The 113,094-nt window shown below is 71.1% G+C and carries 100 protein-coding genes and 2 pseudogenes (1 of these 102 only partly in view); 49 read left to right on the top strand and 53 right to left on the bottom strand.

Annotated features, from left to right (window positions below):
* Positions 1 to 699: the 5' portion of a hypothetical protein gene (locus ACZ6SA_RS37800; protein WP_347650306.1), read on the bottom strand. Its footprint begins 555 nt before the window's first position; 699 of the gene's 1,254 nt are visible here — the first part of the coding sequence; it begins with the start codon at positions 697 to 699; its stop codon lies off the left edge, out of view.
* A 186-nt stretch (positions 700 to 885) separates the two neighbouring features.
* On the opposite strand from ACZ6SA_RS37800, the gene ACZ6SA_RS37795 reads away from it, so the two are divergent.
* The gene (locus ACZ6SA_RS37795) at positions 886 to 1,812 is read left to right on the top strand and encodes an NAD-dependent epimerase/dehydratase family protein (RefSeq protein ID WP_347650307.1); all 927 of its coding nucleotides are present in this window, start codon (positions 886 to 888) and stop codon (positions 1,810 to 1,812) included.
* Positions 1,809 to 2,372: pseudogene (locus tag ACZ6SA_RS37790) on the top strand (glycosyltransferase family 2 protein); the annotation flags it as partial. The gene ACZ6SA_RS37795 and the pseudogene ACZ6SA_RS37790, both read left to right, overlap by 4 nt.
* A gap of 167 nt (positions 2,373 to 2,539) precedes the next feature.
* Here ACZ6SA_RS37790 and ACZ6SA_RS37785 read toward each other — a convergent pair.
* Genes ACZ6SA_RS37785 through ACZ6SA_RS37775 form a run of 3 tightly spaced genes read right to left on the bottom strand, consistent with a single transcriptional unit; the run spans position 2,540 to position 5,004 of the window.
* The gene (locus ACZ6SA_RS37785; protein ID WP_465833662.1) at positions 2,540 to 3,103 is read right to left on the bottom strand and encodes a GtrA family protein; all 564 of its coding nucleotides are present in this window, start codon (positions 3,101 to 3,103) and stop codon (positions 2,540 to 2,542) included.
* Positions 3,096 to 3,845, bottom strand: a complete 750-nt coding sequence (locus ACZ6SA_RS37780; RefSeq protein WP_347650309.1) for a class I SAM-dependent methyltransferase — start codon at positions 3,843 to 3,845, stop codon at positions 3,096 to 3,098. Before ACZ6SA_RS37780 ends, ACZ6SA_RS37785 begins: the two co-directional genes overlap by 8 nt.
* Positions 3,835 to 5,004, bottom strand: coding sequence for an NAD-dependent epimerase/dehydratase family protein (locus tag ACZ6SA_RS37775; RefSeq protein WP_347650310.1), 1,170 nt, complete (start codon positions 5,002 to 5,004; stop codon positions 3,835 to 3,837). Before ACZ6SA_RS37775 ends, ACZ6SA_RS37780 begins: the two co-directional genes overlap by 11 nt.
* Before the next feature lie 268 nt (positions 5,005 to 5,272).
* Between ACZ6SA_RS37775 and ACZ6SA_RS37770 the strand changes: the two genes are divergently transcribed.
* From ACZ6SA_RS37770 to ACZ6SA_RS37760, 3 genes are all read left to right on the top strand, one after another.
* Positions 5,273 to 5,524, top strand: coding sequence for a hypothetical protein (locus ACZ6SA_RS37770; RefSeq protein WP_443150965.1), 252 nt, complete (start codon positions 5,273 to 5,275; stop codon positions 5,522 to 5,524).
* Positions 5,525 to 5,595: 71 nt separating this feature from the next.
* Positions 5,596 to 6,207: a TetR/AcrR family transcriptional regulator gene (locus tag ACZ6SA_RS37765; RefSeq protein ID WP_347650312.1), complete on the top strand. Its 612-nt coding sequence runs from the start codon at positions 5,596 to 5,598 to the stop codon at positions 6,205 to 6,207.
* A 12-nt stretch (positions 6,208 to 6,219) separates the two neighbouring features.
* A complete protein-coding gene (locus ACZ6SA_RS37760) occupies positions 6,220 to 7,719 on the top strand; it encodes an FAD-dependent monooxygenase (RefSeq protein ID WP_347650313.1) in 1,500 nt (499 codons plus the stop codon).
* Here ACZ6SA_RS37760 and ACZ6SA_RS37755 read toward each other — a convergent pair.
* A complete protein-coding gene (locus ACZ6SA_RS37755; RefSeq protein WP_347650314.1) occupies positions 7,678 to 8,292 on the bottom strand; it encodes a TetR/AcrR family transcriptional regulator in 615 nt (204 codons plus the stop codon). The genes ACZ6SA_RS37760 and ACZ6SA_RS37755 overlap by 42 nt on opposite strands.
* 38 nt (positions 8,293 to 8,330) lie before the next feature.
* On the opposite strand from ACZ6SA_RS37755, the gene ACZ6SA_RS37750 reads away from it, so the two are divergent.
* Positions 8,331 to 8,798, top strand: coding sequence for a hypothetical protein (locus ACZ6SA_RS37750; RefSeq protein WP_347650315.1), 468 nt, complete (start codon positions 8,331 to 8,333; stop codon positions 8,796 to 8,798).
* A gap of 10 nt (positions 8,799 to 8,808) precedes the next feature.
* Here the strand turns inward: ACZ6SA_RS37750 and ACZ6SA_RS37745 are convergent, their stop codons facing one another.
* Positions 8,809 to 9,630 carry an SAM-dependent methyltransferase gene (locus tag ACZ6SA_RS37745; RefSeq protein ID WP_465833657.1) on the bottom strand — a complete coding sequence of 274 codons (822 nt, stop codon included), beginning with the start codon at positions 9,628 to 9,630 and terminating at the stop codon, positions 8,809 to 8,811.
* Positions 9,631 to 9,716: 86 nt separating this feature from the next.
* Entirely contained in the window at positions 9,717 to 10,679 is a 963-nt protein-coding gene (locus ACZ6SA_RS37740) for a GlxA family transcriptional regulator (RefSeq protein WP_347650317.1), read from the bottom strand.
* Between the two features lie 71 nt (positions 10,680 to 10,750).
* On the opposite strand from ACZ6SA_RS37740, the gene ACZ6SA_RS37735 reads away from it, so the two are divergent.
* Entirely contained in the window at positions 10,751 to 12,031 is a 1,281-nt protein-coding gene (locus ACZ6SA_RS37735; protein WP_347650318.1) for an MFS transporter, read from the top strand.
* 13 nt (positions 12,032 to 12,044) lie between these two features.
* Complete coding sequence (locus ACZ6SA_RS37730; protein WP_347650319.1) at positions 12,045 to 12,704, top strand: aminoacyl-tRNA hydrolase; 660 nt, start codon at positions 12,045 to 12,047, stop codon at positions 12,702 to 12,704.
* On the opposite strand, the gene ACZ6SA_RS37725 is transcribed toward ACZ6SA_RS37730, so the two are convergent.
* Entirely contained in the window at positions 12,694 to 13,656 is a 963-nt protein-coding gene (locus tag ACZ6SA_RS37725) for a DUF3616 domain-containing protein (RefSeq protein ID WP_465833654.1), read from the bottom strand. The two genes, ACZ6SA_RS37730 and ACZ6SA_RS37725, sit on opposite strands and share 11 nt — an antisense overlap.
* A 170-nt stretch (positions 13,657 to 13,826) precedes the next feature.
* On the opposite strand from ACZ6SA_RS37725, the gene ACZ6SA_RS37720 reads away from it, so the two are divergent.
* The 7 genes from ACZ6SA_RS37720 (at position 13,827) to ACZ6SA_RS37690 (ending at position 20,492) form a co-directional block, all read left to right on the top strand.
* Positions 13,827 to 14,588 (top strand): hypothetical protein, encoded by a 762-nt coding sequence (locus ACZ6SA_RS37720; protein WP_465833652.1) that lies wholly within the window; start codon positions 13,827 to 13,829, stop codon positions 14,586 to 14,588.
* A gap of 38 nt (positions 14,589 to 14,626) precedes the next feature.
* Positions 14,627 to 16,573, top strand: coding sequence for an ATP-dependent zinc metalloprotease FtsH (gene ftsH / locus ACZ6SA_RS37715; RefSeq protein WP_347650570.1), 1,947 nt, complete (start codon positions 14,627 to 14,629; stop codon positions 16,571 to 16,573).
* A gap of 66 nt (positions 16,574 to 16,639) precedes the next feature.
* Positions 16,640 to 17,260, top strand: a complete 621-nt coding sequence (locus ACZ6SA_RS37710; RefSeq protein ID WP_347650571.1) for a DUF937 domain-containing protein — start codon at positions 16,640 to 16,642, stop codon at positions 17,258 to 17,260.
* A gap of 16 nt (positions 17,261 to 17,276) precedes the next feature.
* On the top strand, positions 17,277 to 17,858 hold the full coding sequence (locus ACZ6SA_RS37705; RefSeq protein ID WP_347650572.1) for a Maf family protein: 582 nt from the start codon (positions 17,277 to 17,279) through the stop codon (positions 17,856 to 17,858).
* 10 nt (positions 17,859 to 17,868) lie between these two features.
* Entirely contained in the window at positions 17,869 to 18,627 is a 759-nt protein-coding gene (locus ACZ6SA_RS37700; protein WP_347650573.1) for an EI24 domain-containing protein, read from the top strand.
* 264 nt (positions 18,628 to 18,891) lie between these two features.
* Entirely contained in the window at positions 18,892 to 19,275 is a 384-nt protein-coding gene (locus ACZ6SA_RS37695; protein WP_347650574.1) for a DoxX family protein, read from the top strand.
* Between the two features lie 128 nt (positions 19,276 to 19,403).
* Positions 19,404 to 20,492, top strand: coding sequence for a DUF4192 domain-containing protein (locus ACZ6SA_RS37690; RefSeq protein WP_465833648.1), 1,089 nt, complete (start codon positions 19,404 to 19,406; stop codon positions 20,490 to 20,492).
* A gap of 106 nt (positions 20,493 to 20,598) precedes the next feature.
* Here the strand turns inward: ACZ6SA_RS37690 and ACZ6SA_RS37685 are convergent, their stop codons facing one another.
* Complete coding sequence (locus ACZ6SA_RS37685) at positions 20,599 to 20,943, bottom strand: hypothetical protein (RefSeq protein ID WP_132641993.1); 345 nt, start codon at positions 20,941 to 20,943, stop codon at positions 20,599 to 20,601.
* Between the two features lie 181 nt (positions 20,944 to 21,124).
* On the opposite strand from ACZ6SA_RS37685, the gene ACZ6SA_RS37680 reads away from it, so the two are divergent.
* Positions 21,125 to 21,676 carry a magnetosome magnetite crystal formation protein family gene (locus ACZ6SA_RS37680; protein WP_465833646.1) on the top strand — a complete coding sequence of 184 codons (552 nt, stop codon included), beginning with the start codon at positions 21,125 to 21,127 and terminating at the stop codon, positions 21,674 to 21,676.
* A 157-nt stretch (positions 21,677 to 21,833) separates the two neighbouring features.
* Here ACZ6SA_RS37680 and ACZ6SA_RS37675 read toward each other — a convergent pair whose 3' ends face one another.
* The 4 genes from ACZ6SA_RS37675 to ACZ6SA_RS37660 form a co-directional block, all read right to left on the bottom strand.
* Positions 21,834 to 22,448, bottom strand: a complete 615-nt coding sequence (locus ACZ6SA_RS37675; protein ID WP_465833748.1) for a septal ring lytic transglycosylase RlpA family protein — start codon at positions 22,446 to 22,448, stop codon at positions 21,834 to 21,836.
* A gap of 735 nt (positions 22,449 to 23,183) precedes the next feature.
* Entirely contained in the window at positions 23,184 to 24,707 is a 1,524-nt protein-coding gene (locus tag ACZ6SA_RS37670) for an ATP-dependent DNA ligase (RefSeq protein ID WP_465833644.1), read from the bottom strand.
* 269 nt (positions 24,708 to 24,976) lie between these two features.
* The gene (locus ACZ6SA_RS37665; protein WP_132516184.1) at positions 24,977 to 25,351 is read right to left on the bottom strand and encodes an FKBP-type peptidyl-prolyl cis-trans isomerase; all 375 of its coding nucleotides are present in this window, start codon (positions 25,349 to 25,351) and stop codon (positions 24,977 to 24,979) included.
* 119 nt (positions 25,352 to 25,470) lie between these two features.
* Entirely contained in the window at positions 25,471 to 26,910 is a 1,440-nt protein-coding gene (locus tag ACZ6SA_RS37660) for a GuaB1 family IMP dehydrogenase-related protein (protein ID WP_443150984.1), read from the bottom strand.
* 98 nt (positions 26,911 to 27,008) lie between these two features.
* On the opposite strand from ACZ6SA_RS37660, the gene ACZ6SA_RS37655 reads away from it, so the two are divergent.
* Positions 27,009 to 27,461 (top strand): GyrI-like domain-containing protein, encoded by a 453-nt coding sequence (locus ACZ6SA_RS37655; RefSeq protein WP_347650580.1) that lies wholly within the window; start codon positions 27,009 to 27,011, stop codon positions 27,459 to 27,461.
* Positions 27,462 to 27,482: 21 nt separating this feature from the next.
* On the opposite strand, the gene ACZ6SA_RS37650 is transcribed toward ACZ6SA_RS37655, so the two are convergent.
* Positions 27,483 to 28,001, bottom strand: a complete 519-nt coding sequence (locus ACZ6SA_RS37650) for a TetR/AcrR family transcriptional regulator (RefSeq protein WP_443150985.1) — start codon at positions 27,999 to 28,001, stop codon at positions 27,483 to 27,485.
* Between the two features lie 83 nt (positions 28,002 to 28,084).
* Between ACZ6SA_RS37650 and ACZ6SA_RS37645 the strand changes: the two genes are divergently transcribed.
* Positions 28,085 to 29,308 (top strand): FAD-dependent monooxygenase, encoded by a 1,224-nt coding sequence (locus ACZ6SA_RS37645; protein ID WP_465833640.1) that lies wholly within the window; start codon positions 28,085 to 28,087, stop codon positions 29,306 to 29,308.
* On the opposite strand, the gene ACZ6SA_RS37640 is transcribed toward ACZ6SA_RS37645, so the two are convergent.
* Positions 29,305 to 30,426 carry a CaiB/BaiF CoA transferase family protein gene (locus ACZ6SA_RS37640; RefSeq protein WP_465833638.1) on the bottom strand — a complete coding sequence of 374 codons (1,122 nt, stop codon included), beginning with the start codon at positions 30,424 to 30,426 and terminating at the stop codon, positions 29,305 to 29,307. The genes ACZ6SA_RS37645 and ACZ6SA_RS37640 overlap by 4 nt on opposite strands.
* A 253-nt stretch (positions 30,427 to 30,679) precedes the next feature.
* Between ACZ6SA_RS37640 and ACZ6SA_RS37635 the strand changes: the two genes are divergently transcribed.
* From ACZ6SA_RS37635 to ACZ6SA_RS37620, 4 genes are all read left to right on the top strand, one after another.
* Positions 30,680 to 32,215 (top strand): serine/threonine-protein kinase, encoded by a 1,536-nt coding sequence (locus tag ACZ6SA_RS37635; RefSeq protein WP_465833636.1) that lies wholly within the window; start codon positions 30,680 to 30,682, stop codon positions 32,213 to 32,215.
* Positions 32,212 to 33,180: an NAD(P)-dependent oxidoreductase gene (locus tag ACZ6SA_RS37630; protein WP_347650585.1), complete on the top strand. Its 969-nt coding sequence runs from the start codon at positions 32,212 to 32,214 to the stop codon at positions 33,178 to 33,180. The genes ACZ6SA_RS37635 and ACZ6SA_RS37630 overlap by 4 nt, the downstream gene beginning before the upstream one ends.
* Positions 33,181 to 33,325: 145 nt before the next feature.
* Entirely contained in the window at positions 33,326 to 34,675 is a 1,350-nt protein-coding gene (locus tag ACZ6SA_RS37625; protein WP_347650611.1) for an FAD-binding oxidoreductase, read from the top strand.
* 7 nt (positions 34,676 to 34,682) lie between these two features.
* Positions 34,683 to 35,942, top strand: a complete 1,260-nt coding sequence (locus ACZ6SA_RS37620; RefSeq protein ID WP_465833634.1) for a class I SAM-dependent methyltransferase — start codon at positions 34,683 to 34,685, stop codon at positions 35,940 to 35,942.
* Between the two features lie 47 nt (positions 35,943 to 35,989).
* On the opposite strand, the gene ACZ6SA_RS37615 is transcribed toward ACZ6SA_RS37620, so the two are convergent.
* From ACZ6SA_RS37615 to ACZ6SA_RS37590, 6 genes are all read right to left on the bottom strand, one after another.
* Positions 35,990 to 36,616, bottom strand: a complete 627-nt coding sequence (locus ACZ6SA_RS37615; RefSeq protein WP_465833632.1) for a DUF6069 family protein — start codon at positions 36,614 to 36,616, stop codon at positions 35,990 to 35,992.
* Between the two features lie 147 nt (positions 36,617 to 36,763).
* Positions 36,764 to 38,059, bottom strand: a complete 1,296-nt coding sequence (locus ACZ6SA_RS37610; RefSeq protein ID WP_465833630.1) for an extracellular catalytic domain type 1 short-chain-length polyhydroxyalkanoate depolymerase — start codon at positions 38,057 to 38,059, stop codon at positions 36,764 to 36,766.
* 154 nt (positions 38,060 to 38,213) lie between these two features.
* Complete coding sequence (locus ACZ6SA_RS37605) at positions 38,214 to 39,164, bottom strand: phosphotransferase (protein WP_347650589.1); 951 nt, start codon at positions 39,162 to 39,164, stop codon at positions 38,214 to 38,216.
* A 10-nt stretch (positions 39,165 to 39,174) separates the two neighbouring features.
* The gene (locus ACZ6SA_RS37600) at positions 39,175 to 39,840 is read right to left on the bottom strand and encodes an HAD family hydrolase (protein WP_443150993.1); all 666 of its coding nucleotides are present in this window, start codon (positions 39,838 to 39,840) and stop codon (positions 39,175 to 39,177) included.
* Positions 39,841 to 39,875: 35 nt separating this feature from the next.
* Positions 39,876 to 40,424 carry an AAA family ATPase gene (locus ACZ6SA_RS37595; protein WP_443150994.1) on the bottom strand — a complete coding sequence of 183 codons (549 nt, stop codon included), beginning with the start codon at positions 40,422 to 40,424 and terminating at the stop codon, positions 39,876 to 39,878.
* An 86-nt stretch (positions 40,425 to 40,510) separates the two neighbouring features.
* On the bottom strand, positions 40,511 to 42,046 hold the full coding sequence (locus ACZ6SA_RS37590; protein WP_465833626.1) for a long-chain-fatty-acid--CoA ligase: 1,536 nt from the start codon (positions 42,044 to 42,046) through the stop codon (positions 40,511 to 40,513).
* Positions 42,047 to 42,242: 196 nt separating this feature from the next.
* Between ACZ6SA_RS37590 and ACZ6SA_RS37585 the strand changes: the two genes are divergently transcribed.
* Positions 42,243 to 43,784 carry a GMC family oxidoreductase gene (locus ACZ6SA_RS37585; protein ID WP_465833624.1) on the top strand — a complete coding sequence of 514 codons (1,542 nt, stop codon included), beginning with the start codon at positions 42,243 to 42,245 and terminating at the stop codon, positions 43,782 to 43,784.
* A gap of 168 nt (positions 43,785 to 43,952) precedes the next feature.
* Here the strand turns inward: ACZ6SA_RS37585 and ACZ6SA_RS37580 are convergent.
* A pseudogene (locus ACZ6SA_RS37580) lies at positions 43,953 to 44,693 on the bottom strand (RNA-guided endonuclease InsQ/TnpB family protein); the annotation flags it as partial.
* A gap of 24 nt (positions 44,694 to 44,717) precedes the next feature.
* A complete protein-coding gene (locus tag ACZ6SA_RS37575; protein WP_465833622.1) occupies positions 44,718 to 45,137 on the bottom strand; it encodes a helix-turn-helix domain-containing protein in 420 nt (139 codons plus the stop codon).
* A 180-nt stretch (positions 45,138 to 45,317) separates the two neighbouring features.
* Here ACZ6SA_RS37575 and ACZ6SA_RS37570 point away from each other — a divergent pair, with 180 nt between their 5' ends.
* Positions 45,318 to 46,214 (top strand): alpha/beta fold hydrolase, encoded by an 897-nt coding sequence (locus ACZ6SA_RS37570; protein ID WP_347650595.1) that lies wholly within the window; start codon positions 45,318 to 45,320, stop codon positions 46,212 to 46,214.
* An 87-nt stretch (positions 46,215 to 46,301) separates the two neighbouring features.
* Entirely contained in the window at positions 46,302 to 47,543 is a 1,242-nt protein-coding gene (locus ACZ6SA_RS37565) for a cytochrome P450 (RefSeq protein ID WP_465833620.1), read from the top strand.
* Positions 47,544 to 47,559: 16 nt separating this feature from the next.
* On the opposite strand, the gene ACZ6SA_RS37560 is transcribed toward ACZ6SA_RS37565, so the two are convergent.
* Entirely contained in the window at positions 47,560 to 49,482 is a 1,923-nt protein-coding gene (locus ACZ6SA_RS37560; RefSeq protein WP_465833618.1) for a hypothetical protein, read from the bottom strand.
* Positions 49,483 to 49,947: 465 nt separating this feature from the next.
* On the opposite strand from ACZ6SA_RS37560, the gene leuS reads away from it, so the two are divergent.
* Positions 49,948 to 52,395, top strand: a complete 2,448-nt coding sequence (gene leuS, locus ACZ6SA_RS37555; RefSeq protein ID WP_347650598.1) for a leucine--tRNA ligase — start codon at positions 49,948 to 49,950, stop codon at positions 52,393 to 52,395.
* Here leuS and ACZ6SA_RS37550 read toward each other — a convergent pair.
* Both ACZ6SA_RS37550 and ACZ6SA_RS37545 read right to left on the bottom strand, forming a co-directional pair.
* Positions 52,392 to 53,360 (bottom strand): TIGR03557 family F420-dependent LLM class oxidoreductase, encoded by a 969-nt coding sequence (locus ACZ6SA_RS37550; protein ID WP_347650599.1) that lies wholly within the window; start codon positions 53,358 to 53,360, stop codon positions 52,392 to 52,394. The two genes, leuS and ACZ6SA_RS37550, sit on opposite strands and share 4 nt — an antisense overlap.
* 52 nt (positions 53,361 to 53,412) lie before the next feature.
* On the bottom strand, positions 53,413 to 53,838 hold the full coding sequence (locus tag ACZ6SA_RS37545; RefSeq protein WP_347650600.1) for a hypothetical protein: 426 nt from the start codon (positions 53,836 to 53,838) through the stop codon (positions 53,413 to 53,415).
* A 147-nt stretch (positions 53,839 to 53,985) separates the two neighbouring features.
* On the opposite strand from ACZ6SA_RS37545, the gene ACZ6SA_RS37540 reads away from it, so the two are divergent.
* The gene (locus ACZ6SA_RS37540) at positions 53,986 to 57,135 is read left to right on the top strand and encodes a S41 family peptidase (protein ID WP_347650601.1); all 3,150 of its coding nucleotides are present in this window, start codon (positions 53,986 to 53,988) and stop codon (positions 57,133 to 57,135) included.
* Between the two features lie 65 nt (positions 57,136 to 57,200).
* Here ACZ6SA_RS37540 and ACZ6SA_RS37535 read toward each other — a convergent pair whose 3' ends face one another.
* The 3 genes from ACZ6SA_RS37535 to ACZ6SA_RS37525 all read right to left on the bottom strand — a co-directional run bounded on the left by ACZ6SA_RS37535 (position 57,201) and on the right by ACZ6SA_RS37525 (position 61,416).
* On the bottom strand, positions 57,201 to 60,011 hold the full coding sequence (locus ACZ6SA_RS37535; RefSeq protein ID WP_465833614.1) for a vitamin B12-dependent ribonucleotide reductase: 2,811 nt from the start codon (positions 60,009 to 60,011) through the stop codon (positions 57,201 to 57,203).
* Positions 60,008 to 60,463, bottom strand: a complete 456-nt coding sequence (nrdR, locus tag ACZ6SA_RS37530; RefSeq protein ID WP_347617844.1) for a transcriptional regulator NrdR — start codon at positions 60,461 to 60,463, stop codon at positions 60,008 to 60,010. The genes ACZ6SA_RS37535 and nrdR overlap by 4 nt, the downstream gene beginning before the upstream one ends.
* Before the next feature lie 533 nt (positions 60,464 to 60,996).
* Positions 60,997 to 61,416: a LysM peptidoglycan-binding domain-containing protein gene (locus ACZ6SA_RS37525; RefSeq protein WP_465833612.1), complete on the bottom strand. Its 420-nt coding sequence runs from the start codon at positions 61,414 to 61,416 to the stop codon at positions 60,997 to 60,999.
* 1,080 nt (positions 61,417 to 62,496) lie between these two features.
* On the opposite strand from ACZ6SA_RS37525, the gene lexA reads away from it, so the two are divergent.
* The gene (lexA, locus tag ACZ6SA_RS37520) at positions 62,497 to 63,207 is read left to right on the top strand and encodes a transcriptional repressor LexA (protein WP_347650739.1); all 711 of its coding nucleotides are present in this window, start codon (positions 62,497 to 62,499) and stop codon (positions 63,205 to 63,207) included.
* A gap of 338 nt (positions 63,208 to 63,545) precedes the next feature.
* Here lexA and ACZ6SA_RS37515 read toward each other — a convergent pair whose 3' ends face one another.
* Positions 63,546 to 64,388, bottom strand: a complete 843-nt coding sequence (locus ACZ6SA_RS37515; protein ID WP_465833610.1) for a nucleotidyltransferase domain-containing protein — start codon at positions 64,386 to 64,388, stop codon at positions 63,546 to 63,548.
* Between the two features lie 66 nt (positions 64,389 to 64,454).
* Here ACZ6SA_RS37515 and ACZ6SA_RS37510 point away from each other — a divergent pair, with 66 nt between their 5' ends.
* Complete coding sequence (locus ACZ6SA_RS37510) at positions 64,455 to 65,570, top strand: MalY/PatB family protein (protein WP_347650737.1); 1,116 nt, start codon at positions 64,455 to 64,457, stop codon at positions 65,568 to 65,570.
* A 100-nt stretch (positions 65,571 to 65,670) separates the two neighbouring features.
* Here ACZ6SA_RS37510 and ACZ6SA_RS37505 read toward each other — a convergent pair whose 3' ends face one another.
* Positions 65,671 to 66,552 carry a glycerophosphodiester phosphodiesterase gene (locus ACZ6SA_RS37505; protein WP_443151006.1) on the bottom strand — a complete coding sequence of 294 codons (882 nt, stop codon included), beginning with the start codon at positions 66,550 to 66,552 and terminating at the stop codon, positions 65,671 to 65,673.
* A gap of 200 nt (positions 66,553 to 66,752) precedes the next feature.
* Between ACZ6SA_RS37505 and ACZ6SA_RS37500 the strand changes: the two genes are divergently transcribed.
* Positions 66,753 to 68,111, top strand: coding sequence for an MFS transporter (locus tag ACZ6SA_RS37500; protein ID WP_465833607.1), 1,359 nt, complete (start codon positions 66,753 to 66,755; stop codon positions 68,109 to 68,111).
* On the opposite strand, the gene ACZ6SA_RS37495 is transcribed toward ACZ6SA_RS37500, so the two are convergent.
* Positions 68,062 to 68,532, bottom strand: a complete 471-nt coding sequence (locus tag ACZ6SA_RS37495) for a TIGR03618 family F420-dependent PPOX class oxidoreductase (protein WP_347650733.1) — start codon at positions 68,530 to 68,532, stop codon at positions 68,062 to 68,064. The genes ACZ6SA_RS37500 and ACZ6SA_RS37495 overlap by 50 nt on opposite strands.
* Before the next feature lie 58 nt (positions 68,533 to 68,590).
* Positions 68,591 to 68,992: an ester cyclase gene (locus ACZ6SA_RS37490; RefSeq protein WP_347650732.1), complete on the bottom strand. Its 402-nt coding sequence runs from the start codon at positions 68,990 to 68,992 to the stop codon at positions 68,591 to 68,593.
* Between the two features lie 37 nt (positions 68,993 to 69,029).
* On the opposite strand from ACZ6SA_RS37490, the gene ACZ6SA_RS37485 reads away from it, so the two are divergent.
* From ACZ6SA_RS37485 to ACZ6SA_RS37475, 3 genes are all read left to right on the top strand, one after another.
* Positions 69,030 to 70,241, top strand: coding sequence for an amidohydrolase (locus tag ACZ6SA_RS37485; protein ID WP_465833604.1), 1,212 nt, complete (start codon positions 69,030 to 69,032; stop codon positions 70,239 to 70,241).
* 59 nt (positions 70,242 to 70,300) lie between these two features.
* Entirely contained in the window at positions 70,301 to 71,395 is a 1,095-nt protein-coding gene (locus ACZ6SA_RS37480; RefSeq protein ID WP_347650730.1) for a PrsW family intramembrane metalloprotease, read from the top strand.
* A 351-nt stretch (positions 71,396 to 71,746) separates the two neighbouring features.
* Positions 71,747 to 72,367 (top strand): pyridoxamine 5'-phosphate oxidase family protein, encoded by a 621-nt coding sequence (locus tag ACZ6SA_RS37475; RefSeq protein ID WP_347650729.1) that lies wholly within the window; start codon positions 71,747 to 71,749, stop codon positions 72,365 to 72,367.
* A 23-nt stretch (positions 72,368 to 72,390) separates the two neighbouring features.
* On the opposite strand, the gene ACZ6SA_RS37470 is transcribed toward ACZ6SA_RS37475, so the two are convergent.
* From ACZ6SA_RS37470 to ACZ6SA_RS37460, 3 genes are all read right to left on the bottom strand, one after another.
* Entirely contained in the window at positions 72,391 to 72,558 is a 168-nt protein-coding gene (locus ACZ6SA_RS37470) for a hypothetical protein (RefSeq protein ID WP_347650728.1), read from the bottom strand.
* 371 nt (positions 72,559 to 72,929) lie between these two features.
* Positions 72,930 to 73,070 (bottom strand): hypothetical protein, encoded by a 141-nt coding sequence (locus tag ACZ6SA_RS37465; protein ID WP_465833601.1) that lies wholly within the window; start codon positions 73,068 to 73,070, stop codon positions 72,930 to 72,932.
* A 131-nt stretch (positions 73,071 to 73,201) separates the two neighbouring features.
* Positions 73,202 to 73,651 carry a hypothetical protein gene (locus tag ACZ6SA_RS37460; RefSeq protein WP_347650727.1) on the bottom strand — a complete coding sequence of 150 codons (450 nt, stop codon included), beginning with the start codon at positions 73,649 to 73,651 and terminating at the stop codon, positions 73,202 to 73,204.
* A 71-nt stretch (positions 73,652 to 73,722) separates the two neighbouring features.
* Between ACZ6SA_RS37460 and ACZ6SA_RS37455 the strand changes: the two genes are divergently transcribed.
* Together ACZ6SA_RS37455 and ACZ6SA_RS37450 are read left to right on the top strand one after the other, a co-directional pair.
* Complete coding sequence (locus tag ACZ6SA_RS37455) at positions 73,723 to 74,829, top strand: MFS transporter (protein WP_347650726.1); 1,107 nt, start codon at positions 73,723 to 73,725, stop codon at positions 74,827 to 74,829.
* A 75-nt stretch (positions 74,830 to 74,904) separates the two neighbouring features.
* The gene (locus tag ACZ6SA_RS37450) at positions 74,905 to 75,156 is read left to right on the top strand and encodes a hypothetical protein (RefSeq protein WP_347650725.1); all 252 of its coding nucleotides are present in this window, start codon (positions 74,905 to 74,907) and stop codon (positions 75,154 to 75,156) included.
* A gap of 61 nt (positions 75,157 to 75,217) precedes the next feature.
* On the opposite strand, the gene ACZ6SA_RS37445 is transcribed toward ACZ6SA_RS37450, so the two are convergent.
* The 7 genes from ACZ6SA_RS37445 to ACZ6SA_RS37415 all read right to left on the bottom strand — a co-directional run bounded on the left by ACZ6SA_RS37445 (position 75,218) and on the right by ACZ6SA_RS37415 (position 86,036).
* Complete coding sequence (locus tag ACZ6SA_RS37445; RefSeq protein WP_465833599.1) at positions 75,218 to 76,915, bottom strand: ABC transporter family substrate-binding protein; 1,698 nt, start codon at positions 76,913 to 76,915, stop codon at positions 75,218 to 75,220.
* An 18-nt stretch (positions 76,916 to 76,933) separates the two neighbouring features.
* The gene (locus ACZ6SA_RS37440; protein WP_465833597.1) at positions 76,934 to 78,955 is read right to left on the bottom strand and encodes a dipeptide ABC transporter ATP-binding protein; all 2,022 of its coding nucleotides are present in this window, start codon (positions 78,953 to 78,955) and stop codon (positions 76,934 to 76,936) included.
* Entirely contained in the window at positions 78,952 to 79,860 is a 909-nt protein-coding gene (locus ACZ6SA_RS37435) for an ABC transporter permease (protein ID WP_347650722.1), read from the bottom strand. Before ACZ6SA_RS37435 ends, ACZ6SA_RS37440 begins: the two co-directional genes overlap by 4 nt.
* On the bottom strand, positions 79,857 to 80,843 hold the full coding sequence (locus tag ACZ6SA_RS37430) for an ABC transporter permease (protein ID WP_443151016.1): 987 nt from the start codon (positions 80,841 to 80,843) through the stop codon (positions 79,857 to 79,859). Before ACZ6SA_RS37430 ends, ACZ6SA_RS37435 begins: the two co-directional genes overlap by 4 nt.
* A gap of 68 nt (positions 80,844 to 80,911) precedes the next feature.
* Positions 80,912 to 83,263 carry an AAA family ATPase gene (locus tag ACZ6SA_RS37425; protein WP_465833594.1) on the bottom strand — a complete coding sequence of 784 codons (2,352 nt, stop codon included), beginning with the start codon at positions 83,261 to 83,263 and terminating at the stop codon, positions 80,912 to 80,914.
* A 64-nt stretch (positions 83,264 to 83,327) separates the two neighbouring features.
* Positions 83,328 to 84,224, bottom strand: a complete 897-nt coding sequence (locus tag ACZ6SA_RS37420) for a haloalkane dehalogenase (protein ID WP_347650718.1) — start codon at positions 84,222 to 84,224, stop codon at positions 83,328 to 83,330.
* A 72-nt stretch (positions 84,225 to 84,296) separates the two neighbouring features.
* Positions 84,297 to 86,036: a hypothetical protein gene (locus tag ACZ6SA_RS37415; RefSeq protein ID WP_465833592.1), complete on the bottom strand. Its 1,740-nt coding sequence runs from the start codon at positions 86,034 to 86,036 to the stop codon at positions 84,297 to 84,299.
* A 258-nt stretch (positions 86,037 to 86,294) separates the two neighbouring features.
* Between ACZ6SA_RS37415 and ACZ6SA_RS37410 the strand changes: the two genes are divergently transcribed.
* Both ACZ6SA_RS37410 and ACZ6SA_RS37405 read left to right on the top strand, forming a co-directional pair.
* Positions 86,295 to 87,824 carry an MFS transporter gene (locus ACZ6SA_RS37410; protein ID WP_465833590.1) on the top strand — a complete coding sequence of 510 codons (1,530 nt, stop codon included), beginning with the start codon at positions 86,295 to 86,297 and terminating at the stop codon, positions 87,822 to 87,824.
* Between the two features lie 47 nt (positions 87,825 to 87,871).
* The gene (locus ACZ6SA_RS37405; protein ID WP_465833588.1) at positions 87,872 to 88,540 is read left to right on the top strand and encodes a DoxX family protein; all 669 of its coding nucleotides are present in this window, start codon (positions 87,872 to 87,874) and stop codon (positions 88,538 to 88,540) included.
* 52 nt (positions 88,541 to 88,592) lie between these two features.
* Here the strand turns inward: ACZ6SA_RS37405 and ACZ6SA_RS37400 are convergent, their stop codons facing one another.
* Positions 88,593 to 89,654, bottom strand: a complete 1,062-nt coding sequence (locus ACZ6SA_RS37400) for a glycoside hydrolase family 76 protein (protein WP_465833586.1) — start codon at positions 89,652 to 89,654, stop codon at positions 88,593 to 88,595.
* A gap of 52 nt (positions 89,655 to 89,706) precedes the next feature.
* Complete coding sequence (locus ACZ6SA_RS37395) at positions 89,707 to 90,861, bottom strand: GntR family transcriptional regulator (RefSeq protein ID WP_465833584.1); 1,155 nt, start codon at positions 90,859 to 90,861, stop codon at positions 89,707 to 89,709.
* A gap of 356 nt (positions 90,862 to 91,217) precedes the next feature.
* Between ACZ6SA_RS37395 and ACZ6SA_RS37390 the strand changes: the two genes are divergently transcribed.
* The 7 genes from ACZ6SA_RS37390 to ACZ6SA_RS37360 all read left to right on the top strand — a co-directional run bounded on the left by ACZ6SA_RS37390 (position 91,218) and on the right by ACZ6SA_RS37360 (position 98,550).
* Positions 91,218 to 92,003, top strand: a complete 786-nt coding sequence (locus ACZ6SA_RS37390) for a carbohydrate ABC transporter permease (RefSeq protein WP_465833582.1) — start codon at positions 91,218 to 91,220, stop codon at positions 92,001 to 92,003.
* 5 nt (positions 92,004 to 92,008) lie between these two features.
* Entirely contained in the window at positions 92,009 to 92,902 is an 894-nt protein-coding gene (locus tag ACZ6SA_RS37385) for a carbohydrate ABC transporter permease (protein ID WP_465833580.1), read from the top strand.
* Positions 92,903 to 92,939: 37 nt separating this feature from the next.
* The gene (locus tag ACZ6SA_RS37380) at positions 92,940 to 94,217 is read left to right on the top strand and encodes an ABC transporter substrate-binding protein (RefSeq protein ID WP_465833576.1); all 1,278 of its coding nucleotides are present in this window, start codon (positions 92,940 to 92,942) and stop codon (positions 94,215 to 94,217) included.
* Positions 94,218 to 94,227: 10 nt separating this feature from the next.
* A complete protein-coding gene (locus ACZ6SA_RS37375; RefSeq protein ID WP_347650709.1) occupies positions 94,228 to 95,718 on the top strand; it encodes a glycoside hydrolase family 76 protein in 1,491 nt (496 codons plus the stop codon).
* Positions 95,719 to 95,802: 84 nt separating this feature from the next.
* Positions 95,803 to 97,386 carry a Coagulation factor 5/8 type domain-containing protein gene (locus tag ACZ6SA_RS37370; RefSeq protein WP_465833574.1) on the top strand — a complete coding sequence of 528 codons (1,584 nt, stop codon included), beginning with the start codon at positions 95,803 to 95,805 and terminating at the stop codon, positions 97,384 to 97,386.
* 23 nt (positions 97,387 to 97,409) lie between these two features.
* On the top strand, positions 97,410 to 98,000 hold the full coding sequence (locus tag ACZ6SA_RS37365; protein ID WP_465833572.1) for a hypothetical protein: 591 nt from the start codon (positions 97,410 to 97,412) through the stop codon (positions 97,998 to 98,000).
* A complete protein-coding gene (locus tag ACZ6SA_RS37360; RefSeq protein ID WP_465833570.1) occupies positions 97,984 to 98,550 on the top strand; it encodes an OmpA family protein in 567 nt (188 codons plus the stop codon). Before ACZ6SA_RS37365 ends, ACZ6SA_RS37360 begins: the two co-directional genes overlap by 17 nt.
* 6 nt (positions 98,551 to 98,556) lie before the next feature.
* Here the strand turns inward: ACZ6SA_RS37360 and sthA are convergent, their stop codons facing one another.
* Positions 98,557 to 99,966 (bottom strand): Si-specific NAD(P)(+) transhydrogenase, encoded by a 1,410-nt coding sequence (gene sthA / locus ACZ6SA_RS37355; RefSeq protein ID WP_347646990.1) that lies wholly within the window; start codon positions 99,964 to 99,966, stop codon positions 98,557 to 98,559.
* 61 nt (positions 99,967 to 100,027) lie between these two features.
* Between sthA and ACZ6SA_RS37350 the strand changes: the two genes are divergently transcribed.
* The gene (locus ACZ6SA_RS37350) at positions 100,028 to 100,858 is read left to right on the top strand and encodes a PhzF family phenazine biosynthesis protein (RefSeq protein WP_347646989.1); all 831 of its coding nucleotides are present in this window, start codon (positions 100,028 to 100,030) and stop codon (positions 100,856 to 100,858) included.
* Here ACZ6SA_RS37350 and ACZ6SA_RS37345 read toward each other — a convergent pair.
* From ACZ6SA_RS37345 to ACZ6SA_RS37320, 6 genes are all read right to left on the bottom strand, one after another.
* Positions 100,836 to 101,780: a 5-oxoprolinase subunit C family protein gene (locus ACZ6SA_RS37345; RefSeq protein WP_465833746.1), complete on the bottom strand. Its 945-nt coding sequence runs from the start codon at positions 101,778 to 101,780 to the stop codon at positions 100,836 to 100,838. The genes ACZ6SA_RS37350 and ACZ6SA_RS37345 overlap by 23 nt on opposite strands.
* Positions 101,781 to 101,863: 83 nt before the next feature.
* A complete protein-coding gene (locus tag ACZ6SA_RS37340) occupies positions 101,864 to 102,493 on the bottom strand; it encodes a 5-oxoprolinase subunit B family protein (protein WP_347646988.1) in 630 nt (209 codons plus the stop codon).
* Positions 102,490 to 103,245, bottom strand: a complete 756-nt coding sequence (locus ACZ6SA_RS37335) for a LamB/YcsF family protein (protein WP_347646987.1) — start codon at positions 103,243 to 103,245, stop codon at positions 102,490 to 102,492. Before ACZ6SA_RS37335 ends, ACZ6SA_RS37340 begins: the two co-directional genes overlap by 4 nt.
* Positions 103,246 to 103,262: 17 nt before the next feature.
* Positions 103,263 to 104,039, bottom strand: a complete 777-nt coding sequence (locus ACZ6SA_RS37330) for a thioesterase family protein (protein WP_347646986.1) — start codon at positions 104,037 to 104,039, stop codon at positions 103,263 to 103,265.
* A 21-nt stretch (positions 104,040 to 104,060) separates the two neighbouring features.
* Positions 104,061 to 105,551, bottom strand: a complete 1,491-nt coding sequence (locus ACZ6SA_RS37325) for a hypothetical protein (RefSeq protein ID WP_443151450.1) — start codon at positions 105,549 to 105,551, stop codon at positions 104,061 to 104,063.
* 197 nt (positions 105,552 to 105,748) lie between these two features.
* Positions 105,749 to 105,973 carry a hypothetical protein gene (locus ACZ6SA_RS37320; RefSeq protein ID WP_132597337.1) on the bottom strand — a complete coding sequence of 75 codons (225 nt, stop codon included), beginning with the start codon at positions 105,971 to 105,973 and terminating at the stop codon, positions 105,749 to 105,751.
* Between the two features lie 154 nt (positions 105,974 to 106,127).
* Between ACZ6SA_RS37320 and ACZ6SA_RS37315 the strand changes: the two genes are divergently transcribed.
* The 3 genes from ACZ6SA_RS37315 to ACZ6SA_RS37305 all read left to right on the top strand — a co-directional run bounded on the left by ACZ6SA_RS37315 (position 106,128) and on the right by ACZ6SA_RS37305 (position 110,930).
* Positions 106,128 to 106,697 (top strand): HhH-GPD-type base excision DNA repair protein, encoded by a 570-nt coding sequence (locus tag ACZ6SA_RS37315; protein ID WP_465833566.1) that lies wholly within the window; start codon positions 106,128 to 106,130, stop codon positions 106,695 to 106,697.
* A gap of 244 nt (positions 106,698 to 106,941) precedes the next feature.
* A complete protein-coding gene (locus ACZ6SA_RS37310) occupies positions 106,942 to 109,035 on the top strand; it encodes a SpoIIE family protein phosphatase (protein ID WP_347646984.1) in 2,094 nt (697 codons plus the stop codon).
* 242 nt (positions 109,036 to 109,277) lie between these two features.
* Positions 109,278 to 110,930, top strand: coding sequence for an RNA polymerase sigma factor (locus tag ACZ6SA_RS37305; protein WP_347646983.1), 1,653 nt, complete (start codon positions 109,278 to 109,280; stop codon positions 110,928 to 110,930).
* Positions 110,931 to 111,097: 167 nt separating this feature from the next.
* Here ACZ6SA_RS37305 and ACZ6SA_RS37300 read toward each other — a convergent pair whose 3' ends face one another.
* Positions 111,098 to 111,835, bottom strand: a complete 738-nt coding sequence (locus ACZ6SA_RS37300; RefSeq protein ID WP_465833563.1) for a YaaA family protein — start codon at positions 111,833 to 111,835, stop codon at positions 111,098 to 111,100.
* Positions 111,836 to 112,222: 387 nt separating this feature from the next.
* Between ACZ6SA_RS37300 and ACZ6SA_RS37295 the strand changes: the two genes are divergently transcribed.
* Complete coding sequence (locus ACZ6SA_RS37295) at positions 112,223 to 112,954, top strand: GNAT family N-acetyltransferase (RefSeq protein ID WP_347646981.1); 732 nt, start codon at positions 112,223 to 112,225, stop codon at positions 112,952 to 112,954.
* Positions 112,955 to 113,094: the final 140 nt, after the last annotated feature.

Below are 113,094 nucleotides of genomic sequence, written 5' to 3'. Positions count from 1 at the left end.
GAAGACCGTGCTGCTGGCCAGCATGGCGAGGGGCGCCACCGCGGTCCAGACGAGCACCGTGACCCGCCGGCGCAGCCCGGGCACCGCCAGCACCACGCCCGGCACCAGCAGCAGCGACCAGTGGGTGCACGACACCGACAGGCCGATGAGCAGCCCCGCGAGCTGGACGCGGCCCCTGCGGGCGGCCAGGAGCGCGGCCACGCCGAACAGCAGCGTGATCGGCGGGAACTGCCCGTGCAGCCCGCTCACCAGGACGCCGACGGGCAGGCACGCGTACTGGAAGCCGCGCAGCGCACCGCGCTCGGCGGCGAGCCTGCTGATGAGGGGGATGAGTGCGAGGTCGGCGGCGACCGGCACGATCCGGCCGGCGACGGCCCACGACAGGCCCAGCGTCTCTCCCAGCTCCTGCTGCCCGGCCAGCACGTAGGCGAGCAGGGGCAGGAAATGCCAGCCCCCCTCACGCAGGTGCATCGTCGGGTTGACCCCGTCGAGCACCGCGTTGGCGGCGTCGCGGAAGTCGTGCTCGAAGTCGTAGGGCTGCACGGCCGTGTGGGGAGCCAGCAGCATGGTGAGCACGCGCAGCACCGCTCCGGCGCAGAGCGCCGCCCACAACGGCGGCGCCCAGCCCTTGCGCTGGGCGAGCACCGCCAGAGCGAAACCGACGGCCAACGGCGGCCCCAACATCACTTCGGGGGTCACCGGCACTCCATGGGGTTGCTCCGATCTCGGCTGTCACGATCAGGATGAGGAAAACCGTAGCCTAGGTTACGTGCGCGACGGCTCCGTGTGACGCGTCTGAACACCCCGAACGTGGGCAGCCGGATTGAGCGAATCTACAGCTTGCGCCGGTAGGGTCTCCAGAACGTCAAGCGAAAGGAGCGGCGAATGTCGGAGTTCGCCGGAGCTCGTGTGCTGGTCACGGGAGGGTCAGGCTTCATCGGCAGGCGCCTGGTCGCGGCTCTGCTCGCAGAAGGTGCCGAGGTCGTGGTGGCCGATCTGAACGCCCATCCCGACCCCGCGGTGCGATCTGTGGTGGGAGATCTGCGCGACCCTGCGGTCCGCGGTGAGGCCGTGTCCGCGGGGCTCGACGGCGTCGTGCACCTCGCGGCGGTCACGTCGGTGTTGCGCTCGGTCGAGGACCCCGCCGGAACCTATGAGGTGAATGTCGCGGCGACCGCGGGGCTGCTCGAACTCGCCCGCGAGCGCGAGGTGCCCAGATTCACCTTCGCGTCCACCAACGCCGTGACGGGCGACGTGGGCAGCGCGCCCATCACCGAATGGCTGGCGCTGCGCCCCCTCACCCCCTACGGCGCGACCAAGGCCGCGGCCGAGATGTTGCTGAGCGCCTACTCCGGCGTTTACGGCATGCAGACCTGCGCGCTGCGTTTCGCCAACGTCTACGGCCAGGGGATGCGGCACAAGGACAGCTTCGTGCCCCGGCTGATGCGCGCCGCCGCCGACAACACCGGCGTCCAGGTCTATGGCGACGGCACCCAGCTGCGCGACTACGTCCACGTGGACGACATCGTCCAGGCCGTCCAGGTGGCCTGGCACACGGGCCACAACGGCCCTCTGGTGGTCGGCTCGGGTCGCTCGGTGAGCGTGAACGAGCTGATCGAGGCGGCCCGCGCGGTCACCGGGGCGCCGATCCCGGTCGAGCACGTCGCCGCCAAGCAAGGAGAGATGCCGGCGGTCGTGCTCGACACGTCGCTGGCCAAGACACTCGGGTACGAACCGCGGCACGATCTGACCACCGGCCTGCCGACCGTGTGGCCGGACTTCGTGCCGGGTGGTGTGGAGGGCCTGGCATGACCGCCGATCACATGGCGAAGACCGACGCGCGGATCGACGCCGCCGCGATGGCGGAGTTCACCGCCGAGCACGGCGGCGACCTTCCTCCCATCGCGATCGTGATCGCCGCCTACAACGAAGAACGCGGCATCGGCGACGTGGTCAGCGCGATCCCGGCCGTCATCGCCGGGCACGAGACGGCGACCGTCGTGGTCGTCGACGGCGCATCCGACGACACGGCGGCCGTGGCCCGCAAGGCGGGCGCGCTGGTCTGTGACGTCCCCGTCAACCGCGGGCAGGGCGCGGCCCTGCGGCTCGGCTACCGCATCGCCAGGGCGGGCGGCGCCCGTTACATCGTGACCACCGACGCCGACGGGCAGTACGACCCGGCCGACATCGAGCGCATCCTGTCTCCCGTGCTGAGGGGGGAGGCCGACTTCGTCACCGGCTCGCGGGTGCTGGGGCGCCAGGAGACCTACGACCGCGTGCGCCGCCTGGGCGTGCACGTCTTCGCAAGGATGATCAGCCTGCTGACCGGGCAGCGCATCACCGACACCTCCTTCGGCATGCGCGCGATGCGCGCCGAGGTCACCGGGGCCGTCACGCTGAAGCAGCCTCAGTACCAGTCGTCCGAGCTGCTCATCGGCGTCATCTCGCGGGGTTACAAGGTGCTGGAGGTGCCGGCGACGATGCGGTTGCGGGTCGCCGGCACGACCAAGAAGGGCGGCAACCTGGTCTACGGCTACCGCTATTTGCGCGTGGTGCTGGGCACCTGGCTCCGGGAGCGCCGCGGCACCGCGCCGTCAGGGGCCTCAGCGCCGTCCGCGTCCGCCTCGCCTTCTTCGTCCGCCTCGCCGGCGGAGCCCGCTCGGGGGTCGGCGAAGACGAAGTAGTGGAAGAAGCAGAACTTCGCCAGGAACAGGACGCCGTAGACCCCGAGGAAGACCGCGCCCACGAACAGCACGCGTGCTCCGTCTGTGGCGAACAGCCGGGGCCCCACATCGTGGGCGACCCCGGTCGCCCAGGTGGTGAGCAGCAGCCCCGTCACCGACGTCAGCCAGAACGGCAGCAACTCGCGCAGCACCCTGGGGCGCCCCCTGCGCCGCCACGCCCACCGGCGGGCGAGCACGTAGTTGGTCACCGCGCCCAGGGCCCAGGCGGCCACCGCGGCCGCCTGGGCTCCCAGCAGCTCCTGACCGTAGGCCACCAGCAGCGTCACCTCGCTCACCACGGCCGCGACGACGGAGCCGAGCGTGTAGCGCGTGAAGATGCGTGGCAGCGCGCCACGGAGGAAGCGGCGGAGGTCAATCACGGCCGGTGCGCTCCCCGTCGTGCGGCACGCGGAGCACGCCGAGCACCGACTGGCCGAAGGGGATCGGCAGCACCCGGTCGAGCACCCGGGTGACCGGCACGATGACCTTGTCGTAGAGGCCGACGGCGCCCGCCTTGGGCGAGCCCGCCTTGCCCATGCGCACCGCGGCCCACCAGGCGAGCCCGCCCAGCAGGTTGACCGGCCTGGCCAGCGTCACGCCCAGCCCGGCGCGGCGGGCCGCGTCGCGCAGGGTGGCGGGCGTGTAGCGGCGGAAGTGGCCGACCTTGCGGTCGAACTCGCCGTACAGGCTCATGTAGGCGGGCACCCAGAGCACGATCGTGCCGCCGGGCGCGACCGACCCGGCCAGCCGGGTGAGGATCGCGGCGTCGTCCTCGAAGTGCTCGAGCACGTTGATGGCGATCACCGTCTCGACCGGCCGTTCCAGCTGCGCGCCGGAGGAGAGGTCGAACTGCATGGCCTCGACCTCGGCGGAGCCGGCGAAACGCTCTTTCAGCAGCGCCACCGCGTCGGGGTCGACGTCGGTGACGACCAGCCGGTCGAGGCCCGTGAACTGCGCGGCGAACTCGCCCAGCCCGGCGCCGACCTCCAGCACGCTGCGCCCGCAATGGGGGGCGATCAGGTCGTACTGGTAGCGGCGGTAACGGGGCTTGTCGGGGCCGCCGTCCTCGCGCTCCGCCGTACGGCCGGTGGCGCGGGCGAAGGCTCCCTCGTCAGCGCTCACTGGTCCGCTCCGCCCCCGGGCTGCGCCAGTTGACGACCGGCATGAGCGCTTCCTCGCGGACCCGGTCGACATGGCGCTTGGCCACGTCGAACAGCGACGTGATGAGCGTGTCGGACAGCAGGTGCGGAACCAGGCCGAGCTCCACCAGGCCCGTGTGGGTCACCTTGTAGTAGTGCTCCTCCTTCTCGACGCGGGGGTTGTCGAGGTTGTCGATGGTCACCTCGCCGGGGAAGGACTCGGAGATCGTGGCGGCGATGTCTCTGACCGACATGGACTCGGTCATCTGGTTGAACACCCGGAACTCGCCGCGATCGGCGGGGTTCTCGCAGGCGAGCTGGATGCAGCGGACCGTGTCGCGGATGTCGATGATGCCGCGGGTCTGGGTGCCGGAGCCGTAGACCGTCAGGGGGTGGCCGAGCACCGCCTGGATGACGAACCGGTTGAGCACGGTGCCGAAGACGGCGTCGTAGTCGAACCGGGTGGCCAACCGGTCGTCGAGCGTGGTCTCGGGCGTCTCCTGGCCGTAGACCACGCCCTGGTTGAGGTCGGTGGCGCGCAGGCCCCAGATGCGGCAGGCGAACTCCATGTTGTGGCTGTCGTGCACCTTGGACAGGTGGTAGAACGAGCCGGGCCGCTTGGGGTAGAGCACACGGTCCTTGCGGCCCTTGTGCTCCAGGTCCAGCCAGCCCTCCTCGATGTCGATGTTGGGCGTGCCGTATTCGCCCATCGTGCCGAGCTTGACCAGGTGGATCTCCGGGTCGATCTCGGCGATCGCGTAGAGCAGGTTGAGCGTGCCGACGACGTTGTTGGTCTGCGTGTAGACCGCGTGCTTGCGGTCGATCATCGAGTAGGGGGCGGCCCGCTGCTCGGCGAAGTGGACCACGGCGTCGGGGCGGAAGTCGCGGATCATGGCGTACGTGAAGTCGGCGTCGGTGAGGTCGCCGATGAACATGTCGATGGTCTTGCCGGTCCGCTCCTGCCACGCCGTGACGCGGGTGTGCAGCGACTCGATCGGAACGAGGCTGTCCACGCCGAGCTCCAGGTCGTACTGACGACGTACGAAGTTGTCGGCGACCGCCACCTCGTGACCGCATTGCGACAGGTGGAGAGCCGTCGGCCATCCGAGGTATCCGTCGCCGCCGAGGACCAAGATCCGCATAAATCCATCCTGACTTGTTGTAGACGCATCCGCATCCCGCGGCCCTGCGTCGGTGTGTCGCCTACGGGGTGTCCGCAGCTTGCAGCTAACCAGCCTTACCACACGCTAAACGGGTTCTCATTAATTGAGCATGACTTCTCAGGCTGACTTTGATGGTCCGACGATGTTACGTGTTCTGCGCACCGTACCGGGTTCTGGAGGGACGTTGTGCTGAAGGCGGGGAGCCGGCTCCTAGGCTTATCGAACACGAGTTCGTATAATGGCCTCCATGGATCTCACCCCCGAAGAACTGCCCGAGCTCTGGAGGCCGCCCATCGTGGAGCACGCCGCGACGATCCGTGCTGGTGAGAGGCGCTATTTGCTGGCCTGGGGTGACGACGCCAGGGGTGCGCGCTGGGGGTTCCTGCTGGAGCCCCCGCAGTCGCGCGGGCGCAGGGCCCGATGGGTGCACTGGGGCGAGATCCGTCCGGTCGCGGGCGAGGACTACAGTGCGGTCCCCGTCACGGATCCGCTGTTGTGAGACTCGTCTCTCCTTGAATTGTGCGTGAACCGAAAATTTGCGCATTCCGCACATTTGTCTAAGCTGCTCTCATGAGCGGGTTGAGGGAGCGGAAAAAGCGTGCCACACGTGAGGCGCTGATGGCGGCCGCGCTCCGGCTCGCGCTGGAGCGCGGCCTGGAGGGCGTTCGCGTCGACGACATCGCCGCCGAGGCCGGCGTCTCGCCCCGGACGTTCAACAACTACTTCGCCGGCAAGCACGAAGCGATCGCCGCCCGCCACACCGACCGGATCGAGCGGTCGGTGGCGGTGCTGCGCGCGCGGCCGCCCGGAGAGCCCCTGTGGGAGGCGCTGACGGAGGCCATGGTCGAGCCGTGGGAGCAGCACGCGGGCGACGCGCACTCGCCGCCGCCTCCGGAGTTGCTGGCGAGCATCCGGGTGTTGTCCGGGGAGCCCGCGCTGCGGGCCGAGTCGCTGCGGGTGGCCTTCGCCGCCGACGGCGCCCTGGCCGCGGCCATCGCCGAGCGCACCGGCACCGACGGCTCCCGTGACCTCTACCCCCACCTCGTCGCCGGCGCCGCGACCGCGGCCGTCCAGGCGGCAGTCGGCCACTGGCTGCGCGCCGACCCGCCGATCCCGCTCGCACCCCTGCTGCGCGACGCCCTCCGCGCGCTGGCGACCGGGCTTCCCGACCCGTCCACCTGAGGAGCCCGTGACATGGACAGTGACATCGAGTCCCCCACCGACACCGACACCGACAGCGACAGCGACATCGTCATCGTCGGCGGCGGCCCCAACGGGCTGATGCTGGCCTGCGAGCTGAGCCTGGCCGGGGTCCGGCCGCTCGTCGTCGAACGCCTGCCGCACCGCAGCGACCAGCCCAAGGCCAACGGCATCGTCGGTCAGGTCGTGCGGCTGCTGCGCCGGCGTGGCCTCGCCGCCGAGGAGGCGCCGGTAAGCACGTTCGTGTTCGGCGCGCTGCCGCTGGACCTGTCAGGGCTCGACGACAACCCGCTCCACGGGATGGGGATCAAGCAACCCGAACTTGAGGAGCTGTTCGAGAAGCGGGCGCTCGAGCTGGGCACGGAGATCCGGCGCGGGCACGAGCTGACCGGCTTCGACCAGGATGCCGCGGGCGTCACGGTGCGCCTCGAAGGGCCCGCTGGCCCCTACGTCGTGCGCACCCGCCATCTGATCGGCTGCGACGGCGCGCACAGCACGGTGCGCAAGCTCGCCGGCATCGGCTTCCCCGGGGTGGTCACGGCCGACGTCGTGAGCCGCGCCGCCCATGTCAGCGTTCCTGGGGCGGTGTTGCGGATGGAGCGGGCCGAGATGGACGTGCCGGGCGCGGGCGCCTTCGGGCTCTACGCCTGGCACCGCACCGAGCGCGGCGCGTACGCGATCATGCCGGCGGGTCCGGGGACGCTGCTGATCAGCGCCATGGAGTGGGAGTCCGGCGCGCTCGGCGACGACGTGCCCATGACCGTCGAGGAGCTGCGCGCGAGCCTCGCCCGCGTGACGGGGGCCGACGTGCCGCTGGCCGGCCCCGGTGGCGCGGGCCCTCACCTGCTCAGGCGGCTGAACGGGCGCAACACGCGGGTGGCCGAGCGTTACCGCGCGGGCAGGGTGTTCGTGGCGGGTGACGCCGCGCACGTCCACTCGGCCATGGGCGCGCCCGGGCTCAACCTGGGCCTGCAGGATTGCGTGAACCTCGCCTGGAAGCTCGCGGCCGAGGTGCGCGGATGGGCGCCGCCGCGGCTGCTCGACAGCTACGAGGCCGAGCGCCGCCCGGCCGCCGAGCGGGTCGCCCTGCACACGCGGGCCCAGCTCGCGCTGGCCGCTCCCGGCGCCGAGGTCACGGCGCTGCGCGCGGTGTTCGGCGAGTTGCTGGACGACGAGGCGGCCCGGCGCCGCATCGCCTCCCTGCTGGCCGGCTCCGACGTGGTCTATCCGATGCCCGCGCCGCCGCATCCGCTGCTCGGACGCTTCCTGCCCGACCTGCCCGCCGGGCCCGCCGCCCGTGCCAGACCGGTCCTGCTCGACCCGGAAGGGCGGCTGCGGGTGCGTCACGGGCGGGTCGACGTGGTGGCCGGCGAGGGCCCCGACGCCGTGCTCGTACGTCCCGACGGCTACGTGGCCTGGGCCGGCACGCCCGGCGAGTCGCTGGACGAGGCGCTAAGGACGTGGTTCGGCGAGAGCCTGGAGGTGGCGGCGTAGCGCGTCGCGCATCAGCTCGGGCGTCATCCGCTCGGGGTGGAGCACGCCCGCCAGGGTGAGCCCGTCGATCAGCCCGGCCAGCCGTTCGGTCTCCACCGCGGCGTCCATGCCCGGCGGCCGGTGCCGGGCGACGCCGTCGACGATCCGCCTGACGAGCCTGCGCGTGCCGTCGTACGCCTCCAGCGCCAGCGGCTGGAGCTCGGGCCGGGTGCGGGCCGCCGTCGTGAACGCCAGCCAGACGGCCGCCTCGTCGCGCCGGGCCTCGTCCAGCGGCAGCAGCTCCGACAACATCAGCTCCACGTTGCCCGCCCGCTGGTCACGGCCGGTCGCGGCCAGCAGCGGGCCGAGGCGCTCCATGAGCCGCTCGCTCACCCGGTCGATCGAGGCGCGCATCGCGAACGTCATCAGGTCGGTGTGGCCGTCGAAATAGTGCCGGACCGAGCCGATGGCCAGCCCCGCCTCCTCTGCCACGTTGCGCAGCGAGGCCTGCTCGAAGCCCGCGCGCCGCACGACGCGGAACACCGCCTCCACCACTTCGTCCCGGCGGGCGGACGGATCCACGACTTTCGGCATGTTCCCCTTTATAGCACGGCCCTGCTAATTTATTTGGCATGGATATGCTAAAAATCGGCCTGCTCATCGGTCTTGTCGTCTACGTCGTGGCCAGGCGGATGGCCGGCCAGCCGCTCGTCGCCAAGGACGTCTACGTGCCGCCGGTCATCATGGTGGGGATCGGGATCCACGGGCTGCGCGCGATCGACCTGTCGGCGACGGACCTCCTGTGGCTCGCCGTCACGACCCTGCTCGGCGTCGCCTTCGGGGCCATGCGCGCCGCCACCACCGAGGTGTTCCCCAAGGGCGGCGTCCTGTGGCAGCGCTACACGGGCAAGACCCTGGTGGTGTGGGCGCTGACGCTGGTGGCCGGCTTCGGCGTGGGCGCGCTGGCGGTGGCGTCCGGCATGAACGCCGAGGCCAGGTCCATGCCGATGTCGATCGGCGTCGGCCTGCTCGGCGAGGCGCTGGTGATCCTGCTCAGGTCGCGGAGCGCGGGCGTGCCGTACGCGCAGGAGCAGCGCTGAGCGGCCCGGCTCAGGCGCGGCCGACGCCGGCGAGGATGCCCGGCCTGACGTAGTCGTACGTGCCGCCGGGGGAGGCGTCGGGCGTCCAGTCGGCGACCGGGACGACACCGGGGCCGATCAGATCGAGACCGTCGAAATAGGCGGCGATCTGGCCGCGGTCGCGGCCGGCCAGGCCGCCGGAGGTGGTGCCTCGGTAGACCGACCGGCCGGCGTCGGTCACGTCGGCCGCGGCGTTGCCCGCGTACAGGTGCGAGAGCACCAGATGGCCGCCGGGCCGCAGCCGCTCCCTGACGCGGGCCACGATCCCGGCGGCCTCGTCGTCGTCGGGCACGAAGTGCAGCACCGCGACGAGCAGGACCGCGTACGGCTCCGACATGTCGATGCGCCCGGTGACGCGCGGGTCGTCCAGGATGGCGTCGGGGTCCCTGAGATCGCCCTCCACCGCGAGGACGTCGGGGTCCCTGGCCAGCAGCGCGCGGGCGTGGGACAACACGATCGGGTCGTTGTCGACGTAGACGACGCGGGAGCCGGGGGCGTGCCGGTGGGCCACCTGGTGCACGTTGTCCTGGGTGGGCAGCCCGGCGCCGATGTCGACGAACTGGCGCACGCCGGCCTCGGCGGCCACGCGCACGGCCTGGCGCAGGAAGGCGCGGTTGGCCAGCGCGATCTGCCGGGTGTCGTTGCCCATCCGGCGGCCGATCTCGATCATCTTCTCGGCCGCCTCGCGATCGGCGGGGAAGTTGTCGCGGCCGCCGAGATAGTAGTCGTACATGCGGGCGACGCTGGGGACATGAGGGTTGATCTCTGAAGATAAGCGGTCAACCTCGGCCATGTCACGACCCTTCGGGACGTAGATCTTTTGCGCCGATTCTAGGCGGGGAACGGCCGGAATCCCGGAGCCCTGCGGCGAGCGGCCGATCAGATGCGCCGGAAGGTACGCCGGTAGGCCAGCGGAGCCACACCCACGGCCGCGCGCAGGTGCTGGCGCAGCGACACCGCCGTGCCGAAGCCGGCCCGCCTGGCCACCTCCTCCACCCCCAGCTCCGTCGTCTCCAGCAGGTGCCTGGCGTGCTGCACGCGCTGCCGGTTGAGCCACTTGGCCGGGCTCATGCCGCTCTCCTCGCGGAAGCGCCGGGTGAACGTGCGCACGCTCATCCTCGCGTGCGCGGCCAGCACGTTGAGATCGAGCGGGGCGTCGAGGCGAGCCAGCATCCAGGCGCGGGTGGCCGCCGTGCCGTCGCCGTCGCCGTCCGGAAGCGGCCGGTCGATGTACTGCGCCTGGCCCCCCTCCCGCCAGGGCGGCATGACGCAGCGGCGGGCGGCGCGGTTGGCCACCTCGCTGCCGTGGTCGCGCCTGATCACGTGCAGGCACAGGTCCATCCCCGCCGCCACCCCGGCCGAGGTCAGCAGGTCGCCGTCGTCCACGTAGAGCACGTCGGGATCGAGCTTCACCCGCGGGAACAGCGCGCCGAAGCGCGCCGCCTCCAGCCAGTGCGTGGTGGCCCGCCGCCCGTCGAGCAGCCCCGCGGCCGCCAGCACGAACGCGCCCGTGCAGATCGACATCGTGCGGGTCGGCCCTTGCCGGGCGGCGCGCAGGGCCGCCGACATCCCCTCCGAGATCGTGCCCTCCACCAGTGCCCGGCCTCCGTGGATGCCCGGCACCAGAACCGTGCCGGCCGTGCCGAGCACGTCGAGGTCGTGGTCGGGCTGCACGGTGTAGCCGGCCGAGCAGCGCACCGGCATGCGGCCCTCGGAGCAGGTCACCACCTCGTAGAGCCGTTCGCCGTGCGCGTCGCGGGCGCTCCCGAACACCTGGCCGGGCACGCCGAGGTCGAGCGGGGCGAAGCGGTCCAGCACCACGACCGCGATCCGATGGGTCATGGCTGGATTCTTGCAGATATTGGCTTTTGGGCCACTCGTGACCACCTGGGGAGTTCGACCAGGATGGGCGCATGACCTTGAGCACCACCCCCACCCGTCGCGGGCTGCACCGGGCCTGGTACGTCGCGGCCGTGGCCTTCGTGACGATCCTGGGCGCGGCCGGGTTCCGCGCCACCCCCGGTGTGCTGATCACCCCGTTGCGGGAGGAGTTCGGCTGGTCGGCCGGCACGATCTCGCTGGCCGTCTCGATCAACCTGGTGCTCTACGGCCTGACCGCGCCCTTCGCCGCCGCCCTGATGGACCGCTTCGGCATGCGCCGCGTGGTCGCCGTGGCGCTGCTGCTGATCGCCTGCGGCAGCGGGCTCACCGTGCTGATGACGGCGAGCTGGCACCTCCTGCTGCTCTGGGGCGTACTGGTCGGGCTCGGCACGGGGTCGATGGCGCTCGTGTTCGCCGCGACGGTGGTGGACCGCTGGTTCGTCCGCCACCGCGGACTGGTCACCGGCGTGCTGACGGCGAGCGGCGCCACCGGGCAACTCGTCTTCCTGCCCGTGCTCGCGCATCTCGCGCAGGGCTCGGGATGGCGCTTCGCCTCGCTGACCGTGGCCGCGGCGGCGCTGGCCGTGGTGCCGTTCGTGTGGTGGCTGCTGCGCGACCGGCCCGAGGACGTGGGCACCACGGCGCTGGGCGCGCGGCCCGGTGCGGTGCGTGCGGCGCCCAGCACGGCCAACGCCACCCTCAGGGCCGTCACCGTGCTCGCCGCGGCGGCGCGGACCCGGCCGTTCTGGATGCTGGCGGGCGGTTTCGCGATCTGCGGAGCCAGCACGAACGGCCTGGTCAGCACCCACTTCATCCCCGCCGCGCACGACCACGGCATGGCCGAGCCCGTCGCCGCGGGCCTCCTGGCGGTCATCGGGATCTTCGACGTCGTGGGCACGGTCGCGTCCGGCTGGCTGAGCGACAAGATCGACCCGAAGATGCTGCTCGGCGTCTACTACGGGCTGCGCGGGCTCTCCCTGATGGTGCTGCCCGGCCTGTTCGCGGCCACGACCGAGCCGAGCATGCTGATCTTCATCGTCTTCTACGGCCTGGACTGGGTGGCGACCGTGCCGCCCACGGTCGCCCTGTGCCGGCGCGTCTACGGAGCCGACGGAGCCGTCGTGTTCGGCTGGGTGTTCGGCGCGCACCAGGTCGGGGCCGCGATCGCCGCGTTCGGGGCCGGCCTCACCCGCGACCACCTGGGCGCCTACGACCTCGCCTGGTACGCCGCCGGCGCCCTCTGCCTGGTGGCCGCCGGCATGTCCCTGGCGATCGGGCATGCTAGGGAGGCGACGAACCCGAGCGAGCGATGAACCTCGGAGAGCGATGAACACCGAGCTGTACGTCCTGCCGCTGGTCGTCAGGATCGAGCGGGCCGCGCCCCCCGAGCGCACCGACGCCCTGGAAGCCGCCGCCATGGCCGTGCTGAGCCTGCTGGCCGATCCGGGCGATTGGGCCGCCGAGCTGCACGCCTGGCAGTCCACCGGCAAGATCCGCAAGGTCGTGCGCCGGGCGCGGGGCGCCGAGTGGCGGCGGGCACTCGCGCTGCCGGGGCGCACGATCGGGCACCGCACGGCAGAGGTGCGCGTGCATCCGCCGGTGCCGCTCGACGACTGGCCGCGAGACCTCGCGCGGCTGCAGGTGTCGGGCACCGAACTGGCCGACACGGCCGAGCCGCCTCCCGCCGAGCCCCCGATTTTGTGGGAGAACCCCAGGTTGGAGATGTCCGCGGGCAAGGCCATGGCGCAGGCCGGGCACGCCGCCCAGCTCGCGTGGTGGGCCAGCGACGCCGGCGAGCGTGCCGCCTGGCGGGAGCGCGGGATGGCGGTGTCGGTGCGCCGGGCCCGCGCGCAGGACGACTTCGACGCCAGGGCGGCCGCCGGGCTGCCCGTCGTGCGCGACGCCGGGTTCACCGAGATCGAGCCGGGGTCGTGCACGTTCGTCGCGGACGCGCCCTGGCTCGCCGGGCGCGTCTTCAGAGGGTGAACACGTCGGCCAGCACGCCGCCGGCCGGGGTGACGCGCGCGGGCGACGGGCTGTCGTAGACGACCATGAGCCGGCCACCGGCCAGCAGCGCCAGCCCTTCTGGGTGGTCGCAGCCGGTGCCGTACGGCAACTCCAGCACCGTCTCCAGCTCGCCGGCCGGAACGACGTCCCTGCGCCGGCCCGGCCGCCAGCGGACCACCCGTACGGGCCCGTCGAGGCTCATGGTGGGCCCGGCGAGCACCAGCAGCGAGTCGCCGTCGGGGCACAGGTCCCGCACGCCCAGCCCGTCCAGGTCCAGGAAGTGCTTGCGGTACGGCTCGCGCAACCGCAGCCGCCCGCCGCCCGCGTCGTCCAGCCGCAGCTCCAGCACGACCGCCCAGCCGCGCAGCACGGGGCCGCGCAGCCCCAGGTAGACCTGCTCGGACACGACGGCGATGCCTTCGACGTCGAACCCGTTGTCCTTGCCGGGCAGATCGAGGAACGCCCCGAGGTGCCGGTCGTCACGCAGGTGCGTGGTGAGGCCCTGCCCGCCGGACAGGATCGCCCCCTGACCAGGGGTCCGCTCGTCGAGGAGCGGCAGGCGTACGAGGATGAAGCGGTTCTCCTCCCTGACCACCGTGGCCAGCCGGTCGGCGGCCTTGGCGGGGTCCTTCGACTTGACCTTCTTGCGCTTGAGGCTGTGCGAGCCGGCCAGCCAGAGGTGGCCGTCGGCGCGGGCGAGGCCCTCGATGTCGGCTTCGTCGACGGGGCCGGCCGGGAGGTCGACGTGGTCCGCCAGCTCGAACGTGCGCTGGGCGCCGAAGTGGTCGCCCGTCCACGCCAGGTGCTCGAACGTCGCGGTCTCGTCGCCGGCGATCCAGAGGCCGGTCGCGCTCTGCCTGATCGCTGAGAGGTTTGTATGGGTTTGGGCTGCTCTGGAGGCTTGATCGAAGCGCAGCTCCACCTGTTCCACGACGCCATGATTGCACTTCGGTCGCTTCGAGGACGCCATGGCGGGATATGTCGTACGCTCCGCTCGTGCTCGATGGGGAAGATGAGATCAAGGGTTTCCGCGTGAGAACCGCTTCCAGACCTTGGGTCCCTGCTTCTCCGCCCAAACGCTCCCGCATCGGTGATCTCCGCATGCGGGTGGTGTACCGGGGGCTCGCCGTGGCCGCCGCCGTCGTGGCCGTCGCCGTGGCGCTGGTCGTGGTGGTGCTCCCGTCAGGGCCGGACGAGGTCGCGGCGGGGCCGGTAACCGCGCCGCCGGCCGCACCGTCCTCGTCCGGCCCCGCACCTTCCCACGCGGCCGGCGAGCCCGTCGAGGCGGCGAAGGCGTCACCCACTCCCGGCGCCTCGCTCGCGCCCGGCTACACGGCCATGGAGGCGCTGTACGCCGACCCGCGCGTCCCCAAGCTGACCTCCAAGGTCAGGAGGGTCAAGGTGCGCCCGCCCGCCAGGCGGGTCCTCAAGGACCGGCGCACCGGGCTGGCCGTGCCGAGGCTGGGCCGGCCGTGGAAGGCGCACAATCCGGCGCCGTACACCACCAAGCAGGTGCTGCCCAGGCAGCGCGGCACGAGCCTGCGCGGGGTCCTCGTGACCTGCCCGCTCCCGATCATGGAGCAGAAGTCGCGGCGCGACACGGCGCTGCTGGCCGCCCGCTGGACGCTCAACCACCACCCCAAGGGCTCCCGGATCACCTGGCTGGCCGCGCAACCGGTCAAGCGCGGATGGATGCTGATTTATCGGGTGAAGTACGGAAAACACTCCTCCCGGGCGGCCGTCGTCGTCATGGACGGGGGAATGAGCAAGCCCGGCCTGGCGTTCGTCACAGTGCCTGACACGCAGCGCAAGCACTGGCCCGATGTCGGCCGCGTGGCCGCAGGGGTACGTGTCCTAGGCTAGAAAGATCATTGAATGCGGCGATATGGGGGAGTGACGCCGTGGAACGCTCTGGAGCGCCGCAGCCATCCGACAAGGGCAAGGGCAAGCCGCCCTGGCGCTCGGAAGGCCTGCCCGGCACACCCGGAGGGCGACCCAAGATCAACTGGTGGCGGTTCGCCGTCACCCTTCTGATCGTGTACGCGGCCTTCTTCGTGGTCTCGTCGTTCGTCGACAGCGGCTCGGTCGAGACGATCTCGTACACCGAGTTCACCAAGCAGGTGAACGCGAAGAACGTCAAGGACATCTACGCCGAGGGCCTTTCGGTCGAGGGCGACCTCAGATCGGCGGCGAAGAACCCCGAGAGCAACGAGTCCTACACCAAGTTCGCCACCGAGATCCCGGCCTTCGCCAACACCGACCAGCTCGACCAGCAGCTGGCCAACGGGCAGGTCGAGATCACCTCCAAGCCGATCACGCGCGGGTTCTTCTCCAACCTGCTGTTCTCGCTGCTGCCCGTGCTGCTGCTGGCGGGCCTGTGGATCTGGATCATGCGGCGGGGCGCCAGCATGATGGGCGGCGGCGGCCTGGGCGGGCTCGGCAAGTCGAAGGCGGCCAAGCCGGTCGAGGCCGGGCAGGTGCGCGTCACGTTCGACGACGTCGCCGGCATCGACGAGGTCGAGAACGAGCTCGTCGAGATCGTCGACTACCTCAAAGACCCCGACAAATACCGCAGGCTGGGTGCGAAGCTGCCCAAAGGCGTGCTGCTCGCGGGCCCGCCGGGAACCGGCAAGACGCTGCTGGCCAGGGCGGTCGCGGGCGAGGCCAAGGTGCCCTACTTCTCGGCCAGCGCCTCCGAGTTCATCGAGATGATCGTCGGCGTGGGCGCCTCGCGCGTGCGCGACCTGTTCGAGGAGGCGCGGAAGGTGGCGCCGTCGATCGTGTTCATCGACGAGATCGACGCCATCGGCCGGGCCAGGGGCGGCGCCGGCGGCGTCGGCGGGCACGACGAGCGCGAGCAGACGCTCAACCAGATCCTCACCGAGATGGACGGCTTCTCCGGGGCCGAGGGCGTGATCGTCATCGGGGCCACCAACCGCCCCGAGATCCTCGACCCGGCGCTGCTGCGTCCCGGGCGCTTCGACCGTACGGTGCAGGTGGGCCTGCCCGACGCGGCCGGCCGCACCGCGATCCTGGCGGTGCACACGAGGGGCGTGCCGCTCGACCCCGAGGTCGGCCTCGACCAGCTCGCCAAGACCACCCCCGGCATGACCGGCGCCGACCTGGCCAACCTCGTCAACGAGGCGGCCCTCCTTGCCGCCAAGCGCGGCAAGGAGAAGGTCTCGACGGCCGACTTCACCGACGCGCTGGAGAAACTGCAGCTCGGCGCGGCCCGCAGCATCGTCATGCCGGAGGACGAGCGCACCAGGACCGCCTTCCACGAGGCCGGGCACGCGCTGCTCGGGATGCTCCAGCCGGGCGCCGACCCGGTCAGGAAGATCTCCATCATCCCGCGCGGCCGGGCGCTCGGCGTCACGCTGTCCACCCCGGACAGCGACCGCTACGCCTACGACGAGCAATATCTGCGCGGGCGCATCACCGGCGCGCTCGGCGGCATGGCGGCCGAGCAGGTCGTGTTCGGCGTCATCACCACCGGCGCCGAGAACGACCTCGAGCAGGTCACGATGATCGCCCGCGGCATGGTCGGCCGCTGGGGCATGTCGGAGAAGATCGGCCCGCTGACCATCCTGCCCAACGACGGCCAGCAGCCCCAGGCCTCGCCTGTCACGCTCGCCATGGTCGACGAGGAGGCGCGGCGCATCGTGGACGAGTGCTACGAGCGCGCGGTCCAGGTGCTCAGCGACAACCGCGACAAGCTCGACGCGATCGTGGAGGCGCTGCTGGAGCACGAAACCCTCGACGAGGCCGGTGCGTACGCCGCCGCGGGCCTGTTGAGCCGGTCCGCGGACACCGCCGGGAGCCGGCCGAGGGAATTTTCCGAGAATTAGGCAATCCGGACGTTGACGCCGATTGTGGTCGGGGCAGATGTTTCGACAACGATCGGGGGACTTGTCGTGACACTGACTGACGAGCTTCTCGCCGAGCTCGGAGACTCAGGGCTGGAACAGGTCGCCGGGATGCTCGGCACCGACCCGGCCACGGCCCGCATCGTGACCCAGGCCGTCGCGGGCACGATCATCGGTGGCATGGCCCGCGACGCCGAGCACCTTGACGGTGCCGACGCCCTGCTCAGCGCGCTGGACGACCACAAGGACACCGACCCGTTCAACGGCGACGTGGCCTCGCTGACCCGCGACGGCCACAACATCCTCGGCCACGTGTTCGGCGGCCAGGGCACCGAGCGGGCGGCGGCCGGGCTGTCGCAGCTCGCCGCGGTGAACCCCGGGGCCATGATGAAGCTGCTGCCGCTGGTCGCCCCCATGATCATGTCGCTGCTCGCCGACCGCGCCGCCGGGCGTCACCTGGACGCGCGCGCCCTGGCCGACGAGCTCGACCACGAACGGTCCACCCTTCCCGCGAAGCTGGGCGACCTGGTGACGACCCTGCTCGACGGCATCTTCGGCGGCACGCCCGCGCAGCGGACCAGCCCGTACGACACGGCGGCCATCACCCGCGGCCGCAGGAGCGCGGGCAGCCGTGAGATCACACCGGGCACGGCGACCCCCGACTGGTGACCGGTAGGCTGTGCGAGTGATCGTTCTGGCCTCAGCCTCCTCCGCCCGCCTGGCTCTTCTGCGCAGCGCGGGCCTCGACCCCAAGGTCATCGTCAGCGGCGTCGACGAGGAGGCCTATTCGGCCTACTCACCGGCGGCGCTCAGCCTGGTGCTGGCCAAGGCCAAGGCCGAGGCGGTCGCGAGCGGGCTGGACGAAGGGCTGGTCATCGGCTGCGACTCGATCCTCGAGCTCGACGGCCGCCCCTACGGCAAGCCGGCCACACCCGAGGAGGCCCTTGAGCGGTGGCGGCTGCTGCGGGGCCGCACGGGGCGGCTCGTCACGGGCCACTGCGTCATCGACGTCGTCGCCGGCCGGCAGGCGGCGGAGACCGCCACCACCGTGGTGCACTTCGGCCGGCCCTCGCCCGAGGAGATCGCCGCCTACGTCGACACGGGCGAGCCGCTCTCCCTGGCCGGAGCCTTCAGCATCGAAGGGCGCGGCGGATGGTTCGTCGAAGGGATCGAGGGCGACCACGGCAACGTGCTCGGCATCTCGCTGCCGCTCCTTCGCGACCTGTTCGCGGAGCTCGGCTACGCGGTGACGGCTTTCTGGCGCTAGCCTGCCGGACATGCGATCAGTGCGTGACTTCTTCTCCGGCGTGGGCTTCTTCCTCCAGGGGTTCGGCTGGGTCTCTCGCAACGGGCGCTGGTGGCTGTTCGGGCTCATCCCGGCGCTCATCGCGTTCGCCGTCTACGTGGTCGCGCTGATCTTCCTCGGCACCAACGCGACCGATCTGGCCGCGTTCCTGACGCCGTTCGCCGACTCGTGGAGCTGGCGGGAGGCGTTCCGCGCGCTCGTGGGCGTCGCCCTGTTCCTGGGCGGTCTGGCGCTGGCGGTGCTGACCTTCGTCGCGCTCACGCTGGCGATCGGTGATCCGTTCTACGAGAAGTTGTCGGCGGCGGTCGACGTGCTGGAGACGGAGGAGGAGCAGCCCTGGTGGCGCACTCTGCCGCGGTCCATCCGCGACAGCCTGGTCACGCTGTTCTACGTGCTGCTCTTCACGGTTCCGCTGTTCGCGCTCGGGTTCGTACCCGTGGTGGGGCAGACGGTGGTGCCGGTGCTGGGAGCGGCCGTTTCCGGATTCTTCATGACAGTGGAGCTCACCACCCTGGCCCTGGAACGGCGAGGCATGGCCCGCAAGGAACGCTTCGCCCTCCTCCGCGCCAACAAGGCCGGCACGCTGGGGTTCGGAGTGGCCGTGTTCCTGCTCTTCCTCATCCCGTTCGTGGCGGTCATCGCCATGCCCGCCGCCGTGGCCGGCGCCGCCCTCCTCGTACGCACCCGCCTGGCCCCGGCCTCCACCCCCAGCCCTGACCCGGCGCCCTGAGGTGCTTCGGGGGGGCCCGGGCTCACCTCTCCCCACGTAAAGCATCAGGACCTCGCCGAGCTCGTCGGCTGATCGAGTGCGCCGCCGTCGCGTGACTGTCGGGTGGCCGCCAGGAGACGCCGGTCGCCCCGCTGCGGGGTTCGCGAGCGCGTGAGGTGCGCCACGTCCTCAGCCCTCCGGCTGACCTGCGGCCTTGCCGATGTCACAGCCCGAGGTGGCTTCTCGTCATGGGAGGTGCACGCCCTTTCGTTTCAGGAGTAGCTGATGAACCTCACCTTGTGGATCGCCGCCGGACTGCTGGCAGCCGTGGCCTTGCTCGGCGGCTTCACCAAGACCTTCGTCCCCCAGGCAAAGCTGGCCGCGAGCCATGGCGGGGGGTGGACCGGGGAGGTGAGCGCCGGCTTCGTCAAGACCCTGGGCATCCTGGAGGTCCTGGCCGCGGCGGGCTTCATCCTGCCCGCCGCGCTCGGCATCGCCCCGGTGATGGTGCCGGTGACCGCCGTCTGCTGGATCCTGTTGATGATCGGCGCGGGGATCACCCACGGCCGCCGCGGCGAATACCCGCTCGTGGCGCTGAACGCGGTCTACCTGGCGCTCGCGGCCTTCGTCGCCTGGGGCCGCCTCGCCGTCGAGCCCTTCGCCGGCTGACCCCGGCAGCAGGGTGGAGATGTGCCGGCTGCCGGGTTGTCCACAGCCTCAGCCCGCCCCCTCGCTCCATCCCCAGAACGACTTTCGGTTCTTCCGGCCCCCGCCCGCCCTCGGCACCCTTGGGGCCCATGACGACCGACAGCTCCACCTTCACCGACGAGCCCCGCCTCACCCTGGCCGGCCCCTCCGACGTCCTCGCAGCCGTCCCCTACCTGGTGGGTTTCCACCCGAAGACCTCCCTCGTGGTGATCGGCATCGACCACGGCACGACCAAGGTCGTGGCCCGATGGGGTCTCCCGCTGGAGCCCGGCACCCTCGACCCGCTGGCCCCCCTCCTGCAGCGGGAGAGCGTCACGGAGATCGTGATCGTGGGCTACGGTCCCGGCGAGGTGGTCACCCCCGCGGTCGACGAGGTCAGGCGGCTGGCTCCACGGGCCGGCGTCCGCGTGGGGGAGGCACTACGCGCCCATGAGGGCCGCTACTGGTCCTACGTCTGCGACGTCCCCAGATGTTGCCCTGCGGACGGCACCACCTACGACCCGTCCACCAGCCGGATCGCCGCGGAGGCGACGGTCCGGGGCCTGGTGGCCCTGCCCGACCGCGAGGCGCTGGAGCGCACGCTGGCCCCTGTCACGGGTCCGGTGCGCATGGCGATGCGGCGGGCCACGTCCGACGCCGTCGCGGAGGTCAGGGCCGGGCTCACCGCCACTCCCGACCTCGACGCCCACGCCCGGCAGTTCGTCTCGGAGGGCCTGGCCAGGGTCCGGTCGGCGGTGCGGACCCACGCCGGGGGCGGCCGCCTCGACGACGCCGAGGCCGCCAGGCTCGGCCTGGACCTGGCGGTCATCCGCGTCCGCGATGAGGCCTGGACCCTCATGGACGAATCCCACGCGTCCCTGTGGAAGGATCTGACGCGCAGGCTGGAGCCCCGCTTCACGCCACCGGCCGCCTCCCTCCTGGCCATGGCGGCCTGGCGGGCGGGAAACAACGTCCAGGCCACCATCGCCCTCGAGCGCGCCCTGACCGTCGACCCCGGCTATTCGATGGCCAACCTCCTCATGCACGCCCTGCAGAACCTGCTCTCACCGAGCGTCCTGCGGGACCGTCTCCCCACCCCGGCCGAGCTCGACGCCGCCATGGGCCCCGTCCACGCGGTGTGGTTGCTGCCCCTGGTCAACCTGCTCGACGACGAGGCACCGCCGCCACCTCTCGAATAGCCGTCCACCATGGTCCTACTCTTGAGGGCCGTGCGCGGTGAAGGGATATGACCCTCGGCCGTCTGGCAAATCGCACGGAGGAATATCCGAATTCCGGATGTCCGGGTTAGAGGGTGTCCTCCTCGCGGCGGCGGCGCTCGTTGTAATCGCGCATCCGCCGCGGATATCCGGTGAGCTGAACGTCGTACACCGGCAGGGCAAGATTGCGAGCGACCTTGCGGATGACGGCCGGTGAGCCGACCCTCCGCCTGGTCCACTCGCCGTCGTCGGCCACCGCCACGGCGGTCGTGTCGGTGGCGAAAGTCTCTGGCTCGACGTAGAACTCGACGCCACGCCGCGAACGGGCAAAGGCGATGAGCGCTTCGATGTCGGCGTCTGTCGCCTCACGGTCGAACTTTGCGACTTTGGGGCCGCGCAGCCGACGCAGGCCGTAGCGGTCGCGCCATCTCATGAATCCTTTTTATACGATCTGAGGGCTCCGCGCCGGGGGATGATCTAAGGGACGGATCGGGGATTCTCCGGATAGCACCCTGGCCTTCGAAGACGCAGTATGGGGGGAGACCGTTCGATTCTCACCGAGGAGAGGCATGGCGATGATGGCTGGGGTACCGACAACCCCTGGGCCGGGACAGGTGCCGCCAGCTCAACTGCGCGTCACCCACCAGGACCGAGAGCACGTGGTGGAGCACGTCAAGGCCGCCTACGCTGAGGGCCGCTTCGACAAGCTCGAGTTCGACGACCGGCTGGAGCGCGCGATGACGGCGCGCACGCACGGTGACCTGATGCCCATCATGACCGAGATCTACGGCACCCAGGCCGTGCCCCAGCTCGCCCCTCCTTCCGCGGCCGAAGTCCGCCACGAGCGCGCGCCGGAGAGCAACGAACGCCTCGGCGCCGCTCTCGGCCACATGGTGCTGCTGCTCGGCGTACCGATCGTGGCACCGCTGATCCTGCTGCTCACCGGCGGCAAGACCTCCCCCTACATCCGCCGGCAGGCGCTGGAGGCGCTCAACTTCCAGATCACGCTCGTAGGAGCGTCGATCTTGCTGCCCTTCACCATCATCGGCATCGTGCTGGTGCCGATCATCTGGGTCGTGGCGGTGGTCCTCGCGATCGTCGGCGGCGTCTCGGCCCTGACGGAGGGAAACTTCCGCTACCCGATGACGCTCCGCCTGGTGAAGTGACACGACGTTTCGTCCCGCTTCTTTCGCGTACGCCCCGCCGAGGCCCTGACCTCCGCGGGGCGCGTCGCGTCCTTCCCCGCACACGCCCGTTCCCGAGCCCCCAACCGTCCGGTGCACGGCCGACCGCCGTTCTTCCGCTGGCCGGCTGTGGCCAGGGTCAGCGGGCCAGCACCTGATACTTGACCTTCATCACACCGGCACTGGTGTTGCCGATGGCAGCGAAGGCGGCTCTGGACAGGTCGAGGCAGCGGCCGCCGATGTACGGGCCGCGGTCGTTGATGCGAACCGTGACCGTCTCCCCGCTGGCCGGGTTGGTCACGCGGACCTTGCTGCCCAACGGGAGGGTCTTGTGCGCGGCGGTCATCGCCGACGGGTTGAAACGCTCGCCGCTGGCCGTCATCTGGGGGTCGCCATAGTAGGAAGCGCCGCACCTGCCGGACGACAGCACACGGAGCTTGGGCTTCGAGGAACGCGTCTTCGGCTCGGGTGATCCTGGCTTCGCCGTCGCCTGGGGTGCGGTCTTCGCTCCCGGTCCCCGGGATTCAGCCCTGGCCCCGGTGCTCTGGGACTCCGTCTCCGCGCCCGGACGCCGCGCGCCAGGGCCGGGGGTCGCCGTCACTGACCCGGACCCCTGGGAGCCGGTGTCACCACCGGACTCAGGGGATGTCGTCGTCTTCGGGTGGGCCGCCGGGGTCCTGGAGAGGGGGGACGGTTGCGGGCTGTTCCGGCGGGCGGCTTCGCCCGGGGTGCTGGCCTGGCCGGGAGCGCCCATCGAGCGCCGGAAGGGGTCGTCGTCGCCGAAGGCGGCCCACGCGGTCGTCGAGGCGGCGCAGACGACGGCGCCGCCGGCTGCGACGGCGGTCCACCGCTTGGCGGGAGAGAGCTTGCGGTCATGCGGAGACGGCTTGCGGGAATGCTGGCCCAACGTAAACCACGGGTCCTCCATAGGGGATAGGGCTAGGAAGGGCCGGGCGCGAGGGGGCGAGGGCGTACGGCGGCCGATCCGCGGGCGGGCTGGGGGTCCCGCGCGACGAGGACGAACATATGCGACAAACGGCGAGTAAAGACAACTTAATGGGACATTAAGTGACTCATCTCACGGGCTCGCCCCAGCGGTGTGGCAGCCGGCCGAGGAGCGGCACGTGTACGTCATCGAGGACGCCGCCCGTGTCGGAGGCGGTGTGAGCACGATCGGGCCGGACGATCCGGTCCCCGAGGCGTACGGGACCGCAGGGCAAGGGCCCGGCCGGCGGAGGGGAGCGGCGCGGTCGGGCAGGGGGAGGGGAACTGTGCGGTCGGGCAGGGCGGAGGGGAGCGAGGCAACATCCGTCTTTCGCGACGCCGGCCGCGACTGGCGGGCCGGAAGACTCCGCGACGCTTCCTGACGGTTGCCTCCACGCAGAGCGCGTCCCGCGGCCGCGAGCGGGGCGTGCCGGTCCGTGCCCGGGGGGCGCTCGTACAGACGCGCTCCACGGCCCGTCGCCGGTGGGCGGCGAGGCCGTGTGGATCACAACATCAGCGCGCGTACGGTCTCCACCGTGTCGGCGTCCTCGACCCGCTTGTCGGGGCGGTAGCGCAGGACGCGGGCGAAGCGCAGGGCCATGCCGCCCGGGTAGCGGGGTGAACGCTGCACCCCGTCGAAGGCGATCTCCACGACCACCTCAGGTCGCACCCTGACCGTCCAGCCGTCGGTGGGGCCTTCGGCGAGCTCGAGGAAACGCTCGGTCTGCCAGGCGAGCAACTCGTCCGTCATGCCTTTGAAGGTCTTGCCGAGCATCACGAACCCGCCATCGGGGTCTCTGGCCCCCAGGTGGAGATTGGACAGCTTGCCCTGGCGCCGCCCGTGACCCCACTCGGCCGCCAGCACGACCAGGTCGAGCGTGTGACGCGGCTTGACCTTGATCCAGCCGGCGCCACGGCGGCCCGCCGCGTAGTGGGAGGCCAGGGACTTGACCACCAGGCCCTCGTGGCCGGCCTTCACCACGTCGGTGAAGAACTGCTCGGCCTCCGTCACCTCGTCCGCGATCAGCCGCGGGGTCAGCAGACCCTGGGGGACCAGGCGGGTCAGCGCCTCCTGGCGCCGGGCGTAGGGCTGGTCGAGCAGGTCGGCGCCGTCGACCCGCAGCGCGTCGAAGAAGAACACGCTGAGTGGCGTCCGCTCGCGCAGCCGCGCGACGTCGGTCTTGCTGGACACCCGGCTCGCCGTCACCTGGAACGGGTGCGGCCGCCCGTCGGGGCGCAGGGCGATCACCTCGCCGTCGAGGACCAGGTCGTCCGCGGGCATCGCGAGCACGGCCTCGACCAGCTCGGGAACCTGCGGCGTGATGTCGTCGAGCGTGCGGGTGAAGACCTTGACCTCCGAGCCCGCGCGGTGGGCCTGCACCCTGACCCCGTCGAGCTTCCACTCCAGCGCCGCGGGCGTGCCCGCCTTCTTGAGCGCGGCCGCCACGTTGGGCGCGCTGCCCGCCAGCATGGGCGAGACCGCCCGCCCCACCTCCAGCCGGAACGCGTGCAACGCCGCCACCCCGCCGGCCAGCGCGGCAGCCCCGACGGCGGGCAGCGAACCGCGCAGCGTGAGCGCGCGGCGCACGTCGCTCGCGGGAGCGCCGGACGCCTTGGCCACCGCCTCGATCATCACGCCGTCGAGCGCGCCCTGCCGCAGCTCGCCGTGGAGCAGCCGGCTCATGAACTGCTGCTCCTGGCTGGTCAGCCCCGCGAACAGCTGCGCCACCAGCGTCTTGCGCGCCGTTTGCGAGCCCTGCCCGGACACCGCCTTGATCGTGCTCAGCAACGCGTCGACGGCGGTCAGCGTGGCGGTTGCGGCCAGTTTGGGCTGGGGGAGATCCTCCAGCGTGCGCCAGCCGACGCCCACCTGCCGCTGGGGCAGCTCGCCCGAGAGATAGGAGATGGCGATCTCGGCTTCGCCGGGGCCGACCCGGCCCAGCAGCTCCGCCAGATGACCGATCTTGCCCAGCCTGGCGGACGTGCGCGTCACCGCCTCGGACACCCGGACCACGTCGATCAGAAGCACACGTTCATGGTGCCTCACGTGGCCGACATTTCCGTCCACCGGGTGCAAGGATTCTCAGTGATTCGCCCGGCGCGCGACCGACGCGAGCGCTCGGGCGCAGGAGAACCGCTCCGCCGAGCGCCGGGCCTGTGGCGGCTTCCGCAACCCCGGCCAGGTGGTGGCTTGCGCGCCGGGCCCGAAGGATGGCTCCGCTGGTGGTGTCGGAAGGTGGCCTTCGGGACCGGCTTCGACCGGGCGACCGGGCAGGCCCTCCAGGAAGGAGGGAGACGCTAGCTGACGCCGAGCAGGTCGACGACGAAGATGAGCGTCTCGTTCGGCTTGATGCGGGCGCCCGCTCCGCGGCTGCCGTAGCCGAGGTGCGGCGGGATGACCAGCTTGCGCCGGCCGCCGACCTTCATGCCCGCGACGCCCTGGTCCCAGCCGGCGATGACCCGCCCGCCGCCGAGGGGGAACTCGAACGCCTCGCCGCGGTTCCACGACGCGTCGAACTCCTCCCCGGTCGAGAACGCGACGCCCACGTAGTGGACGCGTACGTTGTGGCCGGGCTTGGCCTCCTGGCCGTCGCCGACGGTCAGGTCGACGATCTCCAGGTCGGCGGGCGGATTGCCTCCGGGAAAGTCGATCTCGGGCTTCTCGAGTGCCACGTAGTGCTCCTGTTGACGATGAGAACTGACCCGACGACTCTATGCGCTCGGGACATCGTCGTCGTTCGTGACTCCGCCGATTCCCGACCCGGGCGGGCCGCTGTTCCGGGGACGCGCGGTCACCAGCTCTGGTGCAGGGGCATGCCTTCGGCGTAGCCGGACGAGCTCTGGACGCCGACGACCGCCTGCCGGTGGAACTCCTCCAGGTTGGAGGCCCCCGCGTACGTGCACGACGAGCGCAGCCCGGCCACGATGGCGTCGATCTGGTCCTCCACGCTGGGCCGTTTCGGATCCAGGTACATCCGGGACGTCGAGATGCCCTCCTCGAACACGGCCTTCCTGGCCCGCTCGAACGCCGAGTCGTCGGCCGTCCTGAGCCGCACGGCCCGCGCGGAGGCCATGCCGAAGTTCTCCTTGTACTTGCGCCCGTTGGCGTCCGTACGGGTGTCTCCCGGCGACTCGTACGTGCCCGCGAACCAGGACCCGATCATCACGTTGGAGGCGCCGGCGGCCAGCGCCAGGGCGACGTCGCGCGGGTGCCGCACGCCACCGTCCGCCCACGCGTGCCGCCCCAGCCGCCGGGCCTCGGCCGCGCACTCGACGACGGCCGAGAACTGCGGCCGGCCGACCCCGGTCATCATCCGCGTGGTGCACATGGCGCCGGGGCCCACCCCGACCTTGACGATGTCGGCCCCGGCGGCGACGAGATCGCGTACCCCCTCGGCGGTCACCACGTTGCCGGCCGCGACGGGGACGGGGGCGTCGAGCGCCTTGACGGCGCGGAGCGCGGAGATCATCTTGTCCTGGTGGCCGTGGGCGGTGTCCACGACCAGGCAGTCGATCCCGGCGTCGAGCAGTTCCGCGGCCCTGGCGGCCACGTCGCCGTTCACGCCGACGGCGGCCGCGATGAGCAGCCGGCCCTGGGGGTCGACGGCGGGCTGGTAGAGGGTGGCGCGCAGCGCGCCCATGCGGGTGAGGATGCCGACCAGCCGCCCGGCGGCGTCGACGATGGGCGCGAGCCGGTGGCGGCCCTCGTGCAGCCGGTCGAAGGCCGTGCGCGGGTCGAGCCCGGCGGGCAGCGTCAGCAACTCGCTCGACATGACCTCGGAGAGCTGGGTGTACATGTCCACGCCCTCGCAGTCGGCCTCGGTCACGACGCCGACGGGCTGGTTGTCCCAGTCGACCACGATGACGGCGTTGTGCGCCCGCTTGGGCAGCAGTTGCAGCGCCTCGCCGACCGTGTCGTGCGGGGTGAGGGTGAGCGGCGTGTCGTGCACGAGGTCGCGTTTCTTGACCCAGTCGACCACGTTGGCCACGACGTCCAGCGGGATGTCCTGCGGGATCACGGTGATGCCGCCGCGCCGCGCCACGGTCTCGGCCATGCGCCGGCCGGCGACCGCGGTCATGTTGGCCACGACGAGGGGGATGGTGGTGCCGGTGCCGTCGTTGGACGAGAGGTCGACCGCGAGCCGCGAGCCGATCGAGGACCGCGACGGGACCATGAAGACGTCGCTGTAGGTCAGATCGTACGGAGGCTCGAGGTCATTGAGAAATTTCACGTTCATCCATCTTATGTGGTGACAGGGTGTGCCAAGGGTTTCCCCCTTTCTCGGGGGCTTATGATCGCCCCGGGATACTTTTGGGGGAGGGAGGGCCTGTGGACGTCACCGAACGGGCCGAGCTGACCGTGGTCGGCTTCGCCGTACGTACCACCAACGCCGACGAGAAGGATCCGGAGCGGGCCAAGCTGCCCGCGCTCTGGAAGCGAGCGGGTGCGCCGGGGGCTTTCGCGCACGTGCCGGGACGCGTGGACGAGAACCTCTACGCCGTGCTGACGGACTACGAGAGCGACCACAACGGGGCTTTCACGCAGATCGTCGGCATCGGCGTGCGCACCGTGCCGCGGTTGCCCGAGGGCATGGTGGCCGTCCGGGTGCCGGCGGCCAAGTCGCTGAAGCTGGAGGCCCGCGGCTCGATGCCGCAGGCGCTCGTGGAGGCGTGGCAGCAGGTGTGGCACTACACCGAGTCGGGCGGTTCGCCGGCGCGCGCGTTCACCACGGATCTGGAGGTGCACCACCGCGACGGCGCCGACCTGTTCATCGCCCTCTAGCGAGGGCCGGACACGGGTGGATCAGAGGCCGAGCGCGGCGGCCGCCGCCTTGACGGCCGTCGGCTTGACCTCTTCGATCGGCCGGTCGGCGTATTCGACCGTGCAGTCGGACATGCCGCCGAGCGCCACCGTGGCCCGGATGCGCTGCTCCTGCGTGACGTCGGCGCCGAGCAGCAGGCCCACGAGCCGGCGCCGCCAGTCGAACAAGCGGTCGGTCAGGTCGAGCTGGCCCAGCGTGGCCAGGTCGGTGAGCACCATGACGAGCACCTGGCGGTGCCGCCAGATCATCTCGAAATAGTCATCCAGCAGCTCGCGCGGGTCGCCGGGCGCTCGTGCCGTCACGAACCTGTCGTGGTCGTCGATCAGCGGCTGGACGATGCTGCGCACGAGGTCGTCGCGCGAGGCGAAGTGGTAATAGAGCGCGGGCTTGGTGATGCCCAGCCGGTCTGAGATCTGGCGCAGGCTGGTGTTGCGCACGCCCTGCTCGGCGAACAGTTCGCGGGCGACCGCCTGGATGCGGGCCTTGGTGTCACTGGGCATGAGCCAAGGCTATCCCTTACCTATCGTTAAGTAAGGGGCCGTGCTAGCGTCGCACTTACCATCCGTTAAGTAAGGAGAGTGCGGTGCGAATCCTCATCTCGGGGGCGAGCGTGGCGGGACCGGCGCTGGCGTACTGGCTCAGCAGGTACGGCTTCGAGGTCACCGTCGTGGAACGCGCTCCCGCGCTGCGGAAGACGGGCGGCCACGCCATCGACCTGTTCAGGCCGGCCATGGACATCGTCGAGCAGATGGGCGTGCTGCGGCAGGTCCTGGACAGGAGGACCGGCACGGATGTGCTCACGATCTACCGGGAGGGGCACGCGCGCCCCGTGAACGTGGAGGTGCGCCGCCTCATGGCGGGGGTCTCCGACCGGCACGTCGAGATCATGCGCGACGACCTGAGCGAGATCTTCTACGACGCCACCCGGCACGACGCCGGCTACGTCTTCGGCGACTCCATCGCCTCGATCTCCGACGGCGGGGAGGTGGTCTTCGACAGCGGCAGGACAGGCGCGTACGACCTGGTGATCGGCGCCGACGGCCTGCACTCGAACGTGCGCAGCCTGGTCTTCGGCCCCGAGTCGCGCTTCACCTCGTGGATCGGCGCCTACCTGGCCGTCGCCTCGGTGCCCAACCACCTGGGGCTCGACGGCCGGATGGAGGGCCTGACGGGGGCCGGGAGGATGGCCGCGCTCTACGGCGCGGCGCACATGGCCGACGCGCGGGCCGTGTTCCTGTTCAGGACCCCGGAGCCGCTCGACTACCACTACAGGGACGTCGCCCGCCAGAAGGAATGCCTGCGAGAGCACTTCGCCGACGCGGGATGGGAGGTGCCGCGGCTCATGGAGGAGCTGGACCGTACGCCGGCCTTCTACTTCGACTCGATCACCCAGCTCCGCCTGGACACCTGGTCACGGGGCCGGGTGACGCTGGTCGGGGACGCAGGCTACTGCCCGGGCCCGGCCGTCGGGGGCAGCACGAGCCTCGCGGTTGTGGGGGCGTACATCCTGGCGGGCGAGCTGGCCGCCCACGGCGGCGACCACACGCGGGCCTTCCCCGCCTACGAGGCGGAGATCGGCGCGTACGTGCGCCGCAGCCGGGCCTTCGCCATCGCCGCGGCCAGGCGCCTGGTGCCCGGCAGCCGGTTCGAGGTGTGGGCGCTGGTCCAGGCCGCGCGGCTGATCGATCACCTGCCGGCCGCCGTGACCAGGGCGGCGAGCAAGATCGGCGCTGCCAAGGGGGTGCGCCTGCACGACTCGATCACGCTGAAGGACTATTCGGCCCACGCCGTGGCGACGGCACGCTAGGCGAGCACTCCCTGGGCGCGCAGCTTCTCCGCCTCCTCCGGCGACAGGCCCCAGCCCGACAGGTCGGCCTGGCGGGTGGCGGGTGACAGATCCTGGGCGGGCACGCCCACCAGGCGGGGCGCGGGCACGGGATGGGTCACGCCGCCGACCTCGACGAACGAGCCTCTGGCGACGTTGTGCGGGTGCGCGGCGGCCTCCGCCATGGACAGCACGGGGGAGACGCACGCGTCCGAACCCTCGAAGAGGGCCTCCCACTCGGCCCGCGTCCGCGTCCTGAACTCCGCCGCCAGGCGGGCCCTCAGCGCCGGCCACTGCGCCCTGTCGTTCCTGTCGGGCAGGTCGGTCAGGCCAATCAGGGTCACCATCGCCTCCCAGAACTGCGGCTCCAGCGCCCCCACGGCGACGTACCCGCCGTCGGCCGTCTCGTAGGTGTCGTACTGCGGGGCGCCGGTGTCCAGCAGGTTCGTGCCGCGCGGCCCCCAGAGGCCGCTCTGCACGGCCTGGTAGAACATGGAGAACAGGATGGCCGCGCCGTCGACCATGGCCGCGTCGACCACCCTGCCCCTGCCGGTGCGCTCCCGTTCGAACAGCGCGAGCAGCACGCCGTACGCGAGCATGAGCCCGCCGCCGGCGAAGTCGCCGAGGATGTTGATCGGCGGCGTCGGCTTGTCACCTTCGCGGCCCAGCATCGACAGGACGCCGGAAACGGCGACGTAGTCGATGTCGTGCCCGGCGGTGGGGGCGAGCGGCCCGTCCTGCCCCCAGCCGGTCATCCGGCCGTAGATCAGCCGCTCGTTCACGGCGCCCAGGTGGTCCGGCCCGATGCCGAGCCGCTCGGCCACCCCGGGCCGGAACACCTCGATCACCACGTCGGCGTGCCGGGCCAGCTCCTTGAACGCCGACACGCCCTCCGGGGTCTTCAGATCCAGCCCGACCGTGCGCTTGCCGCGGTCCATGACGTCGGTGCGCGGCCGGTCGGAAACCGCCTTGACACGGTCCACACGCAGGACTTCCGCGCCGTGATCGGCTAGCATCATCCCGGCGAACGGCCCTGGAGCGAGTCCGGCGAGTTCCAGCACGCGCACTCCGGCCAGCGGGCCACGGCGATCATCAGGCATGTACGTCTCCTCGGTGTGAGCCCAGCTCCAGTAGAACAACCTTCGGTCGCCTGTGGCAAGCCGCCCATCCGAGCCTCGCGACCTTCGCGACCTTCCCGCGAAGTTGGGGGAGGTATGGGAAACTTGCCCACTGTTCGGATGGTCTACAGGCGGCCGCGTACGACGGCCGTCTGCAGAAGGCGTACGCGCCTCCACGGACTCCCGCGTCCAGCGGTCGTCCCGTGGCAGGCGCCCGCCGCTACAGGGGTAGGACATGGTTTCGGAGAGCAACCACCTCATCGCAGGTCGCTACCAGTTGCTGCGCGAACTGGGCCGCGGGGGGATGGGCGTGGTCTGGGAAGGCCGCGACACCTTGCTCAATCGGCAGGTGGCCGTCAAGGAATTGCTGCTGCCCGAGGGCTTCTCGCCCGCCGACCAGGAGCGGCAGCTCCTGCGTACGGCCCGCGAGGCGCGCACCGCGGCCCAGCTCAACCATCCGTCCGTGGTCGCGATCTATGACGTGGCCGAGGACGGTGGCCGGCCGTGGATCGTGATGGAGCTCGTGCGGCACCCGTCGCTCGAGGAGGTCGTGCTCACCACCGGCGCCCTGCCCGTGCGCGAGGCGGCGGGCGTCGGACGGCAGGTGCTGTCGGCGCTGAAGGCCGCGCACGAGGCCGGCATCCTGCACCGCGACGTCAAACCCAGCAACATCCTGCTGGCCGACGACGGCCGCGCCGTGCTCACCGACTTCGGCATCGCCACCGCCGAGGGCGACGCGTCGCTCACCCAGACCGGCATGGTCACCGGGTCGCCGAGCTTCCTCGCTCCTGAGCGGGTCCGCGCCGCCGACGCCGGACCAGCCTCCGACCTGTGGTCGCTGGGGGCCACGCTGTACGCCTGCATGGTGGGGCGCTCGCCGTTCGAGCGCGGCGAGCCCATGGCGACGCTCAACGCGCTGCTCAACGAGGAGCCCGACTACCGCAGGATCCCGCCGGCCCTGCACGAGGTGCTGCGCGGCCTGCTGCAGAAGGAGCCCGAGGACCGGATCGACGCGGAGGAGGCCGACCGGTTGTTCGCGGCCATCATCGCGAACCGGCCCACGCACGACGACCAGCACGTCGAGGAGAGGAAGCCGGGCAGGCGCCGCGGCCGGGCCCTGCTCGCGGTCGGCGCCGCGGCGGTCCTGGTCATCGCGGGCGGCACGGTGGCCTACCTCGAGTTCGCCGCCCCCGCGGAGGGCACGCCGCGCACCACGACGCGTCCGGCCGCGGTGAGCAGCCCGCTCACGCCGGTCGCCACGGCGACGCGGCCGAGCGCCTCGCCGACGCCCACGCCGAGCGCGACCAGGGCCGTCCCGATCGTGCGGGCGTGGAAGTCGCGGGACGGCTGGTCGATCATGCGGCCGACGGGCTGGCGGGGCGCGCTCGCCGAGGCGTACACCGAGTGGACCCGCAGGGACAGGAGCGCGCACCTCGGGGTCGAGGCCGTCTACGCCGAGCTCGACCCGCACCAGATCATCCGCGACTCCGAGGAGACGTTCAAGCAGAACGCCGTCAACGTCGTCGACCGCGGTCTCAGGAGGGTCACCCACCAGGGCGTCAAGGCCGTGGAGTGGGAGTTCTCCTGGACGGCCGGCGAGGCGGGCGACGCGCGCTGGGTGCGGCCGGGCGTCCGCTACCGCGAGGTGCGCAGGGCGGTCGCGATCGGCGACACCGCCTACATCCTGTCCTGGACGGTCACCGAGGGGCAGTGGCGCCGCAACAGGGAGCTGATGCGGCAGGTGATCAGCAGCTTTACCGTAGGCGCATGAAACCCTGGAACCTGCTCGCCCTGCCGCCGCTCCCAGAAGAGGTGACGCGCCGCCTGCTCGCGCCGCTCGGCGACCGGGTGGCCGTGCGCGTTCCCGCGGCCCGCGAGCGCGAAGCGCTCCTGGCGGCGCTCCCGGAGGCGGAGATCGTGCTCGGCGACTGGACGGGCACGCTCGCGCTGGACGCCGAGGCGGTCGGCGCCGCGCCCCGGCTGGCGTTCGTGCAGCAGCCGTCCGTGGGCGTCGACGGCCACGACCTCGACGCCCTGGCCGCGGCCGGGGTGCCCCTGGCCAACACCCCCGGCGTCAGCGCCGTCGCGGTGGCGGAGTGGTGCCTGGCCGCCACGCTGTCGCTGTCGCGCAAGCTGGCCGCCGCCGACGCGGCCGTGCGCGCGGGCGAGTGGCCGCAGCAGGGCCTGCAGCCCCAGGAGATGCGCGGCCGCCGCGTCGGCGTGGTCGGCTACGGACCGATCGGCGCGGAGTGCGTCACGTTGTTCCGCGCGCTCGGCTGCGAGGTGTCCTACTGGACCCGCACGCCGCGCCCCGACCCCGGCTTCGAGGCCCTGGACACGCTCGTGGCCACCGCCGACGTCGTGGTCGTCGTCATCGCGCTGTCGGACGAGACCCGTGGCCTCGTCGACCCGGCACGCATGAAGCGGGGCGCCCTGCTGATCAACGCGGCCAGGGGCGGAGTCGTGGACCAGGGTTCGCTCGCTGAGGCGCTGCGCTCCGGGCACCTGGGCGGAGCGGCACTCGACGTCTTCGACGTGGAGCCCCTGCCACCCGGCGATCCGCTGCGCCACCTGCCGGACGTGCTGCTCTCCCCGCACGTCGCGGGCGTCACTCCCGAGGCCACCGGCCGCCTTCTCACGGCCACCCTGGACAACCTGGCCGCGGCGGTCGAGGGCAGAAAGGTGGACGCTGTGCTGAACGGTGTCGCGCCGCTGATCTCCAGAAAGTTTACGTAATCGCCTACCACGCAGGCGGTTCACCTGGCACGATAAACAGTTTTCGTGTCTTTAACGACCCCGGTCTGGTTCGGGCCGCCCGCGAGAGATAACGTCTTACCGGCGATCTCTACCGGCTCAAGGGGGTGCTTCCGTGACGACGACGATGTCGACACACCAGCGGGCAGTAGAGCAGATCCGGCGGTCCTACGCCGAGATCCCGGGCGGGGCCGCGCCCCGGCTGGCCAAATCGACGTCCAACCTCTTCAGGTTCCGCGACCAGGGCCGCACGGCCAAGCTCTCGGCCCGCGATCTCGACGAGGTCATCAGCGTCGACCCGGAGACCATGACGGCCGAGGTCCAGGGCATGACCACGTACGAACACCTGGTCGACGCCACGCTGCCGCACGGGCTCATGCCCTACGTCGTCCCGCAGCTCAAGACCATCACGCTGGGCGGCGCCGTGACGGGGCTCGGCATCGAGTCCACCAGCTTCCGCGACGGCCTGCCGCACGAGTCGGTCGAGGAACTCGAGATCCTCACCGGTGACGGGCGCGTCGTCGTGGCCCGCGAGGACAACGAACACCGCGAGCTCTTCCGCGCGTTCCCCAACTCGTACGGCACGCTGGGCTACGCGCTGCGCATCCGGATCAAGCTCCGCAAGGTGCGGCCGTACGTGCATCTCACGCACGTCAGGTTCACCGACGCGGGCAAGTGCATGCTGGCCATGCAGGAGATCTGCGACAGCATGGTCCACGACGGCGAGAACGTCGACTTCGTGGACGGCGTCTTCTTCACGCCGGGGGAGATGTACCTGACGCTCGGCCGGTTCGCCGATCGTGCCCCCTACGTGTCCGACTACACCGGGATGCGCATCTACTACCAGTCGATTCGGCAGCGCAGCCGCGACTGGCTGACCGTCCGCGACTACCTGTGGCGCTGGGACACCGACTGGTTCTGGTGCTCGCGGGCCTTCGGCGTGCAGCAGCCGATGATCCGCTCGCTCATGCCGCGCCGCTACATGCGCTCCGACGTCTACCGCAAGCTGGTGGCGCTCGACCGGAAGTACGGCCTGACCGCCCGTGTCGACCGGTGGCGCGACCAGCCCGTGCAGGAGTCGGTGATCCAGGACGTCGAGGTCCCGGTCGAGCGCGGCGCCGAGTTCCTTGACTTCTTCCACGACAAGGTGGGCATGACACCTGTGTGGATGTGCCCGCTCCGCGCCGGCTCCCGCTGGCCGCTCTATCCGCTGGAGCCGGGCAAGCTGTACGTCAACTTCGGATTCTGGGGCATGGTGCCGCTGCCGCGGGGGCAGTTCGACGGCTACTACAACCGGCTCATCGAGCGGTCGGTCCACGAGCTCGACGGGCACAAGTCGCTCTACTCGACCTCCTATTACGCCCCGGAGCAGTTCTGGCAGCTGTACAACGGCGAGGCCTACCGGCCGGTCAAGCGGGAATACGACCCGAACGGTCGCCTGCTGGACCTGTACGAAAAGTGTGTACGGGGAAGGTGAAACACGGATGGCGCTGGCAACCATCTTCGAGAAGATCGTCGGCACGGACGCGAACGTCGCGTTCACGGCCTACGACGGGAGCAAGGCCGGGCCGGACGGGGCAGACCTGGCCATCGAGGTGAAGTCCCCGATCGCGGTGGCCTACCTCGCCCAGGCTCCCGGAGAGCTGGGCCTGGCCCGGGCGTTCGTCTCCGGGCACATCGACGTGCAGGGAGACCTCTACACCCTGCTCGACCGCATGTGGAACATCACCACCAACGATCTCACGACGTCGGAGAAGCTCGCTGCCGTCCGGGCTCTCGGCATGAAGCCGCTGCTCATGCGCGTGCCGCCGCCCCCGCAGGAGATGCGCCAGAGCGCCCTGGCCAGGCTCGGCTCCCGCCACGCCAAGCAGCGCGACGCCGAGGCCATCCACCACCACTACGACGTCTCCAACCGCTTCTACGCGTGGGTGCTGGGCCCGTCCATGGCCTACACGTGCGCCGTCTTCCCCTCCGAGCGCTCCACGCTCGAGGAGGCCCAGTTCGCCAAGTTCGACCTGGTGGCCCGCAAGCTCGGGCTGGAGCCGGGGATGCGCCTGCTCGACGTGGGCTGCGGCTGGGGCGGCATGGTCATCCACGCCGCCCAGCACTACGGCGTCAAGGCCCTGGGCGTGACGCTGAGCAAGCAGCAGGCGGAGTGGGGGCAGAAGGCCATCGCCGACGCCGGCCTCGAGGACCTGGCGGAGATCCGCTTCATGGACTACCGCGACGTCCAGGAGACCGGCTTCGACGCGGTCAGCTCGATCGGCCTGACGGAGCACATCGGCAAGGCCAACCTGCAGGCCTACTTCTCCTTCCTGAACGGGAAGCTGAAGCCCGGCGGGCGCCTGCTCAACCACTGCATCACCCGGCCGACCGGCAAGGAGAAGACCTTCAACAAGGGCGGCTTCATCAACCGCTACGTCTTCCCCGACGGCGAGCTGGAGTCGGTGGGCCTGCTGATCAGGCAGATGGAGGACCTCGGCTTCGAGATCCGCCACGAGGAGAACCTCAGGGAGCACTACGCGAAGACCCTGCGGCACTGGTGCGACAACCTCGACGCCAACTGGGACGACGCGGTCCAGGAGGTCGGCATGGGCACGGCCCGGGTGTGGGCCCTGTACATGGCGGGTTGCATCGTGGGCTTCGAGCGTAACAAGGTGCAGCTCCACCAGGTGCTGGGCGTCAAACTCGACCGGAACGGCCGGTCGGGGGTGCCGCTGCGGCCGGCGGTCGACTGGCCGTGACGGCCCGCGCGGGAGGGCCCGCCGGTCCTCCCGCGTGACGGGCTCCGTCAGTCGTACGGGTCGTGGTCGCGGCGCTCGTAGCCGCGCTGCTCGTAACCTCGCGGGTCGTGGCGGGGCTGCTCGTAGTGCGGCCGGTCGTAGCCGCGGGGCTGGTCGTAGCCGCGCGGATCGTAGCCCCGCTGCTCGTACGGGTGCGGCTCGGGCTCCGGCGCCTCCTCCAGGGCCGTGCGCCCGATCGACGTCAGCAACGAGGCGATGGCGATGCCGATGACGAGGTTGATGGCGGCCGTGGCGATCTGCTCCAGGAGATCGGCGGAGTGCATGAACGGCAGGATCGTGATGATGACGGCGAAGAGCCCGGCGATCCAGCTGAAGAACCTGGCCGGCTCGGGCGTGGAGAGCATGAGGACGAAGAGCAGCAGCGTGGCCACGAGCGCGGCGGCGGCGGCCGAGATCGCGTAGCCCGTGATCGCCGCGCTGCCGTGGACGGGATCGCCGTCGGGGGCGATCACGCGGATGCCGAGCAGGCTCTTGCTGATCATCACGCCGACCACCGCGACCAGCGCGGCCACGACGGCTGCGGCGACCCCTCCTCCCCACACTCGCGCCGGGTTGACCCGTGGTCCGGCCGAGCCAGGGCGGCGATCGTAGCGATCGTGCGAGGGGTATGACATGAGCTCACCTTTGTCGCGGATGCCGATCAAGCACTTCGGAAACCTTACACGCGCCGTCAAGAGCCGCCAGGGGAGCCGGCCCACCCTGATCGCCCCTGCGGGCGGCCGGACGGCTGCCGATGGCGTGCGGGTGGAGCCGCTCTCCCGTCAGGAGGTCGTGCAATCCGCGCCGTTGAGGGTGAAGGAGTCCGGCTCCGCGGTGTCGCCGCCGTGGGTGGCCTGGAAGCCGAACGTCGCCGACGCGCCCGGGGCGATCGTGCCGTTGTAGGGGGCGTTCGTGGCCGTGACCTGGCCGCCGGCCGGCGAGACGGTGGCGTTCCACGCGGAGGTGACCGTCTGGCCCGGGGGAAGCGTGAAGGCGAGGGCCCACGAGCCGACCTGGGACGAGCCCGTGTTGGTGATCGTGACGGCCGCCGTGAAGCCGGTGTTCCAGCTGTTCATGGTGTACGTGACCCGGCAGGCGCCCTCCGGATCCGGTGTGACGGTCGGCGAGGTGGTCGGTGAGGTGGTCGGGCCGCCGTCGCCCGACAGGCCGAAGAAGTCGATGACCGCGGCGGCCATCCCGCTCTGGGGCAGGCTGTGGCCGACGCCCTGGATGCTGATCGCCTCGACGGGCGGGGTGGTCCCGGTGCCTCCGTACCTGGTCCTGGTCCAGTTGGGCTGCGGCCGGTCGGTGAGGCTGGGCGTCTGGCTCAGGCCGTGGACGTCGGTCCACTGCTTGATCTGCTCCTGGAAGTTCGGGTAGCGCAGCGTGCCGTCCTCGGTGCCGTGCCAGATCTGCATGCGCGGCCTGGGGCCGCTGTAGCCGGGATAGGCGGCGCGCACCAGGTCGCCCCACTGCTGCGGCGTCCTGCTGATCTGCCCGTTGGCGCAGGCGCTGTTCCAGCTGGAGCCGTCGGTGGTGGCGAAGCAGCCGAACGGCACCCCCATGAACGCCGCCCCGGCCTTGAACACGTCGGGGTAGTCGCCGAGCAGGACGTTGGTCATCATGCCGCCGGACGACGCCCCGGTGACGTAGGTGCGGTCGGGGTCGGCGCCGTGGCGCTGCTGGACGTACCTGACCATGGAGACGATCCCGACCGGGTCACTGCCTCCGTCGTGCCGCAGCGCCTGCGGCGAGGAGACGTCGAAGCAGGAGCCGCTCCTGGTCGCCGACGGGTAGATGACCACGAACTTGTGCCGGTCGGCCAGCGAGGCGAACTCCGTGCCGGAGTGGAAGGCGGGGCCGGACCCGGTGCAGTAGTGCACGGCCACCAGGACCGCCGGGCGGGCGGGCACGCCGTCGGGGACGTACAGGTGCATGCGCAGGTTGCTGGGGTTGGCGCCGAAGCCGGTCACCTCCGTCAGCTGTGCGGAGGACGCCGGGGCCGCCGTGATCAGGCCGGCGACGACGAGGGCCGCGGCGGCCGTCACGGCGCCTGCTATCCGGGATCTCAGGTTCATCGAGTTCCTCTCCCACGCGGCTGAAACATTGCGAGTGTGAAGAGAAACTTTCAACCTGGCAATCTTCCCGGTACGGACCCGCGCGGCCGACACGTGCTGAGCTGCCGGGAAGGGCCGGCGGAGGGCGGCGCCGGCCTGAAACTTTCGGCTACCGTCAGGACGTCGCGCGCAGCTCCTCGAGAGTGCCGGCCAGCGACGTCCAGGCCTGTTCGGCGTCCGGCGTGCGCCCGTGCGGCGAGCGCAGCCACTCCACGAACTCGGCCACGTCGTCGAGGGCCCATCGCAGCCGGTAGAACGCCAGCGCCCGCGGGTCGGGCGTGCGGCCCGTGGCCTCGGCGTACCGGGCGAGGTCGCCCGGCTCCACGGCCACCAGCCAGAGGTCGCGCTCGGGCGGAGCCAGGCCGACCGTGTCCCAGTCGACCAGGGACCACTGGCCGTCCGCGCACAGCAGGTTGCCCGGATGCGGCTCGCCATGGGTCACCACCGGCTCGCCGAGGACGCCCGCCAACCGGTCGAGCTCCGCGAGCCTCCGGCGCAGCGTGCCCGCATGCTCCGCGATCAGCTCCCCGGCGGGCTCGGAGAACGGGCCGCCGAGCCAGGGACGGTCCGGCTCGCCCAGGCACGACTCCAGGACGGCCCGGCCGGCCAGCTCCGGCGGTCGCGGCGGAGCCGACAGCGGAGGCGGTGTCGCGTGCAACCCGGCCAGCAGGTCGATGACGGCGCCGCGATCGGAGGGCGACAGCTCGTCGCCGAAATGCCCGGCGGTGCCCGCGGCGTACGGGAAGACGCTCATGGCGTAGCGGTGCCGGTCGAGCCGGCGCAGCGTCGTGCCGTCCGAGGCGCGCATCGGGGCCACCACGAAACCAAGCCCCGCCTCCTCCCGCAGGGCCGCCGCGGTGTCCATGGCCAGCCCCAGCCCGTCGAACGTCCGGCGCCGCACGTCGGCGACCGTGACGAACCACCGCCGCCCGTCCCCGTCGCCCGCGACCCAGTGATAGTCGCCGAACCCGACGGGCGCGTAGTCGAGCGTGGTGGCCCGCACGTCCCACGCGCGCAGCGCGGGACGCAGCAGCCCTTCGTCGAAGTCCTCCGGCCGATCTCGCACGCGACCCACGCTATCGGTACGAACCAGGCGATTTCCCGTCAACAAGCCAGTCGATGGCGGCGACGACGTCCGTGACGACATGGTCGGCTCCGCCCCCGGACGGCTCCGCCACCGTGCCCCGGTCGACCCAGATCGTCCGCAGGCCCGCCCCCCGCCCGCCGCCGACGTCGTTCGTGAGATCGTCGCCCACCATCCAGCCGCCGGCCGCCGGAGACGCCCCGCACCGCCGGATGCCGATCTCGAACAGCCGCACGTCGGGCTTGCTCACGCCCTCCGCGCCCGAGATCGCCCACCCGTCCAGCCGGGAGGCCAGCCCCGTGCTTTCGAGCTTGCCCGTCTGGTTGTCGGCCCTCCCGTTCGTCACGACCCCCACCGCCCAGCCGGCCGCGCGCAACCGGTCGAGCCCTGCCAGGACCTCGGCCCGGCACGACACCAGCTGCGGCAACCGTGCCCGGTAGGCCCGCCACAACTCCCCGGCCGGCTCGGGCAGCCGGAAACGCTCGCGTACGAGCTCGAAGAACGTCTCCATCGGCACGGAGCCGTTCGCGTCCAGCTCCACCATCCAGGAGGCCGCGCCCTCGCCCAGCCCTCGCTCGGAGGCGAACTCGGCGGTCCACCGCCGGAACGCGTCCAGCCGGTCGATCAACGTGTTGTCCAGGTCGAAGAGCGCCAGCATCAGGTCTCCTTGTCGTGACGGGAACGCGGGCGGCTTCACGAGAGGGGCGCCGCGCCGGCGACGAACGCGGCCCGCTCCTCGACCGGCGCCCTGGGCAGCGCCACCACGTCGTATCCGTGGTCGGCGTAGGCCCGGACGACGGCCTCATAGGTCCGCTCGGCCTCATCGAGGCTCTGCTTGCGCTCGCTGTCCTGCTCGTAGATCTCCGGCCACGGCGGGGCGGCGAACACGCGCCGGTGGTAGCGGAACGTCTCGGCCGCGGTGATCAGGTGCGGCGGCACCGGACGCCCCAGCATCCGCAGGTAGCCGATGGTGTCGACGAGCCCCCGATCGAACACCACCGGTCCCCGCCCCGCGGCCGTGCGGTGGGAGCGAAGGTCCCACGACACCATCAGCTCCGCGAACAACTCCGGATCCACCCAGGGCAGCGCGCGCCCGGAGATCGCCACCTGGTCCTTGATGATCGCCCGCCCGGCCTCGGGCCGCGTGGCGAACCCCTGGGCGCCCAGGTGCTCGACCAGCGTGCTCTTCCCCGAGCCTGGTCCTCCGGTGATGACGATGTAGCGGTCGTGGTGTTCGGGCATGCGGCAGCGTTCCCCTTCTCTCGGTGGTGACAGGAAGGCCGCCGGTGAGGGCCGGGCGCGGGAGGCACGCGCCCGGCACGTCGCGCCTAGCGCAGCTCCCGCTTGAGGATCTTGCCCGTGGCCGTCATCGGCAGCTCGTCGCGGAACTCGATGATGCGCGGATACTTGTAGGCCGCCATGTTCTCCTTGCACCAGGCGATCAGCTCGTCCTCGGTGATCGTGGCGCCGGGGGTGCGGATGACGTACGCCTTGATCTCCTCGCCGTGGGAGTCGTGGGCGACCCCGACCACGGCGGCGAGCGAGACGGCCTCGTGGGTGATCAGCACCTCTTCGAGCTCGCGCGGGTAGACGTTGAACCCGCCCCTGATGATCATGTCCTTGGAGCGGTCGATGATGGCATAGTAGCCGTCGGCGTCGCGGGTCGCGATGTCGCCCGTCCTGAACCAGCCGTCGCGCATGACCTCCGCGGTCGCCTCGGGGCGCCCGTAGTAGCCCTTCATGATGTTGTGGCCGCGGATGGCGATCTCGCCGGGGCCCTCCCCTTCGACGGTCTTCCAGTCGCCGTCGACCAGCTTCATCTCCACGCCCCAGATCGGCGTGCCCACGGTGCCCGCCTTGGAGGGCCGGCCGGGCTGGTTGAAGCTGGCCACCGGCGAGGTCTCCGACAGCCCGTACCCCTCCAGGATGCCGACCCCGAACGTCTGCTCGAAGTCCTTGAGCACCTCGACCGGCGAGGAGGCGCCGCCCGCCACGGCCACGCGCAGGGAGCGCGGCACCTCCACGCCGTCCGCGTGGATCTTGGAGAGCAGACCCCAGTACATCGTGGGCACCCCGGCGAAGAACGTGACGTTCTCCTTCGTCATGAGCGCGAGCGCCTCGCCGGGGTCGAAGCGCGGCATCAGCACGATCGCCGAGCCGCGCAGGAAACCCGTGTTCATGACGACGGTCTGGCCGAAGGAGTGGAAGAGCGGCAGCACCGCCAGATAGACGTCGCCGCCCTCGCTGTCGGGGAACATCGTGTCGCTGACCATGGCGTTCATCAGCATGTTCTGGTGGCTGAGCTCGGCGCCCTTCGGCTGGCCCGTGGTGCCCGAGGTGTAGAGGATCACCGCGGTGTCGTCGGCGGCGGTCTGCACGGTCGCGAACTCGCTCGCCATCCCGCCGAGCGCGGCCCAGATCGACTCGCCGTGCTCCGACTCGGTCGCCAGCGGCGTGGCGGGGAGGACGAAGAAGTGCTCGCAGCCGGCGGCCGCCTCGAACCCGGCCTTCCCGCGCTCACCCAGCGGCAGCTCGGGCGTGCCCTCGAAGCAGAACAGGGCCTTGGCGTCGCTGTCGTCGAGGTGGTAGGCGATCTCGCGGGACTGCAGCAGCACGTTCAGCGGCACGACCGTGGCGCCGGCCTTCAGGATGCCGAAGTAGACGAACGGGAAGTACGGCAGGTTCGGGCACGCCAGCGCGACTTTGTCGCCCTTGCCGATCCCGCGCGACACCAGCAGGTTGGCCACCTGGTTGGCGACAGTGTCGATCATGGAGTACGGCAGCCGCATGTCGCCGAAGACGATCGCGGTGCCGTCGGGGGTGTTCCTGGCGCTGTCCTCCAGGACGACCGACAGATTGAGCATGACGCCTTCCTCCCTCTCAGCAGGCTTCGGCGCCATCTTCGCAGGGGCAACATACCGGCCGGTAGGGCAAAATCGTGATTTCTCCCGATGCGGCGCCCCGGACGCGGCCCGCCGCAGGTTCCGGGGGTCACCTCGGGATATGGACGTGCCCCCGCGCCTGGAGTAAGCAGTAAGCAAACACTCCCCAAGGAGGGGCATGGAGTACGACTATGTGATCGTCGGGGCGGGGTCGGCGGGCTGCGTGCTGGCCGGCCGCCTCTCGGAGGATCCGGATGTGTCGGTGGCGCTGGTCGAGGCGGGCGGGCGGGACGACAAGCTCGAGATCCGGATGCCCGCGGGCTTCTCCAAGCTGTTCAAGACCGGCGACGACTGGAACTTCACCACCGCCAAGCAGGGCGAGCTGTCCGGCCGCGAGCTCTACTGGCCCAGGGGCAGAGTGATCGGCGGCTCGTCCTCCATGAACGCCCAGATGTGGGTGCGCGGCTGCCAGCACGACTACGACCAGTGGGGCGTGCCCGGCTGGACCTACGACGACGTGCTGCCGTACTTCACCAGGGCCGAGCGCCGCGTCGGCAGCAACGAGGGCGGCGTCTACGGAACCTCGGGCCCTCTGTACGTCTCCGAGCTGCGCAGCCCCAACGTCACCACCGCCGCGTTCCTCCAGGCCTGCGACGAGCTGGGGTTGTCCCGGCTCGGCGAGCTGAACGGGCGCTCCAACGAGGGCTACAGCCCCACCCCCGTCACCCAGCGCAGGGGCCGCAGGTGGAGCGCGGCCGACGCCTACCTGCACCCGGCGACGAAGCGGCCCAACCTCCATGTGATCACCGGGGCCTCCGTCGAGCGGGTGCGGTTCGACGGCCGCCGGGCCGCCGGCGTCGAGCACGGCGGCGGGCGGATCGGGGCCAGGCGCGAGGTCATCCTGTCCGCCGGCACGATCGGCTCACCCCACCTGCTCATGCGCTCCGGCGTGGGCGCGCCGGAGGAGCTCCGCGACGCCGGAGTGCCCGTCGTGCGCGCGCTGCCCGAGGTCGGCGGGAACCTGCAGGACCACCTCTCCACCGGCGTGTTCGTCGAGTGCCGGCAGCCGGTGACGCTGTCCAGGGCCGAGTCGATCGGCAACCTGCTGCGCTATCTCGTCCTGCGCACCGGCATGCTCACCACGAACGTCGGCGAGGCCGTGGCGTTCATCAGGACCTCGGACGAGGAGCCCGCGCCCGACATCGAGCTGGTCTACGCGCCCGTGCCGTTCGTCGACCACGGCCTGTCCAAACCGGCCGGCCACGGGCTCACCGTCGGGGTGGTGCTGCTGCAGCCGGACAGCCGCGGCAGGGTCGGGCTGAGCGGAAGGGACGTGGTGATCGACCCCGCCTACCTGACCGCGGAGGCCGACCTCCGGCGCCTGGTGGCGGGGCTGAAGGCGGCCAAGCAGGTGTTCGCCACCGCCGCCATGAAGCCGTACGCGGGTGGGCCGATGGCGCCGTACTGGGGGCCGGAGAGCGACGAGGAGCTCGCGCAGTGGGTGCGCGAGCGCGCCGAGACCCTCTACCACCCCGTCGGAACCTGCCGCATGGGGGTCGACGACGCCTCCGTCGTGGACCCCGAGCTGCGGGTGCGCGGTGTCGAAGGGCTCAGGGTCGTGGACGCGTCGATCATGCCGACACTGAACCGTGGCCACACCCACGCCCCGGCCGTCATGATCGGGGAGAAGGCGGCCGACCTGATCAGGAACGCGGGATGACGTAGGCGCGCCACCTCGCCCGCAGGATCGTCCTCGACGCCGGTGATCCGGGCACGCAGGCCTGGTGGGAGCGCGACCGCGTTCGCGGCGGGTGCTCCGGCGGCGGGCCGAATAATGCTAGGTTTCGCAGTCGTGACTCCTCCGCCCCCTGAAGGAGGCGGCTTCTCGCTAAGCCGCTTCCGCAGGTTCGCGAAGGGCAAGCCCTGCCCTGAGGATGTTGACCGCCGCGTTGACGTCGGCGTGCGCGGCATGCCCGCACGCCGTGCAGGCGAAGTCGGCCTGGGTGACGCGGTTCTCCTTCGCGCTGTGCCCGCAGCGGGCGCAGGTGCGGGAGGTGGCGGCGGGGTTCACCGCGATCAGCTTGCGACCGGCGCTTTCAGCCTTGTGCGCGAGGATCGTCAGGAACGCCCCCCAGCCCGCGTCCAGGATCGACCGGTTGAGGCCGGACTTGGCCGCGACGTTGCGGCCGGGAGCTTCGGTCGTGCCGGCCGCCGAGCGGGTCATGTTCGCGATCCGCAGGTCCTCGTGCACGATCACGTCATAGGCGGTCACCAGGGCGAGCGCGGCCTTGTGCGCGCCGTCCAGACGTTGCCTGCGCACCCTGGCGTGCAACGCGGCCACGCGGGCCACCGCCTTGCGCCGCCGCTTGGAACCCCGCTCCTTGCGGGCCAGAGCCCGCTGCGCGGCGGCCAGCCGGTCAGCGGACGCGGCCAGGTGACGGGAGTTGGTCAGATGCTGTCCGTCGGAGGTCGTGACCAGCGACGCCACGCCCATGTCGATCCCGGCCACCGCGCCGGTGGCGGGCAGCGGCTCGGCGGGCACGTCGTCGCACGACAGGACCACGAACCAGCGGGAGCCCTCGCGCTTGACGCTGATCGTCTTCACCTGGCCGCGCACGGGCCGGTGCCGGTGGACGCGGACGTGCCCGACCCCCTAGAGGCGCATGTAGGTGGCGGTCGGGTGCTTGGGCTGGGAGTTCCACCGGCAGCCGTCGCCGTCCTTGGGCCACTCGACGGTGTCGAACCGGCCGCGCCCCTTGAACCGGGGGAAGCCCGGGGTGCGACCCGCGCGGACCCGCGTGAAGAACGCGGCGAACGCCTTGTCGAGCCGTCGCAGGGTGGCCTGCTGGGAGGAGAACGACCAACGCGCCTGCCCGTCCGGGTCGTCGGCGCGGATGTGTTTCAGCTCGGCCGACTGCTCGCCGTACCGGACGCTCACGCCCGCCTTGGCGTAGGTGGTGCGGCGGTGCTCCAGAGCGGCGTTGTAGAGCTGGCGGTGGTCCTCCAGGCACGCCGCCAGCGCCGCCGCCTGCCGGGCCGTGGGGCGCAACAGGAATCGGAACGACCTGCGCACACCCCACCCCCCATCACGTTCGGTAACGGCATCACCACGATACTGGCTGGCGCCGACAAAATCAGGAAGGACATCCGTGATGCGCAGATGTGACAGGTCAGGGCACGATCGGGCCTTGACGGCCCTCCCGCTCCCGATTCACCCGTCGACTCAAGGCGACGGTCCCCTCGGGAGGATCTGATGGAGATCAGGAATGTCCACGCCAACGGGGTGGAGTTCGCGTACCTGACGATGGGGGAGGGGCCGCTGGCGCTGTGCCTGCACGGCTTCCCCGACACCGCCCACACCTGGCGCCACCTGATGCCTGCGCTGGCCGAGCGCGGCTACCGCGCGGTCGCGCCGTTCATGCGCGGTTACGCACCCACCGAGGTGCCCGCCGACGGCGCGTACGAGCAGGCCGCGCTGGTCGCCGACGTGCGCGCCCTGCACGAGGAACTCGGCGGCGACGCCGACGCGGTCGTCGTCGGCCACGACTGGGGCGCCTTCCCCGTCTACCTCACCGCCGGCCGCTTCCGCAGGGCCGTGGCACTCGCCGTGCCGCCGCCCGGCGTGCTCGGCTCGAGCTTCCTCGACTACGACCAGCTCAAGCGCTCGTTCTACGTCTTCCTCTTCCAGACCGGCATGGCCGAGGCCGCCGCCTCCAGGCCCGGCTTCTTCGACAACCTCTGGCGCGACTGGTCGCCCGGCTACGACGCGCGCCAGGACCTCGAGTTCGTCCGGCGCAGCATCGGCGCGCCCGCCAACCTCAGCGCGGCCATCGGCTACTACCGCTCGATGCTCGGCACCACGCCGCCCTCCGGCCGCTATCCGGAGGTCGAGTCCAAGGTGACGGGGCCCGTCCTCTACCTGCACGGCGCCCAGGACGGTTGCCTGAGCGCCGAGCTGACGCGCGACGCGCCCGGCCACCTGCCCGAGGGCTCACGGGTGCAGCAGGTGGCCGGCACCGGTCACTTCCTCCATCTCGAACGGCCCGCCGAGGTCAACCGGCTCATCCTCGACTGGCTCGGCCCGGCGTCCTCGGCCGAGCTGACCCAGATCCGCCCGATGGGCTTCAACCCCGGCTCCGGGCCTTTCTGAGCACCTGCCACCCCGGATGCCCGGCAGATACGTACGGTGTACGTCCGGACCATTGACGTAAGTGGCCGCTTTCCGAATGATGGCCACATGAGCGTCCTCGACTTCGATCTGTCGGACCCCGAGTTCTGGGCCAGGCCCATGGACGAGCGAGAGAGGGCGTTCGAGCGGCTGCGCTCGCGCGAGACGCCCGCCTTCTTCGAGGAGATGGAGCTCTCCTTCGCGCCCAAGGGGCCCGGCTACCACGCGCTGGTCAAGCACGCCGACATCCTCGAGGCCAGCCGCAATCCCGAGGTCTTCAGCTCCGGTCAGGGCGGCGCGACGAACATCCCCGACATGCCCGCCGAGTTCACCGAGTATTTCGGCTCGATGATCAACATGGACGACCCCCGGCACGCGAGGCTCCGCAGGATCGTCTCGCGCGCGTTCACGCCAAAGATGATCAAGCAGTTCGAGGCGGACGTCGAGGCGGCGGCGGGCGCCATCGTCGGCGACCTCATCGCCAAGGGGTCCGGCTGCGACTTCGTCACCGAGGTCGCCGCGCGCCTGCCCCTGAAGATCATCTGCGACATGATGGGCATTCCCGAGCACGACTACCGGTTCGTCTTCGACCGCTCCAACATCATCCTCGGCGGCTTCGACCCCGAATACACCGGCGGCGACCTCACCCAGATCGCCGACCGCCTGCTCACCGCCGGCATGGAGCTGCAGCAGCTGGTCCAGGACCTGGCCGCCCACCGCGCCGACCACCCCACCAACGACCTGACGTCATCCCTGGTCAACGCGAACATCGACGGTGAGCGGCTGACGATGCAGGAGCTGGGCTCGTTCTTCATCCTGCTGGTCGTGGCCGGCAACGAGACCACCAGGAACGCCATCTCGTACGGCCTGCGCCTGCTCACCACGAACCCCGGCCAGCGCGCGCTCTGGCTGGACGACATCGACGGGCGCGCGCCGGGAGCCGTGGAGGAGATCGTGCGCCTGGCCTCCCCGGTGAACTTCATGCGCCGCAAGGTCACCCGCGACCACGAGATGAACGGCCACCTCTACCGCGAGGGCGAGAAGGCGGTCCTGTTCTACTGGGCGGCCAACCGGGACGAGGACGTGTTCGCCGACCCGCTGCGCTTCGACATCACCCGCGACCCCAACCCGCACGTCGGCTTCGGCGGCCCGGGCCCGCACTTCTGCCTCGGCGCCCACCTGGCCAGGCGGGAGATCACGGTGATGTTCCGCGAGCTGCTGCGCCGCGTCCCGCACATCGAGGGCGGCAAGCCGGACCGCCTGCACTCCAGCTTCATCAACGGCATCAAGCACATGGAGTGCGCCTTCTAGCCGTCGACGCCCCGGGTCAGGAGGCCAGCCTGATCTGGTTCATGACCGTGCGGACGTCGGGCAGGAGCCGCTTGCTCTCGGCCGGGATCGACATGTAGACGATGGCCGGGACGTTGCCGCCGGTGTTGACGGCCATCGTCACGATCGTGGCCTTCTCGGTCTGCGACGTCAGCGAGTACGCGATCAGCCGTCCCGTGGAGTCGCCCACCTTGATCGCCTGCTGGGCGATCTTGCGGACCTTGTTGTCCTTGGGGAAGTAGCTCCTGCGGGCGGAGAGCACGACCTGCTTGATGGCCGGCTCCAGGTCGTCCGGCTCGTAGTACGAGGCCAGCCGCTGCGACAGCGGTGCCGTCATCAGCTGCGCGTAGCGCTCGGGCGCGACCTGGACGTACTGCCGGGTGTCGAAGCCGTACGTGGCCTTGACCGTGGCGCGCTGGTCCAGCCGCCAGTCACCGCCGAGGCGCGGGACCGAGATGCGGGCCGGCGCGTCCGGGATCCTGCCGATGACGGGGGAGGGCTTGCCGGAGTATTTCGGCAGCGGGCCGATCGACGACGAGGTCTTGGTGGCGCGCGGCTTCTTCGAGGCGGACGGCTGCGCCGCGACGTTGGAGCTCGCCGGGTCCTCGCTCGCGAGCGGTCCCGCGAGGAACGCCCAGATCAGCGCGATCACCAGGGCGACCGCCACCGAGCTGCCGAGGGCGTACATCCAGACGGGTTTGCCCGGTTCCTCCTCCAGGGCGTCCTGTTCGCCCATGGCCTGGTAGTTGTCGCCGAAGACGGTGTTCCAGAGCTCCTGCTGGCGCTCGGGCGGCGGGGTGCGCGACCCGCTGATCTGGCCCGCCGTCACGAAGCGGCGGTCGGGGTCGGAGGGATCACGGTTGAGGTTCGAGCCGGGGCGGGAGGCGTGGTCCTCGCCGGAAGGCGTGTCAGCGTGGGGGGAGTCCATGGGGGTGGAGGGCACCGCGCGATCGTCTCGCAGGTTCTCGGAGTGTCTGGCGTACGTGATCGTCCGCTCGGAGGCGGGGACGGAGGGCGGGGGAGGGTGGGCTGTGGACGGGCCGTCGTGCGGCGGGGTGTTGTTCGGGGCGGACTGGCGGTGCGAGGGCGTGGGCTCCGGCGACTCGGCCGCGTGGCGCTTGCCCCGTGGCGCCGGTTCGTCCGGCCACGCGCCGGGAGCCGGGGCCGGCGGCTGCGCCCACGCGGGCACGGGGTCGGGGACCTGAGGCTGCTCGGGGTGCTGGGGCGCCTTCGTGCCGCCCTGCGGTGGCCGGTCCTGCCGCGAGGAGGGGCCCGGGGCGGCCTGCGGTGGTCCGGCCGTGCTCTGGGGGGACGCCTCCGGCCAGGACATGGGCACCTCGGAGGACGTCTCGGGCCACGAGACCGGCACGTCCTGGTGTGGTGCGTCGGGCCGGGAGGAGGGAGCGGCGGCGTTCTGCGCGGAGCCGGGCGGCCATGCGGAGGGCCCCGCGCGGTCCTGCGGCGGAAGGTCCGGCCAGGAGGGGGCGCCTGCGCTCGGCTGCGGCGATGCCTGGGGCCACGCGGAAGGGCCGGTGCCCAGTGCGGAGGGGTCGGGCTGAGCAGGCCCGGAAGCGCTCTGCGCGGAGCCGGACCGGGAGGAAGGGGCGGCGGTGTTCTGCGGTGGGAGGTCCGGCCAGGAGGAGGCGCCAGGGGCGGTGCTCCGGGGCGGCTCGGGCCAGGACGGGCCGGTCGTGTCCTGCGGGGAGGCCGCGTGGCGTGAGCGGCGGGGCGGCTCGGGCCAGGAGTCGTCCTTGCGCGGCGGCTCCGGCCAGGCGGGGTCGCCGTGGGCGGGCACCGGTGCCTCGGGCCAGGCTGTGGGAACGTCGGCGGCGTGCGAGCCGGACGACCGCGTGCCGGATCCGTCGCGTCGCGGCGCGTCGGGCCAGGACGGCAGGTGTGATCCGGAATCATCCGCTGCCATGGCCGGCCCTCCCGATGTAGTGTCCGGATTCGCCCTTATATCCGGATTTGACGTCCGAGGCATGATCTCATGGGATTTTCCAGGAGATGCAGGCGGTTCCGCAGCGAAACGAGCGAAGCCGTCAGGATCGGTCGGCGGATCCTGGAGCGGCAGGTCGGCTTCCGGACGATCAGGCTCAGCTGGGTACACCACGGCGACAAGGCTATTCTTCTGGGACGAATGAGGTCACAACGGATACATCACCATCAGGTCTCGCTGGACCTGAAGGATCTATTGTGCCCGCCGGCCTCGATCGAGTATCTGCATTCAGCCGAAGACGTGCGCTAGGCTTGACACATGCATTCCGCGACCCTGCTTCTTATCGGGCCGCGACGGCCCTGAAGATCTCGCCGTCGCGGCTCCACCCCTCGTTGTGTGCACGGGGGGTTTTCTTATGGGTCCGAGTCAATTCAAAGGACAGTAGCCGTGAGTGAGTACGATCCGCAGGCGCTGCAGGCCAAGTGGCAGCAGCGATGGGAGGAGCAGGACCCCTACCGGGCGAGCGAAGACCCGGCCGACCCCCGCGAGCGGCGCTACATGCTCGACATGTTCCCCTACCCGTCGGGCGACCTGCACATGGGCCACGGTGAGGTCTTCGCCATCGGCGATGTCATCGCGCGCTTCTGGATGCAGCAGGGCTACAACGTCCTGCACCCGATCGGCTGGGACTCCTTCGGACTGCCCGCCGAGAACGCCGCGATCAGGCGCAACGCCCACCCGGCCGAGTGGACCTACGCCAACATCGAGACGCAGGCCACCTCGTTCCGGCGCTACGCCGTCTCCTTTGACTGGTCGCGTCGCCTGCACACCAGCGACCCCGACTACTACCGGTGGAACCAGTGGCTGTTCAACCGGTTCTTCGAGCGCGGCCTGGCCTACCGCAAGGGCGGCCTGGTCAACTGGTGCCCCAACGACCAGACCGTGCTGGCCAACGAGCAGGTCGTGGCCGGCAAGTGCGAGCGCTGCGGCGCCGACGTCATCCGCCGCGAGCTGACGCAGTGGTACTTCAAGATCACTGACTACGCGCAGCGGCTGCTGGACGACATGGACCAGCTGGACACCTGGCCCGAGCGGCTGCTGACCATGCAGCGCAACTGGATCGGCCGCTCCGAGGGCGCCGACGTGCTGTTCGAGATCGAGGGCCGCGACGAGCCGGTCCACGTCTACACCACGCGGCCCGACACCCTGTTCGGCGCCACGTTCTTCGTGGTCGCCGCCGACGCCGCGCTGGCCGACGAGATCGTCACCGACGAGCACCGCGCCCGCTTCGAGGCCTACCGCGCCGAGGTCGCCAAGCTGAGCGACATCGAGCGGCTGGCCACCGACAAGGAGAAGACGGGCGTCTTCCTGGGCCGCTACGCGATCAACCCGGTCAACGGCGAGCGCATCCCCGTCTGGGCTGCCGACTACGTGCTGTCCGACTACGGCCACGGCGCCATCATGGCCGTGCCCGCCCACGACCAGCGCGACCTGGACTTCGCGGTGAAGTTCGGGCTGCCGGTGAAGGTCGTCGTGCACACCGGCCTGGCCGACCCGGGCGAGACCGGCGAGGCCACGCCCGGCGAGGGCACGCTGGTCAACTCAGGGCCGCTCGACGGCCTGAGCAAGACCGAGGCCATCGCCAGGATCATCGAGGTCCTGGAGCGTGACGGCAGGGGCACGGGCGCGGTCAACTACCGGCTGCGCGACTGGCTGCTGTCCCGGCAGCGGTTCTGGGGCACGCCGATCCCGATCATCCACTGCCCCGACTGCGGCGAGGTGCCCGTCCCCGACGAGCAACTGCCGGTCACGCTGCCCGACATGCGGGGCGAGGCGCTGGCGCCCAAGGGCGTCTCCCCGCTGGCCAGCGCGACGGAGTGGGTCAACGTCGAGTGCCCCAAGTGCTCCGGTCCCGCCCAGCGCGACACCGACACGATGGACACCTTCGTCGACTCGTCGTGGTATTTCCTGCGTTACTGCTCGCCGGGCTACACCGACGGCCCGTTCGACCCCGAGCAGGTGCGCAAGTGGGGCCCGATCGACCAGTACGTCGGCGGCATCGAGCACGCGGTGCTGCACCTGCTGTATTCGCGGTTCTTCACCAAGGTCCTGCACGACATGGGCATGGTCGACTTCACCGAGCCGTTCGTCCGCATGCTCAACCAGGGTCAGGTGATCAACGGCGGCAAGGCCATGTCGAAGTCCCTGGGCAACGGCGTGGACCTGGGCCAGCAGATCGACGACTTCGGCGTCGACGCCGTGCGCCTGACGATGATCTTCGCCGGCCCGCCCGAGGACGACATCGACTGGGCCGACCTCTCACCGGCCGCCTCGCAGAAGTTCCTGGCCCGCGTGCTGCGCGTGATGTCCGAGGTGACCAGCGAGCCCGGCGTCGCGTTCGAGGGCGGCGACGTGGAGCTGCGCAAGGTCACGCACCGCACGATCGACGAGGTCACCAGGCTGGTCGAGTCCTACCGCTTCAACGTGGCGGTGGCGCGCATGATGGAGCTGACCTCCGCCACGCGCAAGGCCGTCGACTCCGGCCCCGGCCCGGCCGACCCGGCGGTGCGCGAGGCCGCCGAGACGCTGGCCGTCATGCTGTCGCTGGTGGCCCCCTACACCGCCGAGGAGGGCTGGGAGCGGCTGGGCCGCACCGGTCCCGTCACCTTCGCCGGCTGGCCGGTGGCCGAGCCGCAGCTGCTGGTGCAGGAGTCGGTCACCTGCGTGGTGCAGGTGGCGGGCAAGGTCCGCGACCGCCTGGAGGTCCCGCCCGGCATCAGCGAGGACGACCTGCGGGCGCTGGCCCTGGCCTCGGAGAAGGTCGCCCCCTACCTGCAGAACGCGCCCCGCAAGGTGATCGTCCGGGCGCCCAAGCTGGTCAACATCGTCCCTTAGAGGGAGCGCAGGGCCGGCAGCAGTTCCTTCTCCGCCCAGTCGAAGAAGGGCTGCTGCCGGTCGTGCCCGATCTGGACGAGCGCGATGTGGGTGTATCCCGCGTCGACGTACTTCCTCGCGGCCTGCACGACCGCGTCCACGTCGTCGCCGCAGGGCACGCTCTGGGCCACGTCCTCCGGGCGCACGGTGCCGGCGGCGGCGGCGAAGTTCACCGGCGCGGGCAGCTCGGCCATGACCTTCCAGCCGCCGGTGGCCGCCCAGCGCCACAACGTGTGCGCGCGCTCCTTGGCAGCCTCGACGTCGGTGTCGTAGGAGAGGGCGAGCTGGCCGTAGACGGGCCTGCCGTGGCCGCCCGCCGCGTGGAACTGCTGCACCACCTCCGGCAGCGGCTCGTTGACCACGAGCACGTCGCCGTACTCGGCGGCGAGCTCGGCGGACTGCCCGCCGGAGGCGGCGATGCCGATCGGCACCGGCCGCTCCGGCAGGTCGTAGAGCTTGGCGGAGTCGACGTCGTAGAACTCGCCCTGGCGGGTGACGTACTCGCCGCTGAAGAGCTCCCTGATGATCTGTACGGCCTCGGCGAACATGCGGTGCCTGGTGTCGACCGGCGGCCAGCCCTCGCCGATGACGTGCTCGTTGAGGTTCTCGCCCGCCCCGAGCCCCAGGGTGAACCGGCCCCCGCTCAGCACGCCCATCGTGGCCGCCTTCTGCGCGACCACGGCCGGGTGGTAGCGCATGATGGGGCACGTCACGTAGGTCATGAGCGGGAGCCGCTCGGTGACCTGGGCCGCGGCGCCGAGCACCGACCAGCAGTAGGGCGAGTGCCCCATCTCCTCCAGCCACGGGAAGTAGTGGTCGGAGATGACCGCGTAGTCGAAGCCGATCCGCTCGGCCGCCGCGGCGTAGTCGACCAGCTCGCGGGCCGGGGTCTGTTCGGACATCAGGGTGTAGCCGATGTGTACCATGCGTCCCGGCTACCCCTGTCAGCCGGGATTAGCGTCCAGGAACCGGAGATCGTCAACGGCAGCGGTCGCGCATCTCCTCGGCCACCAGGCCCAGGCCGATGCCCAGCAACCAGACGTCCTTGGCGATCGCGACGCCCTGCTCGGAGGGCCGCAGGCTGCCATCCTGCCGCAGGCCGGGCGTCTTGAGATACAGGCCGAGCAGGCCCGCCGCGAAGCCCGTCAGCGCGGCCCCCGCCAGGAGTGAAGGCACCAGCGGCACCAGCAGGGCCACGCCGAGGGTGATCTCCGCCTTGGAGAGCAGCCTGGTGAAGGTGAGCGGGCTCATCCTGTGCAGGAACGGATAGGTGCCCGAGGCCATGCCGTGCAGGCTCGCGGCGGTGTCCTCGCCCGCGCCTGACTTGCTGAGCCCGGAGTTGAGGATGACGGCCGCGGCGGCCAGCCGGGGCGGGAGCTGGTGCGGGCGGGCGAGGATCTTCATGGTGCCTCACAGGATGCAGAAGCCGGAATTCGTACCATTCCCCTGCATGTCCGGCGCATCCCGGACTTGGCCGTTCCGAGGACAGGGTCAGTTCGCTGGGGAGAGAATTCTTGGGCTGGCCTTGGTCTCGCGCATTAGTGTGCATCTGTGACAAATGGCGCATACCTCAGACACCCGCACCTGCACGGTGACATGGTGACCTTCGTCGCCGACGACGACGTCTGGCTGGCTCCCCTGACAGGAGGCAGAGCCTGGCGCTTCACCGCGGACCGCGTATCGGTGTCGCATCCGAGATTCTCGCCCGACGGCAGCCGCATCGCGTGGACCAGCGGCAAGGAGGGCGCCCCGGAGGTGTTCGCGGCCGAGATCGACGGCCCGGAGGGCGAACGGCTGACCCACTGGGGCAACACGGCGACCGGCGTACGCGGATGGACCCCCGAGGGCGACGTGCTCGCGGTCAGCGCGGCCGGACAGAGCGAGACCAGCAGGAACTGGGCCTACGCGGTGCCGCTCGACGGGGGACCGGCCACACGCCTGCCGTACGGGTGGCTGAGCGACGTCGCGGTCAACGGCGTCCAGGTGGCGACCGTGTCGCCGATGTGGCGAGAGCCCTCGCAGTGGAAGCGGTACCGAGGCGGCACCGCCGGCAAGATCTGGGTCGACGCCGACGGCGACGGAGCGTTCACCAGGCTGTTCGCCGACAGCGCGGCACAGTACTGGTCGGCCGGCTGGGTGGGCGACAGGATCGTGTTCCTGGCCGACATCGACGGCGCCGGCAACCTCTACTCCGCCCGCCCCGACGGCTCCGACCTGCGCAAGCACAGCTCCCACGAGGAGTTCTACGCCCGCCACGCCGCCGGTGACGGCGAGCGGGTGATCTACAGCCACGCCGGCGACCTGTGGCTGCTGGAGAGCCTGGACGCCGAGCCGTACCGGCTGGACGTGCGGCTGGGCGGGCCGCGGCCAGGACGGGCCAGGCGGCCGGCGCCCCTGCGGGCGGGCTCGTTCTCGCCCGACGCGAGCGGGCGGGCCAGCGCCGTGGAGATCCGCGGCACCGCCCACTGGGTGACCCACCGCGACGGCCCCGCCGGCGTGCTCCGCGCGCAGCCCGGCGTCCGCGTACGCCTCCCGCAGGCCCTGGACTCGGACGGGCGGGCCGTGTGGGTGTCCGACGCGAGCGGCGAGGACGGGCTGGAGGTCGGCACGCCAGGAGGCGAGATCAGGACGCTGGCCACCGGTCAACTCGGCCGCGTGCTCGACCTGGAGGCCGCCCCCGACGGCAAGCACGTGGCGGTGGCCACCCACGACGGGCGGCTGCTGGTCGCCGACCTCGAAACCGGGAACCTCCGCGAGCTCGACCGCACCACGCAGGGAGACGTCAGCGGCCTGACGTTCTCGCCCGACTCGAGCTGGCTGGCCTGGGTGCATCCGGACCACGAGCCGCTGTCACAGATCAAGATCGGACGCGTCGACGGGACCTCCGTCATCGACGTGACCCCGATGCGGTTCGCCGACTACGGCCCCGTCTTCACCAAGGACGGCAAACACCTGGCGTTCCTGTCGATCCGGACGTTCGACCCCGTCTACGACACCCACAGCTTCGACCTGTCGTTTCCCCAAGGCTGCCGCCCCTACCTCGTGCCGCTGCAGGCCGGCACCCCGTCGCCGTTCGACCCCTCGCTGCAGGGCCGCGGATTCAACGGCGAGGACGACAAGGCCGCCAAGGACGACGGGGCGAAGGACGACGCGCCGCCGCGCACCGAGGTCGACCCCGACGGCATCGCCTCCCGCGTGGTGCCGGTGCCGGTGCCCTCGGGGCTCTACAGCAACCTGCGCACCGCCAAGGACGCCCTCCTCTGGCTGCGCCACCCCCTCACCGGCCGCCTGGGCGACGGCACCGAGTCCGAGAACGACACCGTGCTCGAACGGTACGACCTCAAGAAGCGCGCCAAGGCCGAGCTGGGCAAGGAGGTGCGCTCGTTCGAGGTCAGCGGCGACGGCGCCAGGCTCGTCACCAACGGCAAGGACGGCCTGCAGACCCGCTCCGCCTCCGAGGGGGACGAGGTCGTCACCATCGACCTCGACCGCGTCACCGTCCAGATCGACCCGGTCGCCGAATGGCGGCAGGGCTTCCGCGAGGCCGGTCGGCTCATGCGCGACCACTTCTGGCGCGAGGACATGAACGGCGTCGACTGGCAGGCCGTACTCGACCGCTACGAGCCGCTGGTCGACCGCATCGGCTGCCACTCCGAGCTGATCGACCTGCTCTGGGAGGCCCAGGGCGAGCTGGGCACCTCGCACGCCTACGCCGTGGCCAACGCCGGCGGCCACGACCCCCGCCGCCGCCAGGGACTGCTCGGCGCCGACCTGGCCAGGGACGGCGACGGCGTGTGGCGGGTCACCCGCGTCCTGCCCGGCGAGTCGTCCGACCCCGCCGCCCGCTCGCCGCTGCTCGCCCCGGGCGTCGGCGTCCGCCCCGGCGACGCGATCACCGCCGTCGGCGGCCGCCCCGTCGACCCGGTACGCGGGCCGCTCGCCCTGCTGGCCGGCACTGCCGACCGGCCCACCGAGCTGACCATCCGCCCCGCCTCAGGGGGCGAGCCGCGCCGCGTCGTGGTGAACCCCATCGCCGACGAGACGCAGCTGCGCTACCACGACTGGGTGGAGGACCGCCGCGCCCACGTCAGGCAGGCTTCGGGCGGCCGGCTCGGCTACCTGCACGTGCCCGACATGGTGGCCTCGGGGTGGGCGCAGTTCCACCGCGACCTGCGTACCGAGATGGCCCGTGACGGGCTCATCGTGGACGTCCGCGAGAACAGCGGCGGGCATCTGTCGGAGCTGGTGCTGGAGAAGCTGTCCAGGAAGGTCACCGCGTGGTCGCTGGTTCGCGGGTACGAGCCGATGCGCTACCCGGAGGACTCGCCGCGCGGGCCGATCGTGACCGTCACCGACGAGTTCGCCGGCTCCGACGGGGACATCGTGAGCGCGGGGGTCAAGAACCGCGGGATCGGGCCGCTCGTGGGCACGCGGACGTGGGGCGGCGTGATCGGGATCGACTCACGCTACACGCTCGTCGACGGGACCCGCGTGACGCAGCCGCGCTACGCGTTCTGGATCGAAGGCCCCGGGTGGGGGGTGGAGAACTACGGGGTCGACCCCGACGTCGAAGTGGTGATCACGCCGCAGGACCGGGTCGCGGGGCGTGACCCGCAGCTCGACAAGGCCATCGAGCTGGCCATGGCCGCCCTGGAGGAGAACCCGCCCGCCACGCCCCCCAGCCTGCCGCCCGCCCGCTGACCGCGCACACCGGTGGGGAGGGGCCGTACGGCTCCTCCCCACCGGTGCGCGCCGGCCGACGCGGGTCAGCTGCAGCCGCTGGTCGAGCCGCAGCCCTCGCAGACGTAGCAGCTGCCGGCCGGGCGCATCTTGGTGCCGCAGGTCATGCAGAGCGGCGCGTCCGCGGTGAAGCGCTGGTGGCTCTCCAGCGTCAGCTCGGCGACCGGCTGCTCCGCCTCGGGCTGGGTCCTGGTCTCGATGGGCGCCGACTGGGCCAGCGCCTCGCGGTCGACCGGCTCCTGGAGCGCCGCGGGGTCCTCGCCCCGCTGCTGCGCCGCCCGCTCGGCCGCCGAGAAGATGCCCAGGGCCGCCCGCTCCTCATAGGGCAGGTGGTCGAGCGCCAGGCGGCGGAAGATGTAGTCCATCACCGACGTGGCCATCCGGATGTCCGGGTCGTCCGTCATGCCGGCCGGCTCGAACCGCATGTTCACGAACTTGCTCATGTACGTCTCCAGCGGCACTCCGTACTGGAGCCCGATGGAGATCGCCACGGAGAACGCGTCCATGACGCCCGCCAGCGTCGAACCCTGCTTGGACATCTTGAGGAAGACCTCGCCGAGCCCGTCGTCAGGGTAGGAGGAGGCGGTCATGTAGCCCTTGGCGCCGCCCACGGTGAACCGGGTGGTCATGCTCGGCCGCTGGTTGGGCATGCGCCGGCGGGTCGGCCGGTTGACCTCGACGACCTTGACCTCGGGCTCCGCCTGCGGCTCCTCCTTCTTGGAGCCGTTGCCCGCCGACAGCGGCTGGCCGACCTTGCAGTTGTCGCGGTAGACGGCCAGGGCCTTGAGGCCGAGGCGCCAGCCCTCGGCGTAGACCTGCTCGATGTCGTCGATCGTGGCCGACTCTGGCAGGTTGACCGTCTTCGAGATGGCGCCGGACAGGAACGGCTGCGTGGCCGCCATCATCCGCACGTGACCCATGGGCGCGATCGCCCGCTCGCCCATCGCGCAGTCGAACACCTCGTAGTGCTCCCGGCGCAGGCCGGGCGCGTCGACGACGTGACTGTGCTCGGCGATGTGCTCGACGATGGCCTCGATCTGCTCCTGCTGGTAGCCGAGCTGCTTGAGCGCCCGCGGGATCGTCTGGTTGACGATCTGCATGGAACCGCCGCCGACCAGCTTCTTGAACTTGACCAGCGCCAGGTCCGGCTCGATGCCCGTCGTGTCGCAGTCCATCATGAGGCCGATGGTGCCGGTGGGGGCGAGCAGGCTGGCCTGGGCGTTGCGGTAGCCGTGCTTCTCGCCCAGCTTGAGGCACTCCGACCACTGGCGCGAAGCCTCGGAGTGGATCTTCGCGTCCATGGAGCCCGCCGTGCGCAGGTCGTCGTTGGCCGCCGCGTGCTTGCGCATGACCCGCTTGTGCGGCTCGGCGTTCCTGGCATATCCGTCGTACGGCCCCACCACGCCCGCCAGTTCGGCGCTGCGCCGGTAGGACACGCCGGTCATCAGCGACGTGATCGCCCCGGCCACCGCCCGGCCGCCGTCGGAGTCGTAGGCGTGCCCGGTGGCCATCAGCAGCGCGCCCAGGTTGGCGTAGCCGATGCCGAGCTGCCGGTAGGCGCGGGTGGTCTCGCCGATCTTCTCGGTCGGGAAGTCGGCGAACGAGATCGAGATGTCCATCGCGGTGATGATCAGCTCGGTCAGCTTGACGAAGTCGGCGACGTTGAAGGAGTTGTCGTCCTTCAGGAACTTCAGCAGGTTGATGCTGGCCAGATTGCAGGACGAGTTGTCCAGATGCACGTATTCCGAGCAGGGATTACTTGCCGTGATACGTCCGGTTTCCGGGGTGGTGTGCCAGTCGTTGATCGTGTCGTCGTACTGCAGGCCGGGGTCGGCGCACTCCCAGGCGGCCTTGGCCATCTTGCGGAAGAGGTCTCTGGCGTCGACCTTCTCGATGACCTCACCGGTCAGGCGGGCGCGCAGGCCGAAGTCGCCGCCCTTCTCCACCGCCCGCATGAACTCGTCGGAGACGCGCACCGAGTTGTTGGCGTTCTGGTACTGCACGGAGACGATGTCCTTGCCGCCCAGGTCCATGTCGAACCCGGCGTCGCGCAGCGCGCGGACTTTGTCCTCCTCGCGCGCCTTGGTCTCGATGAACTCCTCGATGTCGGGGTGGTCGACGTCGAGCACCACCATCTTGGCGGCCCTGCGGGTCGCGCCGCCGGACTTGATCGTCCCCGCGGACGCGTCGGCGCCGCGCATGAACGACACCGGGCCGCTGGCCGTGCCGCCGCTGGAGAGCAGCTCCTTGGAGGAACGGATGCGGGACAGGTTGACCCCGGAGCCCGAACCGCCCTTGAAGATCACGCCCTCTTCTTTGTACCACTCCAGGATCGACTCCATCTGGTCGTCCACGGAGAGGATGAAACACGCCGACACTTGCTGCGGCGACTGGGTGCCGACGTTGAACCAGACCGGCGAGTTGAACGCGAACACCTGGTGGGCGAGCGCGTGCTTCAGCTCGTGGTCGAAGATCTCGGCGTCCTCGTCACCGGCGAAGTAGCCGTGCTCGATGCCCGTCCTCGTGTAGACGCCGACGACCCGGTCGATCAACTGCTTGAGGCTCCACTCGCGCTGCGGGGTGCCCACCGCGCCGCGGAAGTATTTCGTGGTCACGATGTTGGCCGCGTTGACCGACCAGAACGCGGGGAATTCGACACCCCGCTGCTCGAAGTTGACCGAGCCGTCGCGCCAGTTGGTCATGACGACGTCGCGGCGCTCCCACTGGATCTCGTCATACGGGTGCACACCGGGCTTGGTGAAGATGCGCTTCATCTTCAGTCCCTTACGCGGACGCTTGCCCCCGCGCGCCACTGAACCGCTGGCCGTCTCCGTCATGACTCCCCCTTCTCCGCCTTCAACTGTGAGATCTCGGCTTCGAAGTCCGCCAGGCTCTCGAAACCGCGATACACCGATGCGAAACGCAAATAGGCCACCTCGTCGAGCTCCCGCAGCGGGCCGAGGATCGCCAGGCCCACCTCGTTGGAGGGGATCTCCGCCGCGCCCTTGGCCCTGATGGCCTCCTCCACCCGCTGCCCGAGCTGCGCCAGCGAGTCCTCGCTGACGGGTCTGCCCTGGCAGGCGCGCCGCACGCCTGCGACGACCTTCTCCCGCGAGAACGGTTCCGTCACTCCGCTGCGCTTGCTCACCATGAGCAGTACGGTCTCCTGCGTGGTGAACCTGCGCCCGCACTCGGGACAGGTGCGCCGGCGCCTGATGGCCGCACCGTCGTCCGTCGAACGGCTGTCGATGACCCTGGTGTCAGGGTGGCGACAGAACGGGCAGTGCACTCTTTCGCCTCCAAGGCCCCTGCTTCACCACGAATCCGAACCCGCACGCGGGGACGCTCGCGCACGCTCCATGGCTGACCACGGAACGGTGGCATAACCACAAGGTGTGGTGAACCTACATCGGTGTAACTACTAGATGTTGTGGTCCAACCGTAGAAGCGTGCGACCATGAACGCAAGTTGAGCCACTCCATCGCACCGAAGTCGCTGATCAGCCCGCCATCCTCTTCTGTCCCGGGCGTGTCGTGCCTTCGCGAGGGGCGTTCGCCCAGTTGAGCGTGTCACAGGAGTTGTGCGCGGCCTCTTCGGTGAACGATCCTCACAACGCTACCGGAGGGCACTTCCACCACCACGCCCCCTCCTCGCGCGCCCACGTCGCCTCCGCCCGGGCCCTTGCCTCCGCGGCGCCGTGCGGCGGGCTCCCGGCGACCAGCCGCCGTCCGTGGGTCGCGGCGGGACGGTGGTGAGCTCACCGGGCGCGGACGGCAGGTGAGCCGGCCGAACGAGGGCGGCGGGAGAGCCGGCCGGCAGCGGTCAGCGTAAGGTGGCCTCGTCTTTCGGGAGGTAGAGACGGCTGCCGGGGCGGATGAGGGAATCGGGCAGGCCGTTCAGCCGCTTGATCTCCTCCACCAGGACTGCGGGATCCCCGCCACGGGAGAGGGCGTCGGCGATCGCCCGCAGTGTGTCTCCCTCGCGGACCTCCACCCACGGCAACCCCGCGTGGGCCGGCACCATGACGTGGACGGCGGCGTGCCCGGCGGTGCGCGTACCGAGCCAGAACCCGCCCAGGGACAGCAGCGCGGCCGCCACCACCAGCACGACCCGCCCGCGCCTGGTCAGCCGTAGCGGCGGGGTGGTCCGGCGGCGCAACGTGGCGGGGGCCGGCTGCTGCTGCCGCCGCTGCCGCCGCTGCCGCCGTTCCGCCGCTCGGCGACCCCGCAGCCGCGCGACCAACTTCCCGGCCCTCGCCTTCCTCCTCGCTCCGGTCTCCCTCCGCGTCCGGGCCTCGCCCTTCGCCCCGATATCGGCCCTCGTCGAGGCCCCTCCCGCCTCGCTCTGGGCTCTCCGGCCGCCGTTTCGCGTGGTCCCGGGCCCGCTCCTCCGGCTCCCGGCCCGGGGTGTCCCGGGCGCGCCCTCCCGGGTTTCTGTCCGGGGTGTCGCAGGCGCGGTCTTCCGGGTTTCGGTCTGGGCTGCCCCGGCAGGGGTCCTCCGGCTTCTCGTCTGGGTGGTCCGGGGCCCGAGCCTCCGGGTTTCGGCCCTGGGGTGCGTTTGGGCCCGGGTTTCCGCGTCGGTGAGAGGGCCGGCTCCTGCCGGGGGCTCGGCCCCGGCCGTCGCCCGGGTTCCGGCACCGGCTCCCCGCCGGGAGCCGGCCCGTGCCCCTGCGCGGGTCACGGGCTCGGCCCCTGTCGTGCTCAAGCCTCTCGGCCCATACCGGCTCGTGGCCCCCATCCGTCGCGAGGCCGCGGTTGAGGCCCGCTTCTCCCTGCCGCTCGCTCCCGCGCCCGCGTTCGCGGCGCGTCTTCGGGTGGAGACGGTCGGGTCGCCGTCGGCGGCGGACCGGCCCGGCGGGACGGTGTCGTCGGTCGCTCCGCCCGTGCGGGGCGGCGGGACGAGGCGCAAATGGGATCTTCCTTCGCTATTCGAACGGGACCCCAACCTCTTGCCGGAATTACCGCTGGCGACGGGCTGTGTACGCGTATTGTCTCCCCGTCGATCCTTGCTCTGCGTGGCATCGGCGATGAGGGTGAGCTGTTTGACGTCTTCGCTGGTCGTGTCCATGTTTGTGGGTGTTCGCATGGATGACCTCCTGCCGTGTGGCCCGAGGAAAAGGCCAAATAAAGATCAGCAAATCGAACACGATGTCGATCGAACTCCCGTACGATGTTGTACACCACGCACGCGATATTTTCGAGGAAGACTCGAACAATTGTTTGAAGATGATCTTCAACAGAGATACGGTCGCTGTGTGCGACATCAAGACCACGGACTGGGAGGTTCGCCGGTGAGGCGGGCCGCCAGGCGAGGAGGAAGAGCATGACCGAGCGGGATGACACGAACGGGGTCAGCGACCTCGCGGTGCGACGGCGAGATTCCCTGGGCCTGACCCCCAGGCAGCGCAAGATCCTGGAAGTGATCCGCGACTCGGTGCAACAGCGCGGCTATCCGCCCTCCATGCGCGAGATCGGCGAGGCGGTGCAGCTGACCAGCACCTCCAGCGTGTCCCACCAGTTGACGGCGTTGCAGCGCAAGGGCTATCTGAGGCGTGACCCGCACCGGCCCCGCGCGCTCGAGGTGCGGCTGCCCGGTGAGCCCGTGATGTGGGTCGATCCTGACGCCGCCCCCGACGTCGAGTCCACGGTGAGCCGCCCCACGGCCGCCTACGTGCCGCTCGTCGGGCGCATCGCCGCCGGTGGGCCGATCCTGGCCGAGGAGAGCGTCGAAGACGTCTTCGCCCTGCCCAAGCAGCTCGTCGGTGAGGGCACCCTCTTCCTCCTCCAGGTCACCGGTGACTCGATGATCGACGCGGCCATCGCCGACGGCGACTGGGTGGTCGTCCGCCAGCAGCCGGTGGCGGAGAGCGGCGACATCGTGGCCGCGATGATCGAAGGCGAGGCCACGGTCAAGACCTTCAAGCGCAAGGACGGCCATGTCTGGCTCGTCCCCCACAACCCCAACTACGAGCCCATTCCCGGTGACGAGGCCAGCGTCCTGGGCAAGGTCGTGGCGGTTCTCCGGCGGCTCTAGCCGGAGTGACCAGGCGCGCGTCCGACCGCACGCGCCGCGATGACGGCGCGCGCCACCAGCACACATGCCACGGGGGACGACACGGCCCATCATTGTCGGGCTTGTCGCCATCTCGCCGGCCTGTCCTCGAAGAGTCCTCAGCGCGGGCGTTCCACCCCCGCCGCAGTCCCCGGCCGGCGGGCGAAACCCCCGGTGCGCACGTTCACGGGAATGCCCGTGCGCACGCGTACGCGATCGCGTCGTTTCCGGGGACACGCGGTCGGGGCCTTTCTCGATCCCGGGCGTGACCGGCGCCAGCGCCGCGACGGGCGCCTGCGGGTCGTGTGCAGCGATGCCGGTCAGCGGGCGGCGTACAACGCGTGCGCGGACGTGATCGCCTGCCCGGCGAAGCCCAGCACGTCCTTCCTGCGCTCGAACGGAGAGCCGTAGAGCGACTGCCGGGGAGCGCCGAAATGGTCACCCAGCCCCGAGGTCAGGCTGCCGAGCGTCGGTGCCGCGGTGTCCTCCTCGCGTACGCGCAGCGCCTCGTTCACCACGCGGTGCCAGCGCTCGGGGAACGCCTCCAACGCGTACCGCCCGGCCTCCGTCTTGGAGGTGATGTCGCCGGTCGCGAGCGTGTAGTGCAGGCGTGCGACGCCCGTGACGACCCACAGTGTGCCGTATCCGCCCAGGCAGATCAGGCCCCAGGGCGTGGCCAGCCGGGAGGCCCGGCTCACCAGCCGTCGCCAGTAGCGGTCGAGGTTGTCGTCGGTCCAGGCGGCCAGCGCGTCAGGATCGTTCCAGATCTCGAACTCGTCCGGTTTGGGCCCGCGGCAGGTCAGCCCGTGTCGCGCCAGCGTGTGCCAGGTGATCGGGTTGAGCGCGCCCCGGCGGTTGAGCCTGCCGTGCTGCGCCTGCGGACGGGTGCCCAGGCCGTCGGGGCCGCGGCGCAGGTCGTCCCAGGTCAGGTACACACCGTCGAAGGGGTGGGCGCCGAGCCGGGTGTGGATGCGCTCCAGCACGTCTTCGGGCGGGGCGGCGGCCGTGACGGCGATGAAGTCCACGTCGCTCGTGCTCGGCCGGTAGTCGCCCAGGGCCGCCGAGCCCTCGAGGTAAAGCCCCTCCACCAAGCCGGGCGCCTCCATGTCGGCGATCGACAGGTAGGTCTCGACAATGGCATCGATCTTCGAGTGGGGCATCATGGCCGCCCAGCCTGCCACAACCGGCGGCAGCACCTCATCAACATTCGAGAATCCTAAAATGGGTGGGTGGATTACGCATATACCCCTGAAGGGGTCAAAGCCACACACGACGGTTTGAAATGGGCGGCGGTCGAGCCGAACGTGATCCCCGCCTGGATCGCCGACATGGATCTTCCCACCGCACCCGAGGTGATCGAGGCGCTGCGGCGCCGGGCAGGCGGCGACCTCGGCTATCCGGCCTGGCTGACCGATCCCTCCGCGGGGCCGCTGGCCGAGGCCTTCGCCGAGCGCATGGCGGTCAGGTACGGCTGGGCGGCCGACCCCGCGCTCGTACGCTCGTTCAACGACCTCAACCAGGCGCTCCAGGTGTTCCTCCACACCTGCACCGAGCCGGGCGACGGCGTCGCCTTGCACACCCCCGCCTACCACCCGTTCCTGTCGACGCTGGACCTCATGGAACGCCCCCTCCGCCCCATCCAGATGGAACCCGACGGCGACTCGTGGCGCTTCGAGGTGCCCGACCTGACGGGCTGCCGGGTGCTCCTCCTGGTCAACCCGCACAATCCGACCGGCAGGGCCTTCACCCGCGCGGAGCTGACCGAGCTGGCCGAGCACGCCGAGCGCCACGATCTGCTGGTCCTCGCCGACGAGATCCATGCCGACCTCGTGTACGAGCCGTACCGCCACATCCCGTTCGCCACGATCCTCCCCGACCGCACCGTCACGCTGACGTCCGCGACGAAGGCGTTCAACCTGGGCGGCATCCGCTGCTCGGTCGCCCACCTCGGTCACCCGGGCGCCCGCAAGGCGCTGGAGGCGCAGCCGCCCTTCGTGTACGGCTCCGCGAACGTGTTCGGCGTCGAGGCCACGGTCGCGGCGTGGCGGCACGGGGACGCCTGGCTGGAACGGACCCTCGCCCTGCTCGACCGCAACCGGCACACGATCGCGGCCCGCCTGCCGGAGACGTTCGGCTACCGGGTGCCGGAGGCGACGTACCTGGCCTGGCTGAGCGTCGGCAGGCCTGGCCTGGCCGAGGTCTTCGAGCGCGAGGCCGGCGTACGGCTGAACGAAGGCGCGGACTTCGGCCCCGGCGGCGCAGGCCACGTACGGCTCAACTTCGCCACCACCGAGCCCATCCTCGCCGAGATCCTCGACCGCCTGGCCGGGGCCCATCCGGGTTGACCACGGAACGGCCACCAGCTCCGGGACCGGTCAGGGACAGGCGGTCGGGCACGGAAGGTAGGGCCGGGAGGCCGGCGGTGGGAAGGGGGTCGCCTGGAGGTCAGGCGTCGGTCAGGTCGCGCAGGACGTCGGGTCTGTTGGTGATGATGCCGTCCACCCCGTACGAGATCATCCGGCGCATGTCGTCCGGGTCGTCGACCGTGTAGGTGAGGACCTCCATGCCGAGCCCGTGCACGCGCCGGACGTACGCGGACGTGAGCGTGGTGTACGGCGGGTTGATCTGGTCGGCGAACGTGGCCAGCGAGGGCAGTTCCGCGGTCGCCGGCGTGCCGAGCAGCCCGATCGGCACGCCGGGCATGAGCCGGTGGAACGTCCGCATCGAATCCCAGTCGAACGACTGCACGACCAGCCGACCCGGTGCCAGCCAGCGGGGGTTGCGCCGCAGCTCGGCGGCGATGCGGGCCTCGATGCCCGGGTACCGGTCGGGGGCCTTGACCTCGAGGAGGAGGCCCATGCCCGAGCCGCTCATCGCCCGCAGCGCCTCGCCGAGCGTGGGCACCGGCTCGCCCGCGTGCTCGCCGGAGAGCCACGAGCCGGCGTCGAGGTCGCGGATCTGGGAGTAGGTGAGGTCGCCGACGTTCCACGGCGACAGGCCGGGGAAGACCTCCTCGGCGTCGGTGGTGCGGGTCAGGGTGGTGTCGTGCATGAGGACCAGCCGGTGGTCCTTGGTCTCCTGGACGTCCAGCTCGAACATGTCGGCCCGCTGCTCGTCCGCGAGCTCGAAGGCGGCGATCGTGTTCTCGGGGGCGTACGCGGACGCGCCCCGGTGGGCGACGTTGGCGACCGGCCGGCCGGTGTACGCGGAGGCGCTTCGGTGGGCGACGTCGGCCACCGGCCGGCCGGTGGTTGCGGGCGCGGTCCCGGTGAGCGCGGTCAGGGCGGCGAGGGTGGTCGCGATGATGAGGGCGAGTCGTCTGGACATGGGTCTCCTCTGCTGGGGAGAGGCCTACGACTCGACAGTCACAAGATCGCATGACGTGCAGTTGAGTGCAGAGTAGCCCTGCGGTGCCCTGGTGGTGAGCATCCGACACGCGGGCCTGCCGCAGCGTCGACGTTCATGACCCTTTAATCTGAAATGTGCATTATCGCGGGGCGTTGGCCGTTCTTCTGTCGGCTTGGTTCATGGCGCAGTTCGACTTCTTCGTGGTGAACGTCGCCGCCCCTTCCCTCGAACGTGACCTGCACGCCGGCCCCGCGGCCCTGGAGCTGATCGTGGCCGGCTACGCCTTCACGTACGCCGCCGGAATGATCACCGGCGGGCGGCTCGGCGACCGGTACGGCTACCGGCGCGTGTTCGTCTGGGGAGTGGCCGCGTTCACGGTGGCGTCGGTGCTGGCCGGGGTCGCGCAGACCCCGGCCCAGCTCGTCGCCGCCCGCCTGCTGCAGGGGCTGGCGGGCGCCGCCATGGTGCCGCAGGTGCTGGCCACGATCTCCGCCGTCTATCCGCCGGGCGAGCGGGCACGTGCCATCGGCTGGTACGGCGCGACGGGCGGCCTCGGCTCGATCGCCGGCCAGGTGCTGGGCGGCCTGTTGCTGACGGCCGATGTGCTCGGGCTCGGCTGGCGGGCGGTCTTCCTCATCAACCTGCCCGTCGGACTGGTCGTCGTGCCGCTGGCCTGGCGGCTGCTCCCGGAGGTGGAGACGCAACGCCAATCCCGGCTCGACGTGCCGGGCGCGGCCGGGCTGGCGGCCGGGGTGGCGTTGCTGCTGGTGCCCATGGGCCTCGGCAACAGCCTGGGCTGGCCCCTCTGGACGTGGGCGTGCATGGTGGCGAGCGTCCCGGTGTTCGCGCTGACCTGGCGCTGGTTGCGGGCGCTCGGAGCGCGCGGCGGGCAGCCGGTGCTCGACCTGGCCCTGCTCAGGGTCCACTCCTACCTGGCGGGCGTCGGGTCGATCGTCGCCTTCATGGCGTACTTCGCCTCGTTCATGTTCACGCTGACGTTGCTGCTCCAGACCGGGCTGGGGCTCACGGCGTTCGAGGCGGGCCTGGCATTCGCGCCGATGGGCGCGATGTTCACGCTCACCTCGTTGCTCGGGGTCCGGCTGGTCAGGAGGCGCGGGCTGATCGTCGTCATCGCGGGCGGACTGGTGGTCGTGCTCGGGCTGGTCCTGCTCCTGGTGGCGGCCGGTCAGGGGCTGCCGTACGTGCTGGTCGCGCTCATGCTCGTCGGCGCCGGCAACGGCCTGGTGCTGCCGCAGCTCATCGGGGCGGCGCTGGTCGAGGTCGAGCCCCACCAGGCCGGCATCGGGTCGGGAGCGCTGAGCACCGCCCAGCAGTTCGCGGGCGCGGGCGGCGTGGCCGTGATCGGCGCGCTCTTCTTCGCCGTCGCGGAGGGCGGGCGCCACGTCGCGGCCATGCGCTGGTCGGCGGCCGTCGACCTGGCACTCGTCCTGGTCGTGATCGCGTCGGTGGCCTACAACCGGCGCCGCGCTATCCGGCGGGCGTGGCCAGAGCGGTCCCGTACAGTTGCGACACCCTGAGCCTGATCACCAGCCGCCGGTCATCGGCCATCCGGCGCAGGAAGGTGGTGGGGTCGCCGACGTGCTGCTGCATGGCCAGGAGCTCCAGTCCCACCTCGTCGCCCGGATCGGTGGTCACCGGCGACAGCTCCGCCTCGCCCTCGGCCACGGCGTAGGAGGCGAAGTCGTCGCTGGCCACGTAGAGGGCGCCGCGCGGGTCCTTGTGGAGGTGCCTGACCTTGAGCCGCTCGCCCATGGTGGAGATGCGCACGACGCGCTGCTGGGGATCCCACGTGTACTGGACGGTGGACATGTGCGGGTGGCCGCTGCTCTTGTTGGTGGCCAGCGCCCCGAATCGCTGACCGCTCAGCAGCTGGGACAGCTCGCCGTCACTCAGCGAGCGGGGTGGCGGGCCCGCCTCGGGCGCGTACTCCTGTGACATGCACCATCCTGTACGTACCGCGTGCACGACCTAGGGTGCACCGACATAGAGAGATATGTCAGCCTATCCCCAGTTCCCTGCTGAAGGTCTGGGCGTCCGAGATCACCCAGTATTCGGCGAACCTGTCGCCCTCGGCCCGCAGGATGTCGTGCCCGCTGAAGGCCACCCTGGTCCCCTCGGCCACGGTCGCGCCGGGGAGACCGCCCCGGTAGGCGCCGGTGAACGTCCACCTGGCCGCCACCAGGTCGCCGTCCGGGATCGGGCCGACGTCGAGCGTGACCGCGACGTCGTCGAAGGGGGCGTAACCCTGCCTGAGCACCTCGATGAGCTCGCCCGGCCCCGACACCTCCATGCCTGGCCAGTGCCCGGTGAAGCCGGGGGTGACCAGTTCGTGGGCGAGCTCGAAGTCGCCGTTCCACATCTCGAGCAGCCATCGCCTGTACAGGTGGGAGATCGTCATTCAGAGCCCCTACCCGCCCACCTGTAAGTTACGGGTCATGAAACTCGCTATCATCAGCGGATTTGTCGTTCCGGTCGACGGAGACCCCATCGACGGCGGCACCGTGCTCATCGAGGACGGGAAGATCACCGCGGTGGGCCGGGACGTGGCCGTGCCGGAGGGGGCTTCCGTGGTGGACGCGGGCGGCGGGTGGGTGCTGCCCGGCTTCGTCGAGGCCCACGGCCACCTGGGCGTGCACGAGGAGGCGGAGGGCTGGGCCGGTCAGGACACCAACGAGATGACCGACCCGAACGGCGCCCGCCTGCGTGCCCTCGACGCCATCAACCCCGCCGACCTGGGCTTCGCCGACGCGCTGTCGGGCGGCGTGACCACGGCAGTGATCAAGCCGGGCTCCGGCAACCCGATCGGCGGGCAGACGGTCGCCGTGAAGTGCTGGGGCAGAAGCGCGGACGAGATGCTGATCAGGGAGCCGGTGAGCGTCAAGAGCGCCCTGGGCGAGAACCCCAAACGCGTGTACGGCGACCAGAAGAAGCTGCCCTCCACCCGGCAGGGCGTGGCCGCGGTGATCCGCGACGCGTTCATGAAGGCGCAGGACTACCGGGCCAGGCGGGCGGCCGCGCAGGCGGAGGGCAAGCCGTTCGACCGCGACGGCACGCTGGAGATCCTCGTCCGCGTGCTGGACGGCGAGCTGCCGTGGTGCCAGCACACGCACAGGGCAGACGACATCGCCACGGCGCTCAGGCTGGCGGCGGAGTTCGGCTACCGGGTGGTGATCAATCATGGCACCGAAGGTCACCTGCTGGCCGACACCCTCGCCGCCAGGAACGTTCCGGTCATCATCGGCCCGCTGTTCACCAGCCGGTCGAAGGTCGAGCTGCGGCAGCGCTCGCTGCGCAACCCCGGCATCCTGGCACGGGCGGGCGTAGAGGTGGCCATCACCACCGACCACCCCGTCGTGCCCATCCACTTCCTCGTCCACCAGGCCACGCTCGCGGTCAAGGAGGGGATGGACCCGGCCGAGGCGCTGCGGTCGATCACCGTGAACCCGGCCAGGATCATGGGCCTCGACGACCGGGTCGGCTCCCTGCGCCCCGGGCTCGACGGCGACGTGGTCATCTGGTCCGGCGACCCGCTGGACGTCATGAGCCGGGTGCGGAAGGTGTTCATCTCCGGCCGGGAGGTGTATTCGTACACCGACGGCGAGCCCGTCGTGGCCGACCCCTATTACCGCGAATCAAGTGACCGTTAAGCGCCTGTAGATGCGCGGCCCGCATAGTGGGCGGACCGAACGGGAAGTGAGGCAGCACGATGACAGCTCCGCCCCAGAGCATCCTCTCCCAGCGCCCCAGCAAGGCCCTGCTGATCGGCCTGGTCGTCTCTGGCGTGCTGGCGCTGCTGGTGCTGGCGGTCATGCTGGTGTCGGGCGGTCCCGTCGGCTTCGGCCTGGCCGCGCTGCTGGCCGTGGCGCCGCTGCCGGTGCTGCTCGCCGCGGTGCTCTCCCTCGACCGGCTGGAGCCCGAGCCCAAGCTCAGCCTCGCGTTCGCGTTCGCGTGGGGCGCGGGGCTGGCGATCGTGCTGGGCATCGCGCTGACGGTCGTGGGGCAGCAGCTGTTCGTCCGGGCCGGGTTCGGCGCCGCGGTCGTCGACGACGTGGGCGCCGTCGTGCTCGCCCCGGTGATCGAGGAGGCGCTCAAGGGCTCGGCGCTGCTCCTGCTCCTGCGCAGGCGCAGGGAGATCGACGGCCTGACCGACGGCATCGTGTACGCCTCCATGGCCGGCCTCGGCTTCGCCGCCGTGGAGAACGTCGGCTACTACCTGCTGGCGTTCGCGGAGGACGGCGCCGGCGGTGCGGTGCAGTTGTTCGTCGTGCGGGGCCTGATCGACCCGCTCGGCCACCCGGTCTACACCTCCATGATCGGTGTGGGGGTCGCGTACGCGCTCACCCGGCGCACCGCGGGAAGGTACGCCGCGATCCCGCTGGGTTACCTGGCCGCCGTCTTCCTGCACGCACTCTGGAACGGCGCCGCCACCACGGGATCGCTGGCCTGGCTGGGCCTGGCCTACCTGGTGATCATGGTGGCGCTGGTCGCCCTGATCGCCGTGACCGTCGCCGAACGCCGTCACCTCGTCGCCAGGATGGGCGCCTACCTGCCCGGCTACGCGCCGACCGGGCTGGTCACCGAGGCCGACGTCAGGATGCTCAGCACGCTGCCCGGCCGTAAGCAGGCGCGCAAGTGGGCCAGGAAGGCGGGGCTCGGCCGGGCCATGAGCGACTACCAGCAGGCGGCGACCGAGCTGACCATGCTGCACCTGCGGGCCGAGCGGCAGGGCATGGACCCCGCCCGGTTCGCGGCCGAGCGCGACGCGTACCTGACGGCGATGGCGCACGCCCGGCGCTGGTAGCGGTGTGGTGATGTGGCCCGCGGGGTCCGGAACTCTGGCAGGCACGCCAGCGTACGCGTCCGTCACGCCGGGTACGAGACCTCATCCGGCAAGGCGAGGAAAGGACCGGACATGATCCCTGGCTGCGGCAACTGCAACTGCAACGACGCGATGTACGAAGGCAAGCCGTCCCACTGGACCACGTTGCGCGTCGAGTAACGGCACCGCGCCGGGGCCGCCCTCCTGTCCCACCACGGCCGGCCCCGGCCCGCCCGTTCGAGCCCGGGCGCGGAGCTCGTACTGCGGGCAAGCTCACAGGATGCTCGGCCCGATTCCCTGACAAAATAGGGGAAACCCCCGAAGGGAGATCAGATGAGCTGGGCGGAGATCGGGTCCGAGGACGAGTTGCGCGAGCTCCTCGGCGAGGTGATGCCGAGGGCCGCGAACAAGGAGCGCGTGCGCCTCCACCAGCGCGACCGCGACTGGCTGGCGGCCTCGCCGTTCTGCCTGGTCGCCACGTCGGACGACAAGGGCGCCTGCGACGTCTCGCCCAAGGGGGACCCCGCCGGGTTCGTGCATGTCATCGACGACACCACGATCGCGATCCCGGACCGCCCGGGGAATCGCCGGGCGGACGGATTCCTCAACGTCCTGAAGAATCCGAATGTGGGGTTGATCTTCCTCATTCCCGGCCGCAACGAGACCCTGCGCATCAACGGCCGGGCCAGGCTCGTACGCGATGCCCCCTTCTTCGACGAACTGATCGTCAAGGGTCACCGGCCGCACCTCGCGCTCGTGGTGGAGATCGAGCAGATCTTCTTCCACTGCGCCAAGTCGTTCCTGCGCTCCGCGCTGTGGAAGCCCGGCACCTGGCGCCCCGACGTCCTGCCCTCGCACGCCAGGCTGGTCAAGGAGGTGCAGGTGGTCGAGGAGAGCGTGGAAGAGCTGGAGACCTACTACGGCAAGGCCTACGCCGAGAAGTTGTACCGCTGACGCAGGAGCCCCGGGGAGGGCCGTCAGGCGGCGGAGGTGGGGCCGCCGGGGAAACGGATCACGTTTCTCCCGGTGTAGGCCCGCAGATCGATCACTTTGGGGTCGGCGGGCGGCTTGCGGCGGTCCGCTGTGCGGATATAGCGGACCTTGTGCCTGGCGATGTGTGGCGGCACCGCCACCAGCCTCGTCATCGTGAGCCCCCCGTGATGTCCTTGTTATTTCTGTGTCTACAGAAACCCCCGTAAATTCGGCGTAAGGAGCAGCTCAGTAGGGAAGCGTGCGACCCGCAGGCGAGCGCAGGTCCAGCTCCACCGCCGGCCGCGGGCGCCGTTTGGCGGTCGACTTCACGACTCTCACGCGTTTCACGGTCGTCCCCCTTTCTGAACGCGTGCCCTGTCTCCTGCGACGATGCGCCGCGCCGCTTGACGGCGGCATGCCGGGCACTCGTCACCCGCCATGCGCGCCAACCTAACCGGGGCTCACTGATCGGCTCAATGCATTTCCCGACAGAGAAGGTGTCTCGGGTGCCCGGTGTGAACCGCGCGGCGACCCCGATCCGGTCTCAGGCGCCCGCCTCTTCCGCCGGCCCGAGCGTGGCGCGCTCTGCCGGGGTGCAGCCGATGGCCTGGCGCCAGGCCGCCACCGGCCATGGACGCTCGTCGCTTTCGCCGGCCTTCCTCAGGTCGCGGCTGTGCGTCTCCACACAGTACCCGCAGCTGTGACCTGGCCGGCACGCAGCCTGACCAGCACGAAGGCAGCTGCTCGCTGTCGTGCAGGAGCTGCTCCGCCGCGCAGAAGACCGCGCAGAAGACCGCGCAGAACACGGTGGCGGGTCTAGCCTTTGCAGTTGCCCCAAGCCGCGCGTCCGCCCCAGGCCTCGACGCGGTTGCTGGAGTCGCGGGTCCAGCCGGAGTAGCGCACGCACTTCCAGGCGCCGTCGATGTGGCCCGTCTCGGCGTAGTAGCGGTATTTCTGCACGTCCTCGCTCCGGCCGCCGCCCCGGACCTCGAGGTGGGCGCCGGTCACCGTGCGGGCGCCCTTGTACGCCGTCTTGATCGCGGCGACGCAGTTCTTGCCGCTGCGCTTGCTATACATCAGATAAACGTGCCCGAACACCGCTCCCGCGCGGGTCTTCATCGCGCGGTGGCCGTCCTTGACCCGGTGGAAGCCGGGGCCGCAGACGCGCTCGGGGGTGTAGGCGGCCGATCCGGCGTAAGCGGCGGAGGGGAGGGCGGCGATTCCGGTGGCGGCCAGGGCGGTCGCGATGACCGTGCGGATAAGCACGTGTGTCCTTTCGGCAGGCGGCAATAAGGACATCGTCGATCTTTACTGTGACTTGACCAAAATTTCAAGGGGTGCTGGTCATCATGCCGCTGATCGCGGTCTGCGCGGTGTGGGGTGTGTTCTGGGGTTCGTGGTCGGTCCTGCTGCCCGCCGTCAAGCTCGAGCTGGGGTTGTCGGCGAGCGACCTGGGGCTGGCGCTGAGCGCCGTACCGGTGGGGGCGCTGCCCGCGATGGCGCTGGCCGGCAGGCTCGCGCGCGGGCGCGAGCGGGCGGCTCTGCTGGGGTTCACCGTGCTGTTCGCGCTGAGCGTGGCGGGCATCGGGCTGGCGGGCACGGCCTGGCAGCTGGCTCTCGCGCTCCTGCTGGTCGGCGCGGCGAGCGGCGCGCTCGACATCGCGCTCAACCTGGCCACGGGGCGGGCCGAGCGCGAGAGCGGGCGCCGGCTCTTCCAGCCCGTGCACGCCGCCTTCCCCGTCGCGGTCATCGCCGCCGCGCCGGCCACCGGGCTGGCCCGCTCGCTCGGTCTCAGCGCCGGTGCGGTGCTCGTGGCGATCGGCCTGATCGTGATCGCCGCCTCGCTGACGCTGCTCGCGCTGCCGCTGGGGCGCGGTCTGCCGGTCACCTCCTCCGAGATCGACCGGCGCAGCCTCGTGGGGGCCGCGGCGCTGCTCGGAGCGCTCGCCGCCTGCGTGCTGACCATCGAGAACTCGGTCGAGCAATGGTCGGTGCTGCTGCTGGAGGAGCACCGCGGGGCGTCCCCGCTGACGGCCAGCGCCGCGCCCGCGGTCTACATGGGGGCGTTGACGGCCGGGCGGCTCATCGTGCAGGCGCTGCCAAGGACGCCGCTCAGGGCGCTGTACCTGGTGGCGGGGGCGGGCGGCGGCGCGGGCATCGTGCTGGCCGGTCTGGGCGGCAGCGTGCCGGTCTCCATGGCCGGGTTCGCGCTGGCCGGGCTGGCGCTCGGCCCCATGGTGCCCGCCCTGCTCAGCCGGGCCGCCGCCGACGACGCCGGCGGGACGCTGGTGTGGTGGGTGTCGACGATCTCGTACACCGGGTTCGTGGCCAGCCCCCTGCTGGTCGCCGGGCTCAGCGGCTGGCTCGGCCTGCCCGCCGCGCTGGCGGCTCTCGGGCTGCTCGGCCTGCCGCTGATAGGCCGCTTCGTGGTGCGCGGGCCGTGACGGACGGCCGGAATACGGCCGCTGTTTGGGGAAAGGAGACCCACGAACTGCGGATCCAGTGCAAAGGGGATCATCATGGCTGTCTGCGAGACCTGCGGCAACGACTACGACATGGCGTTCGAGGTGCGCGCGCAAGGGGCCGTGCACACCTTCGACTGCTTCCAGTGCGCGATCGAGGCGATGGCGCCCATCTGCGAGCACTGCGGTACGAAGGTCATCGGGCACGGCGTCCAGTCGGGCGAGCACTGGTACTGCTGCGCCCATTGCGCTCGGGAGGAGGGGACCAAGGGCCTCGTCGACCGCGTCACGGCCGGCGCGTCCACCTGACGGCGGCCGCCGCCACCGCCACCGGCGGCGCGGGGGCGGGGTGAGCGGCCGGCCGGGCGCGTCAGCGCATGAAACCGATGTCCTCGTAGCGGAGGTCGTAGAAGCCGCGCGCCCCCACGTTGGCCAGCGTCTCCCGGGTCGCGACGATCTGCGGCCGCTGGTAGAGCGGCAGCACGGTCACCAGCTCCCAGATCAGCCGGTCCGCCTTGTTGGTCTCCTTGCGGGCCTGCACCGGGTCCAGGCTCTGGGCGGCCCGGCTCATGGCCTCGTCGACCGCCGCCGAACCGACGCGCCCGAAGTTCGCGTTCCAGGTCTTCCCGTCGGGCGCGTTCGCGTAGATGCCGTAGCTGCTCGAGACCGGGAACGGTGTGCCGATGTAGGCGAACGGCGTGATGTCGAAGTTCCCGGGGATCACGTACTTGCTGAAGAAGTCGTCGCTGGGCACGGCCTTGATGGTCAGTTTCACGCCGATCTGTGCCAGCATGCTCTGCGCCAGCTCGCCCTCCGACTTGCTGAGCTGCACCCCCGACGGCACCACGAAGCGCAGGTCGAGGGGCCTGCCGTCCTTCTGCCTGACCGTGCCGCCCGCGCCCGCGAGCTTCCAGCCGGCCGCGTCCAGCAGCTTCTTGGCCCGCTCCGGGTTGTAGACGCCCAGGGCGCCGGCGTTGTCCTGGTAGCCCTCCTGCGTGTTCATGAAGAAGTGGTTGTTCAGCAGCGCGATCGGCCAGTCCAGCCCCTGCAGGTCGGACCGGGCGATGGCCTGGCGGTCGATGCCGAGCTGCACGGCCAGCCGCACATCGCGGTCCTTGAGCAGCTCGCTCGACCCGTTGAAGGTGAAGTGCCGGAAGTCGGGGCCGGCCGCCTGCCGCACCTGCGCGCCCTGGGCGGCCCTGGCGCGGGCGAGATCCGGGGCGGACGGGCCGAGGTCGACGACGTCGAGCTCGCCGTTGCCGAACGCGCCGATCAGCGCGTCCTGCTCCGACGCCCGGTAGATGATCTTGTCGAGCTTGGCCCGGTCACCCCACCAGGTCTCGTCCCGTACCAGCGTGATCGTCTTGGCCGTCTGGTCGAATCCGCCGAACTTGAACGGACCGGCCGACACCGGGATCTTGTTCAGCCAGGCGTTGTTGAAGGACTCGGGCGTGCGGTTGGCGGCGGCGGGCAGCAACGGCGAGAAGAGCGACTGCCAGTCCCCGAAGGGCCGGTCGAACGTCACCACCACCTCGAAGTCGTTCTTGCCCCGCGCCACCTGCCCGATGTCCTGATAGCCGGTGGACGAGGCGATGCGGAAGTCAGGGTCGCGCCCGTTCAGCGCCCGCCACTGCGCCCGGTAGTCGGCCCACGTGATCGGCCGCCCGTCGGACCATCTGGCCTTGGGGTTCAGCGTGTACGTGACCACCTGCTGGGGCCGCCGCTCGGTCACCCTCGCGTCGATCACGTAGTTGTCGTTGACCGTGATCTCCGCCTTCTCGTCCGACAGGAACGGCGAGGGCAGCAGCGCGTTGCTGACCACGGCGGCCATCGCCAGGTTGCCGTCGACGTGGTTCCTGTTCCACTGCGCGGGGAACTCGTTGATGCCCCACCGCAGCGTGCCGCCGTCCTCGACCTTGTCGCGCGGCTGCGGGTTGACGTCGTAGGCCTTCGGCGCACGGTCGTCCCCCGCCGTGCCGCCGCCTCCCGAGCCGCCCCCGCCGCCGCAGGCAGCCAGCAGGAGCGAGCCCGTCACGGTGACGGCCACGACAAGACGTGATGCTTTCATCGAGCGATTACCTCCTGGTCATACGACGTCGCGCCGCTCGGCGTAGTGGCAGGCCGCGCCCTGGTCCGCGCCCAGCGGGCGTACCTCGGGCTCGACGTCCACGCAGAGCCTGCGCTCGTCCCCGGTGAGCTCCGCGCGGAACTTCGGGCATCTGGTGCGGAAGCGGCAGCCCGTCGGAGGGTCAGCCGGGCTGGGCAGGTCGCCTTCGAGCAGGATCCGGTCCCGCGCGCGCTCACGCACCGGATCGGGCAGCGGGATCGCCGACAGCAGGGCCTGCGTGTACGGATGCATCGGAGCCCGGTAGACGGCGTCCACCTGCCCGATCTCGGCGATCCTGCCGAGGTACATCACGGCCACCCGGTCGGCGATGTGGCGCACCACGGCCAGGTCGTGCGCCACGAACAGGTAGGACAGGCCGAGCCTGGCCCTGAGCGAGCCGAGCAGGTTGATCACGCCGGCCTGGATCGACACGTCGAGGGCAGAGACCGGCTCGTCCAGCACGAGCAGCCGGGGCTCCAGCGCGAGCGCGCGGGCGATGGCGATGCGCTGCCGCTGCCCGCCGGAGAAGTCCTGCGGGTAGCGGGCGGCGTGCGAGGGGTCGAGGCCGACCAGCGCGAGCAACTCGGCGATCCGCCGTCCTGGACGCCGCTGCCCGTGGGCGCGCAGAGGCTCGGCCAGGATGTCGTGCACCGTCATGCGCGGGTCGAGCGAGGCCAGCGGATCCTGGAAGACGACCTGCATGTCGCGCCGGATCTCGGTGCGCCGCGCGGCGTCGAGCCGGGCGGTGTCGTGGCCGAGCACGGTGATGCTGCCCCGCTGCGGCGGGGCCAGCTCGAGGATCTGTGTCAGCGTGGTGGTCTTGCCGCTGCCCGACTCGCCGACCAGTCCCAGCGTCTCGCCCTGGCGCAAAACGAAGTCGATCCCGGCCACCGCGTGCACGGTGCCGATCCTGCGCCTGAACAGCGCCCCCTTGAGCAGCGGATAGTCCTTGACCAGGCCGCGCACCTCCAGCACCGCGCGCCGCGGCCGCCGCGGCTGTCGCGGCGCGGCGCGGGGGGCCTCCGGCGCGCCGGCGGCGTACGGGGCCACCTCCTTCCAGCGGATGCACGCGGCGCGGTGCCCGTCTCCCACCTCGAACAGCGGCGGCTCGCGCTCCTCGCACGCGTCGATCCGCATCGGGCAGCGCGGCGCGAACGGGCACCCGGGCGGCAGCGCGGCCGGCGACGGCGGGCTGCCCTCGATCGGCGTCAGCGGCCGCCGCCCGCCCTCGTCGACGCGCGGGATCGAGCCGAGCAACCCCACCGTGTACGGCATCCGCGTCCGGTAGTAGACGTCGTCCACGCCGCCCACCTCGACCGGCCGGCCGGCGTACATCACCAGCACCCGGTCGGCGAAGCCGGCCACCACTCCGAGATCGTGGGTGATCATGATGATGGCGGCGCCGGTCTTCTGCTGCGCCTTCTTGAGCACCTCCAGCACCTGCGCCTGGACGGTCACGTCGAGCGCGGTGGTCGGCTCGTCGCAGATGATCACATCGGGGTCGTTGGCGATGGCCATCGCGATCATCACGCGCTGCCGCATCCCGCCGGAGAACTCGTGCGGGAAGGCCAGCGCCCGCTCCGAGGGGCGCGGGATGCCGACGAGGTCCAGCAGCTGCACGGCCCTGACCATGGCCGTCTCCTTGCCGACCCGCTGGTGCACGCGCACGGCCTCGGCGATCTGGTCGCCCACCCGGTAGACGGGCGTCAGCGCGGACAGCGGGTCCTGGAACACCATCGACATGGCCTTGCCGCGGCAGGAGGTCAGCTCCCGCGCGGGTGCGCCGATCAGCTCCCTGCCGTGCAGGCGTACGGACCCGGTGACGCGCGCGCCCGGGGGCAACAGCCCCATGACGGCAGCCGAGGTGACCGACTTGCCCGATCCCGACTCGCCGACGATGCCGAGGACCTCGCCGCGGCGTACGGTCCAGCTCACCTCGCGCACGGCGGGCACGCCGCCGAACGACACGCTGAGGTCGCGCACGTTGAGCACCGGGCTCATCGCGCCCTCTTCGACGAGGGGTCGAACGCGTCGCGCAGGGCGTCGCCGACGAGGTTGACCGCGAGGACGGTGACCACCAGCAGCCCCGCGACGAACCAGAACGTCCACGGCGCGTAGACGGCCGTGCGCGAGCCGTCGGCGATGAGCGTCCCGAGCGAGACGTCCGGCGGCTGGATGCCGAACCCGAAGTACGACAGCGAGGTCTCGGTGAGGATCGCGGTGCTGACGTTGAGCGTGGCGTCCACGATGAGCAGGGACGACAGGTTGGGGATCACGTGGCGGAAGATGATCCGCACGGGAGGCACGCCCATGTAGCGGGCGGCCTGGATGAACTCCCGCTCCTTCGTCGAGATCGTCATCCCGCGGACGACCTTCGAGGTCACCATCCACAGGAACAGCGCCAGCGTGATCACGAACAGCGGCCACCGGCCGGACCCGAACAGCGGCGACATGATCGCCAGGACGAGGAACGCGGGCAGCACAAGCAGCAGGTCGCTCACCCAGGTCAGCGTCCGGTCGGTCCATCCCAGGAAATAGCCCGCGAACGCCCCGACCACGGCCGCCAACGCCGTGGACACCAGCGCCGCGAGCAGCCCCACGACCAGCGACTTCTGCATGCCGCGCAGCGTCACCGCGAAGACGTCGGCGCCCGTCTGGAGCGTTCCGAACCAGTGGTCGGGCGACGGCGGCTGCAGGAACGCGGTGAAGTCCTTGTCGAGGTAGCTCCACGGGCTGACCAGAGGCCCCGCGAAAGCCAGCAGGAACATCAGCGCGAGCACCGCGAACCCGAGCCGCCCCTGCCCTGAGCGGAAGAACCGCCCGGCGATCAGGCGCGTCCTGGACGGCGCGCCCGCCATGACGCCGTCGCGAAGCTCCTCGGCCAGCTCCTCCTCGGACAGCGTCATCGTGCCCGCACCCTCGGGTCGAGCGCGGCGTGCAGCAGGTCGGCGGCCAGCGAGGCGCACAACACGGCGACGGCCGCCAGGAGGGAGATGGCGGCGACGGTGTTGACGTCGTTGCGGAAGATCGAGTTGATCAGCTGCTCGCCCAGGCCGTGCCAGCCGAAGATCTTCTCGGTGAACGTGGCCCCCGTCAGCAGCGTCCCGAACGTGAACGCGAAGTAGGTCGCCACGGGGATGAGCGCGGTCCGCAGCGCGTGGCGGATGAGCGCCCTCCTTCTGCTCAGCCCTTTGGCCATGGCGGTGCGCACGTAGTCGGCGCCCAGCACGTCGAGCATCATGTTGCGCTGGTAGCGGCTGAAGACGGCGATGAGTCCCACCGACAGCGAGACGGTCGGCAGGATCAGGTGTTGCAGCCGGTCGAGCGCGTGACCCCAGAACCCGGTGTCGAGGCCGTCGCTGTATTCGCCGCTGACCAGGAACACCTGGCGGCCGAAGACGTGTTCGTTGGCCCACGTGGCCCCCAGGATCAGGATGTTGGCCAGCACCACCACCGGCACGGCGAGCACCACGAACGACAGGCCGGTCGAGATGCGGTCGAACCATCCGTACTGCCGGGCCGCGGCCAGCGCGCCGGCCAGCACGCCCAGCAGGCTCCCGCACGCCAGCCCCAGCACGACCAGCCGGAAGGTCACGCCCATGCGGCGTTTGAGGTCGTCGTTGACCGGTGTGCCTCCGACCGACCTGCCGAAGTCGCCGTGCAGCACGCCCGCTGCCCACGTGGCGTAGCGCTGCAGCAGGGGAGTCCTGTCGTTGAGGTTGAGCGCGGTCAGCTGGGCGTCGACCACGGCGGCCGGCGGCTTCGGCGTGCGGTCGGCGTAGTTGGAGCGGGGGTCGAGGGCCGTGGCCGCCAGAAGGTAGGCGAGACTGGCGGCCACCACGACGAGCACGGCGTAGTTGAGCAACCTGCGGGCAAGGAACCCCGCCATCGCTCCCCCTTCGACGCCGAGCCACCCGTCGTGCTCATCTTGCTACACAGGGTGAGCGTCGTGGTGGATTACCGGCCGGAAAGTTCGTCCACGGCGGTGCGGACGTCCTCGCTCGTGATCGTCGTCAGGTCGGCGGAGCTGGCCGAACCGCCACGCGAGGCGTGCGCGGCCAGCCTGACGTCGCGGCGCATGGCGGCGCGCTCGAACAGCGACCGGGCGAAGCGGCCGTTGCCGAGCCCGTCGATCAGCCGCTCCTCGCACACCCAGGCGAACACCTCGTCGAGCCGGCGCAGCGCCTCCTCGTCGAACGAGTCGCCGGACCGCTCCGCGAGCAGCACCGCGATCTCGGACAGCTCGGAGGGGGAGTAGCTGGGGAAGGCCACCCGCTGGTTGAACCGGCTGGCCAGGCCGGGGTTGGTGGCCAGGAAGGAGTCCATCTCGCGCTGGTAGCCGGCCAGCACGATCACGAGCCGGTCGCGGTCGTCCTCGGCGCGCTTGAGCAGGGTCTGCACGGCCTCGGCGCCGAACGCGTCGCCGCCCTGGTAGCCGGGATTGACCAGGCTGTAGGCCTCGTCGATGAAGAGCACCCCGCCCAGCGCCCGGTCGACCAGCTCGTTGGTCTTGATGGCGGTGGCGCCGAGGTGCTGGCCGACCAGGTCGGCCCGGTGCGCCTCGACGACGTCGGGCCTGGCCAGCAGGCCGAGCGCGGCGAACACCCGGCCCAGGACCCTGGCGACCGTGGTCTTGCCGGTGCCGGGCGGGCCGGCGAACACGAAGTGCCGCATCTGCGGCGGGGTGGGCAGCCCGCGCTCCTGCCGCATCCTGGCCACCTGGAGCTGCGCGGCGATGGCGTGCACCTGCCGTTTGACGGGCTCCAGGCCGGCCATCCTGTCGAGGTCGGCCAGCGCCTCCTCCAGCGTGGGCGTGGCCACGTAGCCGCGGAACCGCGCGGTCAGCTCCTCGAACGCCTTGGTGACGTCGGGCGTCGTGGTGGTGACGAGGTCGTGCGTGCTCGGAGTGCCGCCGGCGCCCACCACGCGCACGTCGCGGGCCTGCGCGGCGGCCTCCACCAGGCTGCGCGCGAACCTGGCGTTGCCCAGCTCGTCGACCAGGCCGCGCCGGTGCACGTCGTCGAAGAGGCCGAGCAGCACCCGCTTGGTGTCGTCGCCCATCGTGTCGCCCCTGCGCTTCTGCAGCAGCTCGGTGACCTCGACGAGCTCGGCGGGGGAGTAGCCGGGGAAGCGCACACGCGTGGCGAACCTGCTGGCCAGGCCGGGGTTGCTGGACAGGAACGAGCCCATCTCCTGCTCGTAGCCGGCCAGGATGATGATCAGCCGGTCGCGGTCGTCCTCCGCCCGCTTGAGCAGGGTCTGCACCGCCTCCGCGCCGAACCTGTCGGGCTGCCCGTCGGAGGAGTTGACCAGCCCGTACGCCTCGTCGATGAACAACACGCCGCCCAGCGCGCGATCGACCAGCTCGTTGGTCTTGATCGCGGTGGCGCCGAGGAACTCGCCCACCAGGTCGGCCCGCTGCGCCTCGACGACGTAGGGGGTCTCCAGCAGGCCGAACGCGTAGAAGATCTTGGCCAGCGCGCGGGCCACGCTGGTCTTGCCGGTGCCGGGCGGGCCGACGAAGACGAAGTGCCTGGTGGGCCGGCCGGTCGTGTAGCCGGCCTCGGCCCGCAGCCTGGACGCCTCGATGGAGGCGGCGATCGAGCGCACCTGCTCCTTGACCGGCGACAGGCCGACCATGCTCTCCAGCTCGCCCAGCGCCTCTTCGACGGAGATCTGCGGCGGCGCGGCGGATCTGTCCTGTGGCGACTCCGGCCTCCCCTCGCGGGCCCTGACCCGGACCTGCTGCTCCTCGGCCGCCGCGCGCTCGGCCTTGGCCTTGCGGGCCAGCAGGAAGCGGTGGATCAGCACCGCGAGGGCGGCGGCGTACGCGACCCAGACGGCGACGCTCTCGGAGGCGAAGGAGAGCGGGACGGCGAGCAGGCCCGCGGGGGCGAGCGCCACCAGCGTGCTCACCCACGGCGTCACCCAGCGGATCAGATGGGCGCCGGCCGCCACGGGCAGCGCCAGCCCGACCATGAGGTGCACCGAGCCCGAGCCGGCCGGGAACAGCCCGGAGAAGAGGGGCAGCGCCAGCACGACCCAGCCCGCGACCACGAGGGCGGTGGCGGCGGCGCGCGGGAAGCGCATGGTCAGCGCGACGAACGCGAGCGCCATGAGGACGAGCGGGAAGGTGCGCAGCAGGTCCCAGCCGAGTGCGGCGCCCACGCCCATGGCGGCGACCAGCACGACCACGTAGAGCACCCGGCGCACGGCGGGGGGAATCTGGTAGTAACGCTGCCGCACCTTCTCGAACAGATCCCGCGCCGCGGCCCGCCCCGCCGCCTGGGCCCTGTCGGACTCACGCATCACGCCTCCCCGGTCCGCCCCCGGTTATACCGCACCGGACGGGCGATTGGGCGGTCCTGACACGCTAGGTGGAGGTCACGAAAGCGGCGACGTGGCGGCCGAGTTCGGTGCCCGCGTCCTCCTGGAGGAAGTGGCCGGCGCCCTCGATCACGGGATGCCGCAGGCCGGAGGTGCCGGAGATCGATTTGAGCAGGATCGGCGCCATGCCGCCGGTGATCGGATCGCCGTCCGAGAACGCCACCAGGAACGGCCGGTCGAGGGTGGTGAGAACCTGCCAGGCAGCGCGGTTGGCGGGCGCGGCGGGGTCGTCGGGCGTGATCGGCACGAGGCCGGGCATGGCCCGCGGCCCCGCTTTGTACGCCTCGCCGGGGAACGGCGCGTCGTAGGCCGCGCGGACCTCCCCGGCCAGCCGCGTCCTGCAGCCCGCCTGCACGAGCCGGGCGATGTCCAGGACCGGGGCCCTGAGCACGGTGGCCTTGAACTGGTGCCACACCTCGGGCATGGGAATGTCACCGGTCGGCAAGCCCGTGTTGGCTGCCACGATCCTGGCGACGCGCTCGGGGTGTTCGGCGGCGACGCGCAGCCCGATCAGCCCGCCCCAGTCCTGGCCGACGACGGTGACGCCGCTCAGGCCGAGCGCGTCGAACAGCAGGGCGCGGGTCCACTCCACGTGCCTGGCGTACGTGTGGGCGGCGAGGTCGGCCGGCTTGTCGGAGCGGCCGAATCCGACGAGGTCGACGGCGATCGCGCGCAGCCCGGCCGCGGCCAGCTCCGGCATGACGTGCCGGTAGAGGAACGACCAGGTCGGCTCTCCGTGCAGCAGCACGACGGGCTCGCCCTCGGCGGGGCCCGCCTCGACGTAGGCCATGCGCAGGCCGTCGGCGACGTCGGCGTAGCGGGGTTCGTAGGGGAAGCCGGGCAGGCCGGCGAAGCGCTCTTCAGGCGTGCGCAGGACGTCCATAGAATAATATTCTACGCGGGATCGGCGGGCCGCGCCCTGTCCCGCCGGCGTGCCATCGGCGTGCGGTCACGCTCAGGTCCGGCGGCGCTGGTGGCGGCCGGGAAACTCGCCCAGGAACACCTCCTTGGGCGTGATGCGCAGGACGTCCGAGTCGGCCTGGGCGATGCCGCGCACCTCCACCCAGAAGCGCCGCTGCAACGGGTCCGTGGCGAACACCGCCACCCTGGGGTCGGCCTCGATGGCGTCCCAGGCCTCCGTCTCCGCGATCAGCCGCAGCTCGCCCGACGAGGTGACGGACGCCACCGCGCCCGCGACCCGGGGACCGAGGGAGTCGGCGTACGACAGGACGATGCTGCGGGCGTACGAGAAGGTCCGGCGCACCTCCGGGTCGAGCGGGACGGACGGCTCGGCGCCCATGGGCAGGTCGCACATCAGGAGGGAGGCCCGCCACGGGCCGGCGCCGCCGCGCCACCACGCGCGCGCCGCGCGGGCCAGGAACACGCCCATCGCCACGCCCAGGCCGCCGAGCCCGGTCCGCCACGCCCACGCCGACCCGAGCAGCCCGCCCGCCGCGCTCGCCACGGCGGACAGCACGACGAGGCCCGTCGCGGCGAGCAGCCACCTGTCTCCGCGGTGCCGGGCGCGCAGGTATCCGCGCACCATCGGGTACGGCACCGCGACCGCCGCCAGCGCGGCCGTGGGCTCCACGGCGAGGGCCCCGCCGAGCAGCGGGACGAGCACCGTCCAGGTCCTGACGAGCAGGATCCAGAGCGTCACGCCGGTGTTCCGCCTGGCGGTGCGCTCGCTCTCCTGGGCCCGCGCCGACGCGGCCAGCGCCCGCAGCGGGCGGCCACGCCATGCCTCGGCCAGGGCGCGTACGGTGGCCAGCGCCGGCCAGCCCAGCACCGCGATGCCCGCCAGACCGGCCCAGACGGGGTCGAACGCGGCCGGCAGCGCCGGCATGGCCGCCAGCAGCAGCCAGGCGGCGAACGCCGCCACCGACACCGCCGCCGAGACGAGGTGCGCGCCGAGCCAGGGGTCCCGGCAGAGCATCGGCCGCACGTACCGCCACAGACCCACCCGCCTGGCCTGCCTGACCGTGAGCGGCACCAGCAGGGCCAGCACCGCGAAGCCGCCGAGCTCGGCCTGCGCGCCCCAGCCGGTCAGCAGCGCGGCCGCGGCGATCGCGACCGTGGCCAGGGCGACCAGCAGGCGTGCCTGGCGGGACCAGACCTCCAGGGCGCGCCTCGCCCTGCCGGTGTCGCGCGGGTGCACCGGCCATGCGGGATCGTGGTGCGGGCGGGGGCGGTCCCAGCGCAGCAGCGACAGGCCGAGGTTCACGCGGGCCTGCGGGTGGCCGGGCTCGGTGGCGAGCGCGGCGCGGTAGGACCGCTCGGCGGCGGCGTGATCACCGCGCAGCAGGGCCAGATCGCCCAGCAGGACCCTCGGGCCGGCCTCCTCGGGCGCGAACTTCGCCGCCAGCGTGGCGTGCTCGGCCGCGTCGCCCCAGCGGCCGGGCACGCGGCGCAGGATCGAGGCCAGGCGCAGGCGGGCCGGCCAGGAGCCGCGGGCGAGCTCGACGGCCCGCTCCGCGGCGGGCACGGCATCGGCGTCGCGGCCCAGCCGCTCGTGGGCGAGGCTGATGAGCCGGTGCGCCCACTCGGCGGACGGATCAAGGCCGGAGGCCCTCCGGGCGGCGTCGAGCGCGGAGTCGGGACGGCCGGCGTTCAGCCTGGCCAGGGCCTCGGCGCACCACTCGCGGGAGGACCGGTCGGGAAGATTGCCTTTTCTGCCATGTTGATCGGTCCCCACGGTCCCATGATCGCTTCGCGAACGATCGTTGGATAGATACCGACATATGGCTGTATCTCTCTAGAGAGGTTCGTGTGTGACCCTGGATCAGGCGATACCGCTACGACAAGTGCCTGACATGGCCTAAGCTGCCACGCAAGCCGGAGCGGAGGAGCCGGGCGCGAGGCCTCGGAAGGAGCGAGTGCCGAGCCGCAATCCCACGCGCCGACCCGAGAGCACGTGCGGGCCCTGGACACGGATCGGCCTGCAAGGAGGCCCATGACCGTCACACAGGCCGCACTTTTCGTACGGACTGCGGACCGGGAGCACAGGGACCACCGCTGGTCCATCCTCGTGCTCCTGTGCCTGAGCCTGCTGCTGATCACCGTGGACGCCACGGTCCTGCACATCGCGGTGCCCGCGCTCACGGCCGCGCTCGAACCCTCCGCCGTGCAGCTGCTGTGGATCATCGACATCTACTCGCTGGTGGTCGCGCCCCTGCTGATCATGTTCGGCACGCTGGGTGACAAGTACGGTCGCAAGCGCATGGTCCTGTGCGGCTTCGCGCTGTTCGGCCTGGCCTCGGCGGGCGCGGCGTTCGCCCCGACGCCGCTGACCCTCATCCTGGCCAGGGCGCTGCTCGGCGTCGGCGGTGCGATGATCATGCCGGCCACGCTGTCGCTGATCCGCCAGGTGTTCACCGACCGGCGCGAGCGGGCCATCGCGCTGGGCGTCTGGAGCGCGGTCGCCGCCGCGGGCGCGGCCGTCGGGCCGCTCGTCGGCGGCGTGCTCGTCGGCGTCTGGTGGGGCGCGGTCTTCCTGATCAACGTGCCGATCCTGCTGGTGCTGCTGCCCGCCGCCGTCCGGCTGCTGCCGGACTCGCGCGAGCACAAGGACCGGCCGTGGGACGCGATGAGCGCCGTGCTCTCCGTGCTCGGGATCCTGGCGCTGGCGTTCGGGCTGAAGGAGGCGGGCTCGGGCAGCCTGATGCCGTTGTGGGCGTCCGTGCTGGTGTTCCTGACCGGGCTCGGGCTGCTGGCCGCCTTCGTCCGGCGGCAGACGCGGCTGCCGGCGCCGCTGCTGGAGATCGGACTGTTCCGGCGGCGCGAGTTCGCCACCGGGGTCGCGGGCGTGCTGCTCGGCGTGTTCGCGCTGGTCGGGCTCCAGCTCATGCTCGCCCAATACCTGCAGCTCGTGCTCGGCGACAGCCCGCTGCGCGCCGCCGTCCGGATGTTGCCGCTGGTCATCTCCGCCATCTCCGGCGGGCTCGCCGCCGCCCACATCCTGCCGAGGATCGGCATGCGGGCCACGATGAGCGGCGGTCTCGGCCTCGTCGCGCTGGCGCTGACGCCCACACTGAGCTGGGGGGTCGAGGGCCACCCCGTGATGCTGGCGATCTGCTTCGTCGGCATCGGCTTCGGAGTGCAGGTGGCGCTCCTGGCCGCCTCCGACACGATCATGTCGTCGGCGACCGAGTCCCAGGCGGGTGGGGCCGCGGCCATCGAGGAGACCGCCTACGAGCTGGGGGCCGGCCTGGGCGTGGCCGTGCTCGGCACGATCACCGCCATCGTGTACGCCCCCGGCTTGCCCGCCGTGCCCGGAGTGTCCGCGGGCGGCATGGACAAGGCCAGGCAGTCGCTCGCCTCGGCCGCGCACGTCGCGGACGAGGTCGGCGGCCGAGCCGGTGGCGCGCTGCTCGACGCCGCCCGGTGGGCCTTCGTCAACGCCCTGCACACGACCGTGGTCGTGAGCGTCGTTCTGCTGAGCCTGACCGCCGTCGCGGTGGCCACGTTGCTCAGCCGTGATTGAGGTGTGCCATGTCCCGATCAGGGCAGACAATTACCGTGAGACAGGCCTTGAGCGATCTTGCCGCTTTAGTCGCCCGCATCGGCGTGGGCGGCATCTTCTTCGCCAACGGCTGGGCCAAGCTGGAAGACGGGCTGAAGATCACCGGGGAGAAGTTCCTGGAACAGGGCGCCCCCGCCCCCGGCGCCTGGGCTCCGATCACGATGCTGGCCGAGCTCATCGGCGGCGCCTTACTGATCGCCGGGCTGGCGGTCTCCGTCACCGGGCTGATCCTCTTCGCCGAGGCGCTCGCCGTCTTCCTGGTCGCGCCGCCGCTCAACCCCATCAGCCTCAATGAGCTGATCCTCCTGGGCGCGGCGTCCCTGCTGCTGGCCGTGGTGGGGGCGGGACGGGCTTCGGTGGACCACATGGTGGTGATCCGGCGGCGGGAGTCGGAGGCGGCGGACGAGTTCGCCGCCGACAGGGAGGCGGACAACGTCATCGCCTCCCTCCGCGAACCCGACACCAAGCCAGACAAGCCAGATGCCAGGGATAAGCCCACCAAGACGGGCAAATCCGAACCCGCGCCCGACGCCCAGGCCACGGAGGACACGGCGCCGCACCCGCGTCCGCGCTCCGGTGAGCAGAAGAGCGGCGAGGACCCGGCGCCGGGCGACACGCTGGTGGCCGGCCGCAAGAAACCCCCGGCCCGGGGCCGCCGCACCACCACCTCCGACTGACCCCTCCCCACCGGCTCGGTCCCGCGGGGACGGGGAACGGCTCGCCGCCCGGTCAGGCGGGGGCGACAGGGGAGGAGACGAGGGCGGCGCAGGCCTCGGTGGCCATGACGGCGCTCAGCTGCGCCGACAGGGGCACCTTGCCGTCCGCCGCGCGCGTCCACACCGGCCCGGCCAGGATCGTGCCGTCGCGGGCGCACGACCGCCACACCCGCTCGGTGCTGGCCAGCATGAAGTCCCGCAGGTCCGGCACGTCGGCCGCGTCCACCAGGAGGCGGGCGTACCGGTAGAAGACACCCTTGAACAGCCCTTCGTCACCGCCGCCGCCCTCGTCGGCGAAGACCCCGCCCGGGGCCAGCTCCGTGAGGGCCGTGCGCGCCGTCCTGGTGGCCCGCCGCAGGTAGTCGTCATCCCCGAGAGCGCCCGCCAGCTCCACGCAGGCCCCGATGTACAGACCCTGGTTGTACGTGAAGCGCCACTGCTCGTCGATGGCGTGGTCCTGCTGCCGGTTGATGCCGTCGTGGACGAACCCGTCCTCCCGCACCAGCACGCGCTCGAGCCAGTCCATCGCCCGCCGCCCCCAGTCCAGCTGCGCGGGGTCGCCCGTGTGCCGGTGCAGGCGGGCGGAGAGCAGCACGAAGGGACCGTTGGCGGGGGTGTTCTTGTAGTACGGCTGGGGGACCCGCCAGGCGATGCCGCCCCCTTCGTGCTCGTTCCAGCCGTTGTCCAGCACGTGCCGCCAGATCGCGGCCGCCTCGGCGCGCAGCCCGTCGTCACCGCGGGCGTCGGCCAGCCGCAGGATCGCCAGGCCGAACCAGAGCATGTCGTCGAAGTAGTCGTTGAACAGCGACCCGTCGTTGCGCGCGAGGATGTTGTCGTGGATCTCCCTGGCCCGGTCCAGCCACGACGGGTCCGAGGTCCGCTCGTACGCGTCCACCCGCGCGTCCAGGGCGTGCGCCAGCCACCAGTAGTTGAAGACGTCGTTGTCGCCGGGACCCAGCGGGTGCCAGTTGTCGTACAGCTGGCGGCCGGGGGCGGCGAAATAGTGATCCAGGCTGCGCTGCGCCACGTCGGCGCGGTCGTTCCAGAGGGTGCGGGGATCGGGCTCGGGCGACACCAGGCGTTCTCCGTTCGTCGTTGCGGGTGGTCCTTGAGTCCGGGGGCCGCTTCTAGCGCGGCTCGCGCTGGTCGTGGGCCTCGACGATCGTGAAGGGGACGATGGATCGCGAGGGCACGGGTTCGCCGCGCATCTGGGCGAGCAGCAGGTCGACCGCGCGCCTGCCCATCTCGCGCTGGTCCTGGCGCACGTGCAGGAAGGCGGGCCCGGCGACGGGGTCGCCGGCGGAGTCGAAGCAGGCGATGAGGGGCCTGGCGCGGCCGGGCGGGGCCGCCACGGCCCGGTCCATCACGCGCGCCAGGTTGTACTCGCAGACCACGAACGCGGTGACCTCGGGTTCGCGCTCCTGGAAGGCGCGGACCCGCTCCACGTCGGCCCGCACGTTCTCCGCGCTGAAGGCGCCGGGCAGGGTGCTGGACAGGCCGGTCAGCAGGTGCTGGTGGCTGAGCGGCAGGCCGCGCCCCGCCAGGGCGGTGCGGAACCCCTCCAGCCGCTCCTCGATGCTCGAGGTGTTCTCCGGCGGGGGCGAGACGAACGCGATGTGCCGGTGCCCCAGATCGAGCAGGCGGTCGGTGAGGGTGCGGGCGGCCGCCACGTTGTCGGTGTGGACGGCGCAGGCCTGGATGCCCGCCAGATAGCGGTCGACCAGCACCAGCGGGTAGCCGGCGAGGATGGTCCGCAGCAGGCGGGCGTTGTAGTACTCGCCGTGGACGGGGAAGACGATCAGGCCGTCGACGAGGCCGCCGCCCACCATGGACGCGATCGCGCGCTCCTCCTCCGCCTGGTCGCCGCGGGTGCGCTTGATCACGAGGGCGATCCCGTGTTCCGCGCAGCGCTCCTCCACGGCGGCGAGCAGTTCGAGACCGTACGCCTCCGACGCGTCGGGATAGATCAGCGCGATCGCGCCGGGAGCCCGCTCGCCCGGTGCCGCGCGCTCGGCCGCGGCTCCCTGGGCCGGGATCGCGAGCTGGTCGAGGTCGGGCAGCTCGCCGGCGACGAACGAGCCCTTGCCGCGGATCCGCTCGACGACGCCCGCCTGTCTGAGGAGCTCCAGGGCGCGCTTCGAGGTGATGCGGCTGACCTCGAACTGCTCGGCCAGCTCCATCTCTGAGGAGACACGGTCTCCCGGGACCAGGGCGCCCCGCCTGATCTCGTCCAGCACGTAATCGATGATCCGCTCGTAGAGCAGCGGGCCTCTTGCGACCACTCTTCCCCTTAGGCCACGAAAGTTGGTATTTCAGCGAAAGCTAGATATATACCATCTTACCCGCCCGTCTTGCTGGTCTCCGTTGCAGAGATATTTCGTCCTGGTATCTCCAACATATTGACTTATATCAACATGCTTTCTACCTTTCCCACAAGTGACATCTCCGGGAAGTCCCGAAGGAGACCGCGTGACCAGGACGCTCGCCACAGGGCCGGACATCCGCGGGCCCGCCGCCGGCCCTGCTCCCCACCGCCGGCCCCCCGAACGTTCGGCACTGGGCCGCCACCAGGCACGCGCCGGGATGGTGTTCACCGCGCCGGCGATGGTGTTGTTCCTCGTCTTCACCGTGGCTGCCCGTGGTCGGAGCCTTCGGCCTCAGCTTCACCGCGTACGACGTGCTCACGCCTCCGTCCTGGGCCGGCCTGGCCAACTACGCCCGCCTCCTGGAGGACGACACGTTCTTCACCACGCTGAAGAACATCCTCTACTACTGCGCCATGTTCGTGCCCGCCATGATCGCCCTCTCGCTGGTGCTGGCGCTGGCGCTCAGCCGGCGGCTCCCGGGCATGGCGATCTTCCGCACCGTCTACTTCATCCCGGTCGTCACCTCACCCGTCGCCGCCGCGACCGTATGGGCGTGGATGCTGAACAGCCACTACGGCCCCGTCAACGAGATCCTCGGCTACCTCGGCATCCCCGGCCCCGCCTGGCTGGGCGACGGCAGCACGGCCATGGTGTCCATCGTGATCGTCACGCTGTGGCAGGGGGTGGGCTCCAACATGCTCATCTACCTGGCCGGCCTGCAGAACGTCCCCGCCCACCTGTACGAGGCCGCCGCCCTCGACGGGGCCGGCCGCTGGCGGTCCTTCCTGCACATCACCTGGCCCTCGCTGCGCACGACGACGTTCTTCGTCACGACCCTGTCGCTGATCGGCGCGTTCCAGCTCTTCGACCAGGCGTACGTGATGACCAAAGGCGGTCCCGGCAACACGACGCTGACGCCCGTCTACCAGATCTACGAGACCGGCTTCAACCGGCTGCAGATGGGCTACGCCTCGGCCCAGGCCTTCACCCTCTTCATCATCATCGTCGCCGTCACGGTGATCAACATGCGGGTCAACCGCGACCAGGTGCCGGAGTGATGCTTATGACCACCAGCAGGACCACCAGAACGATCCGCCTCGCGCTCGGCCGCACGGCCTTCTACGGCGTCCTGACCGTGGTGGGGCTGTTCATGCTGCTGCCGTTCCTGTGGTCGCTGAGCACGTCGCTCAAGCCGGACGAGGACATCATCGCGCTGCCCGTCAAGTGGCTGCCCGGCTCGATCACCTTCGAGCACTACTGGTCGGCGTTCACCACCGTCCCGTTCGCCCGGCACTTCGCCAACTCCATGCTGCTGGCCGTCGCGGGCGTGGCGACCAACGTGCTGCTCGGGGCGCTGGCGGGCTACGCCTTCGCCCGGCTGGCCTTCCGCGGCAACCGGCTGCTGTTCCGGCTGCTGCTGGCGTCGATGATGGTGCCGCCCGTCGTGACGCTGGTGCCGTCGTTCATCATCGTCAGGAGCATGCCGCTGGCAGGCGGCAACGACCTCGCCGGCCAGGGCGGGGCCGGGCTGCTCAACACGTACTGGGCGGTCATCCTGCCCGGCGCGGTCGGGGCGTTCGCGGTGTTCATGATGCGGCAGTTCTTCCTGGCGCTGCCCAAGGACCTGGGCGAGGCGGCACGCGTCGACGGGTGCCGCGAGTTCCGCATCTTCTGGAGCATCTACCTGCCGCTGTGCCGTCCGGCGCTGGCCACGCTGTCGGTGTTCACGTTCGTCGCCGGATGGAACGGCTTCCTGTGGCCGCTGATCGTGCTCAACGACCCCGACATGATGACGATCCAGATGAGCCTGGCCGCCTTCTCCTTCAACCAGAAGACCGACTACGGGCCGCTCATGGCCGGATCCATCGTCGCCATGGTGCCCACACTCCTGCTGTTCGCCTTCGGACAGCGCTACCTCACCCGCGGCCTGGCCTTCACCGGCACGGGCTCGAAGTGACACCCCTTGTGATCTCCGAGAAAGGAAAGAGCCGCCGATGCGCTGGACTCTGCCCGGGCGGTCGGCCGTCACCACCGTCGCCCTCCTGACCGTGATCTCCACCGGCTGCGCCCCGTCCTCCGACGACTCCTCCCGCTCCGGCGAGGTGGTCGAGCTGACCTTCTGGGGCGACTGGTCGGGCGAGGGCGAACAGCAGTTCAGGACGATGACCGACGCCTTCAACAAGACCCACCCCGGCATCCAGGTCGAGTACGTCGTGCAGGAGGACATGCTCACCAAGTTCCTCACCGCCTCCACCTCCGGCCAGGCGCCCGACGTCATGTTCTGGGACCGCTGGCGCACGGCCACGTACGCGCCCAAGAACGTGCTGGAGCCGCTCGACGAGCGGATGAAGAAGGACGGTGTCGAGCGCGAGCGGTTCTACGGCGAGGCGGTGCGCGAGCTGACCCACGACGGCAAGGTGTACGGCCTGCCGCTGACCGTCGACGCGCGGGCCCTGTTCTACAACAAGGCCCACCTGAAGGAGGCCGGGGTGGAGCCGCCGCGGACCTGGGCCGAACTGGAGCAGGCGGCGATCAAGCTGACCAGGCGGGAGGGCGGCAAGCTCGTCCGCGCCGGGCTGTCGATGGACGACGCGGGCCTGTTCAGCATGTACCTGCGCCAGGCCGGCGGCCAGATGGTCACCGACGACTGCTCCCGCACGACCTTCAACAGCCCGCAGGGCGCGCAGGCGCTCGACCTGTGGAGCCGCATGATCAAGGGCGGCGTCTACCAGACCGGGTTCGAGACCGGCCTGGGAGAAGGCACCGACGCGTTCGCCACCGGCAAGGTCTCCATGATCTTCACGGGCCCGTGGAACATCACCACCTACCGCAAGTACGGCAAGGACCTCGACTTCGGCATCGTGCCGCCGCCGGCGGGGCCGCAGGGTGACCAGGCCAGCCTCATGGGCGGGTTCGGCCTGGTGATCCCGCGCGCGGCCAAGCAGAAGGACGCCGCCTGGGAGTTCGTCAAGTGGTGGACGGCCGAGAAGGACAACGCGCTGAAGTGGGCCAGGACCAGCCTGAACATCCCCGGCAACGTGGAGGCCGCGAAGGATCCCTTCTTCACCGGCGACCCGTTCTGGAAGCCGATCCTCGACACGCTCGAGTACGCCAAGGTCCGGCCGGCCTGCGCCGGCTACCCGCCGATGGAGGACGACGCCCTCATCCCCAACCTGCAGCTGTTCCTCGGCGGCAAGGCCACCGCCCAGCAGTCCCTGGCCAAGGCCCAGGAGCAGGGGGACCGCGTCCTGACCCAGAACAACCTCGACTGAGGAGAGCATCGTGAAAGCGCGCATGACCGCCGCCTGCGTGGCGTTATTCGCCCTGCTGCAGGCCGGCCTCGCCGCCCAGCCGGCGCACGCCACCGTCCCCCGGGACGCCGACGCCGCCATGTCGGCCTTCGTCGACGCCTTCTGGGACCCGGAGAAGAAGTACTTCTACACCAACAGCGACCACCGCGTGCACGAGCACGCCCACGGGCCGGAGGACGGGCTCTACACCGACTTCTGGTGGGAGGCGCAGCTGTGGGAGCTGGTGATGGACGCCTACGAGCGCACCCGCAGCCCGGAGTACCGCCGGATGGTCGACGACGTGTACGCCGGCTTCGTCGCCTACTACCCGGACTTCGCCAACGACTTCAACGACGACCTCGGGTGGTGGGCGCTGGCGAGCGCCCGGGCGTACGAGCTGACGGGGGACGAGACGTACCTGAACCGGTCGAAGGAGCTGTTCGACCGGATCTGGGCCGAGCGCGACGACACCCACGGCGGCGGCATCTGGTGGCGCAACGACGTGCGCGACCAGAAGAACGTCGCCACCAACGCCCCCGCGGCGATCACCGCCGCGAAGCTGCACGCCGCGACGGGCGAGGCCTCCTACCTGTCGCGGGCGCGGGGCCTGTTCGCCTGGGTCAAGGAGAACCTGCAGGAGGACGGGCACGTCCACGACCACTTCGAAGCCGACGGCACGCTCGTCAAGTGGGACTTCACCTACAACTTCGGCACCTACATCGGCGCCGCCGCCGCGCTCCACGAGGCGACGGGCGAGGCCTCCTACCTCGCCGACGCCCGCGCCGCCGCCGACTGGGCCACCGCCAACCTCACCAACGGCGGCACCCTGCTGCACGAGGGCGTCAACGACGGTGGCGGCTTCAAGGCGCTGCTGGTCCGCTATCTCAACGTGCTGGTCACCCGGCACGGCCAGACGAGGTATCTGCCGTTCCTGCAGCGCAACGCCACCCAGGCGTGGCAGCACCGGCGTCCTTCCGACGGCCTGATGGGCCCCGACTGGTCCGCGCCCGCGCCTGACACGTTCCTGCAGAGCCTGACGGCGGCGGCCCCCGTCAGCATGCTCCAGCTCGTCAAGCCCGACGGCAACGGCGGGCTCCAGCCGGAGAACGGCGTGTACGAGGCCGAGAACGCGCGCTCCGAGGGCATCGGAGGGGAGAGCAGCCAGCCGGGCTTCACCGGCAGGGGCTATCTCGCCGGCTGGAACGCCGCGGACCAGGCGCTGACCATTCACGTGAACGTGGGCCGCGCCGGGCGCCACCAGCTGCGCTTCCGCTACGCCGCCGGGGCGGGCGACGCGGGGCGCCGCGTCCTGGTGAACGGCGCCCAGGCCGGCGACCTGCGCTTCCCCGCCACGCAGGGCTGGGGCCAGTGGGGCACCGCCGTGCTCGACGGGGTCAGGCTGGCGCGCGGGCACAACACGATCCGGATGGAGCTGGGGGCCGGCAACTACCTCAACCTCGACGCGATCACCCTAGGCACATGAGACCCGCTCATGTTTGGGCCTTGCGGGGCCGGTGACGGCGGCGGATGCTGGGAGGGCAGCGACCCCCCAGCCTGGCGAGGTGTGATGTCCCGCCGCTCAGCCCTCGCAGCCATCGCCGTGCTGCTCCTCGTGACCGGCACGCTGACGATCCCGCGGACCAGCCCCGCCGCGGCGGAGGCCGAGGTCCGCGGGTTCGTCGACGCCCACAGCCACCTGTTCTCCTACGAGGCGTTCGGCGGCCTGCTGATGTGCGGGCGGCCGTTCCACGCGCAGGGCGTGGAGAAGGCCCTGACCGACTGCGCCGACCACCACCCGAACGGCGAGCTCGCCTGGTACGAGAACCTCACCCGCACCGGGTCGCCGACCGGAACCCACGACCCGGTCGGCTGGCCCACGTTCCGCGACTGGCCGGCGCACGACTCCCTGACCCACCAGCAGGCGTACTACACGTGGGTGGAGCGCGCCTGGCGGGGCGGGCTCCGCGTCATGGTCAACCACCTGGTCGCCAACCGGCAACTCTGCGTCATCTACCCGCTGAAGCGGAACGCCTGCGACGAGATGGCCTCGATCAGGCGGCAGGCCGAGCGGGCCCGCGAGCTGCAGGACCACATCGACGCCGAGCACGGAGGCCCCGGGCAGGGTTGGTTCCGCATCGTGCGCGACCCGGCCGAAGCCAGGCAGGTCGTCCAGGCCGGCAAGCTCGCGGTCGTCCTGGGCGTCGAGACCTCCGAGCCGTTCGGCTGCCGCACGCTGCTCGGCATCCCCCGCTGCACCAGGGGGCAGATCGACCGAGGGCTCGACGAGATGCACGCGCTCGGCGTGCGCAGCATGTTCGTGTGCCACAAGTACGACAACGCGCTGTGCGGCGTGCGCTTCGACTCCGGCACGCAGGGCGCGATCGTCAACCTGGGCAACCTGCTCAGCGGCGGGTCGTTCTGGCAGGCCCGCACCTGCACCGGCCCGGCGCACGACAACCCGATCGACCCGGGCGGCGTCCTGCCCGATCCGATCGCCGGCCTGCTCCCGCCCGGCGTCTCGCTCCCGCTCTATCCGCCGGCGCCGCACTGCAACACGAGGGGCCTGACCGCGCTCGGCGAGTACATGGTCAAGGGCATGATCGAACGCGGCATGCTGGTCGAGATCGATCACATGAGTGTGAAGGCCGCGGAACGCACGCTCGACCTCCTCGAAGCCGCCCGGTACCCGGGCGTGATCTCCTCCCACAGCTGGACCGACCCGCACTTCTTCGGGCGCGTCTACGCACTCGGCGGCATGATCACCCAGTACGGGCACGACGCCGAGCACTTCGTCGCCGAGTGGGCCCGCACCGAGCCGCTCCGGCGGGAGCACCGGATCGCCGGTTACGGCTACGGCCTGGACGTCAACGGGATGGGGAGGCTGCCCGGGCCGAGGGCCGGCAACTCCGGTAACCCCGTGACGTACCCGTTCGCGACCTTCGACGGCGGCGAGCGCCTTGACCGGCTGAGCACCGGCGAGCGGGTGTGGGACGTCAACACCGACGGGGTCGCCAACTACGGCCTGGTACCCGACTGGATCGAGGACATGCGGATCATCGCCGGCGACGAGATCGTGCGGGACATGGCGGCGGGCGCCGAGGCGTACCTGCGGATGTGGGAGGCGGCGAGTTCCTCTCGATCATCGACCTGAAATATCGGTATAATTCCGGCCGCATGAGGCTGACGAAAGTTCTCACTTCCGTGCTCGCCACCGTGCTTGTTCCCGTGCTCGTCACAGGATGCCAGCTCGGCCAGCCATCCTCGCCGCGATCCACGGAGGAGGACGCGCCCTCCAGGTCCGAGCCGGTCAAGCAGGCGACCACACCGGCCACCACGCCGGCCACCATCCCTCCTGACCAGGTCCTGGCCGGCCGGGAAGGGACGTTCGACGGCCACACGTTCGAGGTGGAGATCGTCCAGCTGATCCGCAGGGAGCGGTTCGTCAACCTCACCTTCACCGTCACGGTGACGAAGGAGGGCGGAGACCCGCTCGGGTGGCAGGTGAACAACGCCTTCTCGGCCGTCCCCTCGCCCAGGCCGACCGTGGACGGCGTCCACCTCGTCGACGTCAAGAACGCCAAGAAGCACCTCGTGGCGCTGGACAGCGAGGGCAAATGCGTGTGCAGCCGGATCGAAGCCCTTTTCCTGAGGCAGGACCAGAGCGCGGTCTTCTCCGCCACGTTCGCCGCGCCGCCCGCGGACGTGGGCTCGGTGGACGTGCACATTCCGAACGTGGGGACGCTGGCGAATGTACCGATCAGCTAGCGCGCTCGTCCTGTCGTTGCTCGTGACGCTCACGCCCACCCCCTCGCCCTCGCAGCCCGTCCAGGTGCCCGTGGGAGGAGGGGAGCCGGCCACCGCGCCGGTGCTCGACATCAGCGGCAAGATCCTCGACATCTCCGAGCGGATCTCCAACCTCGACGAGTCGGTGACCAACGAGACCAGCGGCAGGGAACGCACGATCACGGTGGCCGCCGACGTGCTGTTCGCCTTCGACAAGGCCACGCTGACCGGCAAGGCCAAGAGCCGGCTCGCGCAGGCCGCCGAGCTGCTCAAGGCCGAGGCGGCGGGCAAGCCGGTGAAGATCGACGGCTACACCGACACCAAGGGCTCCGACTCCTACAACCTGAAGTTGTCGCGCGAACGGGCGGACGCGGTGCGCGACGCGCTCGGCGAGCTCGTGCCGGACACCGACTTCGCCGTGGCCGGCCACGGCGAGGAAGACCCCGTCGCGCCCAACGTCCTGCCCGACGGGGGCGACAACCCCAAGGGCCGCGCCAGGAACCGCAGGGTGGAGATCAGCTTCACCCGCTGACCCGGCTCACATCCCCGCCGTCAGCCGGGCCACCACCCGCATCTTGTTCATCGCGTCCAGCGCCGCCACCTTGTACGACTCGGCCAGCGTCGGATAGTTGAACACGGCGTTGACCAGGTAGTCGACCGTGCCGCCGCAGCCCATGACCGTCTGCCCGATGTGCACCAGCTCCGTCGCCCCCGTGCCGAACACGTGCACGCCGAGCAGCCGCCGGTCCTCCGGCGACACGAGCAGCTTGAGCATGCCGTACGAGTCGCCGATGATCTGGCCCCTGGCCAGCTCGCGGTAGCGGGAGATGCCCACCTCGAACGGCACCTTGTCGCGCGTCAGCTCGTCCTCCGACCTCCCGACGAAGCTGATCTCCGGAATCGTGTAGATCCCGATGGGCGGCAGGTCGTCCATGTCGCCGACCGGCTCGCCGCACGCGTGCTGGGCGGCCAGCCGGCCCTGCTCCATGGACGTGGCCGCCAGCGCGGGGAAACCGATCACGTCGCCGACCGCGTAGATGTGCGGCACCTCAGTGGCGTAGTCGCCGTCCACGGAGATCCGGCCGCGGTCGTCGGCGGCCAGGCCCGCGGCCTCCAGGCACAGCTCGGCCGTCTTGCCCTGCCGGCCCGCGGAGTACATGACGCAGTCGGCCGGGATCTTCTTGCCGCTCTCCAGCAGGGTCAGCGCACCGCCGGGGCGGCGTTCGACGGCGGCGACGTTCTCGCCGAACCTGAAAGTCACCGCCAGGTCGCGCAGATGGTATTTCAGCGCCTCCACGATCTCCAGGTCGCAGAACTCCAGCATGCGCTCGCGCCGCTCGATCACCGTCACCTTCGTGCCGAGCGCGGCGAACATGGAGGCGTACTCGATGCCGATCACCCCGGCGCCCACCACGACGAGCGTCTCCGGCACGCGGTCGAGGTGCAGGATGGCGTCGGAGTCGATGACCGTCCTGTCGTCGAACTCGACGCTCGCCGGCCGCGCCGGCGACGTGCCCGTGGCGATCACGATCTTCTCGGCGGTGACCTTCGTCTCCTTGCCCTCCTCGTGGACGACGCCGATCGTGTGCGCGTCCAGGAACCGGCCCGTGCCCTGCAGCACCGCCACCTTGTTACGGGCCAGCTGGCTGCGGATGACCTGGATCTCCCTGCCGATCACGTGCTGCGTGCGCATGCCGAGGTCGGCTACGGTGATCTCTTCCTTGACGCGGTAGCTGGCGCCGTACAACTCCCGCTGGTTGAGGCCCGTGAGATAGAGCACGGCCTCGCGCAGGGTCTTCGACGGGATCGTGCCGGTGTTGATGCACACGCCGCCGATCATGTGCCGCTTCTCGACTATCGCTACGTTCTTGCCTAGTTTCGCCGCCGCGATCGCGGCCTTCTGCCCGCCCGGACCGGAACCCAGGACCACCACATCGAAATCCGCCACACCGACCAGTCTGGGGGTGGCACGGCGACGGGGAAAGCCCTCTCCTGCAAGACTCCGTCATGTGACGCGCGCATTCAGCCAGGTGGACGTCTTCACCGCCGTCCCCTATCGCGGCAACCCGCTGGCCGTGGTGCTCGACGGCGAAGGCCTGAGCACCGAGGAGATGCAGCGGTTCGCCGCGTGGACCAACCTGTCGGAGACCACGTTCCTGCTGCCGCCGGCCACGCCGGAGGCCGACTACCGGGTGCGGATCTTCACCCCGGACAGGGAACTGCCCTTCGCCGGGCACCCGACGCTGGGCACCTGCCACGCCTGGCTCGAGGCCGGGGGAGTGCCGCGCGAGGGCGGCGAGATCACGCAGGAGTGCGCGGCCGGGCTCATCCGGTTGCGCGGGACGGACGCCGGGCTCGCGTTCCAGGCGCCGCCGCTGCTGCGCTCGGGACCCGTCGAGGACGAGCTCGTCGAGCGGATCGCCGAGACCCTGCGGATCTCGCGGGACGACATGGTCGACGTCGAGTGGGCCGACAACGGCCCCGGCTGGGTGGCGGTGCTGCTCGCCGACGCCGACGCGGTGCTCGCGCTCAGCCCCGGACCGGTCCCGCACGACGTGGGCGTGGTGGGACCGTACCCGGAGGGCTCGCCGTGCGCCTTCGAGGTCCGGGCCTTCACCCCCGCACAGGACGCCTTCGTCGAGGACCCCGTGACGGGCAGCCTGAACGCGTCGCTGGCACAGTGGCTGCTCCGGACCGGCCGGGCCACGGCGCCGTACGTGGCCAGCCAGGGCACCGCGCTCGGGCGAGCGGGACGCGTGCACGTCTCCACCGGCGAGCAGGGCGAGGTCTGGGTGGGCGGCTCGGTCGTCACCTGCGTCAGCGGGCGGGTCGTCCTGTGAACCTGACCTCGTCACCCGGCCTCAGCTGCGCGGCCACCGGCAGGTCCGCGGCCGTCACGACGGCGATCACCGGGTAGCCACCCGTCGGTGGATGGTCGGCGAGGAAGACGATCGGCTGCCCGCTCGGAGGCACCTGCACGGCCCCGGCCACCATTCCCTCGCTCGGCAGCTCCCCCTCCTTGGCCCGCACCAGCTCGGGCCCGCTCAGGCGCACGCCGACGCGGTTGCTGTCCTGGCTCACCACGTACGGCCCCGCGCCCAGCGCCTCCGCCGCGTCCGGCGTGAACCAGTCGTCGCGCGGCCCCGGCAGGACGCGCAGCACGGCGGGCCGGGGTCCCGGCAGGGGGGCGAGGTCGGCGACGATACCGGTCACGGTGCCCGTCGCGGTGCCCGCCGCGGTGCCCGTCGCGGTGTCACCCCGCGGCGGGCCGACCGGCAGCAGCGCGCCCGCCCGCAGCGGCTCGGGGCCGAGCCCCGACAGCGAGTCGGTGGACCGGCTGCCGAGCACCGGTTCGGCCGCGATCCCTCCGCGCACGGCCAGGTAGGTGCGCAACCCCCAGGCAGGCGTCCCCAGACGCAGCTCCGCCCCCGCGGGCACCCAGAACGGCACACCCATGCCTGCCCGCGCGCCCGCCTTCCTGGCGGCCTCGAGCGGACCCGTGCCCTCCCCGCCGGGGGCGACCGCCACCGCCACCGGGGCGCCGGTCAGCGCCGCCCACCCGCCGTCGTGGAAGCGCAACCAGGCCCCGCCGAACGTCAGCTCGATCCCCGCCAGCCCTTCCGCGTTGCACACGAGCCGGTTGGCCAGCCGCAGGCTCGGCGCGTCGGCCGCCCCCGAACGGGGCACGCCGAGGTGGGCGTAGCCGGGCCGCCCGAGATCCTGCACGGTCGCGTACGGACCGGGCGCCAGCACCTCGATCATCACGTGCCCGTGGCCTCACTCCGTCCGGCGGGCTCGGTCGCCATCTGCCACCCTCTTCCTCAGCAGCCCTGGTAGCCCGCCTTTCATGACGGCGGCGCTCCCTCGCGTACGAACCGCACGCGCATGCCCGGCCTGAACAGCGACGGAGGGTCGGCCGTGACGTCCCACACCCGCACGGACGTGCGCCCGAGCAGCCGCCACCCGCCGGGCGAGGCGGTCGGATAGACCGCGGAGTAGGGGCCCGCGATCGCCACGGACCCGGCGGGCACCGACGTGCGCGGCGTGTCGAGCCTGGGCGACTCCAGCACCGGATCGAGCCCGGTGAGGTAGGCGAACCCCGGGGCGAACCCCAGCCACCCCACGACCAGCTCGCGCCCGGAATGCCGGGCGATGACCTCGTCCGCGGAGATGCCGGCCAGCGCCGCCACCGAATCGAGATCCGCGCCGTCATAGGTCACGGGAATCGTCACGACGGGCCCCTCGGCCGACCCGGCGCCGGCCCTGCCGCGCTCGTCGGCGACGAGCGCCGCCAGCCGGTCGCGCAACCACGCCTGATCCGCCCCGGGCGCCACCACGAGCACGGTCGCGGGCCCCGGCACGATCTCCGCCACGCCGGCGGGCCGGTCCGCCCGCAGCGCCGCGTCCAGCCGGTGCGACAGCTCGAGCGAGCCCGTCTCGACGAGCAGCCCGTGCTCCCCGGCCCTGCGGATCACGTGAACGCCTGCAGGACGACCCCGGCCGCCAGCAGCGCGTCGCGGACCCCCTGCGCCAGCGCGACCGCGTCAGGCGTGTCTCCATGGACGCAGATGGAACGGGCGGTGAGCGGGACGGAACTCCCGTCGGAGGCCGTCACGGAGCCCTCCACGGCCATCTGGCGGGCACGGGCCGCCACCACGGCGACGTCGTGGATGACCGCGCCCGGCTCCCTGCGCGAGACCAGCATCCCGGCGGGGGTGTAGGCGCGGTCGGCGAACGCCTCGTTCACCGTCGGCACGCCGGCGGCGGCCGCCGCCTCGTGCACGACCGAGCCGGGCAGCGTGAGCACCGGCAGCGAGGGATCGTAGTCGGCGACCGCGTCGATCACCGCTCCCGCCTGCACCTTGTCGCGGCAGATCCGGTTGTAGAGGGCGCCGTGGGGCTTGACGTAGGACACCCGGCCGCCCATCGCCCTGGCGATGCCGTCGACGGCCGCGACCTGGTAGAGCACTTCGGCGCAGAGCTCCTCCGGCTCGAGCTCCATCTCCCTGCGCCCGAAATGCGCAAGGTCGCGGTAGGACACCTGCGCCCCGATCGCCACGCCGCGGTCGACGGCCGCCGCGCACGTGCGCCGGATCGTCACCGGGTCGCCGGCGTGGAAACCGCAGGCGACGTTGGCGCTCGTGACGATGTCGAGCAGCGCCGTGTCGTCGCCGAGCCGCCAGATGCCGTAGCCCTCGCCGAGATCCGCGTTGAGGTCGATCACCATGGCACCATCATGGCGCTTCACGGCCGGCGCGGTGCGACGAACAGAGTCTGAGTGGCCGTCCCCACCTCGCCATTCTCGTCATACAGGGTCGAACGGGTCAGCCCGCGGCCGGCCGGGCCGAGCACGGTCGCCGCCTCCATACAGATCCACTCCGTTTCGGGCGACCGGAACAAGGAGATCGTCAGGTCCACGTTCACGAAGAGGTGCGTGGCGAAGTCGACGGCGAGGCTGACGCCGTTGCCGCTGTCGGCGAACACCGCCAGGCGCTCCAGCGGGGTGATCTCCTCGCCCTCGACCAGCGGCATGCCGAGCCTGCCCCAGACCGTGGCGGGGCCGGGCGCCATGGGGCTGCCGGTGACGAAACGCCAGTCGAGCGCCCTGCCGTACCCGAAGCCGGAGCCCAGCCACGAGCGCGCGTGCTCCTCGGAACGGGGCGGGACCGGCGCGGGCGGCTTCTGCGCCGGGGTGGCGGGTGTGCCGGCCTCGCGGATGCGCCAGGCACTCGCCCTGGCGAACTCGCGGCCGCCGGAGTGGACGCTCGCCGACAGGCACTGCACACGCTTGCCGTCACGGGCGACGTCGGTCTCGACCCGCAACTCGGCCACGGGCACGGGCGCGAACACGTCGACGACCAGCCTGGACAGCTGGAGGCCGGGCCGCGGCGCCGTGCGGGCCAGCTCGTGCACGAGCAGGGCGGTGACGGGACCCATGTGCTGCGAGCCGGGATCCCACGGGCCCTGGGTGTGCTCGGACGCGCGGTAACGGCCTTCGCCGACGCGGCTGTACATCGCCATAGAACGAAATTCTATGGCGTGCTAGATCCCGTCGGGAATGTCGGCGATGTCGTCGAGAGCCGCGGCGAGCTCCTCCGGGTCGTCGCCGATCCGCTCGGCGATCTCGATCAGCACGTGGAGCACGTCGTGGCGGTCGTGCCCGAGATCGAGCAGGCGCTGCGCGGCCTCCCACAACTGCGGCGGGTCGCCCTCCCACAGCCGGGTGGCGATCTCCTCGTGCCAGGCCAGGTGCTCCTGGTCGATCACGCCGCCGTGGTCGATCTCGAGCAGCGTGCGACGGTCGGCCTCGTCGGCGGGGTTGAGGTGGTCGAGGTCGACGCCGTTGTGCGTGCCCTGCAGGAAGGGAAAGGCGAAGACCCGCCTGGCCAGGGCCGACAGGTCGCCGTCCGGCAGCAGGCGCTCCAGCAGCGGCCGGTCGAGGCCGAACGAGGTCGGATCCCGGTAGGCCTCGGGGAACTTGCCGATGGCCTCCCACACCGCGTCGAGCGTGGCCTTCAGCCCCTGCTCGGGCAGCCCCGTGCGGTGGGCGGCGAAGCGCACCCACGCGGCCAGCACGTGCGGCATCGCCTCCTGCTCGGCCACGCTCAGCATCACCTTGCGCGGCAGCCAGTCGAGCAGGAACGTCTCGCACTTGGTGGGGCTGACCCGCAGCGGCCGGTTGAAGTCCTGCTCGCAGCCGTAGTCGATGATGTGGTCGGCGCAGCGGGACGCGGCCGAGGGGTCGGACAGGTGCTCGGCCGCGTCGGAGGCCAGGAACTCCGCCGCCAGCATGGCCCGCCGCTCCCTGCTGTAGGGGGCCTCGATGTGCAGCGGCGCCGGCCGCTTGCGCCCGGGCGGCAGCGCCTTCAGCCTGGCCCTGGCGAACGCGTGGTAGGCGCTGTAGCTGTCGCTCACCGGCGGCGGGGTCTTGGGCTCCTTCGTGGCCTTCATCGCCGACTCGAGCAGCGCCCTGGCCTGCTCCGGCTGGATCTCCTCGAACAGCAGCATCGGGTTGCCCGCCGCCTCGGCCCTGGCCTGCTCGAGCAGCTTGTCGACCTGGGAGGAGACCCAGGCGTCGCGGGTCATGCCGCTCATGTTGTAGTCGACGACCATGACGAGCGCGTGGCGGTCGGCGGGGGGCTCGCCGTCGTTCCACCGGTAGGAGAACGTGCAGATCACCGTGTCCTGGTCGCCGTAGGCGTCGCGGGAGACGTAGCAGCCGGCCGGTTTCACCGCGCCCACCCGGTCGGCCCAGCCCGGCCTGGCCACCCCCGACTCCATCATCGCGAGCGCCGCGCCCTCGGCCTTGGCGCCCTGGCGGGCCGTGCCCAGGTAGGCCAGGCACATCAGCAGGGTCAACGAGGCCGGCGTGCCGGCCTTGGCCGCGTAGTCGACCAGCCCCTCGCCGAGGACCTGCTCCACGTCGCCGCCCCGGACCCGCCGGCCCCACCACGCCCCGATCATGTCGGAGACCATCAACTCCGCGTCCAGAGGAGTGCGTACGGCGAGCAGCTCTCGAGCCGCCTGCACCATCTCCTTGAACACGTCGTCGGGCGGAGTGCTCTCCCGGGGATCTCGTCGGTGTCGGCGCACGCCCTCACTCTCTCGTATTCCGGGCACGAACGGTGCGGAGAACACGGCCCGGTGACCCCGATGTTATCGACAGGATCAGCCGTGACCCGCGTCCGGCGTCCTGCGGGAACACGCCGCGGGACGCTCGCGACGTCACGTCAACGGGAGCTCCGCGGCGGAGGCGCGGAGTTCACGATCGCGAGCAGGTGCTCGCGGGCGATGCGTTCGACGATCTCCGGGGTCGCGGTGACGCCCAGATGCTGCGCACACGCGCACACGTCCGCCACGCAGCGGTCGATCGTGTCCACGGGTACGGTCAGGAACTCTTCGGCCAGCCTGAGACTGACCGGTTCGCGCAGGAACCGTGTGGCCAGAGCGAGCATAGGAGTGAGATTCCTCTGGAGACCTAAGGGCAAACCCCTAGGAACGTCTGCAGGGCGACTTGCGCTCTCATTCCACCCTTTCTCGGACGGGTGTCAAGCCTCCACGACGCCTGTGTTCACTTCACCCGGTGCCCTTTCATGCGAAGCTGTCTCCATGCGCATCCAGCTCGCCCAGCGGAGCGAGGCAGACGAGCTCCTCGGCCGCAGCCCGCTCGCCCTGCTCGTCGGCATGCTGCTCGACCAGCAGATCCCCATGGAGTGGGCGTTCACGGGGCCTCACACCATCTCGCAGCGGCTGGGTCACGACCTCACCGCCGAGGAGCTCGCCTCCTACGACCCGGAGGAGTTCGCCGCGCTGCTGGCCCAGCCGCCGGCCGTGCACCGCTATCCCAAGGCGATGGCGGGCCGCGTCCAGCAGCTGGCGGCCTACCTGGTGGAACACTACGACGGCAGGCCCGAGCGGATCTGGGCCGAGGCCGCCGACGGCAAGGACTTGTTCAAACGACTGAACGCCCTTCCGGGATACGGCAAGCAGAAGGCCCAGATCTTCTTGGCATTGCTGGGAAAGCAGCTGGGGGTCCAGCCGTCAGGCTGGCGAGAGGCAGCCGGGCTCTACGGCGAGGAGGGTGCACACAGATCGGTCGCCGACGTGGTCGACGCCGACAGTCTGAGCCGGGTGCGCGCCGCCAAGCAAGAGGCCAAGCGCGCGGCCAAGGCCCGATGACCGTGGCGGGCAAGCGTCCCGGCAATCGGGCGCGGTAACCTGATCTTGCTGCGCAAAGTGGAGCGACTTTGACAGGATGCGTAGACCCTAGAGGCGACCGGGCACCGGCGGGGGCTTCCGTCCGCGCGTGCCCATCGCCGATGATGTACTGCAGGATCCGGTCGCCCGGAGCTGCGCTACGCCGATACACGATTATGGAGATGTGCCGCGTGGGAGACCCTGGCACGCGACGGAGGTGCGGACCATGAGCGCCGAGACCTCCGTTCCCCGTCCCCGGGAGTCGGATGTGGACATCTCAGACTCCGCCCTCTTCAAGGGCATGTTGTCGGAGGCGGAGTTCGCCTTCGCGTTCTTCGACGCCGACGGCCGTGTCCAGCGGGTCAACGACGTCTTCAGCGACGTCGTCGGCGTGCCCGCGGAGCGCATGGCGGGCCGCCAGCCCGTCGAGGTGCTGGCCGCCGACCTGAGCCAGCTCATCACGCACGCCGTGCAGGCCGTCATCGAGAGCGACGCGCCCGTCACCGAGGGCCGCGTGCGCGTGCGGTCGGCGGAGGGCGACACCCGGCACTGGTCGTTGTCGTTCTCGCCGGTCCACGACGACGCCGGCGAGCTGCGGGCGATCGCGCTGATCGGGCTCGACGTGACCGAGAGCCGCCAGACCGAGGAGGCGCTGCGCCGCAGCGAGGAGCGCTACCGCTCGCTGGTCGAGGCGCAGTCGCAGCTGGTGTGGATCACCTCGCCCACGGGCGCGGTCGTCGAGGACGCGCCGCAGTGGCGCGCCATCACCGGCCAGGGCCTGGAGGAATACCTGGCCAACGGCTGGCTGGACGTCGTGCACCCGGAGGAGAGCCAGCAGACCGAGGAGGCCTGGAGGGAGGCGCTGCGCGGGCGCACCATGTTCGAGTGGAACTACCGCGTGCGCACCCGTGCCAGCGGCTACCGCCACTTCGAGGTGCGGGCCGTGCCGATCATCCGCCACGGCCGCGTCGTCGAGTGGGTCGGCGCCAACACCGACGTGACCCCGCAGCGCGAGGCCGAGGAGATGCGCGGCAGGCTGACCGACCAGCTCGGCGCCGCCGCCCTGCGCACCGCCCGGCTGCAGGGCGCCACCGCCATGCTCGCGGAGGCGCTGACGGTCGAGCAGGTGGTCCAGGTCATCATCGACGTGGGCCGCACCGCCCTGGCCGCCGACCGCTCGGCGGTGGCGCTGCTCGACACCGACAGGGCCGCGCTCAAGCTGATCAACGGCGAGGGCATCCCCGAGGCGTCCGGTCCCTCCGGCGAGGAGATCCCGCTGTCCAGCTCCAGCGTGATGACCATGGCGGTCAACAGCCGCAGGCCGGTCTTCGCCGAGTCTCCCGAGTCGCTGAAGGCCCAGCTGCTGGAGGCGGGCGGCGACGAGGACGTCCTGGGCAACTACCTCGCCAACAGCGACGAGCGCGCGTGGGTGGGGTTGCCGCTGCTGGCCGCCGGACGGGCTTTGGGAGCGCTCCGATTCTCCTTCACCCGGCCCCAGAAGATCTCCCAGGAGGACGGCGTCTTCCTGGAGGCGCTGGCCGGCCAGTGCGCCCTGGCGGTCGAGCGGGCCACGCTGTTCGAGCGTGAGCACCGCACCGCCGAGACGCTGCAGCGCAGCCTGCTGCCCGACCGCCTGCCGGTGGTCAAGGGCCTCGTGCTGGCTCAGCGCTTCCGTTCGGGCAGCCGCCACGTCCAGGTCGGCGGCGACTGGTACGACGCCTTCGTCCTGCAGGACGGGCGTGTCGCGGCGGTCGTGGGCGACGTCATGGGCAAGGGCGTCAAGGCCGCCGCCGGCATGGGCCGCATCCGCAACGCGATGCGGGCCCTGGCGCTGACCAACCCGCCGCCCGCGGCCGTGCTCACCGGGCTCGACCGGGTCTTCGAGGCCACGGAAGAGGAAGAGCAGGTCACGACCCTGGCCTACATGGTCGTCGAGCCCGTCACCGGTGAGGGCACGCTGGCCGTGGCCGGACATCCGCCGCCCGTGCTGGTTTCGCCCCAGGGGACGGCGATCCTGTGCGACGCGGAGCCCGGCACTCCGCTAGGCTGGCCGACCAGCCGCAGGCAGTTCCGGTTCGTGGTGCCGCCCGGCCATACAGCCGTGCTCTACTCCGACGGGCTCGTGGAGAACAGGAAGCGCGGGCTGGATGCCGGTCTCGCAGAGATTTGCAGTGTTGTGACCGAAGCGCCGCCTGAAGTTGTGAGTAGTCCTCACATGTTGCTGGACTTCCTGGTTGACCGGATGTTGTCTGGATATGAACAAGATGATGACGTTACCGCGCTAGCAATTCACGTGCCACCAGCCACGAAGAGTGACTGAATGAAACAGTCATAACGGTTGCTTTCGGGTATCGGTGCCCCGCTTACGTACGCACTACTGTCTCGGTCGGCCTAGGGTGGAGGTCAACCGCCGGGAGGTGGCCGTATGGAGTGCGGGGTCGTGCCACAATGCTGTGCAGGTCCGTCGCGGTCCGCACGGCCTCACCGATCTCCGAGAGAGGCAACAGCCCCCCAGCGGGCATCTGGGTCCATTGTCGCCACGCGTTCGTTCGAGAGGTGTTCGTGTCGCCTGCAAGTTCGACTCGCTCGAAGCCACAAGAGCTGAACGAGCCCGTCATTCAGCGACTGCTCGAGCGTGGGCGCTCGCAGGGTTTCCTCGAGTCTGAGGATGTCCGTCAGGCCTTCGAGGAGGCGGACATCCCCATGTCGCACGCCGCCGCGTTCTTGCGGAACCTCAGCAAAGAGGGCGTGACCGTGGTGGTGACCGCCGCGGATTCGGCTGCGCCGAAGAAGTCTCGTGGTCCAGCAAAGCGCCGCACCGCCGCCCCCGTCAAGACCAAGACGGCGGCGGCCGCCAAAGAGCAGCAGCCCGAGACCGTGACCGCGGTCGTGGGCACCGCTGAAGCCGAGCCGGCCGCCAAGAAGGCGGCCCCTGCCAAGAAGGCCGCTCCGGCGGCGAAGAAGGCCGCGGCCGCCGCCGCCGCCAAGAAGGCCGAGCCGAAGAACGCTGGGCCTGCCGAGACCAAGCCCAAGGCACCCGAGGCCCCGCGCGCCGACGGAGACGACGAGGACATCGAGCTCGACGGCGACGTGGAGCTGGAAGACCTCGAAGACATCGAAGTCGACGACGAGGAGATCGTCGCCGAGGGCGACTCCGAGTCGGAGGGTGACTCCGACAGCGACGACGAGACCGAGGAGCCCAAGGCCGCCGAGGTCACCGTGGAGAAGACCGAGGAAGAGGTCCTCATCCTCTCCGACGACGACGATGACGCCCCGGTGGCGCAGGTCGCCGCCGCCGGCGCCACCGCCGACCCGGTGAAGGACTACCTCAAGCAGATCGGCAAGGTCCCCCTGCTCAACGCCGAGCAGGAGGTCGAGCTGGCCAAGCGCATCGAGGCGGGACTGTTCGCCGAGGAGCAGCTCGGCGGCGGCGAGACCGAAGGGCTCCCCGTCGATGTCAAAGCCGAGCTCGAGTGGATCGCCGAAGACGGCCGCCGTGCGAAGAACCACCTGCTGGAGGCCAACCTCCGGCTCGTGGTCTCGCTGGCCAAGCGTTACACCGGCCGCGGCATGTTGTTCCTCGACCTGATCCAGGAAGGCAACCTGGGCCTGATCAGGGCCGTCGAGAAGTTCGACTACACCAAGGGCTACAAGTTCTCCACCTACGCCACGTGGTGGATCCGGCAGGCGATCACGCGTGCCATGGCCGACCAGGCGCGGACCATCCGCATCCCGGTCCACATGGTCGAAGTGATCAACAAGCTGGCCCGCGTCCAGCGGCAGATGCTGCAGGACCTCGGCCGCGAGCCCACGCCGGAAGAGCTGGCCCGCGAGCTCGACATGACGCCCGAGAAGGTCGTCGAGGTCCAGAAATACGGCCGCGAGCCCATCTCCCTCCACACCCCGCTGGGCGAGGAGGGCGACAGCGAGTTCGGTGACCTCATCGAAGACTCCGAGGCCATCGTCCCGGCCGACGCCGTCAGCTTCACGTTGCTCCAGGAGCAGCTGCACTCCGTTCTCGACACGTTGTCGGAGCGGGAGGCGGGCGTCGTCTCGATGCGCTTCGGGCTCACCGACGGCCAGCCGAAGACGCTCGACGAGATCGGCAAGGTTTACGGGGTCACCCGTGAGCGCATCCGCCAGATCGAGTCGAAGACCATGTCCAAGCTGCGCCACCCGTCACGCTCCCAGGTCCTGCGCGACTACCTGGACTGATCGACCGCATCACCCCGCCGCCCCGCCCGGACCCGTCCGAGCGGGGCGGCGGCGTCTGTAGGTCATGAGACACGCGCAGGCCGAGCGTCATGAGCGGCCGGTTGCCGAGACGTGCACGTCGAGCATCTGTGATACGAGACGTGCACGTCGAGCGCTGGGAGCGGTGGCTAGGAGACGTGCACGTCGAGGGTCCATGAGCGGCCGGCGCGCGTGGGCGCTGTCGCTTCGACGCGGTAGCCCAGCGCGTCGAGCACCTTGACCAGTTCATCGGGGCTCGTGGGCGTGGTGTCCTGCCGCAGGAGGGCTCGGGCGATCTCGCCTCGGGTGGCCTTGGCCATGTGACTGACCACCTTGCCGTCCCTGAACACCCGGACCGTCGCCGAACGCTCCCCAGGCAGCCAGGCGCTCGCGTAGGTGGCCGAGCGGAGATCCACCACCAGCCCCGGGATGCCGTCCAGCACCTTCGAGACCTGCGGCCGCCAGAACGCCCCCAGCCCTCCGAGCGGAGGCAGGTTGACGCCCATCGACAGGCGGTAGGGCGGGATCCGGTCGGTGATCCGCACCACACCCCAGAGGCCGGAGAAGATCAGCAGCGACTCCTCGGCCCGGCTGCGGGCCTCGCCGTCCAAGGTGCGCAGCCCGAGGTTGTCGTAGAGCACGCCGGTGTAGAGGTCGGCGGCGGGCAGCGTGGGAGCCGTCTTCAGCGCGACGTTCCTGGCCAGCTCTCCCGCCAGGCCTGGCGTCAGGCCGAGCACGTCGATGGCGTCACGGCGCCTGGACGCCCGCACGAGCGCGCTCATCACCCGCTTGCGGGATCTGTCCAGGGCGGGGAACGACAGCTCGCCGACGGGCGGGCCGCTGCCTTCCGCCGCCTTCCCCTCCGACGGCGGCAACAGAATCAGCACAGCCCCAGCCTAGGGGTTGCTCATCATTCTTCACGGCAGGCCAAGTGGGGCCCCAGCCGCCGACCGGGGCCGGGCTCTGTCCAGGGAGACGCTCACCAGGTGGAGACGGCTGAGCGCCGCGACGGCGCCTCCTGGGCCGTCCGCTTCGCCGAATCGATGGCCATCGTCCGATCGCGGGGCCGTCCTGAGACCTCGTCCGTTGGCTCCTGCCCTCGTTCCGTCCCCTGTTCGTGCCTTCTCCCCTGGGGGAATGCCCGCCGGCCGTGGATGGCCGTTCGTCGGGATGGCACGTGTCGTGGGTGCGGAATGCCGAGTTGGCCGAATTTGTGTGGGAGGGCGTGGTTTCGGGGGTGCCGGGTGGTTCGTCGGGGTGGTTAGGCTGCGCGGATGGACTTCGACGTGCTGGTGCATGAGGCCTGGCCTGCCTACGAGCAGCGCGTACATGACGGATGGGTGCTGCGTTACGCCGGTGGCGTGACCAAGCGGGCCAACTCCGTGCTGCCGCTGCACGCCCCTGCCGATCTCGGCGGCGCCATCGAGGCCGCGGAGGCGTTCTACGACACGCGCGGGCAGCGCTGCGTCTTCTCGCTGGGGCTCAACGCCGCGCCCGGCCTGGACGAGGAGCTTGAGCGGAGGGGGTACGACCTGGTCGATCCGACGGTGATCATGGCCGGCGCGCCGGGGAACGCGCCCGCGTACAAGGTCAGGATCCAGGATCGGCCGTGGCAGGGCTGGCTGGAGACGTGGTGGGCCGTGGACGGGCGCTACGGGGCGGGCGTCGAGGACGCCGAGCGCATCTGCACCGGAGTGCCGGCCTGGTATGCGGCGTACGAGGAGGATGGTGTGGCGTTGTCCGTCGGGAGGGGCGTGCCGCAGAAAGACATGCTGGGGGTCTACTGCATGGCCACGTTGCCCGGCGCCCGCCGGCGAGGGCTGGCGCGCGCGGTGCTGCGGGCGCTGGTCGGGCACGCGGGCACGCGCTCCGCCTACCTGGTCACCACCGCCAGGAACGAGGGAGCACAGGCCCTCTACCGGGGCGAAGGGTTCGAGATCGCGGGAAGCTATCACTACCGTGTGGCCGGCGTGCCGGTCCGGGCAGCGGGTGCACCGGCCGGGTGACGGGCGTAGCTGCTGGGAAGGGGTCAGCGGCGGCCGGGCGAACGCAGCGGGGGGGGGGGGGGGGGGGGGGGGGGGGGGGGGGGGGGGGGGGGGGGGGGGGGGGGGGGGGGGGGGGGGGGGGGGGGGGGGGGGGGGGGGGG

The organism is Nonomuraea sp. NPDC049378, from assembly GCF_055586745.1.
This window is presented reverse-complemented; position numbering and strand designations above follow the sequence as displayed.

Coding starts and splice junctions, on each gene's coding strand:
- ACZ6SA_RS37795 (WP_347650307.1), top strand. CDS start 886: ATGTCGGAGTTCGCCGGAGCTCGTGTGCTGGTCACGGGAGGGTCAGGC.
- ACZ6SA_RS37775 (WP_347650310.1), bottom strand. CDS start 5,004: ATGCGGATCTTGGTCCTCGGCGGCGACGGATACCTCGGATGGCCGACG.
- ACZ6SA_RS37770 (WP_443150965.1), top strand. CDS start 5,273: ATGGATCTCACCCCCGAAGAACTGCCCGAGCTCTGGAGGCCGCCCATC.
- ACZ6SA_RS37765 (WP_347650312.1), top strand. CDS start 5,596: ATGAGCGGGTTGAGGGAGCGGAAAAAGCGTGCCACACGTGAGGCGCTG.
- ACZ6SA_RS37760 (WP_347650313.1), top strand. CDS start 6,220: ATGGACAGTGACATCGAGTCCCCCACCGACACCGACACCGACAGCGAC.
- ACZ6SA_RS37755 (WP_347650314.1), bottom strand. CDS start 8,292: ATGCCGAAAGTCGTGGATCCGTCCGCCCGCCGGGACGAAGTGGTGGAG.
- ACZ6SA_RS37750 (WP_347650315.1), top strand. CDS start 8,331: ATGGATATGCTAAAAATCGGCCTGCTCATCGGTCTTGTCGTCTACGTC.
- ACZ6SA_RS37745 (WP_465833657.1), bottom strand. CDS start 9,630: ATGGCCGAGGTTGACCGCTTATCTTCAGAGATCAACCCTCATGTCCCC.
- ACZ6SA_RS37740 (WP_347650317.1), bottom strand. CDS start 10,679: ATGACCCATCGGATCGCGGTCGTGGTGCTGGACCGCTTCGCCCCGCTC.
- ACZ6SA_RS37735 (WP_347650318.1), top strand. CDS start 10,751: ATGACCTTGAGCACCACCCCCACCCGTCGCGGGCTGCACCGGGCCTGG.
- ACZ6SA_RS37730 (WP_347650319.1), top strand. CDS start 12,045: ATGAACACCGAGCTGTACGTCCTGCCGCTGGTCGTCAGGATCGAGCGG.
- ACZ6SA_RS37720 (WP_465833652.1), top strand. CDS start 13,827: ATGCGGGTGGTGTACCGGGGGCTCGCCGTGGCCGCCGCCGTCGTGGCC.
- ACZ6SA_RS37700 (WP_347650573.1), top strand. CDS start 17,869: ATGCGATCAGTGCGTGACTTCTTCTCCGGCGTGGGCTTCTTCCTCCAG.
- ACZ6SA_RS37695 (WP_347650574.1), top strand. CDS start 18,892: ATGAACCTCACCTTGTGGATCGCCGCCGGACTGCTGGCAGCCGTGGCC.
- ACZ6SA_RS37690 (WP_465833648.1), top strand. CDS start 19,404: ATGACGACCGACAGCTCCACCTTCACCGACGAGCCCCGCCTCACCCTG.
- ACZ6SA_RS37685 (WP_132641993.1), bottom strand. CDS start 20,943: ATGAGATGGCGCGACCGCTACGGCCTGCGTCGGCTGCGCGGCCCCAAA.
- ACZ6SA_RS37675 (WP_465833748.1), bottom strand. CDS start 22,448: ATGGGCGCTCCCGGCCAGGCCAGCACCCCGGGCGAAGCCGCCCGCCGG.
- ACZ6SA_RS37650 (WP_443150985.1), bottom strand. CDS start 28,001: ATGCCCAGTGACACCAAGGCCCGCATCCAGGCGGTCGCCCGCGAACTG.
- ACZ6SA_RS37640 (WP_465833638.1), bottom strand. CDS start 30,426: ATGCCTGATGATCGCCGTGGCCCGCTGGCCGGAGTGCGCGTGCTGGAA.
- ACZ6SA_RS37635 (WP_465833636.1), top strand. CDS start 30,680: ATGGTTTCGGAGAGCAACCACCTCATCGCAGGTCGCTACCAGTTGCTG.
- ACZ6SA_RS37630 (WP_347650585.1), top strand. CDS start 32,212: ATGAAACCCTGGAACCTGCTCGCCCTGCCGCCGCTCCCAGAAGAGGTG.
- ACZ6SA_RS37625 (WP_347650611.1), top strand. CDS start 33,326: ATGTCGACACACCAGCGGGCAGTAGAGCAGATCCGGCGGTCCTACGCC.
- ACZ6SA_RS37620 (WP_465833634.1), top strand. CDS start 34,683: ATGGCGCTGGCAACCATCTTCGAGAAGATCGTCGGCACGGACGCGAAC.
- ACZ6SA_RS37615 (WP_465833632.1), bottom strand. CDS start 36,616: ATGTCATACCCCTCGCACGATCGCTACGATCGCCGCCCTGGCTCGGCC.
- ACZ6SA_RS37610 (WP_465833630.1), bottom strand. CDS start 38,059: ATGAACCTGAGATCCCGGATAGCAGGCGCCGTGACGGCCGCCGCGGCC.
- ACZ6SA_RS37600 (WP_443150993.1), bottom strand. CDS start 39,840: ATGCTGGCGCTCTTCGACCTGGACAACACGTTGATCGACCGGCTGGAC.
- ACZ6SA_RS37595 (WP_443150994.1), bottom strand. CDS start 40,424: ATGCCCGAACACCACGACCGCTACATCGTCATCACCGGAGGACCAGGC.
- ACZ6SA_RS37590 (WP_465833626.1), bottom strand. CDS start 42,046: ATGCTCAATCTGTCGGTCGTCCTGGAGGACAGCGCCAGGAACACCCCC.
- ACZ6SA_RS37585 (WP_465833624.1), top strand. CDS start 42,243: ATGGAGTACGACTATGTGATCGTCGGGGCGGGGTCGGCGGGCTGCGTG.
- ACZ6SA_RS37570 (WP_347650595.1), top strand. CDS start 45,318: ATGGAGATCAGGAATGTCCACGCCAACGGGGTGGAGTTCGCGTACCTG.
- ACZ6SA_RS37565 (WP_465833620.1), top strand. CDS start 46,302: ATGAGCGTCCTCGACTTCGATCTGTCGGACCCCGAGTTCTGGGCCAGG.
- ACZ6SA_RS37560 (WP_465833618.1), bottom strand. CDS start 49,482: ATGGCAGCGGATGATTCCGGATCACACCTGCCGTCCTGGCCCGACGCG.
- ACZ6SA_RS37550 (WP_347650599.1), bottom strand. CDS start 53,360: ATGGTACACATCGGCTACACCCTGATGTCCGAACAGACCCCGGCCCGC.
- ACZ6SA_RS37545 (WP_347650600.1), bottom strand. CDS start 53,838: ATGAAGATCCTCGCCCGCCCGCACCAGCTCCCGCCCCGGCTGGCCGCC.
- ACZ6SA_RS37535 (WP_465833614.1), bottom strand. CDS start 60,011: ATGACGGAGACGGCCAGCGGTTCAGTGGCGCGCGGGGGCAAGCGTCCG.
- lexA (WP_347650739.1), top strand. CDS start 62,497: ATGACCGAGCGGGATGACACGAACGGGGTCAGCGACCTCGCGGTGCGA.
- ACZ6SA_RS37515 (WP_465833610.1), bottom strand. CDS start 64,388: ATGATGCCCCACTCGAAGATCGATGCCATTGTCGAGACCTACCTGTCG.
- ACZ6SA_RS37505 (WP_443151006.1), bottom strand. CDS start 66,552: ATGTCCAGACGACTCGCCCTCATCATCGCGACCACCCTCGCCGCCCTG.
- ACZ6SA_RS37500 (WP_465833607.1), top strand. CDS start 66,753: ATGGCGCAGTTCGACTTCTTCGTGGTGAACGTCGCCGCCCCTTCCCTC.
- ACZ6SA_RS37495 (WP_347650733.1), bottom strand. CDS start 68,532: ATGTCACAGGAGTACGCGCCCGAGGCGGGCCCGCCACCCCGCTCGCTG.
- ACZ6SA_RS37490 (WP_347650732.1), bottom strand. CDS start 68,992: ATGACGATCTCCCACCTGTACAGGCGATGGCTGCTCGAGATGTGGAAC.
- ACZ6SA_RS37485 (WP_465833604.1), top strand. CDS start 69,030: ATGAAACTCGCTATCATCAGCGGATTTGTCGTTCCGGTCGACGGAGAC.
- ACZ6SA_RS37480 (WP_347650730.1), top strand. CDS start 70,301: ATGACAGCTCCGCCCCAGAGCATCCTCTCCCAGCGCCCCAGCAAGGCC.
- ACZ6SA_RS37475 (WP_347650729.1), top strand. CDS start 71,747: ATGAGCTGGGCGGAGATCGGGTCCGAGGACGAGTTGCGCGAGCTCCTC.
- ACZ6SA_RS37470 (WP_347650728.1), bottom strand. CDS start 72,558: ATGACGAGGCTGGTGGCGGTGCCGCCACACATCGCCAGGCACAAGGTC.
- ACZ6SA_RS37450 (WP_347650725.1), top strand. CDS start 74,905: ATGGCTGTCTGCGAGACCTGCGGCAACGACTACGACATGGCGTTCGAG.
- ACZ6SA_RS37445 (WP_465833599.1), bottom strand. CDS start 76,915: ATGAAAGCATCACGTCTTGTCGTGGCCGTCACCGTGACGGGCTCGCTC.
- ACZ6SA_RS37440 (WP_465833597.1), bottom strand. CDS start 78,955: ATGAGCCCGGTGCTCAACGTGCGCGACCTCAGCGTGTCGTTCGGCGGC.
- ACZ6SA_RS37435 (WP_347650722.1), bottom strand. CDS start 79,860: ATGACGCTGTCCGAGGAGGAGCTGGCCGAGGAGCTTCGCGACGGCGTC.
- ACZ6SA_RS37430 (WP_443151016.1), bottom strand. CDS start 80,843: ATGGCGGGGTTCCTTGCCCGCAGGTTGCTCAACTACGCCGTGCTCGTC.
- ACZ6SA_RS37425 (WP_465833594.1), bottom strand. CDS start 83,263: ATGCGTGAGTCCGACAGGGCCCAGGCGGCGGGGCGGGCCGCGGCGCGG.
- ACZ6SA_RS37420 (WP_347650718.1), bottom strand. CDS start 84,224: ATGGACGTCCTGCGCACGCCTGAAGAGCGCTTCGCCGGCCTGCCCGGC.
- ACZ6SA_RS37410 (WP_465833590.1), top strand. CDS start 86,295: ATGACCGTCACACAGGCCGCACTTTTCGTACGGACTGCGGACCGGGAG.
- ACZ6SA_RS37385 (WP_465833580.1), top strand. CDS start 92,009: ATGACCACCAGCAGGACCACCAGAACGATCCGCCTCGCGCTCGGCCGC.
- ACZ6SA_RS37380 (WP_465833576.1), top strand. CDS start 92,940: ATGCGCTGGACTCTGCCCGGGCGGTCGGCCGTCACCACCGTCGCCCTC.
- ACZ6SA_RS37370 (WP_465833574.1), top strand. CDS start 95,803: ATGTCCCGCCGCTCAGCCCTCGCAGCCATCGCCGTGCTGCTCCTCGTG.
- ACZ6SA_RS37365 (WP_465833572.1), top strand. CDS start 97,410: ATGAGGCTGACGAAAGTTCTCACTTCCGTGCTCGCCACCGTGCTTGTT.
- ACZ6SA_RS37360 (WP_465833570.1), top strand. CDS start 97,984: ATGTACCGATCAGCTAGCGCGCTCGTCCTGTCGTTGCTCGTGACGCTC.
- ACZ6SA_RS37345 (WP_465833746.1), bottom strand. CDS start 101,780: ATGATCGAGGTGCTGGCGCCCGGTCCGTACGCGACCGTGCAGGATCTC.
- ACZ6SA_RS37335 (WP_347646987.1), bottom strand. CDS start 103,245: ATGGTGATCGACCTCAACGCGGATCTCGGCGAGGGCTACGGCATCTGG.
- ACZ6SA_RS37330 (WP_347646986.1), bottom strand. CDS start 104,039: ATGGCGATGTACAGCCGCGTCGGCGAAGGCCGTTACCGCGCGTCCGAG.
- ACZ6SA_RS37325 (WP_443151450.1), bottom strand. CDS start 105,551: ATGGTGCAGGCGGCTCGAGAGCTGCTCGCCGTACGCACTCCTCTGGAC.
- ACZ6SA_RS37320 (WP_132597337.1), bottom strand. CDS start 105,973: ATGCTCGCTCTGGCCACACGGTTCCTGCGCGAACCGGTCAGTCTCAGG.
- ACZ6SA_RS37315 (WP_465833566.1), top strand. CDS start 106,128: ATGCGCATCCAGCTCGCCCAGCGGAGCGAGGCAGACGAGCTCCTCGGC.
- ACZ6SA_RS37310 (WP_347646984.1), top strand. CDS start 106,942: ATGAGCGCCGAGACCTCCGTTCCCCGTCCCCGGGAGTCGGATGTGGAC.
- ACZ6SA_RS37295 (WP_347646981.1), top strand. CDS start 112,223: ATGGACTTCGACGTGCTGGTGCATGAGGCCTGGCCTGCCTACGAGCAG.